We start from the raw sequence: 84854 nt of genomic DNA, 5'->3' as shown, positions 1-84854 counted from the left end.
GCTCGGCGCCGAAGCGCCGAGCCGGGCCCAACTGAGAGGGCAATTTTTCAAATTGACTGGAGCAGGCGGGAGCGCCCTGCCCGTCTCCTGGCCCTCTGCCAGGATCCTGGGCCTACCCCGCCAGCAGCCGCAGCCCCTGGGTCACATCCGAGCGCACCGCAAGGCGCAGGCCGGGCTCGTCGCCCGCCTTCAGGGCCGCGATAATCAGGCGGTGGTTCTGCGGCGGGTCGGTGCGGCGCAGGCGGCCGTAAAGCGCCCGCATCGTCGGGCCAAGCTGCAGCCAGACGGTTTCCGCCATCGCCAGCATCGCAGGCGCCTGGGCGCGCAGATAGAGAGTGCGGTGGAACTCCAGGTTGGTGCGGATATAACCGACCGCATCCCGTTTGGAGACCATTTCGGCAACATTGGAATTGATGGTCTGCAGCCGGTCGATCAGCGCCATATGGGCGCGCGGCAGGGCGCGGCTGGCCAGCTCCACCTCCAAGAGCGCGCGCAGGGCGGCCAGTTCCTCGATGCGTTCATTCGTCAGCTCCGGCGTCGAGACCCGGCCCGAAGAGGAGAGGAACAGCGCCCCTTCGGCGGCCAGGCGGCGCACGGCCTCGCGCGCGGGAGTCATCGAGACCTCGAACTCGCGGCCAATGCCGCGCAGGGTCAGGGCAGCGCCAGGGGTGATCTCGCCATGCATGATGCGGGTGCGCAAGGTGCGGTAGACACGGTCATGGGCCGGAAGAGATGCGGCGGAAGCGTCCGGAGAGGGGCGGGCAGTCAGAGTCATACCGCCTATGTGATCACAAAGCGCGCAGCGGTCAAGCGGACAGATCCGCGCGCGTGATCACAGACGGCCTGCAAGCCCGGCGAGGCTGAGGCCCGTACGCAGGCGGCGCAACGGGGCCTGCGCCGAATAGGGAAACCCCGCGGATGCCTGATCCACGGTGAGAGGTGCATTCTTTAGGCGTGCGCAGGCCGCGGCCGCCTCCTCAAAACGCCCAAGCGCTGCCAGGCTGGCGCAGCGCAGCACCAGGGCCTGCTGCGCTTCGGGCTGCAAAGACAGCGCTTCGGCTGCGGCCTCAGCAGCCGAAGCCTCTTCACCGGCGGCCAGATGAAGGGCGGATTGCAATGTCAGCACCTCCGGTGCGGGCAGCGGGTCCAGGCGGCGGACGCGCTCCAGTACCTTTTGCGCCGCGCCGCCCTGCCCCGCCAGATGCAGAAGCCAGCCCCGCAGGAGCTGACCATCAGCATCATTCGGAAACGCCTGGGCGAGGGTTTCTGCAACCTGCAGCGCCTCGGCGCCTTCACCGGCAAACTGCGCCGCCAGCGCCCGCAGCTGCAACACTGCAGACAGCGGGGGCAGGTCCGTTGCCATTTGCGCCGCCTCTGCCGCGCGCTGCGGCAGGCCCGGCAACGGGCCGGTCAGCGGATCCAGGTGCCAGTATGCGGCCAGTGCCCGGGCCTCCGGCCAGCCGGGCGCCATTTCCAGCACTTGCTGCAACGCCTGACCGGCGCCGCGCCGGTCCCCTTGCAGCATCAGCCCGCGGGCCTGCAGCAGCAAAAGCACAGCGCCGTCAGGAGTATCCGGGCGCGCAAGGTCCGGCAGCGGCTTGCCGAAGTAACGGATCACGCTGGCCGCCAGATCCGGCGCCAAGCCTGAGAGGGCCAAAGCGGGCTGCGGCGGCAGGATGCTGAGCGGCTCTGCTCCGGCTTCGCCGGCGGTGCCGCGGCGGGCCTGGAGGATTTCCAGCCGCACCCCCTCCTGCAGCGTGCCCGGAAAATGGCCCGCTACCACGAAATCCGCACCGAGCAGTGCTGCCGCCTCCCCCGGCAGCAGGCCTGCGGCGGCACGGGCGCTGGCCGGGGCGGTAATGCGGACGCCGGTGGCGGGGGCCAGGCTGCGGGTCACCTCCCCGGAAATTGCTTGGGCCAGGCCAGGCGGCAGCATGTCGGCCGTGAAGGGCAGCACCGCAATCACCGGGCTGCCCTGGAAGGACACAGCAGCAGGCCTGCCGGGCACCGGCGCAGCAGCGCCGTTCAAGCGGGCCGCCTGCTGCCACCCCCAAAGCCCGGCCACGGCTGCCGCGGCGCCCAGGCAGCCTGCGAGCAGCAGCAGCGTGGGCCGCATAGCCCTGGGCGCTGCCGCATCTGGCGTCTTGGGCATCTTGGGCGGCTGGGTGCTGCGGCGCAGGGCGGGCAGCGAGGTCAGCTCCTCCCCCAGGAAATACACCTGCACCGGATCAGGGATGTTCTTGACCTCATGCTGCCCGAAATCCTCAAAATCATAAGGGATGCGGTTGCGGACCTGGTCATAGGCCGATGCCGAGAGGGCAACGCCGCCAGGCTGTGCGAGGGCTTCCAACCGCGCGGCAATGTTCACCTCGTCGCCGTAGACATCGCCCTGCGCGATCAGCACCTCGCCCAGGTTGATCCCGACGCGCAGCTGCAGATGCCGGGTCCGCGCCGCATCCGCCTGGATCTGCGCTGCGGCCTCCACCGCTGAGATCACACTGGGAAACAATGCCAGCACCCCGTCACCCATCAGCTTGACGATACGGCCGCCATGGCTGCGGATGGCCGGCGCAATCAGGGTCTGCTGCTGCGCCAGCACCTGGTTCAGCGTGCCGGCCTCATCCTCGGCCATCAGGCGGCTGAAGCCGGAGACATCCAGCATGAAGATGGCGGCAAGGCGTCTTTGCGGCTTATCTGACACGGGGAACAGGCCTTTTGACCGGGAACTGGCAACTGGAACTTGGCGCCAGCTTAGCCCGGGCTTTCACCGTGTCAAAGCACTGATTTCATTCGCCGAACCGGTAGCGGTGCAGGCTGGCGCCGTTTTTGCGCAGCCAGGCGCGGGGTTCGTTCCAGCGGCCATGGATGCGTTCCACCGTGTCCCAGAACGCCTGCGAATGGTTCATTTCCGCCAGATGCGCCACCTCGTGAGCGGCGACATAGCGCAGCACCGCAGGCGGTGCCAGGATCAGCCGCCAAGAATACATCAGCCCGCCGTCCGCGGTGCAGGAGCCCCAGCGCGAGCGGGTATCGCGCAGGGTCAGGCGGCTGTAGCTCTTGCCCAGCCGGGCCGCATAGAAATCGGAGGCCTCGGCCAGCCGGTTGCGGGCCAGTTCCTTGAGATAGCGTTGTAGGGGCCTTCCCGGGCTGCTGCCCGGCACTGCGATGCGGCCCGCGTCCAGCAGGATGCGCCGTCCCTCTGCGCGTTCGATCACCCTGTTCTGCCCGTCGATGGGCAGCACCGCACCAAAGGCAGCCTCCACCGCTTGCGGGTGTTGCTCCAAATGCGACCTGATCCAGTCCGCCTTTTCCCCGGCGAAGTCCAGAGCGGCCTGTTCGGGAAGATTCTTGGGCAGGGTCAGAGTCACCCGCCCGTCCAGCGAGGAAATGCGCAGGCTGATCCGCCGCGCCCGTGCCGAACGGCGCAGGGTCAGCGGCACCGGCGGCTCCCCGGGCAGGTGATGTTCGGCCATACGCGCGCCCCTTTCCAGGCTTAGGCTTTGACAGTGCCCCCCTCATATGGCAAGGCACCGGAATCGTCGATACGACTCACCAGTAAATCAAGGGGATCCACATGCCCAAGGAAGAATGGGGTGTAAAGCGCGTCTGCCCCACCACAGGCAAGCGCTTTTATGACCTGAACAAGGACCCGATCGTCAGCCCCTACACCGGCGAGGTGGTCGAGCTGGATACCGGCAAGACCCGGATGATCGAGGCGGATGCCGAAGACGCGGCCACCCTGAAGGCCAAAGAGAACATGGACACGGATGACGTGGTCCTGGATGATGATGACGACGTCGATGTCGATCTGGGCGATGACGTTCTGGACGACGACGATGATGATGACAACGTCTCGCTGGACGACATCGCCGACATGTCGTCCCCGGACGACGATTCCTGAGACTGTTCAAGCGGTTCGGGGGCACAGCATGTTGTTCCCGGACCGTCCGTCCCGCGGGCCGGCAAAAAAATTGGAACCCGGCGCATTTTCCGCTTGCAGCCCGCGCCGCCGTCCCGTAAACGACGCTCACACCGCAAGACGGACCGCACCGGAAACGGAACGGACACTGAAAAGCGGAAAGGTTTGGGGCCTTAGCTCAGCTGGGAGAGCGCCTGCATGGCATGCAGGAGGTCAGCGGTTCGATCCCGCTAGGCTCCACCAAATCTTCAGAAAATGACAGGCACAATAGCTCTCAGTCCAAAGAGCACGTTTTGCCGGTTGACCCGACGCCGCCCGGGCCGCGGACACGCGCGCAGCCCGTCAGGATTGCCTCACAACCCAAGCAAGTTGATCCTGACTGTCCAGGCCACAGGAGCGATAGAAGCATTGCAGGGACCCGCAGACACCAATGCTGCCTGCCACCTGCCTATTCTGCCGGCCGGGGTTCCGGTTCTAACGCCTTGCCGTTCCGCACCCGTTCGCGGGTGCCGTCGCGCTGGCGGGCGGCCTGTTCCGGCCCCAGCGCCTCTGTCAGCGCATCCAGGCGCAAGCGGGCGGTGCGCGGCACTGTCCAGCCCTCGGCGCGCAGGCCCTCATGGCGGGCGCCCGCGGCCAGCTTCTTGTTGCGCTGATGCGGCTGCACGCTGTCCATGTAGCGCGGATCCACCTCCCCGGTGACGGTCAAATACCCTGCCTCCACCGCGCGGCGCACCAGGTCCGCACCGCGGGCACTGCGCACCACAATGGCGTTGGTGCCAGGATCGCTGTCTTCGGTCTCCGGATCCGGCGAACCGCCGGGCCAGGTGTCGGAGGCTGCGATATCCGCGGATTCGCCGATGCCATCAGGGCAGACCTTGCAGCGGAAGGGCAGCACCCACATGCTTTCATCCGTGCCCCAGAAATCGGTGTATCGTTTTTCCAACACGGTGCCGTCCGCCATCTCCACCCGGGTCGGGCCGGGGCAGCCGTAACCGCGGTAGCGCAGTCCGGTGACCTGCGCCGGGTCCAGCCCCAGGTCCTGCTCCAGGAACCGGGACATGCCCTGGGGCGGCATGAAGCCGCCGCAGACCGGCGTCAGCATATATTTGACAAGTTCATCCACCCGCGCGTCTGTCCGTGCCAGGTTGCGCAAGGCGGCGATGTCGCACGGCTTGCCAACAAAGGCAAAAGGACGTCCCTTGTCCAGCTGCTCCAGCACATCAATAAGCGGTGCCGTGGGGCCATAGCGGGAGCCCGCCCCGGCCAGAACGCCAGCGGCGGTATCCGAGACGGCGCGCTCGCCAAATGCCGGCATTTTTGCGGAGGCTTTGGCGTGGAGGATGAAATCAACCTCGCCGGTTTCGACCAAGAACATGCCCAGCGCCGTGAGCACCCCGCCGGTGGAGCCGATGTGCCGCACTTCCGGGTCGGCGGCATGGGCCAGGGACATATGCTGATAAGCCCCCCAGATCAGATCGTGTTTGGCGGCCCCATCCAGCTCCGCCTCCGGCAACCCCTCGACCCGGGTGCCGGGGCAGACATCCATGATGCGGTCGACGGTTTCATGGGTCAGATGCCCCTGCACCACCGGACGCTCATAGCCCGTTTCCGCCCTCTCCATGCGCACGGTCTGCGGCCCGGCCACCGACTGGCACAGGCCGCAGCCAATGCACATGGCGTCTTCGGTGATCCGGTTCAGGCGTTCTGCCGGGGTTGCTGGATGGATCCGCTTCGCGGTTCCGGTCTTGCTGTCAGACTGTGTCACTCCGGTCTCTCCCTGCCGCTGGCTGCAGGCCCGCGTTCGCATGCCGCGGGCCGCTCCGAGGTCAGCTGACCGCATCCGGAACCGGTATTCTTGTCCAAAAGCGACGGGCAAAGCGGCCGCTGCTAAGCCGGAATCCGCACCGCCGCGCAACCGCGTTCACGCAAAGCTCACGCAATGTGACGGCGCGAAAACTTGCCAGACGCTGTGCGGGCCTTAAGGTAGATCGCAAACGCAGCTTTTCGTGAGGCAACTGCATGAAAGATCTCGCCCCCGTGCCGGACCTAAGTCCGGAAACCGCGCAGCCGGACCTGCCCGCCAAGCCCCCGGGCCTGCACGAGCGGGCGCTGCACTTCCTGGCCCGGTTCCTGCCGCTGGCCTATTTCCGCCGCCCGCCCAAGATCATCATTATTGACGCCACCAACAGCTGCAACCTGCGCTGCCCGGTCTGCCCGGTGACCTTTGCTATGCAGCGCAAGCGCGGCATGATGAAGCCGCATGTGTTCCGCAAGATCATTGATGACTTCAAGGATCAGCGTGAGAAACCAGCGATCTATTTCAGCTTCTCCGGGGAGCCAACCCTGCATAGGGACCTGCCGGATTTCATCGCATATGCGCATGAAAACGGCCATGACACCTATCTTTCGACCAACGCCACAAGGCTGACCCCGGAAATGAGCGAGCGGCTGATCCGCTCAGGCCTCGCGCGGGTGAACCTCTGCATGGACGGGTTTTCGAAAGAGGCGCAGGAGACCTACCGGGTCAATTCCGATTTCGACAAGGTGAAATCCAGCATCGAGGAGTTCCTGACCATCAAGAAGGAGATCGGCTCCAAGTCGCCAGTCACGGTGCTGCAGACCCTGCTGACCAGCTATTCGGAACCGCAGATGGACGAGATGGAGACCTGGGCCAAGGAGGCCGGTTTTGACAGGGTGCGGTTCAAGACCTTCTCGATCGGGTCTTACACCTCTGCTGACCAGAAACGCGAGTTTGCGCATTTCCTGCCGCGCCAGAAAGAGCTGCGCCGCCACCCGCGCCACACCAGCCACGCCATGTGCACGGTGCCGTTGTTCCAATCGGTGGTATTCTGGAACGGCGACCTGGGCCTGTGCTGTATTGACTATGACCAGGTGATCCAGCTGCCCAATGTGGAACAGGACGGCTTTCTTGCCGCCTACCGTTCTGACGAGGCCGCCCGCGCGCGCAAACGCGGCTTCCTCAAGCAGTTCGGCATCTGCAAGACCTGCTCCTTCTCCAACGCCGAGAACATGGGCATTCGCCGCGACCTGAAGAAATAAGCGCGCAACCGGAGTTGCACGCTTCTGCTTCTTTCTGGCCCCAAATACTCTGGGGGTGAAGGCCATCAGGCCTGAGGGGGCAAAGCCCCCTCCCCTTTACCGCTGCAGCAGCACCGGGAACCAATCCTCGCGCAGGCGCTGACCAGGCTGCATATCGTGGCCTGGGAACGGCGGTGAAGTACGGCCGGGGCGCTCCACATAGCGCGCATCGTCCCCGACCAGCCGCAGCGAGAACGCACGGCGGCGCGACGTTGAAGTATTGCCGCGGGCACCGTGAAGAATTTTGTAGTTGAAAGCCACCGCATCGCCCGGCTGCATTTCATACTCCAGCACCGTCATGCCGTCCTCCACGTCCGGGTCCGGGATCGCCATGTACTGGCCCTCATCCGGGAAAAAATCCTCCTCCGACACCCAGCGGGTCGGCAGCACTTCCTTTTCCCATTTGTGCGATCCCGCCACGCAGCGCAGGGTAGCCTCCTTCACCTCGTCCAGCGGCGACCAGAAGCTGATTGTCTGCTGACCCTCGACAAAATAATAGGGGCCGTCCTGGTGCCAGGGTGTCGCCATCGAGGTGCCCGGCTCCTTGACCAGCACGTGGTCGTGGAACATTTGCACCGAAGTGGATTTCATCAGGTCGGCTGCAACCTCGGCGACCGGCGATTGTTTGATGGCCTGCTGGAATTCCGGAATGCGGGTCCAGTTGCAGTAATCGTCAAAGAAGCGGCCTGTCTGGCCCTCCTTCTTGTTCTCAGAGGCATAGGGGCCCGGGTTTTTCATATTGGCGGCAACGCCCTCGCGCAGCAATTCGACCTGTTCCGCAAACAAACCCCGGATCAGCACAACGCCGTCGCGCTGAAACTGCTCCACATGTTCCTGGGTGATGAGGGGGTGGACCATTTCTGCCTCCGCTGCTGAATGATGCAATTCTGATGCGCTATTCCTGCCGCAGCACAGGCATAGTTTCAAATCATATCTTTCTAATATACCCTTCGACCCATGTTATATTTAACTCTGCGCCACTACGAATACATCTGCGCCGTGGCCCGGCATGGCAGCCTGTCCGCCGCGGCGGAGGCCGTGCATGTCAGCCAGCCTGCGCTTTCCGCGGCGCTGAGCCGGATCGAGGACCATCTGGGCCATCCTTTGTTCCTGCGCCGCCGCGGGGCGGCGCTGGCGATGACTCCGCAGGGCAGGCTGTTTGCTGAAAACGCCCAGGCGCTGCTGGAGCAGGCAGCCCTGCTGGAAGACCCCAAGGGAACAAGCGCCGGGCAGCAGCGTCTGCTGCTGGTCTGCTTTTCCGATCTTGCCCCCTTCCTGCTGGCCCCTGCCCTGAAAGCACTGCGTCTTGCCATGCCAGAGGTGGAAATCAGTCACCGGGCCTGCGGCTTTGATTCGCTGATTACTGCCCTGTCCGAAGGTGAGGCGGATCTGGCGATCACCTATGACCTGGGTCTGGACGCAGGCTTCAGCCGGGCAGAATTGAAGCGGCTGTCACCGCACGCGCTGGTGCCGCCGGATCATCCGCTGGCGGCACGCGGCGTTATTTCTCTAGCAGAGCTGGCAGAGCACCCGCTGGTACTGTCGCAGGAGGGCCTGTCGGTGCAGCATATGCTGGGGCTGTTCAAAGCGCATGGGCTGGTGCCGCGGATTGCGCACCGGGCAGATTCGCTGGAGCTTCTGCGCAGCCTGGCGGCCAATGGCGAAGGTGTCGGCATCAGCTACAGCCTGCCGCCTGGCAGAATGAGCTATGACGGCAAAACCTTATGCGCAGTACGAGTCACCGATGCGGGGGCTGAAGAGCCGGTGATTCTGGCCGCACATGCGGATCTGCCTGTGACCTCCGTGGCGTATCAGGCACAGAACTTTCTTAGAATGGCGCTGAGCACCAGGCGGTCAGACCTTGCGCAGGCGGATCACCACATCGACTGAGGCGATTTCCATCCCCTCCGGCGCCTCCGGCAGCTTGTGAATCACCAGTTCCTGCGCAGGCGCATCGCTGACGCGCCCCTCATCTTCCCAGAAGAAATGGGGATGGTCGTGGGTGTTGGTGTCGAAATAGCTTTTGGAGCCGTCCAGCGGGATTTCCTGCAGCACGCCCGCGTCGCAGAAGGCCCGAAGGGTATTGTAGACGGTAGCCAGCGACACCGCGGCGCCGTTTTTCTTGGCCGACTCAAACAAGCTTTCGGCGGTGATGTGGCGGTGCTTGCCGTCGCCTACCAGCAATTCGGCAAGCGCAACCCGCTGCCGGGTGGGCCGCAGCCCGGCATCTGTCAGCCAGCGTGTGGCCACTTCTTCGCTGTTTGGCGTCATGAGCAGGTCCTGCATCGCGTTGCTGACCGTATATATAGGAGCAACACCTCAGGTTTTTCAAATGAAATTCATTCGCAGCTAACGCAGTAATTTCTTCCGCGCCTGTGGCACATTCAGCGCAGGAAGTGACGCAGGGTACCCTTGCGGGACCCTTTGGCCCGGTGCTACAGGGTTCCAGATACCTACACACGAACCTCACGCAGGAGATGCGACCGGATGGCCGATTACCCCAGCAGCTTTGACAAGGACGATTTGCTGAAATGCGCGCGGGGCGAGCTGTTTGGGCCGGGCAATGCCCAGCTGCCGGCGCCGCCGATGCTGATGATGGACCGCATCACCGAGATCTCCGGCGACGGCGGCGAGCATGGCAAGGGCCATGTGATTGCCGAATTCGACATCACCCCGGACCTGTGGTTCTTTGACTGCCACTTCCCCGGCAACCCGATCATGCCCGGCTGCCTGGGCCTGGACGGCCTGTGGCAGCTGACCGGCTTCAACCTGGGCTGGCGCGGCTGGCAGGGCCGCGGCTATGCGCTGGGTGTGGGCGAAGTGAAACTGACCGGCATGGTCCGCCCGGACCGCAAAATGCTGACCTATCGCATCAACTTCACCAAGGCCATCCAGACCCGCCGCCTGACCATGGGCGTTGCTGACGGCATCGTCGAGGCAGACGGCGAAGTAATCTATCAGGTCAAGGACATGAAAGTGGCGCTCAGCGAGAGCTGAGCCACCTCACTTGTTCTCTTTTTGTGTGCACGCTTGGGAAGTACCTAAGCGTGCATTACTTTTTTCTGCTTCGGGTACCGACAGGCCGATAAGAGCCTGCAACACTCTGGCGGCTAAATAATACCTTGGAGGACAACGTATGGGTAAGCCATTTACTGCCACTGAAATTTGCGAGGGCATTCTGAAAGAGCATTGGTCCAATTGCGCCGAGCGCGGCCTGCCGCAAACATGGACAAATCTACAGGAACGGATGCTCGGACGACGTAACGAACTCACAATCGCTTACGAAGACCTCATTGAGCAGACGGGAGGTTGTGCGACCGCTATCTACCTATTCTTCGACTCCCTGATGTGCGCTGTCTTTGCATGGAACCCGGATAGCATTTCCTCAATGCGCCACGACAAAGCACGACTGAAAGAAGTCAATGAATGCATAGCTGAAGCAGCTGATCGGCTCGCAGCGTTATTGGCCGAAAGACAGGAAATACAAAACCGCAATAGCTTCGGCACAGGAACGCAATTCCACATTATTAGTGCTATCAGGGAGGCTTCGAGCCAAAACTACCTGTTCAAGAACTGGGTTGAAGAGGATTTGAAAGCCCTGTCGGCAAGATACGACATGAAGTACTGGCCTTCACTATCTGATGTGGTGGACGTCCTTGGATTGGATGCAGAAAACACTCAGCTCTCCATACACGACGAAGTAACCAAGGCCGCACTGGACAGCTCACGAGCCTCCAAAGCCGACTTTTGCCGAGCGCTTTTTCAACGTGTGCAGGACGAGGCCTGCAACACCACCAGCGCATTAAAAAGCGATTTCAACTTGAAAGATGAAAGCTGGGCGTCAGTGATTAATTGTGCACTAGATTTGCCTCCCGGCGAATTGGTTGATGGACCGTACATTAAACGACTACGGCAACGATCGCGGGAAAAAGCTCGGGCACATCCTAAATCCCGCCAAAACCCAACCCATCTTGCACCTGCCCCCCTCAAAGCCTAGTAAGGCTTAAGCAAACAAGGGAGTGCACGTATGCGCCGTGTCGTCGTCACCGGTCTGGGGATCGTCTCCTCCATCGGGAACAATGCCGAAGAGGTCACCGCTTCGCTGAAAGCCGGCAAATCCGGCATCGTTGCCAGCCCGGAGATGACCGAGCATGGCTTCCGCAGCCAGGTGGCCGGCACGCTGAAAATCGACGTGGCCGAGCATGTGGACAAGCGCACTCTGCGCTTCATGGGTCCGGGTGCGGCCTATGCGCATATCGCTATGAGCCAGGCAATCGCCGATGCGGGCTTGTCCGAGGATCAGGTGGTCAACGAGCGCACTGGGCTGGTGGCCGGTTCCGGCGGCCCGTCGACCTCGGCCATGCTGACGGCGCATCAAACTGTGCTGAAGTCCGGCGCCACCAAGCGGATCGGTCCGTTTGCGGTGCCGAAATGCATGTCCTCCACCATTTCCGCCAACCTGGCGACTGCGTTTAAGATCAAGGGCATCAACTACTCGATCACCTCGGCCTGCTCGACCTCGCTGCATTGCATCGGCAACGCGGCGGAGCAGATCATGATGGGCAAGCAGGACGTGATGTTTGCCGGCGGCGGCGAGGAGCTTGACTGGACTCTGTCCTGCCTGTTCGACGCCATGGGCGCGATGTCCTCTAAGAAAAACGACGATCCGGAAAAAGCCTCCCGTGCCTTTGACCAGGACCGCGACGGTTTTGTGATCTCCGGCGGCGGCGGCATTGTGGTGCTGGAGGATCTGGAGCACGCGCTGGCGCGCGGCGCGAAAATCTATGCAGAGGTGACCGGCTTTGCCGCCACCTCCGACGGCCACGACATGGTGGCCCCGTCCGGTGAGGGCGGCGAGCGGGCGATGCGCCTGGCGCTGTCGACCCTGCCAGAGGGCCGCAAGGTGGACTACATCAACGCGCACGGCACCTCGACCCCGGTCGGTGACGTGGGCGAAGTCGAAGCGGCCCGCCGGGTTTTCGGTGAGGGCAAGGTGCCGCCAATCTCCTCGACCAAATCGATGACCGGCCATGCCCAGGGTGCGGCCGGCGCGCTGGAGGCGATCTTCTGCCTGCTGATGCTGGACAATGATTTCATTACCCCCTCGATCAATGTAGAGACCCTCGCCGAAGGCATCCTGCCGGGCGAGATTGCCACCAGCCTGGTGGAAAACGCCGGCCTCGACTCGGTGATGACCAACAGCTTCGGCTTTGGCGGCACCAATGGCTCGATGGTTCTGAGCAAATACAAGGGATAAGTGACGATGGCGGGACTGCTGACAGGCAAACGCGGCCTGATTATGGGCGTTGCCAATGACCGCTCCATCGCGTGGGGCATTGCCAAGGCAATGGCGGAGGCCGGTGCCGAGCTGGCCTTTACCTACCAGGGCGAAGCTTTTGGCAAACGGCTGGAGCCGCTGGCGCAGAGCGTCGGCTCTGACTTCATGGTTGATGTTGATGTCACCGATGATGCCTCGCTGGACGCGGCGTTTGAACAGCTGGCAGGCCGCTGGCCCGCGATTGACTTCGTTGTCCACGCGATCGCCTATTCGGACAAGAACGAGCTGACAGGACGCTTCCTTGATACCAGCCGGGCGAACTTCAAAAACTCGCTGGATATCTCTGCCTATTCCTTTATCGAGGTGGCGCGCCGGGCCTATCCGCTGATGAAGGAAAACGGCGGTACCTTGCTGACGCTGACCTACCAGGGCTCGAACCAGGTGGTTCCGAACTACAACGTGATGGGTGTAGCCAAGGCGGCGCTGGAATCGGCAACCCGCTACCTGGCCAACGATCTGGGTCCGGAAGGCATCCGCGTGAACGCGATTTCTCCCGGCCCGATGAAGACACTTGCTGGAGCCGCCATCGGCGGTGCGCGCAAGACTTTCAAGCACACAGCCCAGAACGCGCCGCTTCGTGACAACGCGACGCTGGAGGCGGTTGGCGGTACCGCGGTCTACCTGGCCTCGGACGCGGGCGCCTGCACCAGCGGCGAGATCATTCGCGTGGATGGCGGTTTCCACATCCTGGGCATGCCGCAGCCGGATCACCTGTGATGTACCGATCCGCTTGAGCAAAAGAAAAGGCGCCCGCATGGGCGCCTAATTTTTTTAGCCTGTCCGGCTTATCAGCTTCGGTTTCTGCAAGCCGTCAGGCAGCCCGCTGCTGAATGCAAGAACATGCCCTGCCCGAAGACCCAGGCTCAGTTCACAGAAACCAGTTCAATGTCGAAAACCAGATCCTTACCCGCCAGGAAATGATTAGCATCCAGTGTCACGGTCTCGTCGTTGACTTCCACGACCGTCACTGGCAGCACTTGGCCCTCGGGGCTTTGCATTTGCAGCTGGGTGCCTAGGTCCAGCGGGATATCGGCGGGGATGCCCTCGCGCGGGATTTCCTGGCGGGCGGCAGGGTTGATCGGGCCATAGGCCTCGGCACAGGGGATCTCGAGGGTCTTCTTTTCACCCACACCCATACCGCCAAGACCGGCATCCATTCCCGCGATGACCTGGCCTGCGCCCACGGTGAATTCCAGCGGATCCCGGCCTTCCGAGCTGTCAAAGACTGTGCCGTCTGTCAGCTTGCCTGTGTAGTGGATGCGCACGGTGTCGCCGTTCTTTACCCCGGTCATGAGACCTCCAATCGGTTGCGGGTTGATAAAGGGGTGCAGCGTAACGCCCGGGGACGCGATGTAAACCCGTATGGGTACAATTTCCCGCTTTGCCCTGCCATGGGCTTCATGCAACTGTCGCCGAAGGGAGGGAGCTATGCCAATCACCACCTGTATCTTTGACGCCTACGGCACCCTGTTCGATGTTGCAGCCGCTGCCCGCCAGGCCGCCGGCGAGCCCGAATTTCCGCATCTGCAGGACAGCTGGGCCGAGCTGGCCAGCCATTGGCGGCTGAAGCAGCTGCAATACACCTGGCTGCGCGCAATCACCCAGGCCCACGCTGATTTCTGGGACGTGACCCAGGATGGGCTGGATTGGGCAATGGAGGCCACCGGGCTGGCGGGTGACGCGGCCCTGCGGCAGCGGCTGCTGGATCTCTACTGGGAGCTGCAGGCCTATCCGGAAGTGCCAGCCATGCTGCAATCGCTGAAGGATGCAGGCATGAACACCGCGATCCTGTCAAACGGCTCCCCGGCGATGCTGGATGGCGCAGTGCAGTCCGCCGGGCTGAGCGGCATGCTGGATGATGTGCTTTCGGTTGAAAGCGTCGGTATCTTCAAGCCTGACAGCAGTGTTTATGATCTCGTCGGCAAGCGTTTTGGCTGCGCCAAGGAAGAGGTGCTGTTTGTGTCCTCCAACGGCTGGGATGCGGCAGGGGCCTCGGGCTATGGCTTTGTCACCGCCTGGGTGAACCGTGCGGGCGAGCCGGTGGACCGGCTGCCTTGGAAACCGGCACATATCCTGCCGGATCTGACAACAATTCCCGATCTCGCCAAGGGCTGAGAGCAGACATGCCGTTTTTTGAAACGTCTGACGGGCTGCGCCTGTTCTTTTCCGGCAGCGGCGCAGGGCTGCCGCTGATCTGCCTTGCGGGCCTGACGCGGGACAGCCGGGATTTCCGCTATTTTGCGCCGCATGCCACAGGCTGCCGGTTGATCACCCTCGACGCCCGGGGCCGCGGACAGTCGGACCATGACCCGGATTTTATGAACTATAACGTTCTGCGTGAGGCGCAGGATGTGCTGGAGCTTCTGGACCATCTGGGCCTTGATCAAGCCGCCATTCTTGGCACGTCGCGCGGCGGGCTGGTGGCGATGGCCCTGGCGGCCACGGCCAAGCACCGGCTGACAGCAGTGATCCTGAATGACGTCGGCCCAGAGATCCCACCCGGCGGCATTGCACGGATCATGGAATATGTGGGCCGGCGCCCGGCGTCAAAAACCTGGGAACAGGCAGCAGAGACGCTGACCGCGCTGATGGCCCCCGCGTTTCCGGACGTGCCCCCTGTCCGCTGGCGCGAGGAGGCCGAAGCCTTTTATGAAGAAACGCCTGACGGCCTCGCCTTGCGGTACGACCCGCGGCTGCGCGACGCGCTGCTGGCACAGGCGGACGCAGGCCCGCCGCCGGATCTGTGGCCGCTGTTCCTGTCGCTGGACGGCCTGCCCTGCGGCGTGATCCGCGGCGCGCATTCCGACATTCTGAGCGCAGCAACCTTTGCAGAGATGCAGCGCCGCCTGCCCGGCCTGCAAACCGCGGAAATTGCCAACCGCGGCCATGTGCCCTTTCTGGACGAGCCGGACGCGCTCAGCCTCATCCATTCAGTACTGGACCAGATCAGATGACCTCAATTGCCATGATTGAAGCCGCAGCGGAACGGCTTAAGGGCCACGCCCGCGTGACGCCGCTTCTCTCCTCGCCGTTTCTTGATGAAATCGCCGGCCGCCGCCTGTTTGTGAAAGCGGAGTGCCTCCAGCACACCGGGTCCTTCAAGTTCCGCGGCGGCTGGTCGGCGGTCTCGGCTCTGGGCGAAGACGCGTGCAAGCGCGGGGTGATTGCCTATTCCAGCGGCAACCACGCGCAGGGCGTGGCAGCCGCGGCCAAGGCGCTTGGAGCGCCTGCGGTAATCGTGATGCCAGCCGACGCGCCGCAGCTGAAAATCCGTAACACCCGCGATCTGGGTGCCGAAGTTGTGCTTTATGACCGCGCGGGCGGGGAAAGCCGCGAAGCCGTGGGCGCGAAACACGCCGAAGAGCGCGGACTGACGCTAATCAAACCTTATGACGAACCACTGGTGATAGCCGGCCAGGGCACTTGCGGGCTGGAGATTGCCAGACAGGCTGCGGCGGCAGGCATCGGCACCGCGGATGTACTGGTTAATTGCGGTGGCGGCGGGCTGTCTTCGGGCATTGCGCTGGCGCTGGAAGCGCGCGCGCCGGGGCTGCGGGTGCGGCCTGTCGAACCCGATGGCTTTGACGACGTGACCCGCTCGCTGGCCTCTGGCGAGGTCCAGCAGAACCCCAGCCAGTCCGGCTCCATCTGCGACGCCATCCTGACGCCGCAGCCTGGCGAGATCACTTTTCCGATTCTCCGCCGCCTGTGCGGCCCGGGCATCGTGATCACCGAGGAAGAGGCGATGCGGGCCATGGCGCTGGCCTTTCTGCGCCTTAAGGTGGTGCTTGAACCTGGTGGTGCGGCGTCTCTGGCGGCGGCCCTGTTTCATGGGGATCAAATCGACGGCGACGCGGTGATCGCGGTTGCAACCGGCGGCAATGTGGATGCGGAGCTGTTCCGGGAGGCACTCTCGCGCTATGCTTGAGGCCTGACCGCGCGATTGTCCGCGCGGCAGCCAAGGGGGCACGTCATGACACGTTTCACCATCGCCTCGTTCAACGTCAAAAACCTGATCGGCCCGGAGCGGGAATACTACCGCTTTCAAAGCTACACGCCGGAGGAATATGCGTGGAAGGCCGACTGGATGGCCGACCAGCTGCTGACTCTGAATGCGGATATCGTCGGGTGCCAGGAGATCTTCGATGAGGCACCGCTGCGCCAGGTGATAGCCGAAGCAGACCGGCGCGGGGCAGAAGCCAATGCCGCCAGCATCCCCGATCCGTCCAAACGCTATCACCGCAAGGCGATTTTCCGGAAACTGGCCTATGGCTCCTATGCCGAGGCAGAGCTGGCCTTTGCCCCGAACCTCAATGACACCGGCGAACCGGGCAAGCGGCGGCCAGGGCTGGCGGTGCTGTCACGCTTTGGCTTCGAAGGAGAGCCGGAGGTCATCCAGGATCTGGCGCAGCCGCTGGACATTCCGATGGCCTGCCTGGGCGAGGAAGATGATGCCGGGTTTTATACCCTGCGCAGGCTGTCACGGCCGATCCTCAAGGTGCGGGTGCCTGCTGGAGATCAGGTGATCAGCGTCTTCAACTGCCATCTGAAGTCGAAACTGGGTGAATACATCAAACCTCAAGGCGCCCCCTACCCGCCCGAGACCGTGCTGACGGCCTATGATGCGGCGGGCCGGGCTATGGGTGCGCTGCGGGCAGCGCTCAGGCGGATGGGCGAGGCCTGGGTGCTGCGGCGCGCAGTGCTGGACGAGCTGGAACAGGGGCGTCCGGTGATGGTGCTGGGGGATTTCAACGACGGCGAACATGCGGTCAGCAGCGAGATCATCTCAGGCGAAGTTCCGTTCAGGAACTATGCTTGGATGCTGCGCCATGACGCGCAGCACGGCGGCGACCGCTACAGCGAGGCGGAGGACGCGCAGATCCGCGAGGCGGTCGACCGGGTGCGGCTGCGCTCTGCCGAAAAGATGTTCTTGAAAAAATCCCTGCGCGATGTGGTCTACACCACCGCCTTTGGCGGCGTGCACGAGAGCATCGACCAGATCTATATGTCGCGCCATTTCGACCCTGCCTGGCGCGGCGCAGTCGGCGAGATGCTGTACTACAGCGTCTTCAACGACCACCTGACCGACGGCAGCCACCCGGAGGCTCCTTATAACAAACTGGCCTCCGATCACGGGCAGATCATGGCCCATATGGAACTGCGGAGCTGAGGGCCGCCGGAAAATGCAATTTTTCCGGCCAATTTTCTTTCTCAAGAAAATTCCCGCGCTTGCAGCAAGCGGCTGGTTTACCTCTCTGCCCCGGCGCAGGTAGACTGCAGCGGAACCGAAATAGAGGCATTCCATGCAGATTGCAGACCTGGGCGATGTCCAGCTTCACTACCGTGACGAGGGGGATCCGGAAGGCGCTCCCATTGTCTTTGCCAATTCGCTGGGCACCGACCTGAGGGTCTGGGATGCCGTGGTGGAAAGGCTGCCCGCAGGCCTGCGGACCATCCGTTACGACAAACGCGGGCATGGGCTGTCCTCCTGCCCGCCGGCGCCCTATTCGATGGGGGCGCTGGTGCGGGATGCGGAGCGGCTGCTGGACCATCTAGAGGTGCGTGACTGCATGTTCGTGGGCCTGTCGGTCGGCGGCATGGTCGCGCAAGGCTTGGCAGTGAAGCGGCTGGATCAGGTGCGGGCGCTGGTGCTGTCGAACACCGCTGCCAAGATCGGCACCGCCGGGATGTGGAAAGAGCGTGTAAGAACCGTCCAAAGCGACGGCATCGAAGCGCTGGCCGAAGCGGTGATGGAGCGCTGGTTTGCCCGCGGTTTCCGGGCTTCTCCGGAACTGCAGCTGTGGCGCAACATGCTGGTCCAGCAATCGCGCGACGGCTATGCCGGCTGCTGCGCTGCCATTGCGGGGACTGATTTCTATACCCCAACCAGCGGGCTGCGCCTGCCCTGCCTTGGAATTGCCGGGTCCGAGGACGGCTCCACCCCGCCCGACCTGGTGCGCGAAACGGTAGACCTGATCCCCGGCAGCCAGTTCCATCTGATCCGGCGCGCGGGCCATATTCCCTGTGTCGAGCAGCCGGATGAATACGCTGAGCGCTTGACGGCCTTCCTGAAAGAGACCGGGCATATTGGCTGACTTCCTTCTCGTTCACGGTTCTTGCCACGGCCCCTGGTGCTGGCGCGATGTGGTTCCAGCGCTGGAGGCCTGCGGGCACTGGGCTCGCACGATCACCCTGCCTGGGCATGCGGACGGGCGCGACCCAGCAGGCGTTACGCTGGCAGAAACGGCAGAGACAGTCGCCGCGGCCTCTTCACCAGAAACCCTGATCGTCGGGCATTCCTGGGGCGGGTTTCCCATTTCAGCGGCGGCAGAGGCGCACCCGGAACGCCTGCGCGGACTGATCTACCTGTGTGCTTATCTGCCGGTCAACGGCATGTCCCTGATTGATATGCGCAAGGCCGGTCCGCGGCAGACGCTTGAAGGCGCCACGCAAAAGAATGCGGCGGGCACCGCATACAGTCTGGCACCGGAGACCACGCCGGACCTGTTTTATCACGACTGCCCGGCCGAGGCGGTGCGCTTTGCCATGGGAAACCTCTGCGAGCAGCCGATCCTGCCGCAAAGCACTCCGATCCGCCTAGGCAACCGGTTCGGCACCGTGCGCAAGGCCTATATCCGCTGCACCGCAGACCGGGTCATTCCGCCAGAATATCAGGCAGAAATGGCCGCAGGCCTGCCGCCGGGGCAGTCATTTGATCTGAACACTTCCCACTCGCCCTTCTTTGCCAGCCCTCATGGCTTGGTAGAGCTGCTGGGGCAAATCGCAAAGGACTTCTGATGGCAGGCTCGGTTTTTGACAGCCAGATTTACGGCGGCCTTTTCAATTGCGGCGAAGCCAACCGCCTGTTCTCCGACAGTGCCGAGGTGCGCGCTATGCTGTTGGTGGAGGGAGCACTGGCCAAGGCACAGGGTGAGGCGGGTGTGATCCCGCAGGAAAGCGCCGCAGCAATCGGGCGCGCGGTTGTTGAAATTGCCGTTGATCCGGGTGTTCTGAAGCAGCCCGCTGTGCAGAACGGCGTGCCAGTGCCCGGTCTGCTGGCTGCGTTCCGCGAGGAAATGAAGGCGCCGGAACATGCGCAGTTCGTGCATTGGGGCGCCACCTCGCAGGACATAATGGACAGCGCGCTGATGTTGCGGCTGCGGCAGGTGCTGGCCTTGGTGGAGGCAGACGTGACGGCCGCGGCGATTTCACTGGGCAAACTGGCCAAGGCCCATGCGGAGCTGCCGATGGCGGCACGTACCTATGGCCAGCACGCCACTCCGACCAGTTTCGGGGCGGTGGCGGCAGGCTGGGGTATGCCTTTGCTGACCCTGCTGGATGAACTTCCTGCACTGCGGCAATCCTGCCTGATGATATCACTGTCAGGGGCAGCAGGCACCGCGTCAGCCCTGGGTGCCAAGGCCGCAGAAGTGCGCGCAGCAATGGCGAAGGGTCTGGCGCTGCAGGATCCGGGGCGCAGCTGGCACACCGACCGCACACCGGTTCTGAGGATTGCGGACTGGCTGATGCGGGTGACGCTGGCGTTTGGCAAAATCGGTGAGGACTGCACCGCGCTGGCCGGGACCGGCGTCCAGGAGATCTCGCTGGACGGGGTGGGATCCTCCTCTACCATGCCGCAGAAGCAGAACCCGGTAGCGCCTTCGGTGCTGGCAGCGTTGGCGCGACAGGGCAGCGGCTTGTTTGCCGTGCTGCAAGGCGCCTCGGTACAGCAGCACCAGCGCGACGGCGCAGCCTGGTTCACCGAGTGGATGTGCCTGCCACAGATCGTTCTGGGTGCGGCAAGCGCCGCAAAGACAGGCAAGAAGCTCTGCTCAGGGCTTGCTCCCAATGCGGAAGCAATGGCGGTGGCACTGTCCGGCGGTTTGGACATGATCCACGCCGAAGCGCTGAGCTTTGCCTTGGCTGGGCTGATGCCTAGGCCGGACGCACAGGCAGCGGTCAAGGCGCTGTGCCTGGAGGCGCAGGCCGCGCATACGCCGCTGCGGGAGCTGGCTGCGCGGGACTATCCGGATTTGGATACCGCAGCACTGTTTGATCCGGCACAGCAGATGGGCCGCGCCCCCTGGGAAGCCTTGCAATTTGCCCGCGAGACAGAGGAACTGGATACCAAATAGCCGCCGCTGAGGAGACAAAGCTTGTCCGCGTTGTCCGCAAACCAGGGTGATAAATCCAGGACTGGCCGTTCCAGCCGGCTGTCTCTGATCTTTGTGCTGGCTACGGTCATGATTGATGCCATGGGCATTGGCCTCATCATGCCGGTAATGCCGGGCCTCATCACCGAGGTGCAGGGCGGCTCGCTGGCCCAGGCGGCGGTTAGGGGCGGCGCCTTAAGCACCGTGTTTGCGGTGATGCAGTTCCTGTTCAGCCCGGTGCTGGGCAGCCTTTCCGACGCGGTGGGGCGCAGGCCAGTGCTGCTGGTGTCGCTGTTCGTGATGGCGCTGGATTATCTGGTCATGGCGATGGCCGGTACCATGTGGCTGCTGCTTCTGGGCCGCGTGCTGGGCGGCATCACCGCCGCCACGCATTCGACGGCAGGCGCCTATATCGCCGACATCTCACCGCCCGAAAAGAAAGCCGCGAACTTTGGCCTCTTGGGCGCAGCTTTCGGTGCGGGATTTGTTCTGGGCCCGCTGATGGGCGGGCTGCTGGGAGAGCTGGGCACACGGGCGCCCTTTTTTGCCGCGGCGGTGCTTGTGCTGCTGAATTTCGCCCTTGGCTGGTTTGTGATGGGCGAAACGGTTCGCGAGGAGTACCGGCGTCCGTTCGAGTGGCGCCGCGCCAATCCCTTTGGCGCCTTTCGCGCGGTCGGCCGCATCCCGGGCATCAAGGCGCTGTTGTGGGTCTATTTCCTCTATTCCGTGGCGATCTACGTCTACCCGGCGGTCTGGTCTTACTTCACGCTGGAACGCTTTGGCTGGCAGCCGCAGGTGATCGGCCTGTCGCTGGCAGTTTACGGCATCTCCATGGGTTTGGTGCAGGGCTGGCTGCTGCGGTATACCGTGGTCTGGTTCGGAGAGCGGCGCACGGTGATCTGGGGTCAGGTTTTCGACTTCATCGCCTTTGGCATCCTGGCCTTCATCTCCAAAGGCGTGCTGGCGATGATGCTGATCCCGGTGTCGGCACTGGGAGCCGTGGTGCAGCCCGCACTGCAAGGAATGATGGCGCAGGCGGTGGAGGACAACCAGCAAGGCGAGCTGCAAGGGGTGCTGACCGCCGTCAACGCGCTGGCGATGATCCTGTCGCCTCTGATGATGACGACGGTGTTTGCCCGGTTCACCGCAGAGGGCGCGCCTTTTTACCTGCCTGGCGCGCCGTTCCTGCTGGCACTGCTGCTGATGGGCATCGGCTGCGCGGTGTTTCTGCGCAGCAAATCTTCCGTAGCGTAAAACCGCCCTGCCGCTGCCGCATACCGGCTTGATATGGTCCTTCCTCCGCGCCACGCTGCTGGGAAACGGGGAGAGAGACCATGCAAACCATCAAAGCCGCCGTCTGCCATGAGTTCGGCGCCCCGCTGGTGATCGAGGAGGTGCAGCTGGCCGCTCCCGGCATGGGCGAGGTCGAGGTTACCCTGGACGCGGTTGCCATCTGCCACAGTGACATCTCCTTTGCCGAGGGTGCCTGGGGCGGGCATCTGCCAGCCGTCTACGGGCATGAGGCAGCCGGAGTAATCACTGGCATCGGCGATGGTGTTCTGGGCTTTGCCGAGGGCGATTCCGTCGTGGTCACCCTGATCCGCAGTTGCGGCACCTGCCCCTCCTGCGCGGGCGGCAAGCCCACCATCTGCGAAACACCGCATGACACCGTGCAGGGCCCGCTGAAGACCGCCGATGGCCAGCCGCTGGACCAGGCCATGGCCTGCGGCGCCTTTGCCGAAAAAGTGGTGGTCGACCAGCGCCAGATCGTGAAGATCCCTGCGGACATGGCAATGGATGCCGCGGCCTTGGTCTCCTGCGGGGTGATCACCGGCGTCGGCGCGGTGGTGAATGCAGCGCAATTGCGCGCGGGGCAGGATGTGGTGGTGATCGGCGCCGGCGGCGTTGGCCTCAACGCCATCCAGGGCGCGCGCATCGCCGGCGCCCGCCGCATCGTGGCGGTGGACATGAGCCCGGAGAAACTGCAGATCGCCAAGGAGTTCGGCGCCACCCACGGCGTGCTTGCCACCGAAGCGAAACCCTGGAAGGCGGCCTATAAGGCGCTTGGCGGACGTGGCGCAGATGCGGTGCTGATCACCGTCGGCGCCATCCCCGCCTACGACCAGGCGCCCCGTTACCTCGCCCGCGGTGGCAGGGCGGTGCTGATCGGAATGCCTCACTCGGGCGCCAAGGCCGCTTATGAGCCCGTGGTGCTTGCGGCCGTTAGCCAGGGGCTCATCGGCTCAAAGATGGGTGATGTGGTGATCCAGCGCGATATCCCGTGGATGGTGGACCTCTACAGCCAAGGCCGCCTGAAACTGGACGAGCTGATCTCGGGCCGCTGGCCGCTGGAGCAGATCAACGAGGCGATTGCCGACACCAAGACTGGCAGCGCCAAGCGCAATGTGATTGTGTTCAGCTGACGCCCCAACCGGAGCCTGGTCCGTGCTGAAATTCCTGACCGATCTGTTCAAACCCGAAGCGCCGAAAGCGCAGCCCATCACCTCGGAAACCTCGATGAGCTTTGCCAGCATTGAGGTCGGCCCTTTTCTGACCCGGCTGGCCAATAATCCGCACTTCGGCCTGCCCGCCAATTTCGCGGCCTCCATTGCCGATGATGTCCCCGGCATGGCACTGGACGAAACCCTCCGCTGGAAGATCGAGGGCGGATTTGACGGGGCGCTGGTTGAACTGGAGATCGAAGCCTTCATGAACGGCGCCGACGCCCCCGACCTCACCTTTTTCAGCAGCCAGGCTGCAATCGAGGAGATTGAGCGCGAACTGACAGCCTTTGCCAGGGCAATGGAGGGGTAAGCCATGAAGCTGCAAGACCTGGACGTGATCGTCACCGCGCCGCCCGCGCCCGGCTGGGGCGGGCGCTATTGGATCCTGGTGAAGGTAACCACTGACACCGGTATCACCGGATGGGGCGAATGCTATGCCTCATCCGTGGGTCCGGAAGCGATGACCCATGTGATCCGCGATGTCTTCGATCGCCATATGGCCGGTGAAAACCCGGAAAACATCGAACTGATGTTCCGCCGGGCCTATTCTTCGGGCTTCACTCAGCGCCCCGACCTGACGGTGATGGGAGCGTTTTCCGGACTGGAGGTCGCCTGCTGGGACATCCTGGGCAAGGACCGCAGCCGCCCGGTGCATGCGCTGATCGGCGGCCGGATGAACGACCGTATCCGCGCCTATACTTACCTTTACCCGCTGCCGCATCAGGACGTCATGGCGTTCTGGACATCACCTGACATGGCTGCCGAGGCGGCACAAAAACGGGTCGAGGAAGGCTACACCGCGCTGAAGTTCGATCCGGCCGGCCCCTACACGATGCGCGGCGGCCATATGCCTGCGATGTCCGACATCTCCCTGTCTGTGGCTTTCTGCAAAGCAATCCGCGAGGCGGTGGGAGACAGGGCCGACCTCCTTTTCGGCACCCATGGCCAGTTCAGCACAGCCGGTGCCATCCGCCTGGGCCAGGCCCTGGAGACCTACTCCCCGCTCTGGTTCGAAGAACCCACTCCGCCCGACAATATCGAGGACATGGCCCGCGTTGCCCGCAACGTGCGCATCCCCGTCGCCACCGGTGAGCGGATGACCACCAAATCCGAGTTCGCCGCCGTGCTGCGTGCAGGCGCCGCCGAGATCCTGCAGCCCGCCCTGGGCCGGGCCGGCGGCATCTGGGAGATGAAAAAGGTGGCCGCCATTGCCGAGGTTTTCAATGCGCAGATGGCGCCGCATCTCTATGCCGGGCCAGTGGAATGGGCCGCCAATGTCCACCTGGCAGCCTCGATCCCCAATATCCTGCTGCTGGAGACCATTGAGACGCCTTTTCACGACCAGCTGATCAAAGGGGCAATTCGGGTTGAGAACGGTTTTGTCACACCGCCAGAGACACCGGGCTTGGGGATTGAGATCGACGAGGACCTGGCCCGTGCCCATCCCTTCACCGGCAGCGATCTGCATCTCAACATGCAGGAAGCGCCCTGTGACTATGCAAATGGCAATGCTTTTGCCGGTGGCTCTCCGCCGATCATTGAATAAGCCTGCAGCACCGGGGTGACATAGCCTCGAAAATCGAGGCAATATGCGGCAAAAGACCAGCCAGGATGCCGCATTTTGCCCGCCCAAGACGACGACAGTATCAAACCTGCCCCCCCGATCAACATGCAGGAGCGGGCCGCGGCGGCGGCCGCTTTCCTTAAGACGCTGGCCCATGAAGGCCGGCTGATGATCCTGTGCCACCTGGGCGCCGGGGAGAAATCCGTGGGGGAGCTGGAAGCGCTGCTGAACATGCGCCAGGCGGCGGTCAGCCAAATGCTGGCACGGCTGCGGGAAGACAATCTGGTCTCCACCCGGCGGGACGGCAAAACGGTGTTCTATTCGCTGACTGACGGAAATACCGAAGAAATGATCGCCCTGCTTTACAAGCAGTTCTGCAGCGGCGGCTGACGTACCGCGCGCTGCGCGCCAGCGTAGCGACGGGCCCACCTGTGCGACTGCATTCCGTGAAGACTGCGGAACAGGCGGGAGCCACCGGTCAGCTGTCCGGACGGACCATCTGCCTCTGCACACCCAGCCCCTTGATCTCCAGCCGCATCACATCACCCGGCTTCAGATAGACCGGCTGCGGTTTGGCCCCCATGCCGACGCCCGGTGGCGTGCCGGTTGCGATCACGTCGCCGGGCTGCAGCGTCATCAGCTGGCTCAAATGCGAGATGATCTGCGCCACGGTGAAAACCATCCGGCTGGTGCTGCCGGTCTGCCTGCGCTCGCCGTTCACATCGCAAGTCAGCCACAGATTCTGCGGATCCGGCACCTCGTCCCGAGTGACCAGCCACGGTCCGATGGGACCGAACGTGTCGCAGCTTTTGCCCTTGGTCCACTGGCCTGTCAGCTTGGTCTGAAAGTCGCGCTCCGACACATCATTGATCACGCAATAGCCCGCAACATGGTGCAGCGCCTCGTCCTCTGAGACGTATTTGGCTGCCGTGCCGATCACCACGCCCAATTCCACCTCCCAGTCGGCAGCCACAGAGCCGCGCGGCAGCAGCACGTCATCCTCCGCACCGCAGATGGAAGACGGCGCTTTGAGGAACAGGATCGGATGTTCCGGCAGCTCCATGCCCATCTCTTCCGCATGGTCGGTGTAGTTCAGGCCAATGCCTAGAAATTTGCCGGTTTGCCCCACGCATGGCGCCAGGTCAGCCCTGCCCTGCACCAGCGGCAGTGTCTCAGGGTCCAGCGCCGCCAGCCTAGCAAGCCCTTCATCCCCCAGCACGGCCCCGATGATGTCCGGTACATGCGCTGACAGATCCCTGACCTGTCCCGCGCTGTCCAGCAGGCCCGGCCGCACGCCGGTGCCGGCGCGATAGCGCAACAGTTTCATATCGGTGTTCCTTGTTTCGATGTTCCGGTCAATTGGAGACGTAGCCCGCCACCACCTGCAGCAGCTTGAAGGCAGTGGAGGCATCATTTTCCACAACGGCCAGGAATTCCTCCTCGCCGATGCGCAGGCAGCGCAGATCGCTTTCGGCAATCATGCTGAGCGCCCGCGGCTCCTGCCGGATCAGCCCAAGTTCCCCGACCAAGCGGCCCGGGCCAACTTTGGCAATCAGCCGGCCGTCCGCCCCGTCCTGCGGCAGGTAAAGCCCGGCCTCGCCTTCCAGAATCATATAGGCGCCGTCGCTGGCCTCATCATCCTTGAGAAAGACCACTTCACCCGCCTTGGCATCGTACCAGCGGGCACCAAAGGCCAGCAGACGCAGCTGGCGACGGTTGAGGCCGGAAAACAGCTCCGTCTGCTCCAGCGCCCGCAGCTTGCGGGCCAGGTCCTGGCTGGCCGCGCCATCACCTGCCGCCGCGGCTTCCGCCTCATCACTGACCAGGCGGCCCTGGCGCAGCTCATAATAGACGTCAAAGACATCCGGACTCTGGAAGGCAGGCGCCAGGTAGATCAGGGTGGTCTCCGGCAGCAGCTTACGCAGGTTCTTATGCACCGCAACGCGGGTTTCCAGGTCGTAGCTCGCCATCGCGGAATCCAGGATCAGGATATCCGGCCGCTTGATAGTCGCCCGGCAGAAGGCCAGCGGCTCGGCAAAGCTGGCGGCAAGCCCCTGCCCGCCCACCGCAATCGGCATGTCAAAGATCAGTTCCACCACCTGGTCCCGCAAACCCTCGCGCACCATCAGGTCTGAGACCAGCTTACGCACCTCATCGCCCTTGGCACCGGCCGCATCGGAGATCTTACCGAACAGCGCGTTCTCCAGAACGGTCAGGCTGGGTGCAATTGTGTCCTCGTCAAAAGGTGAGAAACCAGCCCCCAGCGACGTCAGCAGGCTTTGCCCATGGCTGCGGCGGAAACCGAGGATACGGTCCTTCATGTCCTCTTCGAAGGCGGGGCCGATCTGTTCCGCGGAAATGGTGAATGGCACAATCAGCAGCTGCGCCAGTTCCTCTCGGCTGAGCGCCGCTGCGTTCAACGCACCGGGCCGATCCACCAACCCAAGCGCCGCCTCATAGGCCGCCACATCCAGGCCCAGCTTGCGGAACAGCGGGTGGGTGGTGCCGTCCATACCGAAGATTTGCCGCAGCATCTCGACCACATCACGGGTCAGCAACACCAGGCTTTCGTCGAGGCCCAGCTGTTTCAGCTGATCGAGAAAGTCCTTTTGCCCATTCAGCATCTCGCCCGTCATCGCCTGCGGCGAAGCGGCAAACAGCAGGTTTTCCGCAACTGGCAGGGCCGGATTATAGCTCTCCTGCTCCAGGAAATGCACATGCACATCCAGGCCCGCCGCGCGGATCGCCTTGCGCACTGCCGGACGCAGCTTCACCAGTTTCTCCGCCAGATCCGGATGCCCGGGCGCCTCAAAGCGCTGTTCGATGCCGCGGCGGAACAGAGCAGTGTCCGAGCCGATGCCTTCCACCAGTTGCAGCCACCAGCCGCGCAGCTCCACTTCGCTGGAAAAGCCGGCAAGCTTCGGGTCGAGCCAGGGCGCATCAAAGGGATCCGGGCTGTTGCCCGCGCGTTTGGCGATTTCCAGCTGCTGCAGGTCGCGGGCAGCCCCCTGCGGACGCATCCGCATCGGCATCATCACATTGTCGCCGAAAGACCCCTGGAACAGCACCGGGCGCGAGGTGGCATAGCCAATCCGCGCCGCCACCGTGGCCTGATGCAGCTTGCTGAGGTTCTGATCCGCGACTTTGACTGTCCCCGACGTCGGCAGGATTTCCCGCGTCAGCAGCTCTGCCAAGGCTCGGCGGTCTTCCTCCGAAGGGGCGGCGATGCCGATGACCTGCCCTGCAGGGAAAGTTGCGCTCAACTCCTCCAGCACAAGATTGCCGTCTGTGTCGCGCACATTAACGGCATCCAGCACCACGTCGCCAGTCAGGTGCCGCAGCTCTTCCGGCTCTCCACTCAGCAGGTTTTCATCCACCATGCCCTGCGGCGCAAAACGTTCCAGGATCACCTCCCAGCGCAAGGACATGTCCTGGGTCTGGTTGTAATAGGCCAGCAGTTCCTTCCAAGGGGATGCAAGATCTTTGTAAGCTGCCAGCGCCGCCACCAGTGCCCCCAGCGAGACCTTGCCCTGCAGCACCAGGTAGCCGCCGACCGCATAGAAGAAGAACGGCGTCAGCTGGGTAATGAAGTTGTTGAGAAACTTCATAAAGAACTTTTTCTGGTAGATCTCGAAGCGGATGTCATAGAGCCGCCCCAGCCGGGCGGTGATGATCGCCATCCGGTAGCGCCAGCCGCCGTTGATCCGGAGTGTCGAGGCACCCGCCGCGCTTTCACCGATCTCCGTCGCCAGCGACCGTACCTGTTTTATGCGCTTCTTGTTCAAGAGATTGATCTGCCGCTGCAGCATCGGAATCAGCCAGCCCTGCAGAGGAATCAACGCAATCGCTGCCATCCCGAACCAGAAATTCTGCAGGAACAGGAAAAAGAGGATCGTCAGCATCTGACCCGCCTGCAGTACCGGCTGGCTTACCGCATCGCCCATCAGCCCGCCCATCGGCTCGGACTCGGAGGTGACCATGGAAACCAGTTCACCTTGGCTGACCCGCTCGAAATAGGGCTGCGGGAAACGCAGTACCCGGGCGATCAGCTGATAGCGAAAGCGGCGCAGCATCCGCTCGGCCAGCACCCCTTTCATGGTGTTGATCCGCATCTTCAGCAAACCGTGGCACAACACCGACAGCAGGAAAGCACCGCAGAGGATCCATAGAAACGTCAGCTGATCATAACTCTGCCCCAGCACGGTAATGGTGGAGGTTTCCGAGCCGATCGCGTCATTGATGATCCGCTTGGGCAGCTCCAGGGTCAGATAGAGCAGAGGGAACAGGCAGGCGGTAACGACCAGCAGCACCAGCTGGTCGCGTTTCGAATATTTCCAGATGAAACGGAACAGAGAGCGTTCTATGGGAAAGCTCCATTACTGGCGGCTTCGGACATGGCTGCCCTATGGGTAGCGCGGTTTGACCGGAACAGGCAATGGGCAGCAACCCGCTTGTTCCCGTTGCGGCACGTTACCGGCACAGCATTTGCCAGACGCCAAAAAATCCGTAAGGTTCCAGCATCGTACACTTGCCGGAGGTCATCGGGTTTGCCTGAATATGTCGGTTCTGTCCTGCTGCTGCTCTGCGCGTTGCAGATCAAGCACCTGTTTGCCGACTTCTTTCTGCAGACACCCAAGATGCTGTCCGGCCGCTGCGCCTATGCCCATATGGGACGGGCCCAGCACGCCGGCGTCCACGTGATCGGCTCTGCCTTGGTCTATTTGCTGTTTGGCGCGCCGCTGATGTTCATTCTGGTGCTGGGTGTGCTGGAATGGGTGGTCCATTTCCACATTGATTTCGGCAAGGCCCGGTTTTCCGAGCGTAAGAAACTGAACCCGCAGCAGGCAATGTTCTGGCAGGCAATGGGGTCGGATCAGGCGCTGCACCAGCTGACTTATATCGCAATGGCCTGGGCCTGGGTCAAATACGCCGCAATGTAAAACGCGCGCAGGGGGCCGGCCCCGCCGCCGATAGGGTGAGGCATGCGCCGCAAGGCGCAATTCCTAAGGTACCACTGGCTTGTCCCGCTTGATGGTCCGCAGCACCACATTGGTCTGGGCGCTTGCCACAGCAGGCAGGCGGAACAGAAAATCCTCCAGAAACCGGTTATACGCCTCCAGATCCGGGGCCAGCACACGCAGGTGGTAATCGGCCTGGCCGGTTGTGGCATAGCACTCCTGCACCAGCGGGCTGGTTTCCACCGCGCGGATGAATTCCACCAGCTTGTCCGGGTCGTGGCGGGTCAGGTGCACATGCACAAGCGCCTGGAACCCCAACCCCATGGCAGGTGCATTCACCACCGCGCCGTAGCGTTCGATAACCCCTGCCTCCTCCAGCGCGCGGACCCGGCGCCACAAGGCAGAGGGTGACATTCCGACGGCCTCTGCCAGGTCAGCGTTGGAGATGCGGGAATCTTCCTGCAGCAGGGTCAGAATACGGCGATCCCGGTCGCCCATCTTCATTCTCTGGATACTTTCTTCAAATGCGAGGCCCTTTCTGGTAAGTATATCCATTATTATCCGCAAAACCATCAACTCAGGCAAATCTTTTCAGGCTATGGGGATTACTTTTCCAGGACACGTTTCTTCCGCGCAAGGATTGCCCCCGCGATGACCAAGCTGAGCCACGATTTCCGCAGCTACAAACTGGACGACCGCTATGAGATGACCATGGGCCGGGTGTTCCTGACCGGGACTCAGGCGCTGGCCCGGGTGATGCTGGACCAGGCCCGGCGCGACCGGGAAAACCGCCTGAACACCGCGGGATTTGTCTCCGGCTACCGCGGCTCGCCGCTCGGCGGGGTCGACCTTGAGTTCTGGCGCGCCAAGGAGCGGATGCAGGCGAACCGCATCAAATTCATGCCCGCGGTGAACGAAGACCTAGGCGCGACCGCTGTTCTGGGCGCGCAGCAGGCGGTGCTGGACCCGCACTGCGAGGTCGAGGGCGTGTTTTCCATGTGGTACGGCAAGGGGCCAGGAGTGGACCGCTCCGGCGATGCGCTGAAACATGGCAACGCCTATGGCTCGTCGCCCAAGGGCGGTGTGCTGGTGGTCGCGGGGGATGACCACGGCTGCGTCAGCTCTTCCATGCCGCACCAATCGGACGTTGCCTTTATGTCCTGGTTCATGCCGGTGCTGAACCCGTCGGATGTGTCGGAGTATCTTACCTTCGGTGAATACGGCTTTGCCCTTTCGCGCTACTCGGGCACCTGGGTGGGGTTCAAGGCGGTGTCGGAAACTGTGGAAAGCGCGCGCTCGGTGGAGCTGCGACCCGACCGCCAGTTCATCTATCCGGAACTGCCGGACTACCCTGGCGGGCTGCATATCCGCCGAGCCGATCTGCCCTCGCCCGAGATCGAAACCCGCATTCACGCTAAGCTCGACGCGGTGCGTGCCTTTGCCGAGGCCAATCCGATCGACAAGCGGATCTATGACATCAAAGACGCGCGCTTTGGCTTTGTTTCCACCGGCAAGGGGCATCTGGACCTGATGGAGGCCTTGCGGCTGCTGGGGCTGGATGAGGCTGCCTGCCGCCGTCTGGGCATCGACATCTACAAGGTCGGTATGGTCTGGCCGCTGGACCGTACCGACGCACTGCGCTTTGTGCGCGGCAAGCAGGAGGTGCTGGTTGTAGAAGAAAAGCGCGGCATCATCGAAAGCCAGTTCAAGGAAAACTTCTATGACTGGCCTGGCAGCAAGCCGGAGAAGATGGTCGGCAAATACGACAGCCAGGGCGCGCCGCTGATCCCCTGGACCGGCGAACTCAGCCCGCTGTTGCTGGCGCCGATCGTGGCAGCGCGGCTGGACAAGTTCTTCCCCGGGGAAAACCTGCCCGCCAAGGCCGCCGCTCTATCCGCCGAGCCGCCGAAGGTGCTGAATGTGCCTGGCGCCACCCGCACGCCCTATTTCTGCTCCGGCTGCCCGCACAACTCTTCAACCAAGCTGCCGGAGGGGTCCAAGGCGTTCTCGGGTATCGGCTGCCACGTGATGGCCAGCTGGATGGACCGGGAGACCGCAGGCTATGCCCAGATGGGCGGTGAAGGCGTGCCCTGGACCGTGGCCTCGCAGTTCAATGGAAACAAGCATGTGTTCCAGAATCTGGGCGAAGGCACCTGGTACCACTCGGGCTCCTTGGCGATCCGGCAAGCGGTCGCGGCAGGGACCAATATCACCTACAAGATTCTCTATAACGACGCCGTTGCGATGACCGGCGGGCAGCCGGTGGACGGGCCGGTCTCGGTGCATGGCATCGCCCAGACCTGCCGCGCCGAAGGCGTGGAGCGGATTGCGCTTGTCTCGGATGACATCGGCAAGTTCATTCATGGAGATTTCCCGCGCGGCACCACGTTCCATAACCGCGCCGAGCTGGACACAGTGCAGCGCGAACTGCGGAATATCCCCGGTGTCACCGTGCTGATCTACGAGCAGACCTGTGCCACCGAAAAACGCCGCCGCCGCAAGCGCGGCAAGATGGAGGACCCCAAGCGGTTTGCGTTCATCAATGATCTGGTTTGCGAGGGCTGCGGTGATTGTTCTGTAGAATCCAATTGCCTGAGCGTCGAGCCGAAGGAAACTCCGTTCGGGCGCAAGCGCAAGATCAACCTCTCCACCTGCAACAAGGATTTTTCCTGCCTCAACGGCTTCTGCCCCAGCTTCGTCACAGTTGAGGGCGCAACCCGTCGCAAAAAACAGCCCGCCGGGCTGGACGCCGCCAAATTGACGGCCAATCTGCCCGCCCCCGAGCTGCCATCTCTCACACAGCCGTTTGACCTGCTGGTCACGGGCGTGGGCGGCACTGGCGTGGTTACTGTTGGGGCACTGATCACAATGGCAGCCCATCTGGAGGGCAAGGGCACGAGCGTGCTGGACTTTACCGGCTTTGCTCAGAAATTCGGCACTGTCCTCAGCTACATCCGCCTGTCCAAAGAGCCGGAGACGCTAAACCAGGTGCGGATAGACCAGGGCAGTGCCGATGCGGTGATCGGCTGCGATGTAGTGGTGAGTTCGGCACCCAAGGCATCAGTGCATTACCGCCGCGGTACCAAGGTGGTGCTCAACCGGGCCGAAATGCCAACCGGGGATCTGGTGCTGCGCCGCGATGCGGATCTGAAGGCCGACGTGCGCGAAAGGACCATCTCCGAAACCGTCGGCCCGCAAAATCTGTACGGCTTCAATGCCAATGAAGCTGCGGAAACGATGCTGGGCGATGCGGTGCTGGCAAACGTGATGATGCTGGGGTTCGCCTGGCAAAAGGGGCTGGTGCCAGTGAGTGCCGGAGCGCTTGATCAGGCTATCGAATTGAATGGCGTGGCCATTGAAAAGAACCGCCGTGCCTTCGCCATCGGGCGGGCCATGGCGGCGGATCCTGCATTGGTCGAGGATGTCTATAGCGAATCCCCGCAGCAGGAAGAAACGCCGCAGGAGCTGGTCGACCGCCGTGCCACATTCCTGACCGGGTACCAGGACACGGCCTATGCCGCGCGCTATACGGAAATACTTGCACGGTTCCGCGATGCCCTGCCAGCCGGGGTTCAGGAAGAGCTGACCGCGGCGGCGGCACGGGCTCTGTTCAAACTGATGGCCTACAAGGATGAATTCGAAGTGGCGCGGCTGCTGACCAGCGAAAAATTCCGCCATCAGATCGAAGACGAATTCGAGGGCGGGTTTACGGTCAAATTCCACCTCGCCCCACCTATTCTAAGCCGCAGGAAGGATGCTCGGGGACGGCCCCTGAAGCGCGCTTTCGGCCCCTGGCTGCGCCCGGCCCTGAACCTGCTGGTCAAGACGCGGCGGCTACGCGGCACGCCGTTTAACATCTTCGGCTACCACGAGGAAGCACGGCTGCACCGGGACCTGCTGGACTGGTACGAGGCTGCACTGCGGGACGTCGCCAAAAACTATGTCCCGGCAAAGCACGAGGCCTGCCTGGAAGTGCTGCAGGCCCCGATGGAGATCCGCGGCTACGGCCCGGTACGCCTGAAAGCCGCCAAGCAGGTCCGGGCAGCGGCAGATGCGGTCCTGCAAAGCCTGTAACCGCCCCCGGGAACTGGCATTAGGGTGTCAGACGTCCCAGTGCTGCCTGGTGAATTCGGTAAAGGCCTCCATCTCCTCGGGCAGCGGATCGCGCCCTGTGAATACCTTGAGGTACTCCGGCGTCACCTCCAGCCGGTGGGCATGGCTTTCGTTCGGATCAGCCATGTCATAGCCCAGCTGCATGTAGTAGAGCACCTTGGCCCGCGTTACCGCTTCGCGCTCGGGGTAGCCATAGCGCGTGAACATGGTGGTCAGCGCCTCCACCCGGCGGCTGTCGGAGCGGTCCAGCAGGCTGCGCACCTTGCCGGAACGGCGCGACCAGTCGCGCACCGCGAAATCCAGCGCGGTGTTGAACAAATTGGGGTTGGTGATGCAGTGAAACACGTTCAGCACCGCCCCGGTGATGGTCTTGGCCGGTGCTTCGGCCTGGCGGACCATGCCGGCGGTGTTGGTCTGCTCCCAGGTTTTCAGCAAGGCGTCCAGCAGGTCCTGGCGCGACTTGAAATACCAGTAGAAGGAGGAACGCGAGACCTGCATCCGCTCGGCCAGCGCCAGAACCTTCACCTGCTCCACCCCGTCCGAGATCAGCACGTCCATCGCCACGTTCAGCCAGTCGTCCCGGGTGACCTTGATATTGCCTACCAGCGGCTCGGCCTCGGGATTGTCCCGGTGCAGAACAGGTTTTTGCGCCATGTGCGGCCTTTCGCTTTGTTCGCGGACCCGGCCATCCTACGCCGGGAAACCAGCCTGGGCCAACCGGGAAACCTTGCCAATGGCGGCCTGGCCCTTCATAGCAGTGGCCGCGCCGCCACAGCTGACCGGCCCCTCGCCGCAAAGAATTTGGCATGGAAACCATAACCGGCACGCGGATGTTACCGGTTGTGAATTTACCATATGAAGGGGTCGCAAAAACGTCATCAAACCGAAACTAAGGCTAGCTAACCGAGGTGCGTCTGTCAGTCAGGATCAGCCGCGGCGGGGCCCAAATTAGCCTTGTGCAACCGGGATCTGGCTAAATGGGGTTTGACTAAACAGCCTCTGACGCGCGATGGTGAGGCAAAAAAACAGGGGAAAACACGATCTCATGAGCGCCTTGAACCAGCCGGGCGGGCAAATCTGAATGCGCCCGCTGCTGTCAGTCGAAAACCTCAGCATCGGATTTGGCAAAGGTGACGCCGTCGTGAAGGACGTGAACTTTGCCGTACAGCCGGGCGAGACGCTTGCGCTGGTCGGCGAAAGCGGCTCTGGCAAGACGATCTCCTGCCGTGCAGTGCTGCGCATTCTGCCGAAGGCGGCACAGCTGCGGTCCGGACGTATTCTGCTGAACACCCGGGGCAGCGAACTTGACCTGGCAACGCTGGAAGAGCGCCGGATGCGCGATGTACGCGGCAATACCGTGTCGATGATCTTTCAGGAACCGATGCGCTCTCTCTCCCCCCTGCACCGGATCGGCAATCAGGTGTCTGAGGTGCTGTGGCTGCATGGCCGTAAATCCGAGCGGGCGGCCCGCCGGGAAGTTCTGGAGTGCTTCGAGCGTGTGGGGTTCCCGGAACCGGAACGCACTTACCGGTCCTATCCGTTCGAGCTGTCAGGCGGTATGCGCCAGCGGGCGATGATCGCTATGGCAATGGTGGCCAAGCCGGATCTGCTGATCGCTGATGAACCGACGACGGCGCTGGATGTGACCACCCAGGCCCAGGTACTGGGGCTGATGAAGGATCTGCAGCGCGAAACCGGGATGGCGATGATCCTGGTGACTCATGACCTGGGCGTGGTCGCCAATATGGCCGAACAGGTGGTTGTGATGCACAAAGGCCGGGTGATGGAAGCCGGCGGTGCGGAACCGATGCTGCGCAGCCCGGCCCACCCCTATACTAAGGCGCTTTTCAATGCGGCCCCTGAAATACCGGATCAGGCGGTTGTCGCGATCCCGCCCTCGCGCGAAGATCTGATCATGGAGATGAAAGCCGTCTCCAAGACCTATACCCTGCGCGCCAGCAAAGGCTGGCAGGCCCCGACCCTGATCCACGCCTGCCGCGAAATCGACCTGCGGGTGACCCGCGGTGAAACCCTGGCAATTGTTGGCGAAAGCGGCTCTGGCAAGACCACGGCCGCGCGGATTGCCCTGGGTGCAGAGCTGCCGGATCCCGGCGGAGAGGTGCTGTTCCGCCCCGACCCTGGGCAGCCGGCCGTGGCGGTTCACGACATGGACCGGACCGCGCGCACAGCGTTCCAGCGGCAAGCCCAAATGGTGTTTCAGGACCCCTACTCATCCCTATCGCCCCGGATGCGCATTCAGGACACTCTGGTAGAGCCGCTGGACATTCACCGGATCGGCAGCAAAGCCGAACGCCGCGACAAGGCTGCCGAAATGCTGCGGCTGGTAGGGTTGTCGCCGGATATGCTGAAACGCTATCCCCACGCTTTTTCCGGAGGTCAGCGCCAGCGATTGTCGATTGCACGCGCGTTGATGCTGGACCCGGCGCTGATCGTCTGCGACGAGCCGACCTCCGCGCTGGATGTTTCGGTTCAGGAACAGATCCTGCGCCTGCTGGAGGAAATCCGCGACCAGCACAACCTGTCGTATCTGTTCATCAGCCACGACCTGGCCGTTGTAGCCCGGATTGCCGATGAGGTCGCTGTGATGCGGCGCGGACTGATCGTGGAGCAGGCGCCGCCGGAAACTTTGTTCTACAATCCGCAGCACCCCTACACCAAGGCGCTGATAGCTGCCCAGCCTGAGCCGGACATCGACCGCCCCATCGATTTGAAACTGGTAGCCCAGGGCGCGGGCGCCCCTGAATGCTGGCCCGAAGAATTCCGGTTCAACGGCGTCCAGGCGCCGCCATTGGTAAACCTGAAACACCTGGAACCCGGCCACAAGGTACGCTGCCATGCTTGATGCTTTGAAACCCGTTCTGGCCGCCGCGCTCTGCTTGGTTTCCTGGCCTGCCCTGGCCGGACCGCAGGTGCAGGAAAGCACGTTCTGGGAATCTGAGGTGAAGGCCGGCTACCTGCCGCCGGCAGCCGAACGCCTGCCCGAGGTTCCGCTGATCGTCGATCTAGCGGCCAAGGGACGCGAATTCGGTATCCAGGGCGGCACCCTGAACACCATGGTCACCCGCTCCAAGGATATCCGCCAAATGGTCGTTTACGGCTACGCCCGGCTGGCGGGATATGACGAAAGCTACCGCCTGCAGCCTGACATTCTGCTTGGATATGAAAATAGAGGCAACCGCCGTTATACCCTCAGGCTGCGGCCCGGCCACCACTGGTCCAACGGCGATCCGTTCACCTCTGACGACTTCCGCTACTGGTGGGAGGACGTCGCGAACCATGAGCTGCTGAGCCCAGCCGGCCCGCCGGATTTTCTGCGCGTGAACGGCAAACTGCCGCAGGTCAGCTTCCCGGATGCAACGACGGTCATCTATGAATGGGACGATCCCAACCCCAGCTTTCTGTATATGCTGGCCCAGGCCCGGCCGCCTTTCATCTACCGGCCAGCCAAATACCTCAAGAAGTTCCACGCGGATTATGCAGATCCCGAAGTGCTGGAGGAGGAAGTCGACTACGCCCGCGTCAAAAGCTGGGCGGCGCTGCACAACAAATACGACAACATGTACAAGTTCGACAATCACGAGCTTCCGACATTGCAGCCCTGGATTAATGCCTCCCCCGGCAAGAAGATCCGCCATCAGTTCGTGCGCAACCCCTATTACCACCGGATCGACAGCCACGGCGTGCAGCTGCCCTATATCGACACCGTCGAGATGGAGATCGTAACCGCAGGCCTGGTCGCCGCCAAGTCCAACGCAGGCGAGGCGGACCTGCAGGCGCGCGGCCTGGGATTTCGCGATATCCCGATCCTGCGCAAGGGCGAGAAGGACGGATCAAACTACAAGACATATCTTTGGGGCACCGGCGCCGCCTCGCAGATCGCGATCTACCCCAATCTGAACGCCAAGGATCCGGTTTGGCGCGGGCTGCTGCGCGATGTCCGGGTGCGCCGCGCCCTGTCTCTGGCGATCAACCGGCGCGCCATCAACCGGGCGCTTTACTTCAACCTGGCCAAGCCTGGCGCCATGACCGTTTTGGAACAAAGCGAGTTCTTCGATCCTGAACTGCGCGCGGCCTGGGCGGACTTCGACCCTGAGCAGGCCAACCGGCTCCTGGACGAGGCAGGCCTGACGGAGAAGGACGCCTATGGCATCCGTTACCTTCCCGACGGGCGGCTGATGGAGCTGGTGGTGGAAACAGCGGGTGAGCGGCAGGAGGTCGAGAACGCCCTGCAGATCATTTCTGATGATTGGCGTGATGTCGGCGTCAAGCTGGTGATGCGCCCGCTGGACCGCGACATCCTGCGCAACCGGGTATTTTCCGGCAGCACCATGGCTTCTGCCTGGTTCGGCTGGGACAACGGCCTGCCGCAGGCCTATACCTCGCCCGCCTATCTGGCGCCGACCGATCAGGTTTTCCTGTCCTGGCCCAAATGGGGACAATACTACCAAACCAGCGGCGACGCGGGTGAGCCGCCGGATATGGAGCCAGCCAAGCGCCTGATGGAGTTGATGCGGGACTGGAACATGGCCCGGACTGATACAGAGCGCGCCGCTGCCTGGCGCGGCATGCTGCAAATTCACGCCGAACAGGTCTATGCCATTGGCGTGGTGGCGGCCGCGCCTCAGCCCGTGGTGGTCAGCAACCGGCTGCACAACGTGCCGAAACAGGCCATTTGGGCCTGGGACCCCGGCGCGCATTTCGGCCTGTACCGGCCGGACGAGTTTTTCTTTGAGGATGGCAAGGGCTGATGGAAATTCTGCGATACGCCATTTACCGCTTTGGCACCATGCTGCTGACGCTCCTGGTGGTGTCGGTGCTGGTCTTTGCCATCATCAACCTGCCCCCTGGCGACTACCTGTCCAACCAGATCGCCGAACTGCAGGCGACCGGGCAATCGGCCGGCGTGGCCAAGGCTGAGTTCCTGCGCCAGGAATACGCGCTCGATAAACCCTTGTGGCAGCAATATATGATTTGGATGGGTTTCATGCCCGGCCCGCATGGGTATTCCGGCATGATCCAAGGCAACTTTGGCTGGTCGTTCGAGTTCGACAGCCCGGTGGCCGAGATTGTGGGTGACACCTTGTGGCTGACGGTCCTGGTAAATCTCGCCGCCGTCGTTTTTGTCTACGCCGTTGCGCTGCCGCTGGGGGTGCTGGCCGCGGCCCGCGCACGCAGCTGGATCGACTACACCTCCGCCTTCATCGGCTATCTGGGGCTGGCCACCCCGAATTTTCTGCTGGCTCTCATCCTGTTTTACTACGGCCATCGCTGGTTCGACCTGCCGATCGGCGGTCTGATGGCGCCGGAGTACGAGGGCGTGCCGATGAACTGGGAAAAGGTGAAATCCATCCTCGTCCACCTGATTGTGCCAACCTTTGTGATCGGCACAGCCGGCGCTTCCGCGATGATGCAGCGGCTGCGCGCCAACATGCTGGATGAACTGGGCAAGCCTTATGTGGAGACCGCCATTGCCAAGGGCATGGCGCCTTCGCGGATGCTGGCGAAATACCCTCTGCGTGTGGCTTTCAACCCCTTTGTTGCCGATATCGGCAACCTGCTGCCTTCGATGATCTCCGGCTCGGTTCTGGTCTCGGTGGTGCTGGGACTGCAAACGATCGGCCCGACCTTGCTGACAGCGCTCAAGACCCAGGACATGTTCTTGTCCGGTTTTGTGCTGATGTTCGTAGCCCTGCTCACCCTGATCGGCACCATGATTTCCGACGTGCTGCTGGTGCTGCTCGACCCACGGATCCGCTACGAGGGGCGCGACGTATGACACATCTGCCTGACGGACGCTATGTCGATGATGAACCCTTCGACCCGCAAGGCTCCTTGCTGGAGCTGGAGCGCAAGGATCTGGACGCCCCCAACTGGCTGCTGGTCTGGCGCAAGTTCAAGACCCACAAACTGGGCCTGATCTCCGGTATCTTTCTGCTGATCGCCTATCTGCTGATCCCCTTTGCTGGCTTTATCGCGCCCTACAGCCCGAACCAGCGCTTCTCAGAGCATCTCTATTCGCCGCCGCAAGCGATCAAACTGTTCCACGAAGGCGAATTCATCGGACCCTTCGTCTATCCGATGACCTCCGAAGCCAACCTGGAAACCTTCCAGTGGGAGTTCAAACCCGACACCACGCGCCCGCTGAAGCTCGAGTTCTTCTGCGAAGGCAGCACCTATAACCTGGCCGGCTTCATCGAAACCAACCGGCATCTGTTCTGCCCGACTGAGGAGGCAACAGTCTTTATCTTGGGGTCCGACCGATTGGGGCGCGACATCTTCAGCCGGGTTTCCTATGGCGCGCAGCTATCGCTGACTGTGGGCCTGATCGGGATCACGGTCTCCTTTGTGCTGGGCATCTTCTTCGGCTCGCTGGCCGGGTATTTCGGCGGCAAAACGGACTGGCTGATCAACCGCGTGATCGAGATCCTGCGCTCTTTGCCGGAACTGCCCCTATGGCTGGCGCTCTCTGCTGCAGTGCCTTCGAACTGGTCGCCGGTGGCAGTGTTCTTCATCATTTCGATCATCCTCGGCATTCTCGACTGGCCCGGGCTGGCCCGTTCGGTCCGCGCCAAATTCCTGTCTCTTCGGGAAGAGGAGTATGTCCGCGCCGCCGAGATGATGGGTGCCTCCTCAGGCCGGGTGATCCGCAAGCACCTGCTGCCCAATTTCATGTCGCACCTGATCGCCTCGGCCACGTTGTCGATCCCGGCTATGATCCTGGGCGAGACGGCACTGTCGTTCCTGGGACTTGGACTGCGTGCGCCTGCCGTCAGCTGGGGGGTGATGCTGAACGACGCGCAAAACCTTGCCTCAATCGAGATTTACCCGTGGACTGCCATCCCGATGCTGCCGATTGTCATCGTGGTGCTGGCCTTCAATTTCCTCGGCGACGGGCTGCGCGACAGTTTGGACCCCTATCAGCAATGACGTTGCTTCACGCTCTGCCCGCACCGGACAGATACCGCACCACCGGCACTGGCCAGTGGCACAGCGTCTTTGCGGTGACCGAGCTGGCCAATGCTTCGGTTGCCGCGGTTGGGCTGGAACTCGCCCGGCTGACCGCGGCGCTGAACCTCGCGCCCGCTGCGCCCGAAGCCGCTGTGGACCAGCGCCTCGCCTCGCTTTGGTTCAGCTACAGTTTCCGTCCAGAGGGGTGGGAGATGCCCGGCCTGTGGGATTCCATAGCCGGCGTCTATGAAACTGCGGACGGCTGGATCCGGCTGCACACCAACTTGCCCCACCATCGCCGGGCTGCACTGAAGGTGCTCGGCTGCACAGGCGAACGCGAGGCGGTAACTGCGGCCGCGAAACACTTGCCAGCGGACAGCCTCGAAACTGAGATTGTGGAGGCCGGAGGCGTGGCCGCCGCCATGCGCAGCCGAGAGGACTGGCTGGCCCATCCGCAGGGCCGCGCCGTGGCTGCTGAGCCGCTGATTCATTGGATCTCCCCGCGCAAGATCCGCTTGCGGCACAGGCCTCAAGCAACGTCGGGGCGCCCTTTGGCAGGTCTGCGGGTGCTGGACCTTACCCGGGTTTTGGCCGGGCCGGTTTCCACCCGCACCCTGGCGGGTTTTGGCGCCGAGGTGCTGCGCATCGACCCGCCCGGCTGGGACGAACCGGGGGTGATCCCGGACATTTCGCTAGGCAAGCGCATGGCCGCGCTGGATCTGACCAAGGTCGAGGACCGCCTAGTGTTCGAATGTCTTCTGGCGCAGGCGGATGTGCTGGTGCACGGATACCGCCCCGGGGCACTGGAGGGCTTGGACTACGGGGCTGAGGTCCGCCGCGAAATTGCGCCAAACGCCGTGGAAGTGACTCTGGATGCCTATGGCTGGACCGGCCCCTGGGCGGGCCGGCGCGGTTTTGACAGTCTGGTGCAGATGAGCGCGGGGATAGCCGATACCGGCCGCAGCTGGGCCGGGACAGAAAAGCCGCATCCTTTGCCGGTGCAGGCACTTGACCACGCCACCGGTTATCTAATGGCGGCAGCCGCACTCAGCGCCCTGGCAGCTGCAGCACGCGGCGAAGCGGCGCCCGCGGCCCGGCTTTCGCTGGCGCGCACGGCTGAACTTCTTTCCGGTATGCACAAGACAGCCGGCGGCGCATCCTTCGCTGGTCCGTCTGACGGCGATTACAGCGGGGAGACTGAAAGCAGCGGCTGGGGGCCTGGCCGCCGTCTTGCCGCTCCGCTGAGCCTGAGCACAGCAAGGATGAGCTGGGACCTGCCCGCATCGCGCTGCGGCAGCGCCTGGGCTAACTGGCCAGGCTAGAACGCCAGATGCCCGGCCCATCCCGGCCTTCGGTCAATTCACTCCGGAGTATTTTCCATCAGAAAGAAACAGCTTTTGGCGGGCCGGAACACCCGCCAAAAGCCGCGCCGCAGCGCGGCGCCACGCCCAACCCCAAGCGGAGCGCACCAGCGGTCCGGCGCGGGGGCGGGAGGGCTGCCGTGGCCGCCGGATCAGCGGTCGTCGCCGCCAGGTCCGCCCATATCCTCCAGCAGGTCATCGTCAATGGCGGCTTGCACCGCGCCTACGGCCGCTTCTTTCTGCTTGGGCGTCACCTCGCCCTCCTGGTCCGGGGCCAGGCGCACCGTGACCTCGCGATGGGCGAACTTGACGCCTTCGCGGGCAAACAGTTCCCGGATTTCCTGATAGACCCTTTTGCGCACAATCCATTGATCGCCCGGCTTGGTCATGAACTTGACCCGGATGATCATTGCTGAATCCTGCATCTCAATCACGCCCTGGGATTTCAGCGGCTGTATGAAGGTATGGCCGACAACCGGGTCATCCATCAGCTTCTGGCCCAGTTTCTTGATCAGCTTGCGGACCTTCTCCACATCGGTGTCATAGGTCACCCGCAAGGGCAGTTTCATCATCACCCAGTCGCGGGAATAGTTGGTCAGCACCTTGATCTCGCCAAAGGGGATCGTGTGCAGCGCGCCCAGGTGATGGCGCAGCTGGAACGAACGCACCGAAATCTTCTCGACCGTGCCCTTTACATCACCAATATCGATATACTCCCCCTTGCGGAAGGCATCGTCGATCAGGAAGAACGCTCCAGAGAAGATGTCGCGCACCAGGGTCTGCGACCCAAAGCCCACGGCCAGGCCGACCACACCGGCACCGGCGAACAAGGGGCTCACGTTGATCCCCAACTCCAGAAGAACGATCAGCACGATCGACACCAGCACCACGGCCAGGATCGCTCCGCGGAACAGCGGCAGCAGGGTGGCCAGACGGCTGGCACCGCCGGCGCCGCCCTCGTCGCCCAGTTCGCCGGGCTCCACGTCCCCCACTTCCTCGTCGATCTTGCTGTCGATCCAGATCCGGAACAGGTGATAAACGATGTAGCCGATGAACAGGATCACCGTCACGTCGATCACCCGCTCGGCCGCTGTGGTTTCCGTCCAGCTGGCGTCCGGGTTCCAGACGATCACCAGCGAATAGGCCCCGACAACAAAGGCCAGGATGCCGGCGACGCGGCGGGCAAGGTCTTCGTAGGTGGCAATCGGATGCTTGACCGCCCGCTCCGCGGCATCGCCGTCTTCGCCATCCAGATCCTCCGGCGCCGCGCCGCCGACTGTGTCCGGTGTCAGGCCGCCGGCTTCTTCTGCGGCTTCAGCAGCTTCATCCGCGGTGGCCTGTTCCGGCTCTGCCGCTGACACTTGAACCATACGGCTGCGGTTGAAATAGCGTTCGATGAAATAGTTGATAGCGCCATAGACGACCAGGATCGTGGTTAGAACAAAATAGCTGCCCGCCATCAGCGGGATCGAAATCTCATGTTCCAGCACCAGATCAAAAGCCAGTTTGAGCCAGCCAAAGGTCATATAGGCCATCAGCACCGGCGCCCAGGCCACCGCAAGAATCCGCACCAGCCAGGAGCAGTCTTCCGGCAACCGGCCGGCACGGATGGCATTGGAAATCGCACGGCCGTTGACCAGCACCATCAGCAGATTGCCCAGGGTTCCAACCAGCGCCAGCACACCATAGACCAGCGCATAGACGTTGTAGTTCAGCCCGAAATCGCCAACCCAGGTGGCAAACAGCGTCGAGGAAATATCATAGGTCGCCAGCAGCGAGGCCCAGATATAGAGCCGCTTGGCATCCCGGTCGGAAAAGACCGGGATCCGGTATTGCGCCAGAAAGGGCGACAGCACCATCCGCCACAAGTCGGAGACCGTTCTGGCAAGGAAAAAGGCAGTATAGACAGCTGTTGCCGTGAACTCGATGGACGGATCGCCGGAGGCTCCAAACGCAAGATATGACAGCAGCGCCGCGAAGACCATCGCAAAGACCGTGGCCCCGATCCCCATCAGGAAACGGTAAACCAGGAAGGGCATCTTTTCCTGATAGCCCTGCGGATTTTCCCGGATCCGGGCAACCACAAACCGCTTGGCAATCCGCTTGCCGTATATCTGCACTGACAGCCACCGGCCGATCAGCAGGAACAGCACGCTCCACCCCAGTACTTCGACATAGGTCATTATGCGCCCGTCCGGGCTGGTCTGGCGCAGGATGTACTGCATTTCGAAGATCGAATAGGGCAGCGCTTCAAGGCGGCTATTCAGCTCTGCTCTGAAGGCAGCCACCCGCGACTGCGCCTTCATCAGCGCCGACGGCTGCTCCATTGTGTCCGAAGCTGTATTTTCCGCGCCCTCCTCAGTCTCTGGCGGTGTGTTCAGCAACTGGCCGCTGCTGTCCACCACCACAACACTGACACCGCTTTCGGCCGCCTGCTCAATGGCTCTGGACAGCGCCTCTGCTCCGCCTTCGTCACTTTCCTGCGCCTCTGCGTGAGCGGCCAGCCCGATACTCAGCAGCGCCAGAAGCATGATCCGGTACAAAACTTGCAGCATAAGCGCTTATCCTTTTGGAAACTTGAGCCAAATTAACCACGCGCCGGGGCGTTGCGCAAATGGCGCGCACACAACTTCCTGTGCGTTATGCAATAAAGGCGCATGATTGCATGCACAGGGGCTCCGGGCTATACAAATTCAAACATCCGCCCTCCGGGCGGCTGGCCGCAGTTCCCCGATCCGGCCGTCAGCGCCGGGACAGGGAGCGGCACAAACAAATACTGACCGCCCCCCCGGCCAGGCAGGCTGCGGGGCGCGCAATCTGAGGCGGAAGATGGCGGAGCATAAGAGCACGCGCCCGGGGACGAGCGGCAGCCCATGCTGGCCTGGGCGCTGCCCTGCGGAAAGCAGGGGCTCCCAGGGCAGCGCCGCGCAAAACGTCCAGGCATGGCAATGACGGTATCAAACGCATCACAGGCACACTCCGGATCCGCAGCGCGTGGCCTTCGGATCATGTTTTACAGCCACGATACATTCGGCCTGGGCCATTTGCGGCGCTCCCGGGCGCTGGCAGGTGCAATCACAGCTGCCGATCCTGATGCCTCCGCCCTTATCCTGACAGGCTCTCCTGTGGCCGGGCGGTTCTCCTTTCCGACACGGGTTGACCATGTCCGCCTGCCCGGGGTTATCAAACGCTCGGACGGATCCTATGCTTCGCGCACCATGGGTATGAGCATCGAGGAAACCGCTGACCTGCGTGCAGCGCTGATCCGCTCGACGGTGGAGCAGTACGATCCCGATGTTCTGGTCGCCGACAAGGAGCCGACCGGTTTTCGCGGCGAACTGATGCCCGCACTGGACCTGCTGAAATCGCGCGGGCGCTGTAAAATGGTCCTGGGCTTGCGCGACGTGCTGGATGAGCCGGAAGTGCTGGCTGCGGAATGGGAGCGCAAGCACGCGGTCGAGGCCACCCGCGATTTCTATGACGAGATCTGGGTCTACGGGCCGCGTTCGGTTTATGACCCCACTGCCGGGCTGCCCTTCACGCCTGAGATGCAGGCCCGCATGCACTGGACCGGGTACCTGCGCCGCGATTTGGGCCAGGTGGGGGAGCCGCCGGAGCAGCCATACCTGCTGGTTACTCCCGGCGGCGGCGGCGATGGCGAGATGATGGTGGACCTGGTTCTGTCAGCCTATGAAGCCGATCCGGATCTTTCGCCGCGGGCAGTGCTGGTTTACGGCCCCTTCCTGTCCGGCGAAACCCGCGAGGATTTTGAGGCGCGCGTCGCCCGGCTCAATGGCCGCGTCACCGCAGTTGGCTTTGAATCGCAGATCGAAACGCTCTTTGCCGGCGCCCAAGGCGTTGTCTGCATGGGTGGCTACAACACATTCTGCGAGGTGTTGTCCTTTGACAAACCCGCGGTGATCGTGCCCCGTACAACGCCGCGGCTGGAACAATGGATCCGGGCCAGCCGGGCGGAGGAGATCGGCCTCACGACCATGCTGGACGAGACCCGCGATGGCTGGACCGCGCCAGCGCTGGCCAAGGCAATCCGCGCGCTGGAAACCCAGCCGCCGCCGTCTGCTGCCGGTTCCGAAGGGCTTCTGGACGGGCTGGACTATGTGACTCGGCGCGTTGATGCACTGCTTCACGATCCCCGCAATGAGGCTGCTGAATGAACGCTGCGCGCCCGCCGCTGGCGGTGGTGGTCAAGGGCTGGCCGCGGCTGTCCGAGACTTTCATCGCGCAGGAGCTGGTCGCCCTTGAGGCCGCAGGCCATACCTTTGAAATCTGGTCCCTGCGCCACCCGACCGACATCAAACGCCATCCGTTGCATATGCAGCTGAACGCGCGGGTAAACTATCTGCCGGAGTATCTGTATGAAGAACCGGACCGGGTGTGGCGCGCCCGCGCACTTGCACGGCAGCTGCCCGGCTACGGTGACGCTTACCGGATCTGGCGCGCCGACCTGCGTCGCGACCTAACACCCAACCGTATCCGGCGATTCGGCCAGGCCTGTGTTCTGGCGGCTGAGATGCCGGACGAAGTGCTGGGCCTCTACGCGCATTTCCTGCACACGCCTTCCTCTGTCGCGCGTTACGCCGCAATCATGCGGGGCCTGCCCTGGAGCTTTTCGGCCCATGCCAAGGACATCTGGACCTCGCCAGATTGGGAGCTGAAGGAAAAGCTCGCTGCAGCCAGCCACGGCGCCGCGTTCGGCGCAACCTGCACCGGGTTCGGCGCCAGGCATCTGAAGGAATTGGCGGACACTCCGGAGCGGGTCGATTTAGTCTATCACGGGCTGGACCTGAACCGCTTTCCAGCACCGCCGGAACGCCGCCCACGCTGCCCGCAGGATCCGGTTCACTTCATGTCTGTCGGACGCCTGGTTGAAAAGAAAGGATTCGACCGCTTAATTGCCGCGCTGGCCTTGCTGCCTGCAACCCTCGACTGGCACTGGACCCATATCGGCGGTGGCGGGCTGGGTGAATTGCTACAGGACACAGCGGAAGATGCAGGCATCGCTGACCGCATCACCTGGCGCGGCGCCTGCGATCAGCCTGAGGTAATCGAAGCCATGCGCTCATCCGATCTGTTCGTGCTGCCGAGCCGGGTGGCCGCGGATGGCGATCGCGACGGGCTTCCGAACGTACTGATGGAGGCGGCCTCGCAGGCCCTGCCGATCCTGTCGACCCCTGTCTCTGCGATTCCGGAGTTCATTGACCATGGCGTACATGGGCTGCTGAGCCAAGACAGCCCGGAAGCTCTGGCAGAAAGCCTGCTGTACGCTGCCCGGCAGCCGCAGAAGCTGGCGGAAATGGCTCAGGCTGCTCTCACCCGCTTGCGCAGCGACTTCGGGATGGATCCTGGCATTGCTCAGCTTTCCATGCGGCTGAATGCTATGCTGACGGGCAGCTGACCGCCATGCAGTCAGGAGCCGGAAAGCGGGTTGCCTTCTATGCGCCAATGAAGCCGCCGCACCACCCTGTCCCTTCTGGCGACCGCGAGATAGCGCGCAATCTGATTGCCCTGCTCAAATCCAGCGGCGCCAGGGTCCAACTGGTGTCAGAGCTGCGGAGCTATGACAAACAGGGGGACGGGGCGCAGCAATCTGCCCTGCATGCAAAGGCAGAAGCCGAAGCAGCCCGCCTGTCCTCTCAGATGCCGGATACGGATATCTGGGTCACATACCACAATTACTACAAGGCTCCCGACCTGATCGGCCCCGCAGTGGCTCGCAACCGCGGCATTCCGTATGTGCAAATCGAATCCACCCGCGCCAAGAAACGGTTGACCGGCCCATGGGCTGGCTTCGCCAAGGCTGCTCATGCTGCCGCGGACGCTGCCGATGCGATCTTCCACTTTACCGAACAGGACCGCTTCGCGCTGGATCGTGACCGCTGCGGCAGCCAGATCATTGCCCGCCTTGCCCCCTTCCTGCCGCTTGACGGCCTGCCTGAGCTGTCATCTCTGGACGGCCCCATGCTGGCAGCCGGCATGATGCGCGCCGGCGACAAGCTGGCCTCTTACGGCATCATCGCGCAAACACTTGCGCTTCTGCCTGGTGATTGGCGCCTGGATATCGCAGGCGATGGCCCGGCCCGGACGGAGGTCGAGGCATTGATGACCCCCTTCGCGGACAGGGTCCGCTTCCTAGGTCAGCTCAGCCGCGCCGACTTGGAAACCGCCTACTCACGTGCGGGCCTGTTTTTGTGGCCAGGCGTCAATGAGGCATTTGGCATGGTTTATCTGGAAGCCCAGGCACATGGGCTGCCTGTGGCCGCTCAGGACCGGCCCGGCGTACGGGATGTGCTGCTGCCCGGGACTTATCCCGCACCGGAAGCCGGGCCGCGCGCGCTCGCATCGTTTACCGCCAGGCTGCTTGCAAACCCTGGCCTGCGCGCCGAGACTGCCGGGAATGCCCGCGACTTCATATCGAACCACCATCTTTCACCTGCTGCTGCCCGGACCTTCTGGAACACCGTTTTGCCGCTAATGGACCGCTCTGCATGATCCGCCTCGCTCTCCTGCGCCACGGCCACACCGCCTGGAACCGCGCCGGCCGTATTCAGGGCCGCAGCGATATACCGCTGGATGATGCGGCCCGGGCAGAGCTGCGCGGCTATGCCCTGCCCGGCAGCTGGCAGCAGGCAGAGCTTTGGTCCAGTCCGTTGATGCGTGCGGCGGAAACCGCAGAACTTGTTGCTGAACGCCCGGCGCGCACTGCACCCGAATTGACGGAAATGAACTGGGGCGATTGGGAAGGGCTGCATGGCATGGAGCTGAAGGCAGACCCCGTCAGCGGCTTTCGCGATATCGAAGACTGGGGCTGGGATTACCGCCCGCCCGGCGGCGAGACCCCGGCAGAAGTCTGGGACCGGATCGCGCCCTGGCTGCACGATCTGACGCAGGACGCCATTGCCGTCTGCCACATCGGCATCATGCGAATGATACTGGCACGGGCGCATGGCTGGAACTTTGACGGCCCTGCCCCCTTCCGCATCAAACGGAACCGGTTTTTTGTTGTGGAACTTGAAGGCACCCGCATCACGCCGTGGCCGGAACCCGTGCGGCTGCTGCGCAGGGGTGCTCCATGAAAGTCCTGATTGCCGTCACACATTTGCTGGGAACAGGCCACCTGTCCCGTGCTTTGACGCTGGCTCGGGCCTTCCTTGCCGCGGGACACAAGGTGCAGGTCGTTTCCGGCGGCTTCCCGGCGCCACAGCTCCATGCCGGGGATGTCGAGGTGATCCAGCTGCCGCCCTTGCGTTCAGACGGGGTGAATTTCACTAGGCTGCTGGCAGAAGATGGAACGCTTGTAGATGAGGCCTATCTGGCCCACCGCCAGTCCGCCCTGGTTGCCGTGCTGCATGCCTTGCAGCCGGATGTTCTGCTCACGGAACTCTACCCTTTCGGGCGCCGCTCTCTGCGCAAAGAATTTCTTGCCCTGCTGCAGGCGGCCAGCACGTTGCCGCGGCGGCCGGTGGTCTTGTCTTCTATCCGGGACATCCTCGCCCCCCCTTCAAAACCGGAGAAGGCGGAAAAGGCAGACGCGGTCATCGCCCAATATTACGACGCGGTGCTGGTTCACTCCGATCCTGCCGCGACCCGGCTGGAAGCTAGCTGGCCCGTCTCCGGCATGCTGGCGGGCAAGCTTCGCTATACCGGCTACGTAGCCCCCCCTGCCGCAGGCCGGCACCCGCAGAGGGCAGGCACAGGCGAAATCCTGGTCAGTGCCGGCGGCGGCAGCGTCGGCGCGCCGCTGTACCGCACAGCCCTTGAGGCCGCCAGGCTGATGCCCGGCACGCCTTGGCGGCTGTTGGTGGGCGGGTCCGACGCATCCCACCGCATCGAGACATTCGCCCGGACCGTATCCCCAGCTGTGCTGGAGCCTGCGCGCAAGGACTTCCGTCAAATGCTGTCTCATGCCGCCGCCTCCGTCAGCATGTGCGGCTACAACACCGCACTTGACCTTTTGCAGGCCGGCACGCCCGCCGTTCTGGTGCCGTTCGACGCAGGAAACGAAACAGAACAAAGCCTGCGTACAGCCAGCCTTATGCCATTGAACGGCATCGAGGTTGTTAGGACTGCTGACCTTTCCCCGGAAACGCTATGCGCTGCGGTCAAGGCGGCAATGCAGGCTCCGCCGCGGCTGGCGGGCGGTTTCAGGTTTGACGGGGCCGCCCGGAGTGTGGAGATTGCCGCAGAGCTTGCGGGAGGGCGCGGATGACACCGGATTGGAGCGGGTTGGACCGGGAACTGGAGCATTGGCAGGAGTCGGGAATGACGCTGCCCCTTTGGTGGCGCGACGATGACGCCATGTCCCAGTCCTCTGAGCTGGACCAGCTGGCGAAACTCTCAACCTCGCTTGACCTGCCCGTGCATCTGGCGGTGATTCCGCAGGGCGCCACACCTGACCTTGCCAGATTTGTTGCAGGCAACCCGCAACTGATACCAGTGGTTCATGGCTGGGCCCACCAGAACCACGCCCCGGCGGGCGAGAAGAAGGCCGAATTCGGCGCTCACCGCCCGCTGGAGGAGCTGCTGGACGACGCCGAGCGGGGGCTGACCGCCTTGCAGGAGATGTTCGGCAGCAGCCTGCGGCCCATGTTTGTGCCACCCTGGAACCGGGTTTCACCCGAAATGCTGACCTGGCTGGCTGGCGCCGGGTATACAGCAGTGTCTACTTTTACGCCACGCAAGGCTGCAAAGCCCGCGCCTGGGCTGCTGCGTGTGAACACCCATTTGGACCCGATCGACTGGAAGGGCGGCCGCCGGCTGCTGCCGCCGGATCAGCTGACAGCGCAGGTGGCACGCCAGCTGCGCGACCGCCGCCTCGGGGATACGGACAATACCGAACCCTACGGGCTGCTCACCCACCATCTGGTGCATGACGAAGCCGTCTGGAGCTTTACCGCAGCGCTTGCCAAGCGTCTTCTTGATGGCCCGGCGGAGGCCTGGATCTACGATGAAAGGATGTCCTGAATGAGCCGTCTGGATTCCATGCTGCGCCGGCTGACCGCCCAGCGCGACGGGCTGAACTGGGCCGCGGATCAGATCAGTGCGCTGGACGGCGACGTGCTGGACATGGGGCTGGGCAACGGCCGCACCTATGATCACCTGCGCGAGATTCTGGCACATCGCCGGATCTGGGTGATCGACCGGGTGCTGCAATGCCATCCTTCCTGCGTTCCGCCAGAACAGGACTTTTTGCAAGGCGAGGCCAAACCGATGCTTGAAAGGCTCGCTGCCGAAGGCCGCCGGATTGCGCTGGCCCATTATGACTTCGGTTTCGGGGTCAAGGAAAAGGACGTCGCCGAAGCGGCCGCGCTTTCGCCGATGATTGCCCAGGTCATGGCACCGGGCGGAATCATCGTCTCGGGCCAGCCGCTAGCTGGCTTCGTAGAGCTGGATGGTCCCGAAGGTATTCCGCCGGGCCGTTACATGTTCTACCGGGCCGGCTGAGCCGGGTCCCGGCCGGCCCCCGGCCGGGCAGCGTACGCCCCCGCCCCAAGCAGGCGGGCGCTTCCACCCTCTGCCGCAGCAACGGTCAGGCTACCCGCGATCCGCGCGACCAGACACCGCGCACGGCAGGAGTCCCCTCGGCCACACGGAACCGGACCAAATCGGCACGTTTGCCGGTTTCCAGCCGCCCGCGGTCTCCAAGCCCCACCGCATCGGCCGGCACATGGGTCACCGTGCCCAGCCCCCGCGCCATATCCCCCCACAGGTTGCCCAGCCTGACCGCTGCCATCAGCAGCGCGGCGGGAACATAATCAGACGACAGGATGTCCAGAAGCTCGAGTTCCGCCAGCTGCTGCGCCGCGACATTGCCGGAGTGAGAGCCGCCGCGGATCAGGTTCGGCGCCCCCATCATCACCTTGATGCCATGGGCACGGCAGGCCTGCGCGGCCTCCACCGTAGTTGGGAACTCTGCCAGTTGAATGCCGTGGCCTGCCGAAACCGCCACCTGCTCTGCAGTGGTATCGTCATGGCTGGCCAGCACCGCGCCAAACTGCCTGGCCGCCTTGACGGCTTCTGCCTCATGGCGCTCCCCGAAGGCCTGCCGCAGTTCCTTGAGATGCATGACATGAGCTTCAAAGGCCCTATCATCAAACCCGTGCTTGCCCTTCAAATACCCCTTCAGTTTGCTGAGGTCCCGGAACTGCCGCTGGCCAGGCGTATGGTCCATCAGCGACAAAAGCCCGACCCGGTCGGCTTCCCTAAAACCGTTTAGTTCCTCCAGCAGAGTATCGGAACAGACCTCTGCCCGCAGATGCAGGAAATGCGAGATCTTAAGGACATCCGCCGCGCGCAACTCTAGAAGCTCGGATGCCAGCTGCCGGGCATATGCGCCATAGCGGCTTTCCCGGCGGCTGATTGACCCGACACGCATCGCGTCAAACACAGTGGTGATGCCGGTTCCCGCAAGTTCGGCATCGTGGGCAAGGATCGCGCTGGCATGCGGCCAGTCGACCTTGGGGCGCGGCTGGATGTGGCGCTCCAGATTGTCGGTGTGCAGCTCCACCAGCCCAGGGCAAACAAAATCGCCCTCGCAGTCAACCGCCCCCGGAAGAACCGTGCTGCCATCCGCGATATCCGCGATCCGGCCGTCCGCGATTTTCACGCTCCCGGTGCGGATCTCGTCCGGCAGCACCAGCAGAGCATTGGCAAGGATCAATTCATCTGTCATCTGAACTTCACATCTTTCGAGCTATGGAAGGCCACGTTTAGGAGGCCAATGTGACATTCACGCGATACGCGATCTATTACGCCCCGCCCGCCTGCGCGGAATGGAGCCGGTTTGGAACCAGCTGGCTGGGCTGGGACATGGAAGCAGGCCGCGGGCTGCCGCATCCGGCGGTGGCTGGGCTGGATGTTGCGGCAATCACGGACGTGCCTCGCAAATACGGGCTGCACGCCACCATGAAACCGCCAATGCGCCTTGCCGAAGGCCGGACGCAAGCCGCGCTTGAAGATGCCTGCGCCGCTCTGGCCGCTTCGCAAAAGCCGGTCACGCTGGACGGTTTGCACCTGGCGCGTCTGGGGCGGTTTCTGGCGCTGCGCCCAACCGGGGATCACGCTGCGCTGAACGCACTGGCGGCGGCTTGCGTGAACGGGCTGGACAGCTTCCGCGCGCCTGCAACCGAGGCCGACCTGGAACGCCGCCGGGCTGCCGGGCTGACGCCTGAACAGGACGAAAACCTCATCCGTTGGGGCTACCCTTATGTGCTGGATCAATTCCGCTTTCACATCACGCTCACCGGCAGGCTGCCCAAGCCGAAGCTGCCCGCGGTCGAGGCTGCGCTGGAGAAGCACCTGATCCCGCTCTTGCCCGCACCCATCATGATCACCGACCTGGCTCTGATGGGCGAGGCGCCGGACGGCAGATTCCACCTGATCCACCGCTACGCCCTTTCCGGCTGAAGGGCGGCCAGCGCAGAGTTCACCGCCGTGCTGAGCGCACCGCTGTTGTCGATTTCATAAACCCGATTCAGCCCTTCCGGCAGCGGATTGACTGCCCGCGCCAGACGGCGCCGAACTTCATCAGAGTCCTCCCGCCCTCGGGCAATGAGCCGTTCTGACAGCACCTCCGGCCGCGCCGTCACCGACAGCACAATGAAGTCGCCGAATACTTCCTGTGCTTCCAGCAGCACAGCGCGGGAGAGGTTCACCAGCACCCCGCCCGAGCCCTCGCGCAGCTTACCGATGTCGCGGGGAATGCCGTAGTGCAACCCATGCGCTTGCCAATGCAAGGCAAAGACGCCCTTTTCTGCAAGGGTAGAAAATTCGGCCTCTGTGACCGCTTGGTAGTCCTCCCCGCCCGCGTCCGGTACGCGGGTGATCACCCGGCGCATCAGCCGCAGTTGCGGGCCGGAGACCGCCAGGGCAGACATCAGGCTGTCCTTGCCCGCCCCGGATGGCCCGACCACGGCAATGACGGGACCTTTGCCAGCCGGCCCACTCATGCTGCCGCCTTGGGCGCAAAGCCCGACACATCCACGAACCGGTCGCAAACCTGCTGGCGCGCCGCCTCATCGTGGAAAATACCGATAATCGCCGCCCCCCGGCCCTTGGCGCCTTCGATCAAGCTCAGAACGGTTGCGCGGTTCTGCGCATCCAGGCTGGCCGTCGGCTCGTCCAGCAGCAGCGCCGGATAGCCGTAGGCAAAGCCGCGGGCGATGTTCACCCGCTGCTGCTCTCCGCCCGAGAATGTGGTAGGGCTGAGGCTCCACAACCGCTCCGGGATATTGAGCTGCGCCAGCAGCGAGGCCGCCTTATCGCGGGCCTGCTCCACTGGCGCGCCGACGGCCAGCAGCGGCTCTGCCACCACGTCGAGCGCCGGCACCCGCGGCACAACACGCAGGAACTGGCTGACATAACCCAAGGTCTCACGCCGCAGCGCCAGGACCTCGCGAGGCTCGGCCTTGGCCACATCCACGTCCCCCACCATCACGCTGCCGGATGCCGCCAGATAGTTGCCGTAGATTACCCGCATCAGGGTGGATTTACCTGCACCGGACGCCCCGGTCAGGCCAACGCATTCACCGGGCTGAACGCTGAGCGTGGCGTTTTCCATTACCGGGATCACCGCGCTGCCCTGGTTGTGCAGGGTGAAGCTCTTGCTCACATTGGTCAGTTCAATCATCGCCCTGCCCTCAGACTTGCAGCACGCTGGAGACCAGCAGCTGGGTATAAGCGTGCTGGGGATCGTCCAGCACCTGGTCGGTCAGCCCGGATTCCACCACATGGCCGTCCTTCATTACCATCAACCGGTCTGCCAAGAGGCGCACCACGGCCAGATCGTGGGTGACGATGATGGCGCTCAGCCCCATTTCCCGCACCAGCCCGCGCAGCAGGTCCAACAGACGCGCCTGGACAGAGACATCCAGACCACCGGTCGGCTCGTCCATGAAAACTAGCCGCGGGCCGGTCACCAGATTGCGGGCGATCTGCAGCCGCTGCTGCATCCCGCCGGAGAAGGCCGAAGGCCGGTCATCTATCCGGTTTTCGCTGATCTCAACCCGGCCCAGCCAGTCGGCGGCACGTTCACGGATCGAACCATAGTGGCGGCCGCCCACGGCCATCAGCCGCTCGCCGATGTTGCCGCCGGCAGACACGGACATGCGCAGGCCATCCCGGGCGTTCTGATGGACAAAGGCCCAGTCGGTGCGGCTCAGCATACGGCGTTCCGGCTCGGACATGGTGACGGTATCAACCGGCCCATCCGCACGGGTGTCAAAAATCACCTCGCCCCGGTCCGGCTCCAGATGGCCTGCAAGGCTGTTCAGCAGGGTCGACTTTCCCGACCCGCTCTCGCCCACGATTCCCATCACCTCTCCGGGAAACAGATCAAAGCTTACATCCGTGCAGCCGATCCGTGCGCCATACATCTTGGCGACATTTTTCACTTGCAGCAACGGGGTCATCACGCGGCCTCCTCACTCAGGCGGCCGGTATGGCCCGCCTCGCGCCGCGAACGGCAATAGTCCGTGTCAGAGCAGACGAACATCCGGTTGCCCGCATCATCCAGGATCACCTCATCCAGATAGCTGTGCTCGGAGCCGCACAGGTCGCAGGCCTGCTCGGCCTTGCTGGCCTCAAACGGGTAGTCCTCGAAATCCAGCGAGACGACCTGGGTATAGGGCGGCACCGCGTAGATGCGCTGCTCGCGGCCTGCGCCGAACAGCTGGATGGCCGCCATCTCCATCTTGGGGTTGTCGAATTTGGGGATCGGCGAAGGATCCATCACATAGCGCCCTTCCACCTTGACCGGGTAGGCATAAGCGGTGGCGATGGCGCCATGCTGGCTGATGTCTTCATATAGCTTCACATGCATCAGCCCGTATTCTTGAAGCGCGTGCATCTTCCGGGTCTCAGTTTCGCGCGGCTCCAGAAACCGCAGCGGCTCCGGGATCGGTACCTGGTAGACCAGGATCTGGTCTTCATTCAGCTCTGCCTCGGGGATCCGGTGGCGGGTCTGGATGACGCTGGCCTTTTCGGTTTTCTCGGTGGTCTCCACACCCGCTGTCTTCTCGAAAAACTTGCGGATCGACACTGCATTGGTGGTGTCATCCGCGCCCTGGTCGATCACTTTCAGCGTATCATCCGGGGTCAGCGTGGCGGCGGAAACCTGCACGCCGCCGGTGCCCCAGCCATAGGGCATCGGCATTTCGCGGCTGGCAAAAGGCACTTGATAGCCCGGCACCGCAAGGCCTTTCAGGATCGCCCGGCGGATCATCCGCTTGGTCTGTTCATCGAGATATGCAAAATTGTAGTCAGACATTTAGATACTCGCATTTAGAAAGGCGAAAATTTGAACGACGCAATTTTTGGTGCGGTCCTCATCATTGGCGGTGCTGTCGCCATGATGATGATTTCGCTCATACGCCATAACACTCCAAAACGGCGGCAACGGCGCAAGAGCCTGCGCCAAGACGAAACCGGCGTTTGGATCTGGACCGATTTCGACGGAAGGGAACGCCGCTCGGATCAGCGCCCTGACCAGCCGGGAGGTGACTGGCATTCCGACAAAGGGGGAGCGGCAGACGGCGGATGGAGCGATACAGGCGGCGATGGCGGAGGGGGTGGCGACTAAACTCACTGCGCCGCCTCCCGTGCCGCCAGCGTCTCGGACAACTCCCCCGCCTCGCGGCGCAGTTTGCGGACCAGTTCCAGCTCAGACTGGAAATCCACGTAATGCGGCAATTTGATATGCTCCAGAAACCCTGTGGCCTGAATGTTGTCTGCATGGCTCAGAACAAATTCCTCGTCCTGCGCAGGCGCACCCAAATTGTCCTCGCCCAGCTCCTCCCAGCGCAGTGCGCGGTCGACCAGCGCCATGGCGATGGATTTGCGCTCTGACTGGCCAAAGACCAGCCCATAGCCGCGGGTGAACTGCGGCGGCACAGTTTTGGAGCCTTTGAACTGGTTCACCGTCTCGCATTCGGTCAGCTCCACCTCGCCGATCTCAATGGCAAAACCCAGTTCCGGGATCTCCATCTCCACCGGCACTTTGCCAATGCGCAGCTCACCGACAAAGGCGTGGTTGCGCGCATAGCCGCGCTGGGTGGAATAGGCCATGCCCAGGATGAACCCCTCATCCCCGCGGGTCAGAGACTGCAGCCGCACTGCCCGCCCGGCTGGAAAGGAAATCGGTTCACGAGTCAGATCGCCCGGAACCGCGTCCGAAACAGGCTCGCGTTCAATGATGTCTTCGCCCTGCAGGAACTCGGTGATGTGCGGTGTAGCTTCCTTGCGCGGCTTCGCAACCGGTGCGTCGGGCACTTCGCCCTCGGCGGCCAGTTTGAAGTCCAGCAGACGGTGTGTGTAATCGAACGTCGGTCCCAGAACCTGCCCGCCCGGCGCGTCCTTGAAGGTCGCCGAAATCCGGCGGTCGCAGGCCATGTCACCGGTTTTCACCGCTTGCGAGCAGCCGAACCTCGGCAAGGTGGTGCGGTAGGCGCGGATCAGAAAAATTGCCTCGATCAGATCGCCGCGCGACTGCTTGATCGCCAGCGCCGCCAGGTCCGGATCATAAAGCGACCCTTCCGCCATCACCCGGTTCACCGCTAAGCTCAGTTGCTCGCGGATCTGGGCGAGTGACAGCTCGGACACATCCATGTCGCCGCGACGCTCCTCGGTCAGCCAGGCATGAGCGTTTTCAATGGCGCGCTCGCCGCCTTTGACTGCAACATACATGGGCTCAGGCCTCCTCAGTGACTTGGGTCGAGCGCGGCAGCGCAGCCACCTGCGGCCCCGCTGTAAAGAAGAAATCCAAACCCAGAGGATAAAGCGCGGCGTTGTTTTGGAACGCCGCCAGCTCGGGCAGCTGCATTCGGGCCGTGTCCTTGATGCCAGGACCTCGCAGCTGCGCATTCGGCGCATCAAAGCCCGCCACCTCGGCAATCATCGTTGCCGAACGGTCAGGGTATTCCGGCGTTCCGTTGCGAAAGCGGGAAAGCGGCATCAGCTCCTCCCAGCCGCCAAGAGCAAAGTCCGCCTGTTCTGCAGGAACAAGCCGCGCGCCGGTGTGGAAGGCAAGCCAGCCGCGCAGGGCTTTGCTGTCGGTTTCCGGCGCCAGGAATACTCCGGTTTCCGCATCGCAAAGTGTCAGCAGCAGGCTGCCCGCAGCGGCAGAGATGCCGCCGGGCGGGAGAGCACCGGCGATGTCCTGGATCTGGCCGGGGTGTGCCATCGCGTTCATCGCGGCGCGAAACGCATGCGCTGCATCCACAGGCGGATTGGTGAAACCGCCCGCGTAGACGGCATTATGGCTCTGCGAACTCATCAATCCTCTCCACGCACCATGGTGAAAAACTCGACCTTGGTTGCTGCTGCCTTGGCCGCGCGCGCCTCTTTCTGCGCCTGCCGCTCCTCTGCCAGTGGCGCCAGCACCGTCTCGCGCACGGCGCCTGCTGCGCTAGTCTGCATCAGAGCGTCGATCTTCGCCGCGATTTCGGCCTTGGCCTTGCTCCGGCCCTGCACATAACCGTGGCCGACTGTGCCGTCCTCCAGCGACAGCGCACAGCGGGTGACTGTCATCTCACCCAGGTTGAAAGGCGCTCCGGTGCCGCCCATGCGGCCGCGCACCATGACGCCGCCTGCCTCAGGTGCCCGCAGGAATGCGCACACGGGATTTTCTCCGCAATCCTGCCATAGTTCAGTCAGCCGGGCCTCATCAGCCGAAGCCAACAGGCTCATCCAGACCTTGCGGTCCTCTCCGGAAAAAGTGGTATTCATTTGTCTAGGCCTCTTGGCAAAGTTGTCTATGATTAATATACAACTAGACAAATATTAACTGAGTCGCCTCGCGCAGCGCAATCCAAGAGTTGTGAAAGTTCCGTGACATGGCCCGCACCCCCGTTTGGAAGTCTATCGCCATCGCCCTGACTGACGACATCGCGCAGGGACGTTACGAAACCGGTGGCAAACTGCCGCCTGAAACGCAGTTATCCGCCCGCTTCGGCGTGAACCGCCATACGGTGCGCCGTGCGCTGGCGGATATGGCTGAGCAGGGCCTGGTTCACGCCCGGCGCGGCGCCGGCGTCTTTGTGGCGGCCAAGCCAACCGATTATCCGATCGGCAAGCGGGTCCGGTTCCACCAGAACCTCGCCCGCGAAGGGCGCTGCCCCGCCAAGACGATCCTGGCACTGGAGACCCGCGCAGCCTCTGCCCGCGAGGCCAATGCGCTGCAACTGGATCCAGGAGCAGAAGTGCATGTCTATGACGGGCTATCGCTGGCCGATGGGCAGCCCATCGCCTTGTTCCAAAGTATCTTTCCCGCACATCGCTTTCCAGGCATCCTCGATGCCCTGCAAGAGCAGCTCTCAGTAACTGCTGCACTGCTGCAATTCGGCGTTGAAGATTACACCCGGATTGAAACCCGTATCACCGCCAAGCTGGCCACTGCCACCCAGGCCCTGCACCTGAAGATTGCCGAAGGCAGCCCGATCCTGCGCACCACTGGAGTCAACGCCGACCAAGAAGGCCGCCCGGTGGAATTCGGCCGCACCTGGTTTGCCGGCGACCGGGTCACGCTGACGGTTGGCGGCGAGGGCTGAGAGCGCTCCCGCCTGCTCCGGCGCAATTGAAATTGCACTTTGCAGTTGGGCCTGGCGCCGCGCTGCCGCGAGGCGGAAGCGGCCCACAACAGGCGCGGCGTTTCCTGGCGGCTTTCACACTGAAGCGCGTTTCGAGATCTCCGTCCGCACAGCGCGCAGCGCGGTGCCGGGCCCAACTTTGCAGGGCACCTGTGATGCCCAGAACAGGCGGCCCCCCCTCTGCGTTACTCCACAGCGTTGAACACAAACAGCGTCTCACCGTTGATCTGATACCCGTTGATCAGTTCCCTGGCCTTGTCCGACACCAGCCATTCTTCCAGCTGCATCGCCAGCGCGTTCTCCACATGGCCATGCTTGTCCGGATTCACAGGGATATAGGCATACTGGTTGAACAGCACCGGATCACCGGCAAACAGCAGCATCAGCCCGCTCTTGTTGCCAAAGTTCAGCCAGCTGGCCCGGTCCGACATTATATAAGCATCCATACCGGCCGCCGTATTCAGCGCCGCCCCCATGCCTGCCCCTACAGCCCGGTACCAGGAACCAAAGCTCTCAGGCTCAAGTTCCGCGGCCCGCCAGAGGCTCAGCTCCTTCTTATGTGTGCCGCTGTCATCGCCGCGGCTGACAAAGGCGGCCTCGGCCTTGGCAATATTGCGCAGAGCATCTGCCGCATCAGCAGCCTCTGCAATCCCTGCCGCATCATCTTTCGGGCCGATGAAGACAAAGTCGTTATACATAATCTCCCGGCGATGGGTGCCGCTGCCGCCTTCCAAAAATTTCTCCTCGGCCTTCTTGGAATGCACCAGGATGGCATCCACATCCCCCGCCTCGCCAAGGCGAATCGCCTGGCCGGTGCCAACCACCAGCAGCTGCACGTCCAGCCCCAGATCCTTCTTGATTTCCGGCAGAAGGATCTCCGCCAGGCCCGAATTGTGAAATGAGGTCGTCACCGCCACCTTCATCTCCTCTGCCGCCGCGGTGCCAGCCAGGGCCGCCGCAGCAAGGACTCCCAAAATCAGATGTTTCATTCGACAATATCCCCGTTAAGAAATGCACGCCCCTGCGGCGTTTGCGGCCCGGCAAAAAATGCCTCTGCCGGGCTGAATTCATGGATGCGGCCGCCCAGAACAAAGACCACCTCATCCGCCAGCCGCCGGGCCTGGCCCATGTTGTGGGTGGACATGATCAGCCTGGTGCCGCCCCCGGCAGCCTGGGCCAGAATTTCTTCGATCTCCCGCGTCGCCCGGCCGTCCAGGGCTGCACATGGCTCATCCAGAAAAAGCACGTCCGGCTCGCGCACCAGCGCGCGGGCCAGCGCCAGCTTTTGCCGTTCGCCCCCTGATAGCATGGTCGCCTGCCGCTCTAGGATTTCACCCAGCCCGACACGGCCAGCCCATTCCGCCGCCCGCGTCCGCGCCTCTTTGCGGCCAACGCCGGTCAGCCGCAGCGGATAGGCGATGTTCTCGATCACCGTGCGCCGCATCATCACCGGAACCTGAAACACGAAGGCCTGGCGCTTCTGCGCCTCCGCCAGCGGGCAAGCCCAGTTCAGGCGGCCGTCGTTCATCCGCACGATCCCGTGCAGCATTTTGAGCAGCGTTGTCTTGCCCGCTCCGTTAGGGCCGATTACAATTGACGTGCCCTGACCGCCCAAGGTCAGATCAACGGGACCAACCAAAACTTTACCGCGCCGCCGGACCTGAGCGCCATTTGCCACCAAGGGGAACATCCGCATCACCAGCGCCCCTCGCTCTCGGTGCGGCCAAGCCAGTGGATCGCAAGGTTGACTGCAATCGCCAGCGCGATCAGTACAAAACCCAGACCCAGCGCCATCGCAAATTCGCCCTTGCCCGTCTCCAGTGCAATTGCCGTGGTCAGCACCCGTGTGGCGTGGTCGATGTTGCCACCAACCACCATGATCGCGCCCACTTCACCAATCGCGCGGCCAAAACCCGCCAGCGCTGCGGTCAGCAGCGCCCGCCGCCCGTCCCACAACAACGCCTGGATACGCTGAAACTGTGTGGCGTTCATCGAGATCAGCAGGTCGTGGTAATCGCTCCACAATTCGCGCAAGCTCTGATGCGCGACCGATGCCACCAGCGGCACCACGATGATTACTTGCGCAATGATCATTGCCGTTGGCGTGAACAGCAGACCAAAGACACCAAACGGACCGGCGCGAGACAGGAAAACGTAAACCACCAGCCCCACAACAACCGGCGGCAGCCCCATCAGCGCGTTGAGCACCGCAATCGTGGCCCGCCGCATCCGGAAGCGGCGCACCGCAAGAAAGGCGGCCAAAGGCAGCGCAATGGCACAGGCAATGGACAGCGCTGTCAATGTGACCCGCAATGACCGCAGCGTGATCTCCACCAGATCCGCGTCCAGCGTCGCCAGCAGCCAAAAGGCCTGGCTCAATCCTGCCAACAGATCGTTCATTGCGCCTGGTCTACTCCGCATGAGTCTTTCGGCAGGGTCTAACACCCGCTGACTGATTTCAAAATCACAGGAGAAGGCATTGGAACAGCCAAAAACGGCAGGCCACTGGAAAAAGGTCACTTTGACCACCATATCCTTACCGGGACCAAACAGTTCAGGACAGAATAGCCGCGTTTTTGCAGACCCGCCGCACGGCGACGTCAAAACCGTGCCGCGTGTTAGCGCCAAATCACCGCATTTGGCTTCGTTTCCGCTCACACGCGCTTGCGTGCGCGATATGAACGTGAAACAACCCCCGCCCAAAGTGTCACCCCGGACGCAACCTTGAGGAAATGCCATGTTCGACCTGCAATCCATGCGGGATCAGCTCGCCACCCACTATGATTTGGCGCCGAATCCGGCTTTGGCCGAGAAGATGGCAGACGTCTATGCGCGGATGGACCGCGTCGTGACCCCCGTCGAATGGGTCACCCATGCGCCTTATGTTGCGGCGATTCTGGAGCTGAAGAAGCAGCGCAACGCGGTGATTCTGGCGCATAATTACATGACGCCCGAAATCTACCACGGCATCTCGGATGTGGTCGGCGACAGCCTGCAGCTGGCGATTGAAGCAACCAAGGTCGAGGCCGATGTGATCGTGCAATGCGGCGTGCATTTCATGGCCGAAACCTCCAAGATCCTGAGCCCGGACAAAACCGTGCTGATCCCCGACATGGAGGCAGGCTGCTCGCTGGCGGAATCGATCACTGCCGAAGGTGTCGAGGAAATGCGCCGCCGCTACCCGGGCGCTCCGGTGGTCACCTATGTGAACACCACCGCTGAAGTGAAGGCCGCGTCCGACATCTGCTGCACCTCCTCCAACGCTGCCCAGATCGTGGCGGCAATGGAAGAAGACACCATTATCATGACCCCGGACCAGTATCTGGCGCAGAACATCGCCAATCTGGTGCCGGAAAAGAACATCGTGTGGTGGGAGGGCTCCTGCATCGTGCATGAGCAGTACACCGCGCAGGACCTGCGCGACTTCCGCGAGTGGAACCCGGGCACCCGGCTGATCGCCCACCCGGAATGCCCGCCGGATGTGGTCGCCGAGGCGGATTTCTCCGGCTCCACCAGCGGCATCGTCAACTATGTGACCAAGGAAAAGCCCGAAAAGGCCCTCCTGATCACCGAATGCTCGATGGCGTCGAACATCGCCGACCAGCTGCCTGAGGTGGACTTTGTCGGCCCCTGCAACATGTGCCCCTACATGAAGAAGATCACCCTGGAGAAGATCCTGTGGTCGCTGCACACCATGTCCGAGCCGGTCGAGGTTGACCCGGAGGTTGCGGACAAGGCCCGCGTCGCGGTGCAGCGGATGATCGACCTCAGCCAGAAACTGGGCATCTGATCCGTGATCGAAACCGGCCGTATCGTCATTGCCGGGGCAGGCCTTGGCGCGCTTTACGCCGCGCTTGAGCTGGCACCGCGGCCGGTTCTGGTGATCTCCCCCGAGCCCTTGGGCGAAGGCGCCAGCTCTGCTTGGGCGCAGGGCGGCGTGGCTGCGGCCATGGCCGCCCATGACACGCCCGAGGCACATGCGGACGACACCCTGCTGGCCGGCGCCGGCACCGTCGACCCCGAAGTTGCCGCCATGGTCACACGGGTTGCGCGCGAGCACATCATCGACCTCACTGAGCTCGGCACACCCTTCGACCGCGACGCTGACGGCAACTACGTGATGAGCCGCGAGGCTGCCCATTCCGCCGCCCGCGTGGTGCGGGTGAAGGGCGATCAGGCCGGCGACCAGATCATGCAGACTCTGATCGCCGCAGTGCGCGCAGCGCCATCCGTGCAAGTGCTGGAAAACACCCAAGCCGTGCGGCTGGAAACAGACGGCGGGACCGTCACCGGCATCTGGATCACCCGCGCCGATGCGCCCTCCGCCCCGGTGCTGATCAACTGTCCCGGCGTGCTCTTGGCGGGCGGCGGCTCTGGCGGACTTTACGCCCACACCACCAACCCGCCCCGTATCCGCGGCCAGGTGATCGGCTTCGCCGCCCGCGCCGGCGCCCGCATTGCCGACCCGGAATTCGTACAGTTCCACCCCACCGCCTTTGACATTGGCGAGGACCCCTCCCCGCTGGCCACCGAAGCCCTGCGCGGCGAAGGCGCGGTGCTGATCAATGCCGATGGCGACCGCTTCATGCTGGCAGCACACCCGGACGCCGAGCTTGCCCCGCGCGACATCGTCGCCCGCGCGATCTTTGCCGAGACCCAAGGCAGCCGCCGCCCGATGCTCGACACCCGCGCGGCCCTGGGCGCCGAAGTGCTGAGCCGCTTCCCCACCGTCGCTGAAACCTGCGCCCGTGCCGGCATCGACCCGGTGCAGCAGCCCATCCCAGTGGCCGTCGCCGCCCACTACCACATGGGCGGGGTCGATGCAGACCTGCAAGGCCGCACCAGCCTCGCAAACCTCTGGGTCTGCGGCGAGGCCTCCTCCACTGGCCTGCACGGCGCCAACCGGCTTGCTTCCAACGGCCTGCTGGAAGCGCTGGTCTATGCCCGCAATGCAGCTCAGGATATCGACCGATTGGCCCTCTCCGAAGATGCTGCCGAAGTCCGCCTGGAGTTTCCGGAAGGCGGCCAGGAGCTTGACCCCGCAGCAGTGAAATCCCTGCGCGAGGCCATGACCGCCCACGCAGGTGTCCGCCGCACTGCCGCTGGCCTGAAACAGGCGCTCGCCGCCATCGACCGGCTTGAAGCTGAACAGGCGGCAGATGAGAATTTCGCCAACATGTGCGCCACCGCCACGCTGATCGCCGCCGCAGCGCTCAAGCGCGAGGAAAGCCGCGGCGGCCATTTCCGCGACGACTTCCCCGAGGCTGACCCCGCACAGGCGCACCGCACCCGCATCACCCTGGATGAGGCCCTGGCCATCCGCGCCAAGGCCGCAAAGGAGCTGACATGAGCACCCAATTCGCCACCCTGCCCGACCTGATCCTGGAACCGATGGTGCGCGCCGCGCTGATGGAGGACCTGGGCCAGAACGGCGACATCACCACCCGCGCGGTGATCCCGGCCTCAGCTGCATACTCCGCCCGGCTGAATGCCCGCGAGGATGGCGTGGTCTCCGGCATGCAAATCGCCCGCATCGCCTTTCTCCTGGTTGATGCCGGGCTGAAGGTCGAGACCCTGCTGCCCGACGGCAGCCTTTGCAGGAAGGGCGACACGCTGATGACCATCGAAGGCTCCGCTGCCTCGATCCTGTCGGGGGAGCGCGTGGCGCTGAACTTCGCCGGCCGCCTAACCGGCATCGCCACTCTGACTGCCGCCTTTGCCGCGGAAACCAAGGGCACCGCCACCCGCATCACCTGCACCCGCAAGACCACACCGGGCCTGCGTATTGCCGAAAAACAGGCGGTGCTGCACGGCGGCGGCTTCAACCACCGCTTTGGGCTGTCGGACGCGATCCTGATCAAGGACAACCACATCGCCGCCGCAGGCGGCGTCGCGGCAGTGCTGGAGGCCGCCAAGGCCTCTGTCAGCCACATGATGAAGGTGGAGATAGAGGTCGATACCCTGGACCAGCTGGCAGAGGTCATCGCCACCGGCGGCGCCGACGTGGTGCTGCTCGACAACATGGACACTCCAACCCTGGTCAAGGCGGTGGATATGGCAAAGGGCCATGTGGTGACCGAAGCCTCCGGCAACATGCGGCTGGAGCGCATCGCCGAAGTGGCCGCCACCGGAGTGGATTACATTTCCTCCGGCGCGCTGACCCATTCGGCGCGCACCCTGGACCTGGGGCTTGATTTCTAAGTCAACCCCGCCCGGTTTCCTTATTCGGATTGGCGCCGCTTGCGGGCGGCCTCCAGCTTGCCTTCGCGCAGCGCTTCAGGCGACAGCACCAGCACGGAACCACCGTCAATTTGGCGCACTTCAAAGCCCCGCCCCTCCTGCAAGCCAGCCCGCAGTTCCTCCGGCAGCGCGGCACAGTCTTCGGGCCGGGTTTCGCACATCACCACATCCCTCCCGGTCAGGTAATTCAGCCGGAACTCCACTGACTGATCCTTTTGCAGGTCCGACTTTCTGACCGCCTCCAAGGACAAATAGGTGCCGGTGACATAAATTGGCCCCTGACCCCCTGTCAGCTCTGCCGCCATGTGTTTGCTCAGCCGGTTCCATTCCGTGAAGAAGTAATTGGTCATCCCTGCAAAGGCCACGTACAAAGCGGCTATGAAAAACAGCAGATTCCGGCTCATCCGCGCCCGTCCGCTATGCTGCAGCTGCAGCAGGAACAAGCCCAGGAAAACCGCACCATAGGCCCACAGGAAACCGCCTGACCGTACCGGCATGTCAATGCCGCTGCGGATCACTTGCACGCAAATCAACGCCAGCCCCAGCCCGGCGCCGGACAGCAGATACAGTGCCCGCCATTTATCCCGGCGCAGCAGGGTCCAGACAGCACCCGCCAGCAGGACGCATTGGAACAGGGCATTGGCCGGGAAACTGAAACCGCCCTTCATCACCACCCGCTGCAGGAAGTCCGCAGCCAGTTTTGCATTCTCAAACGCCGACGCCAGATCCGTTGCCGGGCTGGGGTTGCGCCATTCGGCCATCGGCACCCCGAAAACCCCGTGCTCGGCGTAGTTCAGCGAATAGATTGCCAGCATACCCAGCGCGAAACTGGCGATGAACAGTGCCAGCAGGCCGGCCAGATCCCTGGCCGAGCGCTCCGTTCCGGCGCGGCTCAGGCACAGCGCCAGGATTAAAAACGGATAAGTCGTGTAAGACATAAGTGAAGCTGGAACAAAAACGAGCATCAGCCAGCGGCTGGCCGCCTCGCTCAGCCGTGTGGTGAGCAAGGCGTATAGCGCCAGAATTGCCAGCCCCGGAATCAGCGTATTAAACCACATCGAGATCAGCACCCAGGGCAGGCAGAGACCGGCAATCAGCGCCAGCATCACCTGCTGCCAGATGGCTGCCTCGCGCCCCAGCGCATTATGCACCAGGCAGCCAAGATAGATTGCCCAGCACAGCTGATAGACCGCAAAATTGACCCAGGCCGGTGTCACAATCCCGCGCAAGTGCCACAGATAGTTGACCCAGCGCCCTTCGTTCAAGGTTTTGGAATAGAACAGCGAAGGATCCGCCAGCAGCGCGGGATAATCGTCATGGCGCACCATCGGGTCCGGCAGCTGGAACACCGCTGTCAGCATCAGCGCGGCAAAGACCGCACCGATCACTTGCCACAGCCGGGCGAAGCTGCCGGCCTGCGCAACCGCGCTGCTGGTGATTGTCATTGCCATGTCAAACCCTCCTGCACCGGACCGGCCAGAGCTGATGCCTGCGGCTGGATGGGCTGGAAACCCTCCGTGCCGCGCCCGCATCAAGCAGCCGCGGCATAGACCCAAACTCGAAAAACGATGTAGTTCTGCACCGGCAGCCACAGGGTGACGACGGCCGCAGCCAGCCAGTCCGGCCAACCCAGTCCTGGGCCAAGAACTGCCGTAATCAATGCGGACACTGCAAAACCTGCAGCAATAGTGCAGGCAAAGCGCACCATCTGGTCGGGCAGGCCAAGCGGCCGGCGGAAGGTCCACCAGGTCTGCAGCACATATTGCACCGTCACCGCAAAGCCAAAGGCCGCTGCATTGGCCAGCCCCTGCTCCAAACCCGCCGTTAGAAACAGCAGGTAGCCGAAAAAGTATAGTCCCGCGACCAGCGTGCCAACGATGCAGAACCGGATGATCTGCCCCCAGTCCCGCATTGTCACGACGCCTCTTTGCGCAGCGGCTCAGGCACCGCAACGGGCTCCGGCTCCGGCTGCTCAGCCTTTCCTCCGGTTTCCTCTGACAGGAAATACATCGGCCGCTGCTTGCTCTCCATGTAAAGCCGTCCGATGTACTCTCCCATGATCCCTAGCGTCAGCAGCTGAATGCCCGAGAAGAAGGAAATCGCCAGCAGCATCGACGCCCAGCCCGGCGCGGTGCTGTGTAAAAACAGCGACAGGAATACATAGACCGCCATCAGGAAGGTCACATAGAGACTGAGGAACGCCAGCCGGGTCGCCATTTTCAGCGGTTTGGTGGAAAAGCCGGTCAGCGCGTCGGTGGCAAAGCGCAGCATTGCCCGGAACGGGTATTTGGTGACACCTGCCACCCGGGCATCGCGCACGTATTCCAACCCGATCTGCTTGAAGCCGGCCCAGGCGAACATGCCGCGGATAAAGCGCGCGCGCTCCGGCATCGCCAGCACCGCATCCAGCGAGCGGCGGCTCACCAGGCGGAAATCGCCGGTGTCCTTGGGGATATCCACATCCGACAGGGTGTTGAGGAAACGGTAGAACCCATAGGCCGTGATCTTTTTGAACAGAGTCTCGCCCTGCCGTTCTGCCCTGCGCCCGTAAACCACGTCATAGCCGCGGTCCATCATCATCATCATGTCGGGCAAGATTTCCGGCGGGTCCTGCAGGTCGGCGTCCAGCATAAAGATGCGCGCGCCGCGCGCTGCCTCCAGCCCGGCAGTCAGCGCCACCTGATGGCCGCGGTTGGCTGACAGACGGATACCCCGCACAACTGGATACTTGGCATGGGCTGCCTCAATCGCAGCCCAAGTTTCGTCGCTGGATCCATCATCCGCCAGGATGATCTCGGCGTCCTGCGCCCATGGTTCAATCGCCTGCACAAGCCGTTCCACCAACATGGGGACCGACTCTTCTTCGTTGTAGCAGGGCACAACAACGGAAAGCTGCACTTTCTCGCCCTCGATACTATTTGTTAACTGCTCATTAACCAGGATACTGACCGATCCGGCACGACCAAGGCAACGGCAGCACGCTGAGAGCTGAATTTGCAATCAAATGGTTAAGGCCCTGTGTGCTTTGAGTAACGCACTATGTCAAAACCAAGGCAAATGCGGACGAATTGCCGAAAATCCGCCCGCATCCCGCCCCGGATTACAGCACGCCGCGGGGAATCGTCTCGCTCCACTCCTTGGTCAGCACAACTTCTTTGTTTGCCCCTTCATAGGCCGTCACCCGGCGCCACAGGTAAAAGTTCCCACGGTCGCAGGTCACCTTGTTCTCGGTGTCGATGGCAACTTGCCAGCCGCCGCGCTCGAACTCGAACTTCCAGTCGCTGGCAAAGGCGGCGGTGGCAGGGTCGTCGGGGTGCACCTCGTAATGCATGGTCACATGGCTGCCCACACACATGCCGTGATAGGGGTCCACCGACTTGCCGTAATCATCCATGGTATCCAGCACCAGCGCACCATCCTCGCGAGTCCAAGTATTTGATGTGCCGCCCGCCGCGCGCAGCTGTTCCGCCTGCAGCACCGGGTACTCCCGCGGCGCGCCCGGCTGTTGCGGGTCGATCTCTTCGGACACACGGCGTTCCGGCAGCACCAGCTGGCATCCTTCCAGATGCAGCGTCACCTCTGCCGCCTCCGGCGCGGGCCAGACAATCGGCCAGTAAGACGTCGACAATGCCAGCCGCAGCACATGGCCCGGTTTCAGATGATGGGCGCATTCATTCAGCTCGATCTCGGCCTCATAACGTTCGCCGGACACCAGCTTTTCCGGTGCCTCAAAGCCATCACGGCACGTCAGGTTCAACGGCCGGAAACTGATCCGCTGCGATACACCTTCGGGCGAGACATCGCACAGCCGCGCAACCAGCTGCGCCACCGGCTTGTCGACGCTGAACGCAACTTTCACCCGTGGTCGGCCCAGTAGTTCCAGCGGCTCTGCCAAAGGCGCGGTGTCGAAACAGGCCGACAGTTTGTCATCCTCCGCCTGATCCCCTGCCAGCTCATTGTCAAACCGCATGCCCGGGCAGAAATAGCCGCCCGCCTGCCCCACGGTTGCCGGACTGCAGACTGCCACAGTACCGCTTGCCGCCGCCTCTGCCAGAACGCCCGCGCCCAGATGCATCACCCGCTCCTGCACATTGGGTGACGGCCACGCGGCCTCTGCCACCCAGCGCCCCTGGCGCGGCTTGTTTTGCATGGTGGGGTTGAAATGCTCCTGCATGTAGACACGGTAGTCTGGCAAGTCCTCGGCGCCGGTCTCCTCGCCTTTCAGCCACTTGCCGAACCAGGCTAGAACCTCGCCATGGAAATCCGCCGGATCCAGCTTGGCGATATGGGCATAGCGGTGCTCCCATGGGCCGATCATCGCCTTGGCTGGCACAGTCAGATTTGCTGCCAGCGCAGGCGGCGCATTCACATAGGCATCGGCCCAGCCGGTGATCGCCAGCACCGGCGCCTGGATCGCGGACCAGTCCTCGCAGACTGAGCCGTGCTTCCACTGCCCGTCCCGTGTCTGATGCCGCAGCCAATCTGCGGGCATGAAGGGCATCTCCTCGATCCGCTTGATCCAATCCTCGCGCCAATCGCCCCGCAGTTCCGGGTCTGCGGGGCGCGACTGATAGGCGAACATCTGGCTGCCCCAGTTGGCGTTATCGCTCAGCAGGCAGCCGCCCATGTAGTGGATGTCATCGGCATAGCGGTCCACGGTCGACGCCACCGAGACCACTGCCTTCAAGGCCTCAGGACGGCGGAACGCCAGCTGCAGCCCGTTGAAGCCGCCCCAGCTGATGCCGATCATGCCAATGCTGCCGGTGCACCAGTCCTGCGCCGCGATCCATTCCAGCACCGCCTCACCGTCGCTCAACTCCTGTTCGGAGTATTCGTCATCAAACACCCCCTCGCTGTCGCCAGTCCCCGCAATATCCACCCGCACGCAAGCATAGCCTTCGGCAGCAAACACCGGATGCGTAGTCTCGTCGCGCGGCGCAGTACCGTCGCGCTTGCGGTAGGGCAGATATTCCAGGATCGCCGGGAACGGCCCCTCGCCCTCGGGCATCCACATCCGCGCCGACAGCTTGCGCCCGTCCGGCAGGGTGATCCAGGTGTTTTCAATGATGGTGAATGCGCCGGGCATCTGCTGTTCCTTATCTTGTAAATCCGGGCCGCGCCCCTTGGCCCCACCTTCCCCAAACTTGCCCCGCATGAAAAGGCAGCACTTGTCTGCGGGTGTAAGCGGATGTACGCAGTCTGGCAGCCAAACCGCGAAGAAGGCCGCGCCGATGCAAGATGATTTTGCCCGCAACCTGCGCAGGCTCTGCGCCGAGACTGGCAGCATTGCCCAGGTCTGCCGCGGCATCGGCATCAACCGCCAGCAGTTCAACCGCTACCTCAACGGCCACGGGTTGCCCTCCGCCCACAACCTGCGCCGCATCGCGCAGTTCTTCGGGCTGGAGGAAGAGCAGCTGTTCGCGCCGCACCAGGATTTCCGCGAGGCGCAAAGCACCCTGCGCGCAGGCATCGCTGCGCCCGCCCAGCATTTCGGCGCCCAGTTTGCAGGCCAGGCCCGCCACATGCGGCGGTTCCTGGGCTTCTACCACGGCTATTACCGCACTCCGACCTGGCCCGGCCAGGTCATGCGCACCCTGATCCGCCTGCGCGAAGAGGATGGCCATGTGGTCACCGACACGTTTGAGCGCGCCGCCGCCAGCGACGGCAGTATACGCCAGCGCGGCCGTTATCGCGGCATGGCGGTGTTTCACAACAACCGGATCTGCATGTACGAAAGCCCGCGCCGGTCGCATGGGTTCCTGTCGGAAACGGTGCTGATGCCCGCCCACCCGCAGCAGACGTCCTACCTGCAAGGGCTGGTGCTGGGGATCTCCGCCCGCGCCGACCAGCCGCCTTATGCCGCCCGCACCGTCTGGGTCCGGATCAGCGAACGGGTTTCAGCGCGCGAGGCGCTGACGGCGACAGGCGCCTGCCGCGAGGACAGCCAGCGCCTGGACCCCAAGGTGCGCCGCCTGCTGGGGCAAGAGATGCCGCTGAGTGTGGATGTGAACGTCTAGCAGCCGCCTTGCGGCCGAGCGGTCATTTCGGCAGCTTCGGCGCCGACTTCTCCAGTGCCAGCTCCGCTTCCGAAAACTTCCACGGCCCCCGCACGCCCGGCACGCCCTCGGGCTCGATCTGCATGCCCCGGTGTTGGATCTGCGGATCCTCAAAGGCCTGGCCGATGGTGTTGATCGGCCCTGCCGGCACTGTCGCGGCCTCCAGCGCTGCCAGCAGATCGCTTTGCGTCCACCCGGCCAGCACCTCCTCCAGGATCGCTGTCAGCGCCTTACGGTTGGCGACCCGCAGCTGGTTGGTCTGGAACCTTGCGTCCGCTTTGGCCTCTGCCAGCCGCAGCACATCGCACAGCCGCTGGAACTGCCCGTCATTGCCAACCGCCAGGATTACATGGCCATCGCTGACCGCCATCACCTGATAGGGCGCAATATTCGGATGGTCATTGCCCAACCGCACCGGGCTGTCGCCGGTCGCCAGATAGTTCATCGCCTGGTTCGCCAAAAGCGCGGTGGCGCAATCCATCAGCGACATGTCCAGATGCTGACCGCGCCCCGTCGTGTGGCGCTGCTCCACCGCTGCCAGGATCCCGATCGTGCCATACAGCCCGGTGACAATATCAGTGATCGCAACACCGACCTTCTGCGGCTGGCCGTCCTGCGCGCCGGTGATCGACATCAGCCCCGACATGCCCTGCAGCAGAAAATCATATCCCGCCCGCGCCGCATAAGGCCCGTCCTGCCCGAAACCGGTGACCGAGCAATAGATCAGCCGCGGGTTGATCTGCGAAAGGCTCTCGTAGTCCAGGCCGTATTTTCTGAGGCCGCCCACCTTGAAGTTCTCGATCAGGATGTCGGCGTCCATGATCAGCTCAATCACCGCCTGCTTGCCTTCTTCGGTCCGGAAATCAGCGGTCACACAATCCTTGCCCCGGTTTGCGGCATAGTAGTAGGCGGCGGTCTTGTCACCGTCCCGCTCGATGAATGGGGGCCCCCATTTGCGGGTGTCGTCGCCGTCCGGGCTTTCGACCTTGACCACCTCGGCGCCCAGATCCGCCAGCGACTGGCCAATCCAGGGCCCCGCCAGGATGCGGGCAAGTTCGACCACTTTCAGGCCTGCTAGCGGGGTCATCGGCACTCCTCCCTGATGGCGCCAGTTTCTTTGCAGCTTATGCTTAGCCGTTACGGCACCCTGCCGCAATATTTGATCAAATCCCAAGGAGGTGCGCTGGGGAACGCCGGAATTCGGCTACCTGCGGTCCGGCTCATTCAAACCACTGATCCCAGCCTGCTTGGTAATATCCTGCCAGCGCATGGGATTGCAGCGTATTGACCTCTGCCTCCACCGGGCCGGTATCACCGCCGAACACCTGTGCCGCTTGCCAGACTGCATTGTTCAGAAACTTCAATCCTTGCGGCAGCACCAGCTCCCTCGGCGCCGGCGCCTGCGGCGTGGCCATCACGAACCCCCAGTCGCCAAAGCTGGGCAGATAGGCATGATAGGGCCGCACCTGCAGCCCCTCACCCGGCGCATAAGGGTTGCGGGTGGCCTCCAGCGTCTTCGCCACCGACCAGAACGCCTGCCGGGCAAACAGCGGCGAGCCGGCCTGTGTTGCCATCACCCCTTGCGCGCTGAGACGCTCCATGAGCGCACCATAAAACTGGCGGGTGTAAAGCTTGGACAGCGCCAGATTTTTGGGGTCCGGAAGATCGGCAATAATCACATCAAAAACCTGATCCGAGCTGTCCGCGAATTGCCAGGCATCCATGTTGCGGACCGTCACACGTGAATCCCTCAGCGCCCCGCCATTCAGCGCCGACAGCTGCGGATGATCCCGGAACAGCTCCGTCACCCGCGGATCGAGGTCCACCAGCGTCACCCGCTCCACCTCCGCCCAGCGCAGCACCTCGCGCACCGCCATACCGTCGCCGCCGCCCAGGATCAGCACCTCCTTGCGCCGCGGCGCCACAGCCATCGCCGGATGCACCAGGCTTTCGTGATAGCGGTGCTCGTCCAGGGTGTCGAACTGGATCGAGTAATCCAGGAACAGCCGCACCCGCTCCTTGTAGCGGGTCACGGTGATCTGCTGGTACGGCGTTGCCTCGCTGAGGATGATGTCATCCTCGAACAGATCCGCCTCAGCCACGGAAACCAGCCGTTCCGACTGCCACAGCCCTGCCAGCGTCGCGGCAAAGACCACGGCCCAGACCGCCGCCTGCCCGCGGCTGGCCGCCGAACGGAACACCCACAGCGACAGGCCCGCGACGCCGAGGTTCAGCGCCCCGAAACTGAGGCTCGCCGACATCAGCCCCAGCTGCGGGATGATCAGCAAGGGAAACGCCACCGAGGCCGCCAGCGCGCCGACATAGTCGACGCTCAGCACGTTCTCAAACCGGAACTCCGGCGCGCCGATCTCCTTCAGCACCCGGGCGATCAGCGGAATCTCCATCCCCGACAGCACGCCCACCAGCACCAAGAGCCCGTACAAGGGCACCGAAACGCTCTCCAGCCAAGCATAGGAAAAGAAGATCGCAGGCGCCATGAACCCGCCGGCAACGCCGAGACAGATCTGCGCCCAGATAAAGCCGCTCATCGCGCCGCCCACGAACCGCGACAGCCAGGCCCCCAGCCCCATAGCCGACAGGAACACCCCGATCACCAGCGAGAACTGGCGCACGGAATCCCCCAGCAAGTAGCTAGACAGCGTCGCCGCGATCAGCTCATAGATCAGCCCGGAGACCGCCACCAGGAATGTCGCGGCCAGCAGCCAGAACTCACGCAGCCGCACGCCCCCCGGAACAGGGGCAGGCGCCGTCATGACAGGATGACGGCTGCGATGATGACCGAGATGGACAGGAACAGAAACCCGATCAGCACCGCCAAAGCGATGTTCTGGTCCTTCTCGATCTCGCGCACGATGGAAAAGGGCGTCATCCAGTCGATCACCTTCCAGACCGCCCCCATCAGCGCCACGCCGACAAAGGTATAGAACACAGTGCTGATCAGCTCAGCGGCTTGGATGGCAGAGAAATACTCCATGGGGTCCCCCGGTTATTTGACGTGGCCGTTTGCAGAGCGCCCGCCGCTGGCGGCGCGGATGGATGTGTCCAGGTCCCGGCTCTCGCCGCCGTAGCCCTGGTACGAGACATAGGTGGCCCCGGCGATGGACACCGCGGACATGGTCAGAAAGATGATGCGGAACAGGTTCATGGCTTAGTCCTCATCGCTCCAGTCGCTGCCCCGCCAGCGGGCCTTGCGGTGCCACCAGGCGCGCAAGAACCCCTGCCCGGCCAGAAGGCCGAACACGATGGCGAGCAAGCCCATATAGAGCCCCGAAGACAATCCGGATTTCGCGGAAACCGTAAGCTTGCTCAGCGCGGGCTGGGATTGCAGTTCCGCATTCTTGCGCTGCGCCTGGGCGCTTTGCGGGTAACTCAGCTCTGTCCAATGGCCGCTTTCCTCGATTTCCAGGCTCAGCGTGTAGGTGCCCGCCATCTGCGGCCGGAAAGCAAGCACCGCCGTGTTGTCGCCCTCGGTCCAGCTGCCTTCGGAATCCCGGCCGTGGTAATACTCAACCGTGCGCCCGGCCTGAAACACCGGCTCATCCTGCGGATCCGTCAGCTCAATACCGACAAACGCCCAACTGTTGCTGGTATTCCCTGTCAGCCGGATGCGCGTCAGTTTGCCGGCCGTGCTGACGTCCACCGGCAGCTCTGCCGGCAGCTCAGCAACCGTCAGAACGGTCCGCTTCAGCGCGGTCTCTCCCGCGCGCCCTTGCAGGTTCATTCCGATGATCAGGCAAATCACCGCGCAGGCAGCCGAGACCCATTTGATGAAACCGAAATTCACCCCGGCCTTGAACGGCTGCAGCGGATGCACTTCGCGCGGCTTCAACCCGGTTTGAATGCCGAAACCCGCCTCTGCATCCTTGACCGGCAAATACTGCGACAGCCAGACCTCGCGTTCGCTGCCGGTTTGCGCAAAGCTCAGCATCATATCATCGGCCAGCGCAGTAACCGACGTTGATTTTTGGCCCTTCCTGGGGGACCAGGTGAATTCCCCTTCGGCAAAGGTGATCCGGCTGGTAGAAGTGTCGTAGTAATGGAACGTGCGCGATCCGGTGTGCACCTTTGGCCGGTGTTCCGCCCGTTCCACCCGATGCACCGGCAACCATACCGGGCGCCGGTAGCGCCGTGTGAAGACCAAATGCCGGTCCTCGATCGTTAGCCAGGCATAGCCGTGGGTCGGGGAATAAAGCTGGTGATCAACCCAGATCCAGGTCCGCACGCCCCAGCGTTCCTCGTGCTGGAGCGTGCCGATTACCGTGTATTCCGCACCGAACAGAGTCCCTGCCATACCAATTTCAAACGGGCTGATGGGGCGCTCAATGTCGTTGAACTTGCGAACAGCGCGGTAGTTGTCCAGCGCGTCCAGTTCGGTGCCGCAGTAAGGGCAGATATGCACCGTCACCCGGCCGCCGCCCAGAATATCCAGCCCTGCCCCGCAAGAGGTGCAATTGACCGCCTTCAGATCCGCATTGCGGGTCATGCCAGAACCTCAGCCTCAAACGGGTCGAACCAATGGCCGCGGTACCATTCGCGGCTGCTGCCCTGGAACTCCCCCGACAAAAGGGTGCCATCTTCGCCCTGCAGGTTCACAAAGCGGTAGCGTTCTCCGACCAGCAGTGCCTGGCTGAAACTGCCGCGCACCGCCACGCATTCGGCATCATCTTCCTCGGTGACGGTGAAACGCCCGCCGCCGTAGTCAAGACTTTGCCCCAGCCGCAGATACCCGTCGTAGCGCGGCCAGTCAGAGCGCTGCAGCTCCCGTTGCAGCACGATGTCGCCTTCGTCCACCGACACCCAGCAAGAGGCGCCGCGTCCGTCCAGCGCCCAGAATTCATCCCAGAACCCGCGCCCGTAGGAAAACCGCGCATGGCCCAGGATCTGCAGGGTCTGGCTGCCCAGCTGGACCGTGCTGCCCAGCCCGAACAGCATCGGCGCATCATGCATGGCACCCGCCTCGCCGGCCAGGCGGGCCTGGTCGTCCTCCAGAAACAGTGTGGTTCCGCAGGACAGGCAGGCGGTCAGCTTGACCGCTGCCGCCGCCGGTTCCACCGGGCTGGCACAATTGGGACAGTGAAACGTGCTCATGGCCTCCCCTTTCCCGAAGCCGCGGATCAATTCAAGCGGGAAGTTAAGAAGACCTGAACAATTGATCAGTACTGTTGACCCAATGTTTCGCGCGCGAAACATTTGGACAGAATGACTGACCTACTTTCACCCGCGGCGGCAACGGCATTTTCCGATGGTCCTGGCAGACGCTATATGTTAGCGATAACTCAACTTTAACCAGCCCTGTGCCAGCAGAGGCAATTGAATTGCCCCGCGCCAGGCGGCACAATGACCCGGCCCCTGGCACCTCCAGGCCCCTATGGAACAGCGATGTAAAATCAATGGTTTCCCGCGTCATTCCAGTTGAACCCTTCGACCTCGTGCTGTTTGGCGCGACCGGCGATCTGGCCCGCCGCAAGATCCTGCCGGCGCTGTTTCACCGCTTTCAGATCGGCCAGTTCAGCACGGACTGCCGCATCATCGGCAGTTCCCGCAGCGATCTGACCGCAGAGGAGTTCCGCACCCAGACCGCCGAAGCGATCCGCGATTTCGGCCAGGATGTGGAAACCACGCCGGAGGAGATCACGGCCTTTACCGCCCTATTGGACTATGCAGCGGTGGATGCCCGCGGCGCGGATGGATGGGATGTGATTCACGGGAAACTGCGCGAGGACTGCGTACGGGCGTTTTACCTGTCGGTTGGCCCCTCGCTGTTTCCAGACATTGCCCGCCGCCTCAGCGAAACCGGCATCGCCACACCCGACAGCCGCATCGTGCTGGAAAAACCCTTCGGCCACGACCTTGCCTCGGCGCAACAGCTGAACGCCGCCCTGCGCGAACATTTCGAAGAGAGGCAGATCTACCGGATCGACCACTACCTGGGCAAGGAAACCGTGCAGAACCTGATGGCGCTGCGTTTTGCCAATTCCCTGTTCGAACCCCTTTGGAACTCCTCCCACATCGACCACGTGCAGATCACCGTCGCCGAAAGCATCGGCATCGAGGGCCGCGAGGAGTATTACGACAAGTCCGGCGCCATGCGGGACATGGTGCAGAACCACCTGATGCAGCTTCTGTGCCTCACCGCGATGGAGCCGCCCGCGCAGTTCACCCCGGGCGCGGTGCGCGACGAGAAGGTCAAGGTGATCGAGGCCCTGCGCCCGGTGCCGCAGTCCAGCATCGCCCGCGGCCAGTACCGCGGCAAAGATGGAACCAGCTACCGCGACCACGCGGGCAGCCCCACCAGCCGTACCGAAAGCTACATCGCGCTGAAAGCTGAAGTGGCGAACTGGCGATGGGCCGGCACGCCCTTCTACCTGCGCACCGGCAAGCGCCTGCGCGAACGGGTGAGCGAAATCGCCGTCTACTTCCGCGACCCGCCCCACAACATCTTCGAGGGCTTCGGACCGGTGCACGGCAACGTGCTGGTGATCCGGCTGCAGCCCGACGAAGGCATCACCCTCAAGACCACCATCAAGGACCCCGGCCCCGGCGGAATGCGCCTCACCGGCGCCAACCTCGACATGACCTTTGCCGACGAGCTGCCGGACTCCGGCCGCCCGCAAGACGCCTATGAGCGGCTGATCATGGATGTGATCCGCGGCAACCAGACCCTGTTCATGCGCGGCGACGAGGTCGAGGCCGCCTGGGCCTGGGCCGACCCCATCATCGCCGGCTGGCAGGAGGCGGGCGACACCCCGCAGGCCTACGACAGCGGCAGCGCGGGCCCCGACGACTCGCTGCTGCTGATCCACCGCGATGGCCGCCGCTGGCGAAGTATCGGAACCTGAGCCCGGCCGCCCTCCCCTTCGGCACCGCAGTTTGCTACAAAGGCACCAAATGAGTTTGAACCCCACACTGGCCGCCGTCACCGATCGCATCATCGCCCGCAGCGAGGCCACCCGCGCGGCCTATCTCGAGCGGATGCGCGCGGCCCGCGGCAAGGGGCCTGCACGGGCGCATCTGTCCTGCTCGGGCCAGGCCCACGCCTATGCCGCCACCGGCGCGGACCAGCAGACACTGGCCCGGGGCAGCAAGGGCCACCTCGGCATCGTCACCGCCTACAACGACATGCTGTCGGCGCATCAGCCGTTCGAGACCTACCCGGGCCTGATCCGCGACGCCGTCCGCGCCGCGGGCGGCACCGCGCAGGTGGCCGGCGGCGTGCCCGCGATGTGCGACGGCGTCACCCAAAGCGAACCAGGCATGGAGCTCAGCCTGTTCTCCCGCGATACCATCGCCATGGCTGCCGGCATCGCGCTCAGCCACAATGTCTTTGACGCCGCCGTATTCCTCGGCGTCTGCGACAAGATCGTGCCCGGGCTGGTGATCGGCGCCCAGGCCTTTGGCCATATCCCGGCAGTGTTCCTGCCCGCAGGCCCGATGACCAGCGGCCTCGCCAATGACGAAAAAGCCAAGATCCGCCAGCAGTTCGCCGCCGGGGAAATCTCCCGCGAAGAGCTGCTGAAGGCGGAAATGGCCGCCTACCACGGCCCCGGCACCTGCACCTTCTACGGCACCGCTAACACCAATCAGATGCTGATGGAGTTCATGGGCCTGCACCTGCCCGGCTCCTCCTTTGTCACCCCCGGCACACCGCTGCGCGAGGCGCTGACAGTGGAGGGCGCCAAACGCGCCCTGTCGCTCAGCGCCCTTGGCAACAATTACACCCCCGTCTGCGACGTGCTGGACGAGAAGGCCTATGCCAACGGCATTGTCGGGCTGATGGCCACCGGCGGCTCCACCAACCTCCTGATCCACCTGATCGCCATGGCCCGCGCGGGCGGCATCATCCTCGACTGGCAGGACTTCGCGGATCTCTCCGACGTGGTGCCCTTGCTGGCGCGCGTCTATCCCAATGGGCTCGCCGACGTGAACCACTTCCACGCCGCGGGCGGCCTTGGCTACCTGATCGGCGAGCTGCTGAAGTCCGGCCACCTGCACCCGGACACCAAAACCGTCGCGGGTGAAGGGCTGGAGCACTACGTGATGGAGCCCTTCCTCTCTGAGGACGGCCTCACCTTCCGCGAGGGCCCCGGCCAAAGCCTGAACGACGCGGTGTTGCGCCCGGCAGAGGCCCCGTTCCAGGAAACCGGCGGGCTGAAACGCCTGACCGGCAACCTCGGCACCTCTGTGATCAAGGTCTCAGCTGTCGCCAAGGAACACCAGGTGATCCAGGCCCCGGCCCGCGTCTTCCACGACCAGGCAGACGCCAAGGCCGCCTTCAAGGCAGGTGAGCTGACCGGCGACGTGATCGTGGTGGTCCGTTTCCAGGGCCCCAAGGCCAACGGCATGCCGGAACTGCACAGCCTGACCCCGTTCCTCGGCATCATGCAGGGCCGCGGCCAGAAGGTGGCGCTGGTCACCGACGGGCGCATGTCCGGTGCCTCCGGCAAGATCCCAGCAGCGATCCATGTGGTGCCCGAAGCCCTGGACGGCGGCCCGATTGCCAGGATCCAGGACGGCGACATGCTGCGGCTGGACGCGGTGAAAGGCACCTTGGAGATCCTGACAGACGGCGCGCTGGAGCGTGCGCCTGCCACCGCCGACCTCAGCGCCTATCAGCACGGCACCGGGCGCGAGCTGTTTTCCCTGTTCCGCCGTTCGGTCGCTTCGGCCGACGAAGGCGCCAGCGTGTTCGGAGTTTAAGCGATGCGGATAACCCCTCAGGACGCCAGCCTGCGCACCTGCGAAATCTGTGCCCTGGCGCCGGTGATGCCGGTGCTGGTGGTCGAGGACGCGGCCCATGCCCGCCCCCTGGCCCAGGCACTGGTTGCCGGCGGTTTGCCCGCACTGGAAGTCACCCTGCGCACCGGTGCGGCGCTGGATGTGATCCGCGAAATGGCGCAGGTGAAGGGCGGCATCGTGGGGGCCGGCACGCTGATCACCCCAATGGACGCCGAAGCCGCCAAGGAGGCCGGCGCCCAGTTCGGCGTCTCCCCCGGTGCCACCGATTATCTGCTGGATGCCTGTGAAGCCATCGGCCTGCCGCTGCTGCCCGGTGCTGCCACCGCAACCGAGGCGATGCGGCTCCTGGCCCGCGGCTATGGCATGCTGAAATTCTTCCCGGCCGAGGCCTCCGGCGGCGCGCCGGCGCTCAAGGCCATTGGCGCACCGCTGCCGCAAATTTCTTTCTGCCCCACCGGTGGTGTCAGCCCCGCCAATGCGGACAGCTATCTGCGGTTGCCCAACGTGGTTTGCGCCGGGGGCAGCTGGGTCGCCCCCAAGGATCTAGTCCAGTCCGGGAACTGGAGCGCGATTGAAGCACTGGCACAGGAGGCCAGCCAGCTCGGTGTCCGCTGAACTGCCGGGAACCTATTGGGCAAGCTCGGACCGCCAGGGCGGGTTGGCGCCGGACCGGGTCACCGTGACCGCTGCCGCCTGCACCGCAAAGCGCAGGCAGGCCGCTAAATCCTCCGTCGTGGCCTCACCTGCGGCCAACGCCGGCAGGCAGTCCAGTTCCTGTACCTTGGCGAGAAAGCCTGCGCTGAAGGTATCGCCTGCACCTACAGTGTCAGAGACCTGCACTGGCACAGCTGGCACCCGCACACGGCGGCCATCCGGAAGAGACGCCTCTGCCCCTCTTTCTGCCTTGGTCAGAAGCACCAGCCTGGGTCCGGCAGCGTGCAAGGTCTCCAGCTTTTCCGCCAAGTCTCCGCTGGGGTGCAGCAGCGAAAGATCTTCCTCTGAAACCTTCACGATATCCGCCAGCGCGATCATCTTCTCCAACCGCGCGCGATAGGCGGCCTCATCCCGTGCAAAACCCGGCCGCACATTCGGGTCCAGCATTATCACCCGGCGGCCGGCCTCGCGCTCTGCCAGCGCCCGATAGGCGTTTGCCGCAGGCGGGTTGCACAGGCTGATACCGCCAAACAGCAGAACATTCGCACAGTCCGGCAATTCAGGCAGCGCCGCAGGAGTGAGAGCGCTCCCTGCCGTGCCCTGATCATAAAAACTATAACTCACGCTGCCATAGGCGAGGTGAACAAAGGCAAGCGTGCTGGGGTGCGGTTTGATGACAGCCAACGAAGTATCCACGCCGGCTGCTGCAAGCTCCTCCAGCAGCAACTGGCCAAAGGCGTCGCTGGACAAGCCGCTGAACAGCCCGGCAGTGATGCCAAGACGGCCCAGCGCCAGCGCAGTGTTGAAAGACGCACCGCCCCCATGCGGCACAAAGGCGGACCGCCCATCAGCGGTCCCGCCTGGCAGCATGTCGATCAGCGCTTCACCGCAGCATAGGATCATTAACCTGTCCTCCTTTCGCCTGTTTTGCCCGGAACCGCCGGGTTCCCAAATCTCCGGGCCGGACGCGCCTGCCGGCTGAAATCAGATGCCAAAGCGGTCCAGAACATTGCGGGTGATACGCTCCACCTGCCAGTCGCGGCGGGTGAGGCCCATGACCCATTCGCAGGTGGCGGCGTTGAAGACCTCACCCGCCCCGCGCTGCCAATGCAGGATCACGCCGTTGCCGCGGGCGGAGCGGTCGATGGTTTCGGGGGTGGCCTCGCCATGCATCGCTTCCGCTTTGAACACCGCGTCGCCGTCGCCGATATAGATTGTCTCACCCCAGATGCCATGATCGGGCTCTATGTTGGTGGCGAGGCCCAGCGCCAGGATTTGCATCTGCGGGTCGGCGCCGTCGCTGCCGGTGGGATAGGGCAAGCCGTCCTCCATCCGGTAGTCCACCCCGTCCACCTCATAGCCGAAGATCCGCGAGGCGCCGCCGATCTGATCGCCATAACCCAGCTGCGCGCCTTCAAAGGCCCAATGCTGCGGGCGGTAGACGGTGTAGCCGCCGCTGTTCTGGCCGGCACAGCGGCCAAAGCCGGTGTACATGCCCTGCAAGCCATTGGCGCCAAAGGTCTTTGTGCCGGGCCAATTGACCGGGGCCACTTCCCAGGCGGCGGTGGTCAGGTGTTCTTGCCCGGTGCCCAGCAGCGGGTCCTGCGCGGCGTTGTATTTGTAGCAGACCTGGGTGCGGCCCTCGTCCTCGATCCTTGTTTGCCACAGGAAATTGCCAGCAAAGCGTGCCACCCGGCCGCCGTTTTCCGTGTAGCGGTCGACGGCATGGCGCATATTGGCGCTCCAGTACTCATCGTGACCCACGAAGATCGCGCATTTGTGGCGGCTGAGCAGCTCCGGGTCCGCCTCCAGGTCGTGCTGGGTGGCGAAATCAAGCTCATACCCCTGCGCCTCGGCCCAGCGGGCGAAGTGGCGTTCATAGCTGGCCCAGCCGGCGGAGGCGTATTTCTTGGAGTAGCCATAGGCATAGGCCCATTCCATGTAGGGGTAGCGCACCATGCCGCCCGGCACGTGCGGCACCTCAGGCACCGCACGGGGGGCGCCTTGGGGCAGCTTGCAGAAACCGCGGGTCCAGGGCCGCTGGGTCGAGACCACGGGGGCGAATGCGTTGCCTTCGGGGCCGGTGATGCCCTGGTAATGATTCGAACCGCCCCAGCAGTTGTAGGCAAGCCAGGTGCCGGTGGCGCAGACCAGGAGGTAGGGGGCTGCAGGGAGGTCCGGGGCGCGGCGGACCAGTATCAGGTGATGTTCCTCGACGCGGTCGCCGTCGCGTTCGGCGGTCAGTGTGAGCAGATAGCCGCCCTCCTGCCAGTCATTGGGGATGGTGAACTGGTAGGACATCTCCCAACCGCAACCTTTGACCGAGCAGTCCGCCGGGGTGGACTGATGCGTGCCTTTCAGGCCGGTCTCGTGCAGCACCGGGCGGTAGTCTGCACCGTCGCGGCCGATCTCCAGGTCAAAAGTGGCGGCAGTGGTGGAGACATGCAGCGCCACAGTCTCCCCCGGTGAATAGGTAAAGCGCGGGGTGTAGCCCCAGATCTCCAGCACCGCCGCATCGCGGGCCGGGCCGATGTAGTAGTTATCCAGAATATGCCGTGCCTTGGCACGGGTGCGCGGGGTATTGGCCGGAGCGGCGCTTTCGGAGAGGGGCGTGGTCATCGGGGCCTCAAATCTTGGGTGCTGGCGCCACGTTGGGAGAGTTCCGCGCGGCACGCAAGCCTGTCCGCGACAGTTGTTTTTTGCCGCTGCCGCTCCCATTTGCTGTGCAGTGAGATTGCAACGCAAAGGACCCGCAATGGCAGAGACCTCTAACAGCCCCGTTCTGCGGGTCGACATCATCTCGGATGTGGTCTGCCCCTGGTGCGCGGTCGGTTACAACCAGCTGGCTTTTGCCGCCCGCCGGGCCGGCGTGGCCTTGGATGTGCACTGGCAACCCTTTGAGCTGAACCCGGATATGGTGCCGGAGGGCGAAGACCTGCGGGCGCATCTGGCCGCGAAATACGGCAGCACTGCTGAACAGTCCGCGCAGATACGGGCGCAGCTGACGGAGCTGGGCGAGGCGCTGGGGTTCACCTTCCGTTTTTTTGACGGGATGCGGATCTACAACACGTTTCAGGCGCATCAACTGATCGAATGGGCCGAAGAGCGTGGCAAAGGCCACGCGATGAAGCAGGCGCTGCTGGCTGCCTATTTCACCGATGGCAAGGATGTTTCGGACCTTGGGGTGCTGGTGGAAACCGCTGAAAGCCTTGGCCTGGATGGCGCAGAGGCACGTGCCGCCTTGGAGAGCGGCAAGCATGCCGACAGCGTGCGCCAGCGCGAAGCGTTCTGGGTGCAACAGGGCATCCGCGGAGTGCCTGCGATGGTGTTCAATGGCCGCCATTTGGTGACCGGGGCGCAAGGCGTTGAGAATTATGCCGGCATCCTGGAGCAGCTTGGCGCTGCCGAAAGCGAATTTCGCTGAGGGCAGCGCCCGTCCCGGCGGGGTGGGAAGCGAAGCGCCCGCCCCGTGGGGGGCGGGACGGGCGCTGGACAGCCCAAGGAACGGAGAGGACAGCATTCTTCCCACCACCCCTAACTCGGCCAGAAAACAGGAGGTGGTAGTTTGT

79 protein-coding genes and 1 tRNA gene are annotated in these 84854 nt (G+C 63.3%); 44 read left to right on the top strand and 36 right to left on the bottom strand.

The features are described 5' to 3' along the window. Window positions 1-112 precede the first annotated feature (112 nt). The 3 genes from ACXAHG_RS13755 to ACXAHG_RS13745 all read right to left on the bottom strand — a co-directional run bounded on the left by ACXAHG_RS13755 (window position 113) and on the right by ACXAHG_RS13745 (window position 3473). Entirely contained in the window at window positions 113-775 is a 663-nt protein-coding gene (locus ACXAHG_RS13755; protein WP_475041237.1) for a GntR family transcriptional regulator, read from the bottom strand. Between the two features lie 57 nt (window positions 776-832). Beyond that, window positions 833-2662: an adenylate/guanylate cyclase domain-containing protein gene (locus ACXAHG_RS13750; RefSeq protein ID WP_475058156.1), complete on the bottom strand. Its 1830-nt coding sequence runs from the start codon at window positions 2660-2662 to the stop codon at window positions 833-835. 124 nt (window positions 2663-2786) lie between these two features. Then, window positions 2787-3473, bottom strand: coding sequence for a M48 family metallopeptidase (locus ACXAHG_RS13745; protein ID WP_475058154.1), 687 nt, complete (start codon window positions 3471-3473; stop codon window positions 2787-2789). A gap of 101 nt (window positions 3474-3574) precedes the next feature. On the opposite strand from ACXAHG_RS13745, the gene ACXAHG_RS13740 reads away from it, so the two are divergent. Beyond that, the gene (locus tag ACXAHG_RS13740; protein ID WP_475041233.1) at window positions 3575-3901 is read left to right on the top strand and encodes a TIGR02300 family protein; all 327 of its coding nucleotides are present in this window, start codon (window positions 3575-3577) and stop codon (window positions 3899-3901) included. Between the two features lie 185 nt (window positions 3902-4086). Further along, a tRNA-Ala gene (locus ACXAHG_RS13735) sits at window positions 4087-4162 on the top strand. 205 nt (window positions 4163-4367) lie between these two features. On the opposite strand, the gene ACXAHG_RS13730 is transcribed toward ACXAHG_RS13735, so the two are convergent. Continuing rightward, entirely contained in the window at window positions 4368-5684 is a 1317-nt protein-coding gene (locus ACXAHG_RS13730) for a Coenzyme F420 hydrogenase/dehydrogenase, beta subunit C-terminal domain (RefSeq protein WP_475058152.1), read from the bottom strand. 254 nt (window positions 5685-5938) lie between these two features. Here ACXAHG_RS13730 and ACXAHG_RS13725 point away from each other — a divergent pair, with 254 nt between their 5' ends. Next, complete coding sequence (locus ACXAHG_RS13725; protein WP_475058149.1) at window positions 5939-6979, top strand: radical SAM protein; 1041 nt, start codon at window positions 5939-5941, stop codon at window positions 6977-6979. A 96-nt stretch (window positions 6980-7075) separates the two neighbouring features. On the opposite strand, the gene ACXAHG_RS13720 is transcribed toward ACXAHG_RS13725, so the two are convergent. Further along, complete coding sequence (locus ACXAHG_RS13720) at window positions 7076-7876, bottom strand: phytanoyl-CoA dioxygenase family protein (RefSeq protein ID WP_475058147.1); 801 nt, start codon at window positions 7874-7876, stop codon at window positions 7076-7078. Between the two features lie 99 nt (window positions 7877-7975). Here ACXAHG_RS13720 and ACXAHG_RS13715 point away from each other — a divergent pair, with 99 nt between their 5' ends. Then, window positions 7976-8908, top strand: coding sequence for a LysR family transcriptional regulator (locus ACXAHG_RS13715; protein WP_475058144.1), 933 nt, complete (start codon window positions 7976-7978; stop codon window positions 8906-8908). Here the strand turns inward: ACXAHG_RS13715 and irrA are convergent. Beyond that, window positions 8873-9289 (bottom strand): iron response transcriptional regulator IrrA, encoded by a 417-nt coding sequence (irrA, locus tag ACXAHG_RS13710; RefSeq protein ID WP_065265869.1) that lies wholly within the window; start codon window positions 9287-9289, stop codon window positions 8873-8875. The two genes, ACXAHG_RS13715 and irrA, sit on opposite strands and share 36 nt — an antisense overlap. Before the next feature lie 216 nt (window positions 9290-9505). Here irrA and fabA point away from each other — a divergent pair, with 216 nt between their 5' ends. From fabA to ACXAHG_RS13690, 4 genes are all read left to right on the top strand, one after another. Beyond that, window positions 9506-10015, top strand: coding sequence for a bifunctional 3-hydroxydecanoyl-ACP dehydratase/trans-2-decenoyl-ACP isomerase (gene fabA / locus ACXAHG_RS13705; RefSeq protein ID WP_039127596.1), 510 nt, complete (start codon window positions 9506-9508; stop codon window positions 10013-10015). A gap of 139 nt (window positions 10016-10154) precedes the next feature. Beyond that, complete coding sequence (locus tag ACXAHG_RS13700) at window positions 10155-11015, top strand: hypothetical protein (protein WP_475058141.1); 861 nt, start codon at window positions 10155-10157, stop codon at window positions 11013-11015. Between the two features lie 30 nt (window positions 11016-11045). Further along, on the top strand, window positions 11046-12275 hold the full coding sequence (gene fabB, locus ACXAHG_RS13695) for a beta-ketoacyl-ACP synthase I (RefSeq protein ID WP_475058138.1): 1230 nt from the start codon (window positions 11046-11048) through the stop codon (window positions 12273-12275). A 6-nt stretch (window positions 12276-12281) separates the two neighbouring features. Further along, window positions 12282-13073, top strand: a complete 792-nt coding sequence (locus tag ACXAHG_RS13690; RefSeq protein ID WP_475041224.1) for an enoyl-ACP reductase FabI — start codon at window positions 12282-12284, stop codon at window positions 13071-13073. Between the two features lie 146 nt (window positions 13074-13219). Here the strand turns inward: ACXAHG_RS13690 and ACXAHG_RS13685 are convergent, their stop codons facing one another. Further along, window positions 13220-13648: an FKBP-type peptidyl-prolyl cis-trans isomerase gene (locus ACXAHG_RS13685; RefSeq protein ID WP_475058136.1), complete on the bottom strand. Its 429-nt coding sequence runs from the start codon at window positions 13646-13648 to the stop codon at window positions 13220-13222. Between the two features lie 136 nt (window positions 13649-13784). Between ACXAHG_RS13685 and ACXAHG_RS13680 the strand changes: the two genes are divergently transcribed. The 12 genes from ACXAHG_RS13680 to ACXAHG_RS13625 all read left to right on the top strand — a co-directional run bounded on the left by ACXAHG_RS13680 (window position 13785) and on the right by ACXAHG_RS13625 (window position 24967). Further along, window positions 13785-14471: a haloacid dehalogenase type II gene (locus ACXAHG_RS13680; protein WP_475041220.1), complete on the top strand. Its 687-nt coding sequence runs from the start codon at window positions 13785-13787 to the stop codon at window positions 14469-14471. Between the two features lie 8 nt (window positions 14472-14479). After that, on the top strand, window positions 14480-15310 hold the full coding sequence (locus ACXAHG_RS13675) for an alpha/beta fold hydrolase (protein ID WP_475058133.1): 831 nt from the start codon (window positions 14480-14482) through the stop codon (window positions 15308-15310). Beyond that, window positions 15307-16284: a threonine ammonia-lyase gene (locus ACXAHG_RS13670; RefSeq protein WP_475058131.1), complete on the top strand. Its 978-nt coding sequence runs from the start codon at window positions 15307-15309 to the stop codon at window positions 16282-16284. The genes ACXAHG_RS13675 and ACXAHG_RS13670 overlap by 4 nt, the downstream gene beginning before the upstream one ends. A gap of 45 nt (window positions 16285-16329) precedes the next feature. Beyond that, window positions 16330-17526 carry an endonuclease/exonuclease/phosphatase family protein gene (locus tag ACXAHG_RS13665; protein WP_475058128.1) on the top strand — a complete coding sequence of 399 codons (1197 nt, stop codon included), beginning with the start codon at window positions 16330-16332 and terminating at the stop codon, window positions 17524-17526. A 133-nt stretch (window positions 17527-17659) separates the two neighbouring features. Continuing rightward, on the top strand, window positions 17660-18451 hold the full coding sequence (pcaD, locus tag ACXAHG_RS13660) for a 3-oxoadipate enol-lactonase (RefSeq protein ID WP_475041215.1): 792 nt from the start codon (window positions 17660-17662) through the stop codon (window positions 18449-18451). Next, window positions 18444-19154 carry an alpha/beta fold hydrolase gene (locus ACXAHG_RS13655; RefSeq protein ID WP_475058125.1) on the top strand — a complete coding sequence of 237 codons (711 nt, stop codon included), beginning with the start codon at window positions 18444-18446 and terminating at the stop codon, window positions 19152-19154. The genes pcaD and ACXAHG_RS13655 overlap by 8 nt, the downstream gene beginning before the upstream one ends. Continuing rightward, the gene (locus ACXAHG_RS13650; protein ID WP_475058123.1) at window positions 19154-20491 is read left to right on the top strand and encodes a lyase family protein; all 1338 of its coding nucleotides are present in this window, start codon (window positions 19154-19156) and stop codon (window positions 20489-20491) included. Before ACXAHG_RS13655 ends, ACXAHG_RS13650 begins: the two co-directional genes overlap by 1 nt. A gap of 108 nt (window positions 20492-20599) precedes the next feature. Next, window positions 20600-21763, top strand: a complete 1164-nt coding sequence (locus ACXAHG_RS13645) for a TCR/Tet family MFS transporter (protein ID WP_475045227.1) — start codon at window positions 20600-20602, stop codon at window positions 21761-21763. An 80-nt stretch (window positions 21764-21843) separates the two neighbouring features. Next, on the top strand, window positions 21844-22932 hold the full coding sequence (locus tag ACXAHG_RS13640) for a Zn-dependent alcohol dehydrogenase (RefSeq protein WP_475058120.1): 1089 nt from the start codon (window positions 21844-21846) through the stop codon (window positions 22930-22932). A 22-nt stretch (window positions 22933-22954) separates the two neighbouring features. After that, window positions 22955-23323 carry a hypothetical protein gene (locus ACXAHG_RS13635; protein ID WP_475058118.1) on the top strand — a complete coding sequence of 123 codons (369 nt, stop codon included), beginning with the start codon at window positions 22955-22957 and terminating at the stop codon, window positions 23321-23323. 3 nt (window positions 23324-23326) lie between these two features. Continuing rightward, on the top strand, window positions 23327-24559 hold the full coding sequence (locus ACXAHG_RS13630) for a mandelate racemase/muconate lactonizing enzyme family protein (protein ID WP_475041207.1): 1233 nt from the start codon (window positions 23327-23329) through the stop codon (window positions 24557-24559). Window positions 24560-24682: 123 nt separating this feature from the next. Then, window positions 24683-24967 carry an ArsR/SmtB family transcription factor gene (locus tag ACXAHG_RS13625; protein WP_475045225.1) on the top strand — a complete coding sequence of 95 codons (285 nt, stop codon included), beginning with the start codon at window positions 24683-24685 and terminating at the stop codon, window positions 24965-24967. 88 nt (window positions 24968-25055) lie between these two features. On the opposite strand, the gene ACXAHG_RS13620 is transcribed toward ACXAHG_RS13625, so the two are convergent. Together ACXAHG_RS13620 and ACXAHG_RS13615 are read right to left on the bottom strand one after the other, a co-directional pair. Next, window positions 25056-25904 (bottom strand): fumarylacetoacetate hydrolase family protein, encoded by an 849-nt coding sequence (locus tag ACXAHG_RS13620; protein WP_475058115.1) that lies wholly within the window; start codon window positions 25902-25904, stop codon window positions 25056-25058. A gap of 28 nt (window positions 25905-25932) precedes the next feature. Continuing rightward, entirely contained in the window at window positions 25933-28890 is a 2958-nt protein-coding gene (locus ACXAHG_RS13615; protein ID WP_475058158.1) for an ABC transporter transmembrane domain-containing protein, read from the bottom strand. A 234-nt stretch (window positions 28891-29124) separates the two neighbouring features. Here ACXAHG_RS13615 and ACXAHG_RS13610 point away from each other — a divergent pair, with 234 nt between their 5' ends. Then, complete coding sequence (locus ACXAHG_RS13610) at window positions 29125-29517, top strand: DUF3307 domain-containing protein (protein ID WP_475041204.1); 393 nt, start codon at window positions 29125-29127, stop codon at window positions 29515-29517. Between the two features lie 63 nt (window positions 29518-29580). On the opposite strand, the gene ACXAHG_RS13605 is transcribed toward ACXAHG_RS13610, so the two are convergent. After that, a complete protein-coding gene (locus tag ACXAHG_RS13605; RefSeq protein WP_475041203.1) occupies window positions 29581-30039 on the bottom strand; it encodes an Lrp/AsnC family transcriptional regulator in 459 nt (152 codons plus the stop codon). 147 nt (window positions 30040-30186) lie between these two features. On the opposite strand from ACXAHG_RS13605, the gene ACXAHG_RS13600 reads away from it, so the two are divergent. Beyond that, window positions 30187-33609 carry an indolepyruvate ferredoxin oxidoreductase family protein gene (locus ACXAHG_RS13600; protein ID WP_475041201.1) on the top strand — a complete coding sequence of 1141 codons (3423 nt, stop codon included), beginning with the start codon at window positions 30187-30189 and terminating at the stop codon, window positions 33607-33609. Between the two features lie 27 nt (window positions 33610-33636). Here ACXAHG_RS13600 and ACXAHG_RS13595 read toward each other — a convergent pair whose 3' ends face one another. Then, window positions 33637-34302 carry a TetR/AcrR family transcriptional regulator gene (locus ACXAHG_RS13595; RefSeq protein WP_475041199.1) on the bottom strand — a complete coding sequence of 222 codons (666 nt, stop codon included), beginning with the start codon at window positions 34300-34302 and terminating at the stop codon, window positions 33637-33639. Window positions 34303-34729: 427 nt separating this feature from the next. On the opposite strand from ACXAHG_RS13595, the gene ACXAHG_RS13590 reads away from it, so the two are divergent. Genes ACXAHG_RS13590 through ACXAHG_RS13570 form a run of 5 tightly spaced genes read left to right on the top strand, consistent with a single transcriptional unit; the run spans window position 34730 to window position 41939 of the window. Beyond that, the gene (locus ACXAHG_RS13590; protein ID WP_475041198.1) at window positions 34730-36511 is read left to right on the top strand and encodes an ABC transporter ATP-binding protein; all 1782 of its coding nucleotides are present in this window, start codon (window positions 34730-34732) and stop codon (window positions 36509-36511) included. After that, a complete protein-coding gene (locus ACXAHG_RS13585) occupies window positions 36504-38417 on the top strand; it encodes an ABC transporter substrate-binding protein (RefSeq protein ID WP_475058112.1) in 1914 nt (637 codons plus the stop codon). Before ACXAHG_RS13590 ends, ACXAHG_RS13585 begins: the two co-directional genes overlap by 8 nt. Next, window positions 38417-39445, top strand: coding sequence for an ABC transporter permease (locus ACXAHG_RS13580; protein ID WP_475041195.1), 1029 nt, complete (start codon window positions 38417-38419; stop codon window positions 39443-39445). The genes ACXAHG_RS13585 and ACXAHG_RS13580 overlap by 1 nt, the downstream gene beginning before the upstream one ends. Then, window positions 39442-40596, top strand: a complete 1155-nt coding sequence (locus ACXAHG_RS13575) for an ABC transporter permease (protein ID WP_475041194.1) — start codon at window positions 39442-39444, stop codon at window positions 40594-40596. The genes ACXAHG_RS13580 and ACXAHG_RS13575 overlap by 4 nt, the downstream gene beginning before the upstream one ends. Further along, window positions 40593-41939, top strand: coding sequence for a CoA transferase (locus tag ACXAHG_RS13570; RefSeq protein ID WP_475058109.1), 1347 nt, complete (start codon window positions 40593-40595; stop codon window positions 41937-41939). Before ACXAHG_RS13575 ends, ACXAHG_RS13570 begins: the two co-directional genes overlap by 4 nt. Window positions 41940-42130: 191 nt before the next feature. On the opposite strand, the gene ACXAHG_RS13565 is transcribed toward ACXAHG_RS13570, so the two are convergent. Then, the gene (locus ACXAHG_RS13565) at window positions 42131-44533 is read right to left on the bottom strand and encodes a mechanosensitive ion channel domain-containing protein (RefSeq protein ID WP_475058106.1); all 2403 of its coding nucleotides are present in this window, start codon (window positions 44531-44533) and stop codon (window positions 42131-42133) included. 387 nt (window positions 44534-44920) lie between these two features. Between ACXAHG_RS13565 and ACXAHG_RS13560 the strand changes: the two genes are divergently transcribed. From ACXAHG_RS13560 to ACXAHG_RS13530, 7 genes are read left to right on the top strand one after another with little or no spacing between them, the layout of a single operon-like run. After that, window positions 44921-46153 carry a glycosyltransferase family protein gene (locus ACXAHG_RS13560; protein WP_475058103.1) on the top strand — a complete coding sequence of 411 codons (1233 nt, stop codon included), beginning with the start codon at window positions 44921-44923 and terminating at the stop codon, window positions 46151-46153. Beyond that, window positions 46150-47394 (top strand): glycosyltransferase, encoded by a 1245-nt coding sequence (locus ACXAHG_RS13555; RefSeq protein WP_475058100.1) that lies wholly within the window; start codon window positions 46150-46152, stop codon window positions 47392-47394. Before ACXAHG_RS13560 ends, ACXAHG_RS13555 begins: the two co-directional genes overlap by 4 nt. Before the next feature lie 5 nt (window positions 47395-47399). Then, on the top strand, window positions 47400-48488 hold the full coding sequence (locus ACXAHG_RS13550) for a glycosyltransferase family 4 protein (RefSeq protein ID WP_475041187.1): 1089 nt from the start codon (window positions 47400-47402) through the stop codon (window positions 48486-48488). After that, a complete protein-coding gene (locus ACXAHG_RS13545) occupies window positions 48485-49072 on the top strand; it encodes a histidine phosphatase family protein (RefSeq protein ID WP_475041186.1) in 588 nt (195 codons plus the stop codon). Before ACXAHG_RS13550 ends, ACXAHG_RS13545 begins: the two co-directional genes overlap by 4 nt. Next, entirely contained in the window at window positions 49069-50205 is a 1137-nt protein-coding gene (locus ACXAHG_RS13540) for a glycosyltransferase family protein (protein ID WP_475058097.1), read from the top strand. Before ACXAHG_RS13545 ends, ACXAHG_RS13540 begins: the two co-directional genes overlap by 4 nt. Next, complete coding sequence (locus ACXAHG_RS13535) at window positions 50202-50960, top strand: polysaccharide deacetylase family protein (protein ID WP_475058094.1); 759 nt, start codon at window positions 50202-50204, stop codon at window positions 50958-50960. Before ACXAHG_RS13540 ends, ACXAHG_RS13535 begins: the two co-directional genes overlap by 4 nt. Further along, window positions 50961-51440 (top strand): class I SAM-dependent methyltransferase, encoded by a 480-nt coding sequence (locus ACXAHG_RS13530; RefSeq protein WP_475041181.1) that lies wholly within the window; start codon window positions 50961-50963, stop codon window positions 51438-51440. Between the two features lie 85 nt (window positions 51441-51525). On the opposite strand, the gene ACXAHG_RS13525 is transcribed toward ACXAHG_RS13530, so the two are convergent. Continuing rightward, on the bottom strand, window positions 51526-52668 hold the full coding sequence (locus ACXAHG_RS13525; RefSeq protein WP_475058091.1) for an alpha-D-ribose 1-methylphosphonate 5-triphosphate diphosphatase: 1143 nt from the start codon (window positions 52666-52668) through the stop codon (window positions 51526-51528). Between the two features lie 50 nt (window positions 52669-52718). Here ACXAHG_RS13525 and ACXAHG_RS13520 point away from each other — a divergent pair, with 50 nt between their 5' ends. Beyond that, a complete protein-coding gene (locus ACXAHG_RS13520; RefSeq protein ID WP_475058089.1) occupies window positions 52719-53402 on the top strand; it encodes a DUF1045 domain-containing protein in 684 nt (227 codons plus the stop codon). On the opposite strand, the gene phnN is transcribed toward ACXAHG_RS13520, so the two are convergent. Genes phnN through phnG form a run of 8 tightly spaced genes read right to left on the bottom strand, consistent with a single transcriptional unit; the run spans window position 53384 to window position 58718 of the window. Next, window positions 53384-53944 carry a phosphonate metabolism protein/1,5-bisphosphokinase (PRPP-forming) PhnN gene (gene phnN / locus ACXAHG_RS13515; RefSeq protein ID WP_475058086.1) on the bottom strand — a complete coding sequence of 187 codons (561 nt, stop codon included), beginning with the start codon at window positions 53942-53944 and terminating at the stop codon, window positions 53384-53386. The two genes, ACXAHG_RS13520 and phnN, sit on opposite strands and share 19 nt — an antisense overlap. Further along, window positions 53941-54624, bottom strand: a complete 684-nt coding sequence (gene phnL / locus ACXAHG_RS13510) for a phosphonate C-P lyase system protein PhnL (RefSeq protein WP_475041175.1) — start codon at window positions 54622-54624, stop codon at window positions 53941-53943. The genes phnN and phnL overlap by 4 nt, the downstream gene beginning before the upstream one ends. A gap of 10 nt (window positions 54625-54634) precedes the next feature. Next, on the bottom strand, window positions 54635-55405 hold the full coding sequence (phnK, locus tag ACXAHG_RS13505) for a phosphonate C-P lyase system protein PhnK (RefSeq protein WP_475041174.1): 771 nt from the start codon (window positions 55403-55405) through the stop codon (window positions 54635-54637). After that, entirely contained in the window at window positions 55405-56262 is an 858-nt protein-coding gene (locus ACXAHG_RS13500) for an alpha-D-ribose 1-methylphosphonate 5-phosphate C-P-lyase PhnJ (RefSeq protein ID WP_475041173.1), read from the bottom strand. Before ACXAHG_RS13500 ends, phnK begins: the two co-directional genes overlap by 1 nt. Beyond that, window positions 56263-56580: a hypothetical protein gene (locus tag ACXAHG_RS13495; RefSeq protein ID WP_475041171.1), complete on the bottom strand. Its 318-nt coding sequence runs from the start codon at window positions 56578-56580 to the stop codon at window positions 56263-56265. It lies immediately after the preceding gene. Then, window positions 56577-57677: a carbon-phosphorus lyase complex subunit gene (locus tag ACXAHG_RS13490; protein WP_475058083.1), complete on the bottom strand. Its 1101-nt coding sequence runs from the start codon at window positions 57675-57677 to the stop codon at window positions 56577-56579. The genes ACXAHG_RS13495 and ACXAHG_RS13490 overlap by 4 nt, the downstream gene beginning before the upstream one ends. 4 nt (window positions 57678-57681) lie before the next feature. Further along, window positions 57682-58266 carry a phosphonate C-P lyase system protein PhnH gene (gene phnH, locus ACXAHG_RS13485; protein ID WP_475041169.1) on the bottom strand — a complete coding sequence of 195 codons (585 nt, stop codon included), beginning with the start codon at window positions 58264-58266 and terminating at the stop codon, window positions 57682-57684. Then, window positions 58266-58718, bottom strand: coding sequence for a phosphonate C-P lyase system protein PhnG (phnG, locus tag ACXAHG_RS13480; protein WP_475041167.1), 453 nt, complete (start codon window positions 58716-58718; stop codon window positions 58266-58268). The genes phnH and phnG overlap by 1 nt, the downstream gene beginning before the upstream one ends. Window positions 58719-58825: 107 nt before the next feature. Between phnG and phnF the strand changes: the two genes are divergently transcribed. Then, complete coding sequence (gene phnF, locus ACXAHG_RS13475) at window positions 58826-59539, top strand: phosphonate metabolism transcriptional regulator PhnF (protein WP_475058080.1); 714 nt, start codon at window positions 58826-58828, stop codon at window positions 59537-59539. Between the two features lie 224 nt (window positions 59540-59763). Here phnF and ACXAHG_RS13470 read toward each other — a convergent pair whose 3' ends face one another. From ACXAHG_RS13470 to ACXAHG_RS13460, 3 genes are read right to left on the bottom strand one after another with little or no spacing between them, the layout of a single operon-like run. Then, a complete protein-coding gene (locus ACXAHG_RS13470; RefSeq protein WP_475041164.1) occupies window positions 59764-60567 on the bottom strand; it encodes an ABC transporter substrate-binding protein in 804 nt (267 codons plus the stop codon). Beyond that, the gene (locus tag ACXAHG_RS13465; protein WP_475058077.1) at window positions 60564-61274 is read right to left on the bottom strand and encodes an ATP-binding cassette domain-containing protein; all 711 of its coding nucleotides are present in this window, start codon (window positions 61272-61274) and stop codon (window positions 60564-60566) included. The genes ACXAHG_RS13470 and ACXAHG_RS13465 overlap by 4 nt, the downstream gene beginning before the upstream one ends. Next, the gene (locus tag ACXAHG_RS13460) at window positions 61274-61978 is read right to left on the bottom strand and encodes an ABC transporter permease (protein ID WP_475041161.1); all 705 of its coding nucleotides are present in this window, start codon (window positions 61976-61978) and stop codon (window positions 61274-61276) included. The genes ACXAHG_RS13465 and ACXAHG_RS13460 overlap by 1 nt, the downstream gene beginning before the upstream one ends. Window positions 61979-62315: 337 nt before the next feature. On the opposite strand from ACXAHG_RS13460, the gene nadA reads away from it, so the two are divergent. Genes nadA through nadC form a run of 3 tightly spaced genes read left to right on the top strand, consistent with a single transcriptional unit; the run spans window position 62316 to window position 65779 of the window. Next, window positions 62316-63368, top strand: coding sequence for a quinolinate synthase NadA (gene nadA, locus ACXAHG_RS13455; RefSeq protein WP_475041160.1), 1053 nt, complete (start codon window positions 62316-62318; stop codon window positions 63366-63368). Window positions 63369-63371: 3 nt separating this feature from the next. Beyond that, window positions 63372-64928: an L-aspartate oxidase gene (locus ACXAHG_RS13450; RefSeq protein WP_475058074.1), complete on the top strand. Its 1557-nt coding sequence runs from the start codon at window positions 63372-63374 to the stop codon at window positions 64926-64928. Next, complete coding sequence (nadC, locus tag ACXAHG_RS13445) at window positions 64925-65779, top strand: carboxylating nicotinate-nucleotide diphosphorylase (protein WP_475058072.1); 855 nt, start codon at window positions 64925-64927, stop codon at window positions 65777-65779. The genes ACXAHG_RS13450 and nadC overlap by 4 nt, the downstream gene beginning before the upstream one ends. Window positions 65780-65799: 20 nt before the next feature. On the opposite strand, the gene ACXAHG_RS13440 is transcribed toward nadC, so the two are convergent. The 4 genes from ACXAHG_RS13440 to ACXAHG_RS13425 all read right to left on the bottom strand — a co-directional run bounded on the left by ACXAHG_RS13440 (window position 65800) and on the right by ACXAHG_RS13425 (window position 70904). Beyond that, the gene (locus ACXAHG_RS13440) at window positions 65800-67269 is read right to left on the bottom strand and encodes a hypothetical protein (RefSeq protein WP_475058069.1); all 1470 of its coding nucleotides are present in this window, start codon (window positions 67267-67269) and stop codon (window positions 65800-65802) included. A gap of 80 nt (window positions 67270-67349) precedes the next feature. Continuing rightward, entirely contained in the window at window positions 67350-67730 is a 381-nt protein-coding gene (locus tag ACXAHG_RS13435) for a GtrA family protein (RefSeq protein WP_475045222.1), read from the bottom strand. 2 nt (window positions 67731-67732) lie between these two features. After that, window positions 67733-68716 carry a glycosyltransferase family 2 protein gene (locus ACXAHG_RS13430; protein ID WP_475058067.1) on the bottom strand — a complete coding sequence of 328 codons (984 nt, stop codon included), beginning with the start codon at window positions 68714-68716 and terminating at the stop codon, window positions 67733-67735. 202 nt (window positions 68717-68918) lie between these two features. Beyond that, window positions 68919-70904 (bottom strand): CocE/NonD family hydrolase, encoded by a 1986-nt coding sequence (locus tag ACXAHG_RS13425; RefSeq protein ID WP_475041150.1) that lies wholly within the window; start codon window positions 70902-70904, stop codon window positions 68919-68921. A 145-nt stretch (window positions 70905-71049) separates the two neighbouring features. Here ACXAHG_RS13425 and ACXAHG_RS13420 point away from each other — a divergent pair, with 145 nt between their 5' ends. Further along, window positions 71050-71835 (top strand): helix-turn-helix transcriptional regulator, encoded by a 786-nt coding sequence (locus ACXAHG_RS13420; RefSeq protein ID WP_475058064.1) that lies wholly within the window; start codon window positions 71050-71052, stop codon window positions 71833-71835. Between the two features lie 22 nt (window positions 71836-71857). Here the strand turns inward: ACXAHG_RS13420 and ACXAHG_RS13415 are convergent, their stop codons facing one another. The 6 genes from ACXAHG_RS13415 to ACXAHG_RS13390 all read right to left on the bottom strand — a co-directional run bounded on the left by ACXAHG_RS13415 (window position 71858) and on the right by ACXAHG_RS13390 (window position 76983). After that, on the bottom strand, window positions 71858-72961 hold the full coding sequence (locus ACXAHG_RS13415; protein ID WP_475058062.1) for a CaiB/BaiF CoA transferase family protein: 1104 nt from the start codon (window positions 72959-72961) through the stop codon (window positions 71858-71860). Window positions 72962-73094: 133 nt separating this feature from the next. Beyond that, a complete protein-coding gene (locus tag ACXAHG_RS13410; protein WP_475058059.1) occupies window positions 73095-74648 on the bottom strand; it encodes a polyamine aminopropyltransferase in 1554 nt (517 codons plus the stop codon). Continuing rightward, on the bottom strand, window positions 74645-74869 hold the full coding sequence (locus ACXAHG_RS13405; RefSeq protein ID WP_475041143.1) for a DUF350 domain-containing protein: 225 nt from the start codon (window positions 74867-74869) through the stop codon (window positions 74645-74647). The genes ACXAHG_RS13410 and ACXAHG_RS13405 overlap by 4 nt, the downstream gene beginning before the upstream one ends. Before the next feature lie 12 nt (window positions 74870-74881). Further along, window positions 74882-75040, bottom strand: coding sequence for a hypothetical protein (locus tag ACXAHG_RS13400; protein ID WP_475041141.1), 159 nt, complete (start codon window positions 75038-75040; stop codon window positions 74882-74884). A gap of 3 nt (window positions 75041-75043) precedes the next feature. After that, window positions 75044-76378, bottom strand: a complete 1335-nt coding sequence (locus ACXAHG_RS13395; protein WP_475041140.1) for a DUF4178 domain-containing protein — start codon at window positions 76376-76378, stop codon at window positions 75044-75046. Continuing rightward, on the bottom strand, window positions 76375-76983 hold the full coding sequence (locus ACXAHG_RS13390; RefSeq protein ID WP_475041139.1) for a DUF4178 domain-containing protein: 609 nt from the start codon (window positions 76981-76983) through the stop codon (window positions 76375-76377). Before ACXAHG_RS13390 ends, ACXAHG_RS13395 begins: the two co-directional genes overlap by 4 nt. A 302-nt stretch (window positions 76984-77285) precedes the next feature. On the opposite strand from ACXAHG_RS13390, the gene zwf reads away from it, so the two are divergent. From zwf to eda, 3 genes are read left to right on the top strand one after another with little or no spacing between them, the layout of a single operon-like run. After that, window positions 77286-78734 (top strand): glucose-6-phosphate dehydrogenase, encoded by a 1449-nt coding sequence (gene zwf, locus ACXAHG_RS13385; protein WP_475058056.1) that lies wholly within the window; start codon window positions 77286-77288, stop codon window positions 78732-78734. A 49-nt stretch (window positions 78735-78783) separates the two neighbouring features. Beyond that, on the top strand, window positions 78784-80592 hold the full coding sequence (gene edd, locus ACXAHG_RS13380; protein ID WP_475058054.1) for a phosphogluconate dehydratase: 1809 nt from the start codon (window positions 78784-78786) through the stop codon (window positions 80590-80592). 3 nt (window positions 80593-80595) lie between these two features. Beyond that, a complete protein-coding gene (gene eda, locus ACXAHG_RS13375) occupies window positions 80596-81246 on the top strand; it encodes a bifunctional 4-hydroxy-2-oxoglutarate aldolase/2-dehydro-3-deoxy-phosphogluconate aldolase (protein WP_475041133.1) in 651 nt (216 codons plus the stop codon). Window positions 81247-81258: 12 nt separating this feature from the next. Here the strand turns inward: eda and ACXAHG_RS13370 are convergent, their stop codons facing one another. Together ACXAHG_RS13370 and ACXAHG_RS13365 are read right to left on the bottom strand one after the other, a co-directional pair. Then, window positions 81259-82188, bottom strand: a complete 930-nt coding sequence (locus ACXAHG_RS13370; RefSeq protein WP_475058052.1) for a carbohydrate kinase family protein — start codon at window positions 82186-82188, stop codon at window positions 81259-81261. Between the two features lie 81 nt (window positions 82189-82269). Next, window positions 82270-83904, bottom strand: a complete 1635-nt coding sequence (locus ACXAHG_RS13365) for a N,N-dimethylformamidase beta subunit family domain-containing protein (protein ID WP_475058049.1) — start codon at window positions 83902-83904, stop codon at window positions 82270-82272. 136 nt (window positions 83905-84040) lie between these two features. Here ACXAHG_RS13365 and ACXAHG_RS13360 point away from each other — a divergent pair, with 136 nt between their 5' ends. Beyond that, on the top strand, window positions 84041-84709 hold the full coding sequence (locus tag ACXAHG_RS13360) for a DsbA family oxidoreductase (protein ID WP_475058047.1): 669 nt from the start codon (window positions 84041-84043) through the stop codon (window positions 84707-84709). Window positions 84710-84854: the final 145 nt, after the last annotated feature.

Source organism: Leisingera sp. ABD4_442, assembly GCF_056160905.1.
The sequence above is the reverse complement of the archived record's forward strand: the minus strand, read 5'-3'. Positions and strand labels throughout refer to the sequence as shown.

Excerpts from the sequence above, each read along its gene's own strand:
- ACXAHG_RS13500 (WP_475041173.1), bottom strand. The coding sequence starts at position 56,262 with ATGTCTGACTACAATTTTGCATATCTCGATGAACAGACCAAGCGGATG.
- ACXAHG_RS13550 (WP_475041187.1), top strand. The coding sequence starts at position 47,400 with ATGCAGTCAGGAGCCGGAAAGCGGGTTGCCTTCTATGCGCCAATGAAG.
- phnH (WP_475041169.1), bottom strand. The coding sequence starts at position 58,266 with ATGAGTTCGCAGAGCCATAATGCCGTCTACGCGGGCGGTTTCACCAAT.
- ACXAHG_RS13460 (WP_475041161.1), bottom strand. The coding sequence starts at position 61,978 with ATGAACGATCTGTTGGCAGGATTGAGCCAGGCCTTTTGGCTGCTGGCG.
- ACXAHG_RS13470 (WP_475041164.1), bottom strand. The coding sequence starts at position 60,567 with ATGAAACATCTGATTTTGGGAGTCCTTGCTGCGGCGGCCCTGGCTGGC.
- ACXAHG_RS13490 (WP_475058083.1), bottom strand. The coding sequence starts at position 57,677 with ATGTATGTTGCAGTCAAAGGCGGCGAGCGCGCCATTGAAAACGCTCAT.
- ACXAHG_RS13605 (WP_475041203.1), bottom strand. The coding sequence starts at position 30,039 with ATGAAGATGGGCGACCGGGATCGCCGTATTCTGACCCTGCTGCAGGAA.
- pcaD (WP_475041215.1), top strand. The coding sequence starts at position 17,660 with ATGCAGATTGCAGACCTGGGCGATGTCCAGCTTCACTACCGTGACGAG.
- ACXAHG_RS13570 (WP_475058109.1), top strand. The coding sequence starts at position 40,593 with ATGACGTTGCTTCACGCTCTGCCCGCACCGGACAGATACCGCACCACC.
- ACXAHG_RS13740 (WP_475041233.1), top strand. The coding sequence starts at position 3,575 with ATGCCCAAGGAAGAATGGGGTGTAAAGCGCGTCTGCCCCACCACAGGC.
- fabB (WP_475058138.1), top strand. The coding sequence starts at position 11,046 with ATGCGCCGTGTCGTCGTCACCGGTCTGGGGATCGTCTCCTCCATCGGG.
- phnK (WP_475041174.1), bottom strand. The coding sequence starts at position 55,405 with ATGACCCCGTTGCTGCAAGTGAAAAATGTCGCCAAGATGTATGGCGCA.
- ACXAHG_RS13750 (WP_475058156.1), bottom strand. The coding sequence starts at position 2,662 with ATGCTGGATGTCTCCGGCTTCAGCCGCCTGATGGCCGAGGATGAGGCC.
- ACXAHG_RS13360 (WP_475058047.1), top strand. The coding sequence starts at position 84,041 with ATGGCAGAGACCTCTAACAGCCCCGTTCTGCGGGTCGACATCATCTCG.
- ACXAHG_RS13680 (WP_475041220.1), top strand. The coding sequence starts at position 13,785 with ATGCCAATCACCACCTGTATCTTTGACGCCTACGGCACCCTGTTCGAT.
- ACXAHG_RS13435 (WP_475045222.1), bottom strand. The coding sequence starts at position 67,730 with ATGCGGGACTGGGGGCAGATCATCCGGTTCTGCATCGTTGGCACGCTG.
- phnF (WP_475058080.1), top strand. The coding sequence starts at position 58,826 with ATGGCCCGCACCCCCGTTTGGAAGTCTATCGCCATCGCCCTGACTGAC.
- ACXAHG_RS13745 (WP_475058154.1), bottom strand. The coding sequence starts at position 3,473 with ATGGCCGAACATCACCTGCCCGGGGAGCCGCCGGTGCCGCTGACCCTG.
- zwf (WP_475058056.1), top strand. The coding sequence starts at position 77,286 with ATGGTTTCCCGCGTCATTCCAGTTGAACCCTTCGACCTCGTGCTGTTT.
- ACXAHG_RS13700 (WP_475058141.1), top strand. The coding sequence starts at position 10,155 with ATGGGTAAGCCATTTACTGCCACTGAAATTTGCGAGGGCATTCTGAAA.
- ACXAHG_RS13465 (WP_475058077.1), bottom strand. The coding sequence starts at position 61,274 with ATGCGGATGTTCCCCTTGGTGGCAAATGGCGCTCAGGTCCGGCGGCGC.
- edd (WP_475058054.1), top strand. The coding sequence starts at position 78,784 with ATGAGTTTGAACCCCACACTGGCCGCCGTCACCGATCGCATCATCGCC.
- ACXAHG_RS13685 (WP_475058136.1), bottom strand. The coding sequence starts at position 13,648 with ATGACCGGGGTAAAGAACGGCGACACCGTGCGCATCCACTACACAGGC.
- nadC (WP_475058072.1), top strand. The coding sequence starts at position 64,925 with ATGAGCACCCAATTCGCCACCCTGCCCGACCTGATCCTGGAACCGATG.
- ACXAHG_RS13690 (WP_475041224.1), top strand. The coding sequence starts at position 12,282 with ATGGCGGGACTGCTGACAGGCAAACGCGGCCTGATTATGGGCGTTGCC.
- nadA (WP_475041160.1), top strand. The coding sequence starts at position 62,316 with ATGTTCGACCTGCAATCCATGCGGGATCAGCTCGCCACCCACTATGAT.
- ACXAHG_RS13405 (WP_475041143.1), bottom strand. The coding sequence starts at position 74,869 with ATGGAGTATTTCTCTGCCATCCAAGCCGCTGAGCTGATCAGCACTGTG.
- ACXAHG_RS13400 (WP_475041141.1), bottom strand. The coding sequence starts at position 75,040 with ATGAACCTGTTCCGCATCATCTTTCTGACCATGTCCGCGGTGTCCATC.
- ACXAHG_RS13365 (WP_475058049.1), bottom strand. The coding sequence starts at position 83,904 with ATGACCACGCCCCTCTCCGAAAGCGCCGCTCCGGCCAATACCCCGCGC.
- ACXAHG_RS13420 (WP_475058064.1), top strand. The coding sequence starts at position 71,050 with ATGCAAGATGATTTTGCCCGCAACCTGCGCAGGCTCTGCGCCGAGACT.
- ACXAHG_RS13595 (WP_475041199.1), bottom strand. The coding sequence starts at position 34,302 with ATGGCGCAAAAACCTGTTCTGCACCGGGACAATCCCGAGGCCGAGCCG.
- ACXAHG_RS13755 (WP_475041237.1), bottom strand. The coding sequence starts at position 775 with ATGACTCTGACTGCCCGCCCCTCTCCGGACGCTTCCGCCGCATCTCTT.
- ACXAHG_RS13395 (WP_475041140.1), bottom strand. The coding sequence starts at position 76,378 with ATGACCCGCAATGCGGATCTGAAGGCGGTCAATTGCACCTCTTGCGGG.
- ACXAHG_RS13440 (WP_475058069.1), bottom strand. The coding sequence starts at position 67,269 with ATGGCAATGACAATCACCAGCAGCGCGGTTGCGCAGGCCGGCAGCTTC.
- fabA (WP_039127596.1), top strand. The coding sequence starts at position 9,506 with ATGGCCGATTACCCCAGCAGCTTTGACAAGGACGATTTGCTGAAATGC.
- phnL (WP_475041175.1), bottom strand. The coding sequence starts at position 54,624 with ATGATTGAACTGACCAATGTGAGCAAGAGCTTCACCCTGCACAACCAG.
- ACXAHG_RS13720 (WP_475058147.1), bottom strand. The coding sequence starts at position 7,876 with ATGGTCCACCCCCTCATCACCCAGGAACATGTGGAGCAGTTTCAGCGC.
- ACXAHG_RS13415 (WP_475058062.1), bottom strand. The coding sequence starts at position 72,961 with ATGACCCCGCTAGCAGGCCTGAAAGTGGTCGAACTTGCCCGCATCCTG.
- ACXAHG_RS13600 (WP_475041201.1), top strand. The coding sequence starts at position 30,187 with ATGACCAAGCTGAGCCACGATTTCCGCAGCTACAAACTGGACGACCGC.
- ACXAHG_RS13555 (WP_475058100.1), top strand. The coding sequence starts at position 46,150 with ATGAACGCTGCGCGCCCGCCGCTGGCGGTGGTGGTCAAGGGCTGGCCG.
- ACXAHG_RS13630 (WP_475041207.1), top strand. The coding sequence starts at position 23,327 with ATGAAGCTGCAAGACCTGGACGTGATCGTCACCGCGCCGCCCGCGCCC.
- ACXAHG_RS13390 (WP_475041139.1), bottom strand. The coding sequence starts at position 76,983 with ATGAGCACGTTTCACTGTCCCAATTGTGCCAGCCCGGTGGAACCGGCG.
- ACXAHG_RS13650 (WP_475058123.1), top strand. The coding sequence starts at position 19,154 with ATGGCAGGCTCGGTTTTTGACAGCCAGATTTACGGCGGCCTTTTCAAT.
- ACXAHG_RS13575 (WP_475041194.1), top strand. The coding sequence starts at position 39,442 with ATGACACATCTGCCTGACGGACGCTATGTCGATGATGAACCCTTCGAC.
- phnN (WP_475058086.1), bottom strand. The coding sequence starts at position 53,944 with ATGAGTGGGCCGGCTGGCAAAGGTCCCGTCATTGCCGTGGTCGGGCCA.
- ACXAHG_RS13665 (WP_475058128.1), top strand. The coding sequence starts at position 16,330 with ATGACACGTTTCACCATCGCCTCGTTCAACGTCAAAAACCTGATCGGC.
- ACXAHG_RS13410 (WP_475058059.1), bottom strand. The coding sequence starts at position 74,648 with ATGACGGCGCCTGCCCCTGTTCCGGGGGGCGTGCGGCTGCGTGAGTTC.
- ACXAHG_RS13530 (WP_475041181.1), top strand. The coding sequence starts at position 50,961 with ATGAGCCGTCTGGATTCCATGCTGCGCCGGCTGACCGCCCAGCGCGAC.
- ACXAHG_RS13645 (WP_475045227.1), top strand. The coding sequence starts at position 20,600 with ATGATTGATGCCATGGGCATTGGCCTCATCATGCCGGTAATGCCGGGC.
- phnG (WP_475041167.1), bottom strand. The coding sequence starts at position 58,718 with ATGAATACCACTTTTTCCGGAGAGGACCGCAAGGTCTGGATGAGCCTG.
- ACXAHG_RS13725 (WP_475058149.1), top strand. The coding sequence starts at position 5,939 with ATGAAAGATCTCGCCCCCGTGCCGGACCTAAGTCCGGAAACCGCGCAG.
- ACXAHG_RS13715 (WP_475058144.1), top strand. The coding sequence starts at position 7,976 with ATGTTATATTTAACTCTGCGCCACTACGAATACATCTGCGCCGTGGCC.
- ACXAHG_RS13540 (WP_475058097.1), top strand. The coding sequence starts at position 49,069 with ATGAAAGTCCTGATTGCCGTCACACATTTGCTGGGAACAGGCCACCTG.
- ACXAHG_RS13545 (WP_475041186.1), top strand. The coding sequence starts at position 48,485 with ATGATCCGCCTCGCTCTCCTGCGCCACGGCCACACCGCCTGGAACCGC.
- ACXAHG_RS13620 (WP_475058115.1), bottom strand. The coding sequence starts at position 25,904 with ATGAAACTGTTGCGCTATCGCGCCGGCACCGGCGTGCGGCCGGGCCTG.
- eda (WP_475041133.1), top strand. The coding sequence starts at position 80,596 with ATGCGGATAACCCCTCAGGACGCCAGCCTGCGCACCTGCGAAATCTGT.
- ACXAHG_RS13535 (WP_475058094.1), top strand. The coding sequence starts at position 50,202 with ATGACACCGGATTGGAGCGGGTTGGACCGGGAACTGGAGCATTGGCAG.
- ACXAHG_RS13675 (WP_475058133.1), top strand. The coding sequence starts at position 14,480 with ATGCCGTTTTTTGAAACGTCTGACGGGCTGCGCCTGTTCTTTTCCGGC.
- ACXAHG_RS13585 (WP_475058112.1), top strand. The coding sequence starts at position 36,504 with ATGCTTGATGCTTTGAAACCCGTTCTGGCCGCCGCGCTCTGCTTGGTT.
- ACXAHG_RS13590 (WP_475041198.1), top strand. The coding sequence starts at position 34,730 with ATGCGCCCGCTGCTGTCAGTCGAAAACCTCAGCATCGGATTTGGCAAA.
- ACXAHG_RS13580 (WP_475041195.1), top strand. The coding sequence starts at position 38,417 with ATGGAAATTCTGCGATACGCCATTTACCGCTTTGGCACCATGCTGCTG.
- ACXAHG_RS13370 (WP_475058052.1), bottom strand. The coding sequence starts at position 82,188 with ATGATCCTATGCTGCGGTGAAGCGCTGATCGACATGCTGCCAGGCGGG.
- ACXAHG_RS13525 (WP_475058091.1), bottom strand. The coding sequence starts at position 52,668 with ATGACAGATGAATTGATCCTTGCCAATGCTCTGCTGGTGCTGCCGGAC.
- ACXAHG_RS13565 (WP_475058106.1), bottom strand. The coding sequence starts at position 44,533 with ATGCTGCAAGTTTTGTACCGGATCATGCTTCTGGCGCTGCTGAGTATC.
- ACXAHG_RS13640 (WP_475058120.1), top strand. The coding sequence starts at position 21,844 with ATGCAAACCATCAAAGCCGCCGTCTGCCATGAGTTCGGCGCCCCGCTG.
- ACXAHG_RS13425 (WP_475041150.1), bottom strand. The coding sequence starts at position 70,904 with ATGCCCGGCGCATTCACCATCATTGAAAACACCTGGATCACCCTGCCG.
- ACXAHG_RS13670 (WP_475058131.1), top strand. The coding sequence starts at position 15,307 with ATGACCTCAATTGCCATGATTGAAGCCGCAGCGGAACGGCTTAAGGGC.
- irrA (WP_065265869.1), bottom strand. The coding sequence starts at position 9,289 with ATGACGCCAAACAGCGAAGAAGTGGCCACACGCTGGCTGACAGATGCC.
- ACXAHG_RS13560 (WP_475058103.1), top strand. The coding sequence starts at position 44,921 with ATGGCAATGACGGTATCAAACGCATCACAGGCACACTCCGGATCCGCA.
- ACXAHG_RS13625 (WP_475045225.1), top strand. The coding sequence starts at position 24,683 with ATGCAGGAGCGGGCCGCGGCGGCGGCCGCTTTCCTTAAGACGCTGGCC.